Annotated in this window: 100 protein-coding genes and 1 tRNA gene (1 of these 101 cut by a window edge); 58 read left to right on the forward strand and 43 right to left on the reverse strand. The window is 73.5% G+C overall.

The genetic code is table 11. The annotated features are described in order from the left end of the window. The 3 genes from acs to ACIQWA_RS31445 form a co-directional block, all read right to left on the reverse strand. A protein-coding gene (gene acs, locus ACIQWA_RS31435) for an acetate--CoA ligase (RefSeq protein ID WP_360226992.1) crosses the window boundary here: on the reverse strand, window positions 1-791 show its start. 1,171 nt of this gene lie to the left of the window's left edge; the window shows 791 of its 1,962 coding nt (coding positions 1-791); the start codon lies at window positions 789-791; its stop codon lies beyond the left edge, outside the window. 440 nt (window positions 792-1,231) lie between these two features. Further along, window positions 1,232-3,595 carry a SulP family inorganic anion transporter gene (locus ACIQWA_RS31440; protein ID WP_402488070.1) on the reverse strand — a complete coding sequence of 788 codons (2,364 nt, stop codon included), beginning with the start codon at window positions 3,593-3,595 and terminating at the stop codon, window positions 1,232-1,234. Between the two features lie 500 nt (window positions 3,596-4,095). Next, window positions 4,096-5,127, reverse strand: coding sequence for an ATP-binding protein (locus ACIQWA_RS31445; protein WP_402488072.1), 1,032 nt, complete (start codon window positions 5,125-5,127; stop codon window positions 4,096-4,098). A 219-nt stretch (window positions 5,128-5,346) separates the two neighbouring features. On the opposite strand from ACIQWA_RS31445, the gene ACIQWA_RS31450 reads away from it, so the two are divergent. After that, window positions 5,347-6,237, forward strand: a complete 891-nt coding sequence (locus ACIQWA_RS31450) for an oxidoreductase (RefSeq protein WP_360226983.1) — start codon at window positions 5,347-5,349, stop codon at window positions 6,235-6,237. A gap of 481 nt (window positions 6,238-6,718) precedes the next feature. Here ACIQWA_RS31450 and ACIQWA_RS31455 read toward each other — a convergent pair whose 3' ends face one another. Continuing rightward, entirely contained in the window at window positions 6,719-7,516 is a 798-nt protein-coding gene (locus ACIQWA_RS31455) for an HAD family hydrolase (RefSeq protein WP_402488267.1), read from the reverse strand. An 854-nt stretch (window positions 7,517-8,370) separates the two neighbouring features. Between ACIQWA_RS31455 and ssd the strand changes: the two genes are divergently transcribed. The 8 genes from ssd to ACIQWA_RS31495 all read left to right on the forward strand — a co-directional run bounded on the left by ssd (window position 8,371) and on the right by ACIQWA_RS31495 (window position 14,397). Continuing rightward, window positions 8,371-9,495: a septum site-determining protein Ssd gene (gene ssd, locus ACIQWA_RS31460; RefSeq protein ID WP_360226980.1), complete on the forward strand. Its 1,125-nt coding sequence runs from the start codon at window positions 8,371-8,373 to the stop codon at window positions 9,493-9,495. An 83-nt stretch (window positions 9,496-9,578) separates the two neighbouring features. Next, window positions 9,579-10,832 carry a TadA family conjugal transfer-associated ATPase gene (locus tag ACIQWA_RS31465; RefSeq protein ID WP_402488074.1) on the forward strand — a complete coding sequence of 418 codons (1,254 nt, stop codon included), beginning with the start codon at window positions 9,579-9,581 and terminating at the stop codon, window positions 10,830-10,832. Next, on the forward strand, window positions 10,829-11,044 hold the full coding sequence (locus ACIQWA_RS31470) for a hypothetical protein (protein ID WP_402488076.1): 216 nt from the start codon (window positions 10,829-10,831) through the stop codon (window positions 11,042-11,044). The genes ACIQWA_RS31465 and ACIQWA_RS31470 overlap by 4 nt, the downstream gene beginning before the upstream one ends. A 1-nt stretch (window position 11,045) precedes the next feature. Then, the gene (locus tag ACIQWA_RS31475; protein ID WP_402488078.1) at window positions 11,046-12,092 is read left to right on the forward strand and encodes a type II secretion system F family protein; all 1,047 of its coding nucleotides are present in this window, start codon (window positions 11,046-11,048) and stop codon (window positions 12,090-12,092) included. Window positions 12,093-12,466: 374 nt separating this feature from the next. Next, window positions 12,467-12,928, forward strand: a complete 462-nt coding sequence (locus tag ACIQWA_RS31480; RefSeq protein WP_402488080.1) for a type II secretion system F family protein — start codon at window positions 12,467-12,469, stop codon at window positions 12,926-12,928. A gap of 74 nt (window positions 12,929-13,002) precedes the next feature. Continuing rightward, entirely contained in the window at window positions 13,003-13,275 is a 273-nt protein-coding gene (locus ACIQWA_RS31485) for a DUF4244 domain-containing protein (protein ID WP_360226965.1), read from the forward strand. Next, window positions 13,265-13,768 carry a TadE family type IV pilus minor pilin gene (locus tag ACIQWA_RS31490; protein WP_402488082.1) on the forward strand — a complete coding sequence of 168 codons (504 nt, stop codon included), beginning with the start codon at window positions 13,265-13,267 and terminating at the stop codon, window positions 13,766-13,768. The genes ACIQWA_RS31485 and ACIQWA_RS31490 overlap by 11 nt, the downstream gene beginning before the upstream one ends. A gap of 62 nt (window positions 13,769-13,830) precedes the next feature. Next, entirely contained in the window at window positions 13,831-14,397 is a 567-nt protein-coding gene (locus ACIQWA_RS31495; RefSeq protein ID WP_402488084.1) for an Rv3654c family TadE-like protein, read from the forward strand. Here ACIQWA_RS31495 and ACIQWA_RS31500 read toward each other — a convergent pair. Beyond that, on the reverse strand, window positions 14,392-16,767 hold the full coding sequence (locus ACIQWA_RS31500; protein WP_402488085.1) for a DEAD/DEAH box helicase: 2,376 nt from the start codon (window positions 16,765-16,767) through the stop codon (window positions 14,392-14,394). The two genes, ACIQWA_RS31495 and ACIQWA_RS31500, sit on opposite strands and share 6 nt — an antisense overlap. Window positions 16,768-16,997: 230 nt before the next feature. Here ACIQWA_RS31500 and bldG point away from each other — a divergent pair, with 230 nt between their 5' ends. From bldG to ACIQWA_RS31555, 11 genes are all read left to right on the forward strand, one after another. Beyond that, window positions 16,998-17,339, forward strand: a complete 342-nt coding sequence (gene bldG, locus ACIQWA_RS31505; protein WP_188305076.1) for an anti-sigma factor antagonist BldG — start codon at window positions 16,998-17,000, stop codon at window positions 17,337-17,339. A 155-nt stretch (window positions 17,340-17,494) separates the two neighbouring features. Next, window positions 17,495-17,914 (forward strand): ATP-binding protein, encoded by a 420-nt coding sequence (locus ACIQWA_RS31510; RefSeq protein WP_360226954.1) that lies wholly within the window; start codon window positions 17,495-17,497, stop codon window positions 17,912-17,914. Window positions 17,915-18,047: 133 nt separating this feature from the next. Further along, a complete protein-coding gene (locus tag ACIQWA_RS31515; protein ID WP_402488088.1) occupies window positions 18,048-18,416 on the forward strand; it encodes a cyclophilin-like fold protein in 369 nt (122 codons plus the stop codon). Window positions 18,417-18,644: 228 nt separating this feature from the next. Further along, complete coding sequence (locus ACIQWA_RS31520) at window positions 18,645-19,421, forward strand: small secreted protein (RefSeq protein WP_360226948.1); 777 nt, start codon at window positions 18,645-18,647, stop codon at window positions 19,419-19,421. 204 nt (window positions 19,422-19,625) lie between these two features. Continuing rightward, window positions 19,626-21,158 (forward strand): methyltransferase, encoded by a 1,533-nt coding sequence (locus tag ACIQWA_RS31525; RefSeq protein WP_360226945.1) that lies wholly within the window; start codon window positions 19,626-19,628, stop codon window positions 21,156-21,158. Window positions 21,159-21,408: 250 nt separating this feature from the next. After that, entirely contained in the window at window positions 21,409-21,897 is a 489-nt protein-coding gene (locus ACIQWA_RS31530) for a DUF3592 domain-containing protein (protein ID WP_402488090.1), read from the forward strand. 391 nt (window positions 21,898-22,288) lie between these two features. Continuing rightward, window positions 22,289-25,162: a type I DNA topoisomerase gene (topA, locus tag ACIQWA_RS31535; protein WP_402488092.1), complete on the forward strand. Its 2,874-nt coding sequence runs from the start codon at window positions 22,289-22,291 to the stop codon at window positions 25,160-25,162. Between the two features lie 203 nt (window positions 25,163-25,365). Beyond that, window positions 25,366-28,827 (forward strand): dTMP kinase, encoded by a 3,462-nt coding sequence (gene tmk / locus ACIQWA_RS31540; protein WP_402488094.1) that lies wholly within the window; start codon window positions 25,366-25,368, stop codon window positions 28,825-28,827. Between the two features lie 293 nt (window positions 28,828-29,120). Further along, window positions 29,121-30,332: a DNA polymerase III subunit delta' gene (locus ACIQWA_RS31545; RefSeq protein WP_402488269.1), complete on the forward strand. Its 1,212-nt coding sequence runs from the start codon at window positions 29,121-29,123 to the stop codon at window positions 30,330-30,332. A gap of 270 nt (window positions 30,333-30,602) precedes the next feature. Beyond that, entirely contained in the window at window positions 30,603-31,853 is a 1,251-nt protein-coding gene (locus ACIQWA_RS31550) for a hypothetical protein (protein ID WP_402488096.1), read from the forward strand. A 174-nt stretch (window positions 31,854-32,027) separates the two neighbouring features. Beyond that, a complete protein-coding gene (locus ACIQWA_RS31555) occupies window positions 32,028-33,731 on the forward strand; it encodes an alpha/beta hydrolase (RefSeq protein ID WP_402488098.1) in 1,704 nt (567 codons plus the stop codon). 16 nt (window positions 33,732-33,747) lie between these two features. Here the strand turns inward: ACIQWA_RS31555 and leuE are convergent, their stop codons facing one another. Then, on the reverse strand, window positions 33,748-34,404 hold the full coding sequence (leuE, locus tag ACIQWA_RS31560; protein ID WP_402488100.1) for a leucine efflux protein LeuE: 657 nt from the start codon (window positions 34,402-34,404) through the stop codon (window positions 33,748-33,750). Between the two features lie 182 nt (window positions 34,405-34,586). Between leuE and ACIQWA_RS31565 the strand changes: the two genes are divergently transcribed. Further along, window positions 34,587-34,660, forward strand: a tRNA-Thr gene (locus ACIQWA_RS31565). A gap of 123 nt (window positions 34,661-34,783) precedes the next feature. On the opposite strand, the gene ACIQWA_RS31570 is transcribed toward ACIQWA_RS31565, so the two are convergent. Genes ACIQWA_RS31570 through ACIQWA_RS31580 form a run of 3 tightly spaced genes read right to left on the reverse strand, consistent with a single transcriptional unit; the run spans window position 34,784 to window position 38,786 of the window. Then, window positions 34,784-35,686: a DUF6339 family protein gene (locus ACIQWA_RS31570; RefSeq protein WP_402488102.1), complete on the reverse strand. Its 903-nt coding sequence runs from the start codon at window positions 35,684-35,686 to the stop codon at window positions 34,784-34,786. Then, entirely contained in the window at window positions 35,686-36,663 is a 978-nt protein-coding gene (locus tag ACIQWA_RS31575; RefSeq protein ID WP_402488104.1) for a hypothetical protein, read from the reverse strand. The genes ACIQWA_RS31570 and ACIQWA_RS31575 overlap by 1 nt, the downstream gene beginning before the upstream one ends. Continuing rightward, entirely contained in the window at window positions 36,660-38,786 is a 2,127-nt protein-coding gene (locus ACIQWA_RS31580) for a helix-turn-helix domain-containing protein (protein WP_402488105.1), read from the reverse strand. The genes ACIQWA_RS31575 and ACIQWA_RS31580 overlap by 4 nt, the downstream gene beginning before the upstream one ends. A 590-nt stretch (window positions 38,787-39,376) precedes the next feature. Between ACIQWA_RS31580 and ACIQWA_RS31585 the strand changes: the two genes are divergently transcribed. The 5 genes from ACIQWA_RS31585 to drmB all read left to right on the forward strand — a co-directional run bounded on the left by ACIQWA_RS31585 (window position 39,377) and on the right by drmB (window position 51,820). After that, complete coding sequence (locus ACIQWA_RS31585) at window positions 39,377-39,862, forward strand: hypothetical protein (protein WP_402488107.1); 486 nt, start codon at window positions 39,377-39,379, stop codon at window positions 39,860-39,862. Between the two features lie 192 nt (window positions 39,863-40,054). Further along, window positions 40,055-44,833: a DEAD/DEAH box helicase gene (locus ACIQWA_RS31590; RefSeq protein ID WP_402488109.1), complete on the forward strand. Its 4,779-nt coding sequence runs from the start codon at window positions 40,055-40,057 to the stop codon at window positions 44,831-44,833. Then, a complete protein-coding gene (locus tag ACIQWA_RS31595; RefSeq protein ID WP_402488111.1) occupies window positions 44,830-46,749 on the forward strand; it encodes a UvrD-helicase domain-containing protein in 1,920 nt (639 codons plus the stop codon). Before ACIQWA_RS31590 ends, ACIQWA_RS31595 begins: the two co-directional genes overlap by 4 nt. Then, complete coding sequence (locus tag ACIQWA_RS31600) at window positions 46,746-49,976, forward strand: helicase-related protein (RefSeq protein ID WP_402488113.1); 3,231 nt, start codon at window positions 46,746-46,748, stop codon at window positions 49,974-49,976. Before ACIQWA_RS31595 ends, ACIQWA_RS31600 begins: the two co-directional genes overlap by 4 nt. After that, on the forward strand, window positions 49,973-51,820 hold the full coding sequence (drmB, locus tag ACIQWA_RS31605; RefSeq protein ID WP_402488115.1) for a DrmB family protein: 1,848 nt from the start codon (window positions 49,973-49,975) through the stop codon (window positions 51,818-51,820). The genes ACIQWA_RS31600 and drmB overlap by 4 nt, the downstream gene beginning before the upstream one ends. 236 nt (window positions 51,821-52,056) lie before the next feature. On the opposite strand, the gene ACIQWA_RS31610 is transcribed toward drmB, so the two are convergent. The 10 genes from ACIQWA_RS31610 to ACIQWA_RS31655 all read right to left on the reverse strand — a co-directional run bounded on the left by ACIQWA_RS31610 (window position 52,057) and on the right by ACIQWA_RS31655 (window position 61,253). Beyond that, complete coding sequence (locus ACIQWA_RS31610; protein ID WP_402488117.1) at window positions 52,057-53,049, reverse strand: DNA cytosine methyltransferase; 993 nt, start codon at window positions 53,047-53,049, stop codon at window positions 52,057-52,059. Window positions 53,050-53,149: 100 nt separating this feature from the next. Beyond that, the gene (locus ACIQWA_RS31615; RefSeq protein WP_402488119.1) at window positions 53,150-53,527 is read right to left on the reverse strand and encodes a very short patch repair endonuclease; all 378 of its coding nucleotides are present in this window, start codon (window positions 53,525-53,527) and stop codon (window positions 53,150-53,152) included. Between the two features lie 234 nt (window positions 53,528-53,761). Then, entirely contained in the window at window positions 53,762-55,483 is a 1,722-nt protein-coding gene (locus tag ACIQWA_RS31620; RefSeq protein WP_402488121.1) for a phytoene desaturase family protein, read from the reverse strand. A 22-nt stretch (window positions 55,484-55,505) separates the two neighbouring features. Next, complete coding sequence (locus ACIQWA_RS31625) at window positions 55,506-55,628, reverse strand: SDR family oxidoreductase (protein ID WP_402488123.1); 123 nt, start codon at window positions 55,626-55,628, stop codon at window positions 55,506-55,508. Between the two features lie 194 nt (window positions 55,629-55,822). After that, the gene (locus tag ACIQWA_RS31630) at window positions 55,823-56,389 is read right to left on the reverse strand and encodes a hypothetical protein (protein WP_402488125.1); all 567 of its coding nucleotides are present in this window, start codon (window positions 56,387-56,389) and stop codon (window positions 55,823-55,825) included. Between the two features lie 206 nt (window positions 56,390-56,595). Next, complete coding sequence (locus ACIQWA_RS31635; protein WP_402488126.1) at window positions 56,596-58,239, reverse strand: hypothetical protein; 1,644 nt, start codon at window positions 58,237-58,239, stop codon at window positions 56,596-56,598. Then, window positions 58,233-59,147 carry an ATP-binding cassette domain-containing protein gene (locus tag ACIQWA_RS31640; protein WP_402488273.1) on the reverse strand — a complete coding sequence of 305 codons (915 nt, stop codon included), beginning with the start codon at window positions 59,145-59,147 and terminating at the stop codon, window positions 58,233-58,235. The genes ACIQWA_RS31635 and ACIQWA_RS31640 overlap by 7 nt, the downstream gene beginning before the upstream one ends. A gap of 148 nt (window positions 59,148-59,295) precedes the next feature. Beyond that, entirely contained in the window at window positions 59,296-59,907 is a 612-nt protein-coding gene (locus ACIQWA_RS31645) for a TrmH family RNA methyltransferase (protein ID WP_402488128.1), read from the reverse strand. After that, on the reverse strand, window positions 59,904-60,548 hold the full coding sequence (locus ACIQWA_RS31650) for a methyltransferase (RefSeq protein WP_360226516.1): 645 nt from the start codon (window positions 60,546-60,548) through the stop codon (window positions 59,904-59,906). The genes ACIQWA_RS31645 and ACIQWA_RS31650 overlap by 4 nt, the downstream gene beginning before the upstream one ends. Before the next feature lie 237 nt (window positions 60,549-60,785). Further along, entirely contained in the window at window positions 60,786-61,253 is a 468-nt protein-coding gene (locus ACIQWA_RS31655) for a carboxymuconolactone decarboxylase family protein (RefSeq protein ID WP_402488130.1), read from the reverse strand. Between the two features lie 187 nt (window positions 61,254-61,440). On the opposite strand from ACIQWA_RS31655, the gene ACIQWA_RS31660 reads away from it, so the two are divergent. Then, window positions 61,441-61,638, forward strand: coding sequence for a hypothetical protein (locus tag ACIQWA_RS31660; RefSeq protein ID WP_360226510.1), 198 nt, complete (start codon window positions 61,441-61,443; stop codon window positions 61,636-61,638). Between the two features lie 129 nt (window positions 61,639-61,767). Here the strand turns inward: ACIQWA_RS31660 and ACIQWA_RS31665 are convergent, their stop codons facing one another. Together ACIQWA_RS31665 and ACIQWA_RS31670 are read right to left on the reverse strand one after the other, a co-directional pair. After that, window positions 61,768-64,350, reverse strand: a complete 2,583-nt coding sequence (locus ACIQWA_RS31665; protein ID WP_402488134.1) for a YbhN family protein — start codon at window positions 64,348-64,350, stop codon at window positions 61,768-61,770. 54 nt (window positions 64,351-64,404) lie between these two features. Beyond that, window positions 64,405-65,166: an SDR family oxidoreductase gene (locus ACIQWA_RS31670; RefSeq protein WP_402488135.1), complete on the reverse strand. Its 762-nt coding sequence runs from the start codon at window positions 65,164-65,166 to the stop codon at window positions 64,405-64,407. Window positions 65,167-65,408: 242 nt separating this feature from the next. Between ACIQWA_RS31670 and ACIQWA_RS31675 the strand changes: the two genes are divergently transcribed. The 4 genes from ACIQWA_RS31675 to ACIQWA_RS31690 all read left to right on the forward strand — a co-directional run bounded on the left by ACIQWA_RS31675 (window position 65,409) and on the right by ACIQWA_RS31690 (window position 68,196). Continuing rightward, window positions 65,409-66,293, forward strand: a complete 885-nt coding sequence (locus ACIQWA_RS31675; RefSeq protein ID WP_360226501.1) for a helix-turn-helix transcriptional regulator — start codon at window positions 65,409-65,411, stop codon at window positions 66,291-66,293. Between the two features lie 50 nt (window positions 66,294-66,343). Further along, window positions 66,344-66,610, forward strand: coding sequence for a UBP-type zinc finger domain-containing protein (locus ACIQWA_RS31680; RefSeq protein ID WP_360226498.1), 267 nt, complete (start codon window positions 66,344-66,346; stop codon window positions 66,608-66,610). 119 nt (window positions 66,611-66,729) lie between these two features. Then, window positions 66,730-66,999, forward strand: coding sequence for a hypothetical protein (locus tag ACIQWA_RS31685; protein WP_402488139.1), 270 nt, complete (start codon window positions 66,730-66,732; stop codon window positions 66,997-66,999). 219 nt (window positions 67,000-67,218) lie between these two features. Continuing rightward, a complete protein-coding gene (locus tag ACIQWA_RS31690; RefSeq protein WP_402488141.1) occupies window positions 67,219-68,196 on the forward strand; it encodes a sigma-70 family RNA polymerase sigma factor in 978 nt (325 codons plus the stop codon). On the opposite strand, the gene ACIQWA_RS31695 is transcribed toward ACIQWA_RS31690, so the two are convergent. Beyond that, complete coding sequence (locus ACIQWA_RS31695; RefSeq protein WP_402488144.1) at window positions 68,104-68,502, reverse strand: hypothetical protein; 399 nt, start codon at window positions 68,500-68,502, stop codon at window positions 68,104-68,106. The genes ACIQWA_RS31690 and ACIQWA_RS31695 overlap by 93 nt on opposite strands. 149 nt (window positions 68,503-68,651) lie before the next feature. On the opposite strand from ACIQWA_RS31695, the gene ACIQWA_RS31700 reads away from it, so the two are divergent. After that, window positions 68,652-69,143 (forward strand): NUDIX domain-containing protein, encoded by a 492-nt coding sequence (locus ACIQWA_RS31700; RefSeq protein WP_402488147.1) that lies wholly within the window; start codon window positions 68,652-68,654, stop codon window positions 69,141-69,143. A gap of 67 nt (window positions 69,144-69,210) precedes the next feature. Here ACIQWA_RS31700 and ACIQWA_RS31705 read toward each other — a convergent pair whose 3' ends face one another. From ACIQWA_RS31705 to ACIQWA_RS31720, 4 genes are all read right to left on the reverse strand, one after another. Continuing rightward, window positions 69,211-69,975 (reverse strand): Clp protease N-terminal domain-containing protein, encoded by a 765-nt coding sequence (locus tag ACIQWA_RS31705; protein ID WP_402488150.1) that lies wholly within the window; start codon window positions 69,973-69,975, stop codon window positions 69,211-69,213. Window positions 69,976-70,106: 131 nt separating this feature from the next. Further along, window positions 70,107-70,844: a tyrosine-protein phosphatase gene (locus ACIQWA_RS31710; protein WP_402488152.1), complete on the reverse strand. Its 738-nt coding sequence runs from the start codon at window positions 70,842-70,844 to the stop codon at window positions 70,107-70,109. A gap of 186 nt (window positions 70,845-71,030) precedes the next feature. Then, window positions 71,031-71,807, reverse strand: coding sequence for a VC0807 family protein (locus ACIQWA_RS31715; protein ID WP_402488154.1), 777 nt, complete (start codon window positions 71,805-71,807; stop codon window positions 71,031-71,033). A gap of 197 nt (window positions 71,808-72,004) precedes the next feature. Then, window positions 72,005-72,712 (reverse strand): hypothetical protein, encoded by a 708-nt coding sequence (locus ACIQWA_RS31720; protein WP_402488157.1) that lies wholly within the window; start codon window positions 72,710-72,712, stop codon window positions 72,005-72,007. A gap of 365 nt (window positions 72,713-73,077) precedes the next feature. Between ACIQWA_RS31720 and ACIQWA_RS31725 the strand changes: the two genes are divergently transcribed. The 3 genes from ACIQWA_RS31725 to ACIQWA_RS31735 all read left to right on the forward strand — a co-directional run bounded on the left by ACIQWA_RS31725 (window position 73,078) and on the right by ACIQWA_RS31735 (window position 76,944). After that, entirely contained in the window at window positions 73,078-73,911 is an 834-nt protein-coding gene (locus ACIQWA_RS31725; RefSeq protein WP_402488160.1) for an RNA polymerase sigma factor, read from the forward strand. Further along, a complete protein-coding gene (locus tag ACIQWA_RS31730; protein ID WP_402488163.1) occupies window positions 73,908-74,954 on the forward strand; it encodes a hypothetical protein in 1,047 nt (348 codons plus the stop codon). The genes ACIQWA_RS31725 and ACIQWA_RS31730 overlap by 4 nt, the downstream gene beginning before the upstream one ends. Window positions 74,955-75,330: 376 nt before the next feature. Beyond that, entirely contained in the window at window positions 75,331-76,944 is a 1,614-nt protein-coding gene (locus ACIQWA_RS31735) for a protein kinase (protein ID WP_402488166.1), read from the forward strand. Window positions 76,945-76,995: 51 nt separating this feature from the next. Here ACIQWA_RS31735 and ACIQWA_RS31740 read toward each other — a convergent pair whose 3' ends face one another. Beyond that, the gene (locus ACIQWA_RS31740) at window positions 76,996-77,739 is read right to left on the reverse strand and encodes an MBL fold metallo-hydrolase (RefSeq protein ID WP_402488169.1); all 744 of its coding nucleotides are present in this window, start codon (window positions 77,737-77,739) and stop codon (window positions 76,996-76,998) included. An 80-nt stretch (window positions 77,740-77,819) separates the two neighbouring features. Here ACIQWA_RS31740 and ACIQWA_RS31745 point away from each other — a divergent pair, with 80 nt between their 5' ends. Further along, entirely contained in the window at window positions 77,820-78,422 is a 603-nt protein-coding gene (locus ACIQWA_RS31745; protein WP_360226462.1) for an ABATE domain-containing protein, read from the forward strand. Between the two features lie 7 nt (window positions 78,423-78,429). Continuing rightward, on the forward strand, window positions 78,430-78,804 hold the full coding sequence (locus tag ACIQWA_RS31750) for a VOC family protein (protein ID WP_402488172.1): 375 nt from the start codon (window positions 78,430-78,432) through the stop codon (window positions 78,802-78,804). A 47-nt stretch (window positions 78,805-78,851) separates the two neighbouring features. On the opposite strand, the gene ACIQWA_RS31755 is transcribed toward ACIQWA_RS31750, so the two are convergent. Continuing rightward, window positions 78,852-79,580 carry a GntR family transcriptional regulator gene (locus ACIQWA_RS31755; protein ID WP_402488174.1) on the reverse strand — a complete coding sequence of 243 codons (729 nt, stop codon included), beginning with the start codon at window positions 79,578-79,580 and terminating at the stop codon, window positions 78,852-78,854. Between the two features lie 188 nt (window positions 79,581-79,768). Between ACIQWA_RS31755 and ACIQWA_RS31760 the strand changes: the two genes are divergently transcribed. Together ACIQWA_RS31760 and ACIQWA_RS31765 are read left to right on the forward strand one after the other, a co-directional pair. Then, window positions 79,769-79,891 (forward strand): hypothetical protein, encoded by a 123-nt coding sequence (locus ACIQWA_RS31760; protein ID WP_375887446.1) that lies wholly within the window; start codon window positions 79,769-79,771, stop codon window positions 79,889-79,891. Next, complete coding sequence (locus tag ACIQWA_RS31765) at window positions 79,875-81,032, forward strand: methyltransferase domain-containing protein (protein WP_402488177.1); 1,158 nt, start codon at window positions 79,875-79,877, stop codon at window positions 81,030-81,032. The genes ACIQWA_RS31760 and ACIQWA_RS31765 overlap by 17 nt, the downstream gene beginning before the upstream one ends. A gap of 44 nt (window positions 81,033-81,076) precedes the next feature. Here ACIQWA_RS31765 and ACIQWA_RS31770 read toward each other — a convergent pair whose 3' ends face one another. Next, window positions 81,077-81,268 carry a DUF397 domain-containing protein gene (locus ACIQWA_RS31770; RefSeq protein ID WP_402488180.1) on the reverse strand — a complete coding sequence of 64 codons (192 nt, stop codon included), beginning with the start codon at window positions 81,266-81,268 and terminating at the stop codon, window positions 81,077-81,079. 10 nt (window positions 81,269-81,278) lie between these two features. Then, window positions 81,279-82,127: a helix-turn-helix transcriptional regulator gene (locus ACIQWA_RS31775; RefSeq protein WP_360226444.1), complete on the reverse strand. Its 849-nt coding sequence runs from the start codon at window positions 82,125-82,127 to the stop codon at window positions 81,279-81,281. A 251-nt stretch (window positions 82,128-82,378) separates the two neighbouring features. On the opposite strand from ACIQWA_RS31775, the gene ACIQWA_RS31780 reads away from it, so the two are divergent. Both ACIQWA_RS31780 and ACIQWA_RS31785 read left to right on the forward strand, forming a co-directional pair. Next, a complete protein-coding gene (locus tag ACIQWA_RS31780; protein WP_360226441.1) occupies window positions 82,379-82,744 on the forward strand; it encodes an ATP-binding protein in 366 nt (121 codons plus the stop codon). Further along, window positions 82,744-83,004, forward strand: coding sequence for a hypothetical protein (locus ACIQWA_RS31785; protein ID WP_402488184.1), 261 nt, complete (start codon window positions 82,744-82,746; stop codon window positions 83,002-83,004). Before ACIQWA_RS31780 ends, ACIQWA_RS31785 begins: the two co-directional genes overlap by 1 nt. A 132-nt stretch (window positions 83,005-83,136) precedes the next feature. Here the strand turns inward: ACIQWA_RS31785 and ACIQWA_RS31790 are convergent, their stop codons facing one another. From ACIQWA_RS31790 to ACIQWA_RS31805, 4 genes are all read right to left on the reverse strand, one after another. Next, entirely contained in the window at window positions 83,137-83,661 is a 525-nt protein-coding gene (locus tag ACIQWA_RS31790; protein ID WP_402488187.1) for an ion channel, read from the reverse strand. A 129-nt stretch (window positions 83,662-83,790) separates the two neighbouring features. Next, window positions 83,791-84,075 carry a Sec-independent protein translocase subunit TatA gene (gene tatA, locus ACIQWA_RS31795; protein WP_360226432.1) on the reverse strand — a complete coding sequence of 95 codons (285 nt, stop codon included), beginning with the start codon at window positions 84,073-84,075 and terminating at the stop codon, window positions 83,791-83,793. A gap of 185 nt (window positions 84,076-84,260) precedes the next feature. Continuing rightward, complete coding sequence (locus tag ACIQWA_RS31800; RefSeq protein WP_402488190.1) at window positions 84,261-84,830, reverse strand: methyltransferase family protein; 570 nt, start codon at window positions 84,828-84,830, stop codon at window positions 84,261-84,263. A gap of 105 nt (window positions 84,831-84,935) precedes the next feature. Beyond that, the gene (locus ACIQWA_RS31805; protein WP_402488193.1) at window positions 84,936-85,571 is read right to left on the reverse strand and encodes a class I SAM-dependent methyltransferase; all 636 of its coding nucleotides are present in this window, start codon (window positions 85,569-85,571) and stop codon (window positions 84,936-84,938) included. A 102-nt stretch (window positions 85,572-85,673) separates the two neighbouring features. Here ACIQWA_RS31805 and ACIQWA_RS31810 point away from each other — a divergent pair, with 102 nt between their 5' ends. Beyond that, entirely contained in the window at window positions 85,674-85,955 is a 282-nt protein-coding gene (locus tag ACIQWA_RS31810) for a type II toxin-antitoxin system Phd/YefM family antitoxin (RefSeq protein WP_402488196.1), read from the forward strand. A gap of 5 nt (window positions 85,956-85,960) precedes the next feature. Then, the gene (locus tag ACIQWA_RS31815) at window positions 85,961-86,239 is read left to right on the forward strand and encodes a type II toxin-antitoxin system RelE/ParE family toxin (RefSeq protein ID WP_402488199.1); all 279 of its coding nucleotides are present in this window, start codon (window positions 85,961-85,963) and stop codon (window positions 86,237-86,239) included. A gap of 86 nt (window positions 86,240-86,325) precedes the next feature. On the opposite strand, the gene ACIQWA_RS31820 is transcribed toward ACIQWA_RS31815, so the two are convergent. After that, complete coding sequence (locus ACIQWA_RS31820) at window positions 86,326-87,918, reverse strand: MFS transporter (RefSeq protein WP_402488202.1); 1,593 nt, start codon at window positions 87,916-87,918, stop codon at window positions 86,326-86,328. 153 nt (window positions 87,919-88,071) lie between these two features. On the opposite strand from ACIQWA_RS31820, the gene ACIQWA_RS31825 reads away from it, so the two are divergent. Next, complete coding sequence (locus ACIQWA_RS31825; RefSeq protein WP_402488204.1) at window positions 88,072-88,665, forward strand: TetR/AcrR family transcriptional regulator; 594 nt, start codon at window positions 88,072-88,074, stop codon at window positions 88,663-88,665. 75 nt (window positions 88,666-88,740) lie between these two features. Here ACIQWA_RS31825 and ACIQWA_RS31830 read toward each other — a convergent pair whose 3' ends face one another. Beyond that, window positions 88,741-89,058, reverse strand: coding sequence for a cupin (locus ACIQWA_RS31830; RefSeq protein ID WP_402488207.1), 318 nt, complete (start codon window positions 89,056-89,058; stop codon window positions 88,741-88,743). 135 nt (window positions 89,059-89,193) lie between these two features. Between ACIQWA_RS31830 and ACIQWA_RS31835 the strand changes: the two genes are divergently transcribed. Next, window positions 89,194-89,460, forward strand: a complete 267-nt coding sequence (locus ACIQWA_RS31835) for a hypothetical protein (RefSeq protein ID WP_360226414.1) — start codon at window positions 89,194-89,196, stop codon at window positions 89,458-89,460. A 185-nt stretch (window positions 89,461-89,645) separates the two neighbouring features. Here the strand turns inward: ACIQWA_RS31835 and ACIQWA_RS31840 are convergent, their stop codons facing one another. Beyond that, window positions 89,646-90,803, reverse strand: coding sequence for an acyl-CoA dehydrogenase family protein (locus ACIQWA_RS31840; protein WP_402488210.1), 1,158 nt, complete (start codon window positions 90,801-90,803; stop codon window positions 89,646-89,648). 220 nt (window positions 90,804-91,023) lie between these two features. Between ACIQWA_RS31840 and ACIQWA_RS31845 the strand changes: the two genes are divergently transcribed. After that, the gene (locus tag ACIQWA_RS31845; RefSeq protein WP_402488213.1) at window positions 91,024-92,181 is read left to right on the forward strand and encodes a TetR/AcrR family transcriptional regulator; all 1,158 of its coding nucleotides are present in this window, start codon (window positions 91,024-91,026) and stop codon (window positions 92,179-92,181) included. A gap of 149 nt (window positions 92,182-92,330) precedes the next feature. Here ACIQWA_RS31845 and ACIQWA_RS31850 read toward each other — a convergent pair whose 3' ends face one another. Then, window positions 92,331-92,654, reverse strand: a complete 324-nt coding sequence (locus tag ACIQWA_RS31850; RefSeq protein WP_360226405.1) for a hypothetical protein — start codon at window positions 92,652-92,654, stop codon at window positions 92,331-92,333. Between the two features lie 241 nt (window positions 92,655-92,895). On the opposite strand from ACIQWA_RS31850, the gene ACIQWA_RS31855 reads away from it, so the two are divergent. From ACIQWA_RS31855 to ACIQWA_RS31890, 8 genes are all read left to right on the forward strand, one after another. After that, a complete protein-coding gene (locus ACIQWA_RS31855; protein WP_402488217.1) occupies window positions 92,896-94,854 on the forward strand; it encodes an ATP-binding protein in 1,959 nt (652 codons plus the stop codon). A 136-nt stretch (window positions 94,855-94,990) separates the two neighbouring features. Next, a complete protein-coding gene (locus ACIQWA_RS31860; RefSeq protein WP_402488219.1) occupies window positions 94,991-97,348 on the forward strand; it encodes a hypothetical protein in 2,358 nt (785 codons plus the stop codon). A 186-nt stretch (window positions 97,349-97,534) separates the two neighbouring features. Continuing rightward, window positions 97,535-98,188 (forward strand): DedA family protein, encoded by a 654-nt coding sequence (locus ACIQWA_RS31865; RefSeq protein ID WP_402488222.1) that lies wholly within the window; start codon window positions 97,535-97,537, stop codon window positions 98,186-98,188. Window positions 98,189-98,308: 120 nt separating this feature from the next. Next, complete coding sequence (locus ACIQWA_RS31870) at window positions 98,309-100,315, forward strand: threonine/serine exporter ThrE family protein (RefSeq protein ID WP_402488225.1); 2,007 nt, start codon at window positions 98,309-98,311, stop codon at window positions 100,313-100,315. Window positions 100,316-100,428: 113 nt separating this feature from the next. Continuing rightward, complete coding sequence (locus tag ACIQWA_RS31875) at window positions 100,429-101,514, forward strand: hypothetical protein (protein ID WP_402488228.1); 1,086 nt, start codon at window positions 100,429-100,431, stop codon at window positions 101,512-101,514. A gap of 245 nt (window positions 101,515-101,759) precedes the next feature. After that, on the forward strand, window positions 101,760-103,088 hold the full coding sequence (locus ACIQWA_RS31880) for a C40 family peptidase (RefSeq protein WP_402488231.1): 1,329 nt from the start codon (window positions 101,760-101,762) through the stop codon (window positions 103,086-103,088). Window positions 103,089-103,246: 158 nt separating this feature from the next. Next, the gene (locus ACIQWA_RS31885) at window positions 103,247-103,792 is read left to right on the forward strand and encodes a GNAT family N-acetyltransferase (RefSeq protein WP_402488234.1); all 546 of its coding nucleotides are present in this window, start codon (window positions 103,247-103,249) and stop codon (window positions 103,790-103,792) included. Between the two features lie 41 nt (window positions 103,793-103,833). Beyond that, window positions 103,834-105,114, forward strand: coding sequence for a GNAT family N-acetyltransferase (locus ACIQWA_RS31890; RefSeq protein WP_402488237.1), 1,281 nt, complete (start codon window positions 103,834-103,836; stop codon window positions 105,112-105,114). Window positions 105,115-105,297: 183 nt separating this feature from the next. Here the strand turns inward: ACIQWA_RS31890 and ACIQWA_RS31895 are convergent, their stop codons facing one another. Beyond that, window positions 105,298-106,098: a TetR family transcriptional regulator gene (locus ACIQWA_RS31895; protein WP_402488240.1), complete on the reverse strand. Its 801-nt coding sequence runs from the start codon at window positions 106,096-106,098 to the stop codon at window positions 105,298-105,300. 10 nt (window positions 106,099-106,108) lie between these two features. After that, complete coding sequence (locus ACIQWA_RS31900) at window positions 106,109-106,258, reverse strand: hypothetical protein (RefSeq protein ID WP_402488243.1); 150 nt, start codon at window positions 106,256-106,258, stop codon at window positions 106,109-106,111. A gap of 32 nt (window positions 106,259-106,290) precedes the next feature. On the opposite strand from ACIQWA_RS31900, the gene ACIQWA_RS31905 reads away from it, so the two are divergent. Then, window positions 106,291-106,866: a GNAT family N-acetyltransferase gene (locus ACIQWA_RS31905; RefSeq protein WP_402488246.1), complete on the forward strand. Its 576-nt coding sequence runs from the start codon at window positions 106,291-106,293 to the stop codon at window positions 106,864-106,866. Here ACIQWA_RS31905 and ACIQWA_RS31910 read toward each other — a convergent pair. Together ACIQWA_RS31910 and ACIQWA_RS31915 are read right to left on the reverse strand one after the other, a co-directional pair. Beyond that, window positions 106,851-107,330, reverse strand: a complete 480-nt coding sequence (locus tag ACIQWA_RS31910; protein WP_402488248.1) for a macro domain-containing protein — start codon at window positions 107,328-107,330, stop codon at window positions 106,851-106,853. The genes ACIQWA_RS31905 and ACIQWA_RS31910 overlap by 16 nt on opposite strands. Before the next feature lie 9 nt (window positions 107,331-107,339). After that, window positions 107,340-108,593, reverse strand: coding sequence for an MFS transporter (locus ACIQWA_RS31915; protein WP_402488251.1), 1,254 nt, complete (start codon window positions 108,591-108,593; stop codon window positions 107,340-107,342). Window positions 108,594-108,722: 129 nt separating this feature from the next. Here ACIQWA_RS31915 and ACIQWA_RS31920 point away from each other — a divergent pair, with 129 nt between their 5' ends. Then, window positions 108,723-109,709 carry a LysR family transcriptional regulator gene (locus tag ACIQWA_RS31920; RefSeq protein ID WP_402488254.1) on the forward strand — a complete coding sequence of 329 codons (987 nt, stop codon included), beginning with the start codon at window positions 108,723-108,725 and terminating at the stop codon, window positions 109,707-109,709. A gap of 101 nt (window positions 109,710-109,810) precedes the next feature. Here ACIQWA_RS31920 and ACIQWA_RS31925 read toward each other — a convergent pair whose 3' ends face one another. After that, the gene (locus ACIQWA_RS31925) at window positions 109,811-110,416 is read right to left on the reverse strand and encodes a YceI family protein (RefSeq protein ID WP_360226361.1); all 606 of its coding nucleotides are present in this window, start codon (window positions 110,414-110,416) and stop codon (window positions 109,811-109,813) included. 227 nt (window positions 110,417-110,643) lie between these two features. Here ACIQWA_RS31925 and ACIQWA_RS31930 point away from each other — a divergent pair, with 227 nt between their 5' ends. Both ACIQWA_RS31930 and ACIQWA_RS31935 read left to right on the forward strand, forming a co-directional pair. Continuing rightward, window positions 110,644-113,796 carry an SNF2-related protein gene (locus tag ACIQWA_RS31930; protein ID WP_402488257.1) on the forward strand — a complete coding sequence of 1,051 codons (3,153 nt, stop codon included), beginning with the start codon at window positions 110,644-110,646 and terminating at the stop codon, window positions 113,794-113,796. Then, window positions 113,793-113,993, forward strand: coding sequence for a hypothetical protein (locus ACIQWA_RS31935; RefSeq protein ID WP_360226355.1), 201 nt, complete (start codon window positions 113,793-113,795; stop codon window positions 113,991-113,993). The genes ACIQWA_RS31930 and ACIQWA_RS31935 overlap by 4 nt, the downstream gene beginning before the upstream one ends. Window positions 113,994-114,013: the final 20 nt, after the last annotated feature.

Below are 114,013 nucleotides of genomic sequence, written 5' to 3' on the forward strand. Positions count from 1 at the left end.
GTGTAGAGGATGAACAGCGGGTGCTCGGCGTCGTGCGCCTCGGGGGCGTGCTCGGTGGACTGACGCGCCGTGATCTCGTGCCACCAGACGTCGCGGCCCTCGGTCCAGGCGATCTCCTGCTCGGTGCGGCGGATCACCAGGACGTGCTCGACGCCGTCGACCTTGGTGAGCGCCTCGTCGATGGCCGGCTTGAGCGCGGAGGCCTTGCCTCGGCGGTAGCCGCCGTCGGCGGTGATGACGAGCTTGGCTTGGGCGTCCTGGATGCGGGAGGCGACGGCGTCGGCGGAGAAGCCGCCGAAGACCACCGAGTGGGTGGCGCCGATCCGGGCGCAGGCGAGCATCGCGACGACCGCCTCGGCGATCATCGGGAGGTAGACGGCGACCCGGTCGCCCTTGCGGACGCCGAGCTCCAGCAGCGCGTTGGCGGCCTGCGAGACCTCGTCCTTGAGCTGGGCGTAGGTGATCGAGCGGCTGTCGCCGGGCTCGCCCTCGAAGTGGATGGCGACCCGGTCGCCGAGGCCGTTCTCGACGTGGCGGTCGACGCAGTTGTAGGCCACGTTGAGCTTGCCGTCGGCGAACCACTTGGCGAAGGGCGGGTTGGACCAGTCGAGCGTCTCGGTCGGCTCGACCGCCCAGCTCAGGCGGCGGGCCTGCTCGGCCCAGAAGCCCAGACGGTCCTCGGAGGCCTGGGCGTACGCGGCCGCGGTGACGTTGGCCGCTGCGGCGAGCTCTGCCGGCGGGGCGAAACGCCGCTCCTCCTTGAGCAGGTTGGCCAGGCTCTCGTTGCTCAACGCGCACTCCTCATCGAGTCATGATCTGGGGCGATCCCGTGGGTGGGGATTGTCCCGTGTGTCCCAGCGCACAGCTCACCAGGCGAATGGGCCAGTTGACAAGAGGCTCCCTGCAATTGGTGTAGACCTTTGACCGATCGTCGAACGGTCGATCGCCGATTCGGCCGTACGGTGGGCCGATCGTCGTACGACGATCGCACGACTGTGGTTCCGGTCACGGTGGTGATCATGGTGCCGGTCGCGGCGGCGATGACGGTCGATGACGGGTCATGGTGATGGTCACGGCGACGACCCCGGCCCGACCGCTGCTCGGCCCTGGCCCGACCACTGCCCGACCACGGCGCGACCTCCGCGCGGCCCGCCGCCCGGGGGCGGCAGGCCGCGCGGCGGCCGGAGGGCCCGTGTCCCGGCCCGCCCGGCGGGAGACACGGGCCCGGCTCTCAGGCGGCCAGCTGGGGCCCCTCCTCGCTGCCGGCGGCCGGAATCCGGGCGTCGCTCCTCACCCGTTCGGCAGAATCGCCGTCCGGCCGGGCCTCGACCGGGCTGAACGTCCCGGCAGCGCGGTCCAGGACGTAGGCCTGGGCGGTGGCGAAGTCGAAGTACATCCCGACCAGGCGCAGGGTGCCCTCCTCGACCCGGCGCTCCACCGCGGGGTTCGCCATCAGCTGGTCCAACTGCTGCACCACGTTGGTGATGCAGAGCTGCTCCGCGAGGTCCACCACCGGCCGGTCGGCGAACTCGGCCGGGGCCCGTCGGAGCCGGTCCAGCGAGCCGCGGCCGTTGCGCAGCCATCGGGTCAGCGGGGTGGGTGACCCGGGGCGCTCGTGCACGCCGTCCAGCAGGGCCTTCATCGCGCCGCAGCCGGAGTGGCCGCAGATCGTGATCGAGCGCACCTCCAGCGCCTCGACCGCGTACTGCACCGCGGCGGCCACCGAGTCGTCGGCCGCCCCGGGCTCGAACGGGGCCGGCACCAGGTTGCCGACGTTCCGGACGGTGAAGAGGTCGCCCGGCCCGCTGTTGGTGATCATGCTGGTCACCATCCGGGAGTCCGCGCAGGTCAGGAAGAGCTGGGACGGCGTCTGCCCTTCCCGGGCCAGCCGGGCGAGTTCGGGCCTGACCAGCGGAGCGGTGTGCTGCTGGAACACCCGGACGCCGTCCAGTAGCCGGCCGTGCGGGTCCTCCTGCTGCTCGATGCAGTGGTGGCCGCCCCAGGGCGTCCAGGCCCGGCAGCGGTGCGGGCCCGGTGAACTGCCCGCGCGGACGGTGCCGTCGGGGTCGAGCACCTCGTCGTCCTGGCGCCGCGTCACCAGCGAGACCTGGCCGCCCGCGGCCTGGTGCCCCGTCCGCCAGTCGTGCAGCGTCTCGTAGGCGGCGTGGTCCAGGAAGGAGCCGTCGTGCACCACGGTGACCTCGGCGCCCGCGGGGATCCCGGCCAGCGCCCGGCTCAGCCGGGGGACGGCGGTGAAGGTGAGCGGACCGTGGGTCTGGACGGTGACCGAGCCGTCGGGGCCGGTCGCGACGTCCACATGGGCCCGGGTGAGCCGGTAGAGCGCGAGCAGGACGGCGGTGGCGGCACCGAGGCCGACGCCCCACAGCACGCCGAAGGCCACCACGGCGAGCAGGGTGGTCAGGTAGACCGGGAACTCGCGGTGCCGGTGCACGTTGCGGATGTGCGCGAAGCTCACCATCTGCAGCCCGACCACCAGCACCAGCGCGGCCAGTGCGGCCAGCGGGATCCGGCGCAGCCCACCGGTCAGCGCCAGTGCGGCCACGAGCACCCAGACTCCGTGCATGACCGAGGCCCATCGGCTCTGCCCGCCGGCCCGGACGTTGGCCGTGCTGCGGACGGCGCCGCCGGCGATCGGCAGTCCGCCGACCAGCCCGCTGACCAGGTTGGCGAGGCCCTGCCCGCGCAGCTCGCGGTCGAGGTCGCCGGTGCGCTGGGACATCCGGTCCACCGCCACGGCGGACAGCAGCGACTCCACGCTCGCGACGGCGGTGACGGTCAGGACGGCGGCGAGCACCCCGGCGAGCGAACCGTGCGGCAGCGCGGGCACCAGGGAGTGCGGCTGCCAGGCGGGAAGTTCGATGTGGGCGAGCTGCAGGTCCAGGGCGAGGGCGAGCGCGGTGGCGACGGCCACGGCGGCCAGCGGGCCGGGCACTTTGGTCAGGCGGGCACCGAACTCGCCCGCGCGGCCCGGGAGTCGGTCGAGCCTGGGCCAGCCCAGCAGCACGGCCACGGTCACCGAGCCGGCCAGCAGGGCGGGTGGGTGCGGACCGGCCAACTGCCCCGGCATCGCGAGCAGGTTGGCGAACGCCGAGCTCTGCGGGGAGCCGCCGAGGACGACGTGCAGCTGGGCGATGGCGATGGTCAGCCCGACCCCGGCCAGCATGCCGTGCACGATCGCGGGTGAGACCGCGAGTGCCGTCCGGGCCACCCGGCGTGCACCGAGCAGGAGTTGGAGCAGTCCGGCGGCGAGGGTGATGGCGCAGGTGGCCCGCCAGCCGTACTGGGCGATGAGCCCGGCGGTGATCACGGTCAGTGCGGCTGAGGGGCCGCTGACCATGAGCGGGGTGCCGCCGCACAGCCCGACCACGATGCCGCCCACGGCCGCGGCCGCCAGCCCCGCGGTGAGCGGGGCGCCGGTGGCGAGCGCGATGCCGAGGGAGAACGGCACGGCGATCAGGAAGACCACCACGGAGGCGGAGAGGTCCTGGGCCCACCGGGCCCGGGAGCCGGGGCCGGGTGGCGCGTGGTCGGTGGTGTCGGAGGCGATGGGTGCGCTGGAGATGTCGAGGGTCATGGTCTTCCCGTCTGTCCGGGGGAACGAACGCAGTCAGGTCCGGTGGTGAGTCCGGGGTGGGGCTCCGGGGCGGATCGGCTGTCGTGGGTCGCGACGGTGTGGCGGGATGGCGTGGGCGCGGCGGGGAATGCGGGTGTCACCGGCCGGCGTCGACCATCTGGGCCCGCCAGGGGCCAGGGCGAGGTGCGGGATGTCTCGCCGAGGGCCGTCGGGACGGGCCATCAAGACTCGGTAAACCGAGGGTAATGAAAGCTTTGCACAGCGTCGTTCTCGGAGGGAAGCGGAAAATCGCTGGTTCACTCCATTGGGTGGTGTTCGAACGGACGGGAATCTGCTGGTGGGAGGCTCGGGGCGCTCCTGGGGCGCTCCTGGGGCGGTCCTGGGCGGTCGGCTGGAGTGGGGCCGGAACGGCGAACGGGCCGCGGCCTCCCCCGGGGTGAGGGGGAGGCCGCGGCCCGTCCGGTCGGTGGCGGTGCCGTGCGCGGAGCCGCGCGGTGGTGTCAGACGGGGGCTCCGGCCGGGAGTCCGCTCGGAAGGCCGTCCGGGAGTCCGCCCGCGAGGTCGCTCGGGATTCCGCCGAGGACGAAGCCCTCGTCCACCTGGGACGCCAGGTCGATGCCGACCTTGGCGTTGGCCCAACTCTCCGCGTTGCGCCGGTGGAAGAGCACCGCCTGCTCGGTGTAGCGGTGCTCGTCGCGCAGCCCGTACGCCGCTTCGGCCTCGATCCGCAGCTCCTCCAGCACGGCCCGGTTGGCCGGCTCCAGCGACTTCAACGGCGGCTCGGCACCCTGCTCCAGTCGGCGTACCCAGTCCGACTGCCCGAAGGTGGTGAGCAGGTCGTCGCCGACCTCGCGGCGCAGGAACGCCAGGTCGTCCGGGCCCTGCACCTTGTTGCCGATCACCCGGAGCTGCACGCCGAAGTCCCGGGCGTAGTCCTTGTACTGGCGGTAGACGGAGACGCCCTTGCGGGTGGGTTCGGCCACCAGGAAGGTGAGGTCGAAGCGGGTGAACAGCCCGGAGGCGAAGGAGTCCGAGCCGGCCGTCATGTCGGTGACCAGGTACTCGTCCGGGCCGTCCAGCAGGTGGTTGAGCAGCAGTTCCACCGCGCCGACCTTGGAGTGGTAGCAGGCCACCCCGAGGTCCTCCTCGGTGAACGCGCCGGTGGCCAGCAGTCGAACAGAGCCCTCGTCCAACGCGATCGGGCGGGCGCAGGCGGCGTAGACCGGGTTCTCCTCGACGATCCGCAGCAGGCGCGAACCGCGCCCGGGCGGCGTGGTTTTGATCATCTCGTCGGCCGAACGGATCAGCGGGTTGCTGCCCCGCAGGTACTCCTTGATCTCCGGCAGGTGCGCGCCGAGCGAGGGCAGGTCGGCCGCCTGGGCATCCGTCAGGCCGAGTGCGGGGCCGAGGTGCTGGTTGATGTCGGCGTCGACGGCGATCACCGGTCGGCCGATGGCGGCCAGGTGGCGGATGAACAGTGCGGACAGCGTGGTCTTCCCGCTGCCGCCCTTGCCGACGAAGGCGATCTTCATCTGGGGCTCCGGCTCTCGCTCTGGGCCCTGGGGGAGGGCCGCGTGCTCAGGGGTGCGCAGGTGGGGGCGCCCCCTAATTGGAAATCGTTATCGTCTCAGATAGTGGCCATGCTAGCCGGGGTTTGGGGTCCATCGGGGGAGGGAAGTGAGGATTGCCTCTAACGGGTGATGCGGGGTTGCTGTTCCAGGAGAGGCCGCCCGTTCATTACTCTCGGGTAGGTGAGCACTGGAACAGATCCCCTCGCCCCGTTGGCCCAGCTCCCCGGGGTGCCCGACGCGGTGGCCGAGGTGCGCAAGGCCGTCGACCGGCTTTACGGCCACCGGGTGATGCGCCGCCGCGCGGCCGAGGTCACCTCCGAGTCCGCACTGCGCGGCGCCCGCGCTTCGGCGGCCGTGGCCGGGGCCGACTGGCCCTTGGAGGAGGTCCGGCGGCGCACCGACTTCAGCGCCGACGCCGAGGCCCGTACGGTCGGCGCGGCCCTGCGGATCACGGCCGAGGCGGGCCAGCTGCTCAGCGTCTGGCGGCACTCGCCGCTCCAGGTGCTGGCGCGGCTGCACCTGCTCGCGGTCGGCGACGCCGACCCGGCCGCCGGTCGGCCGCGCCGGGCGGGAGAGGGGGCCGAGGAACTGTTCCCGCTGGAGCTGGAACCGGTGGAGAGCGTCGAGGTCGAGGCCGCGGTCGGGCCGCGGCCCGTGCTGCCGCCCGCGCCGGACGCGGAGGAGGTCGCGGCCCGGCTGGACCAGCTCTCCCGGCTGCTGGTGGCCCGTGCGGAGGGGCAGGGCGTGGGCACGCCGGCCCTGGTGGTCGCGTCGGTGGTGCACGGCGAACTGCTGGCCCTGCGGCCGTTCGGCAGCCACAACGGGCTGATCGCGCGGGCCGCCATGCGGATCGTGCTGATCGCCGAGGGCCTCGACCCGAAGTCGATCTGCCCCGCCGAGGTCGGTCTGGCCGAGCTGGGCACCGACACCTACCGGCGCGCCCTCGCGGGCTACCTGGCGGGCACGCCCGAGGGCATGGCGGCCTGGATCGCCCACTGTGGGCGGGCGCTGCGGCTGGGCGTGCGGGAGAGTACGGCGGTCTGCGAGGCGATGCAGCGCGGCATGGCCTGAGCCCGAACGGGCCGGGGGCGCAGCGACCCGCGCGCCGTGAACGGCGCGCGCCCCGTGCCCGTTGCGTGCGCCGCGGACGGTGCGCGCCGCGCACGCCGGGAACGCCGCGAAACACGAAGATGCGGCGGCACCTGATCCTGCTGGGTGCCGCCGCTGGTGCAGACAGCCGGGTGACCAAGCATGCACCGGAAGTGCCGATCAGACGGGGATCCTGCCCGTTCGTCTGGTCCGGCGGCCCGACAGCGGGTCGGCTGCATGTGGGTGCTCGGATGTCTGTACGTGCGGTCCGTGGGGCCTGAACTGCGTTGTCGGTTTGACCTCTTCGGTCCTGACCGGGTCTCGCGGGCCGTGCTTCCTTTGTATCGCGTTTCGGCCGAAAGGGGAACCCGAAACGGGAAGTCTGTGCCGATCTGCCCGTTTCAGGGCCTTTCCGGTGGATCGCAGGAGGGTCGCCGCGGATCCAGGCCTTCCGGCGGGCGCGTCAGGCGGCTGGGCGGCGCCGGTGGGCCAGGTACCAGATGACCCCGGCGGTCACCGCGGCCGTCCCGACCGCCACGGCGGTCAGCACCGAACCGCTGGGCGCGGAGAACTCCGGCACCCGCCGTCGCAGTTGCACCGGCCGGTCGAAGAGCAGCACCGGCCACTCCCGGGCCTGCGCCTCCTTGCGCAGCGCGCGGTCGGGGTTGACGGCCGAGGGGTGGCCGACCGCCTCCAGCAGCGGCAGGTCGGTCGAGGAGTCGCTGTAGGCGTAGGACGCGGCCAGGTCGTAGCCCTCCGTCCTCGCCAACTCCCGGATCGCCGCGGCCTTGTTCTCCGCGTAGGCGTAGTACTCGATCTCGCCGGTGTAGCAGCCGTCCTCGACCTTCAACCGGGTCGCGATCACGTGGTCCGCGCCCAGTAGTTCGCCGATCGGCTCGACCACCTCGGAGCCGGAGCTGCTGACGATCACCACGTCCCGGCCGGCCGCGTGATGCTGTTCGATCAGTGAGGCGGCCTCGTCGTAGATGATCGGGTCGATCAGGGTGTGCAGGGTCTCGGCGACGATCTCGCGGACCTGCTGGACGTTCCAGCCCCGGGTGAGCGCGGAGAGGTACTCGCGCATCTTCTCCATCTGGTCGTGGTCCGCGCCGCCGGCCAGGAAGACGAACTGGGCGTACGCGCTGCGCAGTACGGCCCGACGGTTGATCAGGCCGCCCTGGTAGAAAGGCCGGCTGAACGCCAGTGCGCTCGACTTGGCGATGATGGTCTTGTCGAGGTCGAAGAAGGCGGCGGTCCGCAGGCCGGTCGGCCGGGGGCGGGCGGGTGCGCCCGGCTCCTCGGGCCCGGTGAGGTCGCCCTGGGACTCGTCGGCGTGGTCGTCGGCGTTCTCGGTGGTGTCCACGGGAACCGAGGATAGAGGGAGCCACAAAACACCCCGCCATTCGGCGTACTCGTGGGCGTGCGGGTTTGTGTTTCTGGCCGCTCGGGTACACCATGGAAGTCACGGATCGTTCGCGACCGTGCTAACCCGGTCCGGCTCCTCCCCCCCGAGTCGGGCTGTGGATAGACGACCCCCGCTCTCCCCCCCGGCGGGGGTCGTCGCACGTCCGGGGCCATTTTCAGGGCTTGAACGCCCCTCGCGCACGCTTCCGCGCGGTCCTCCCCGAGGTGTACAGGTGGTGTCGACGGCTCGGTCCGTCCACCACCTTTCGTCACTCTGCGTTGCCATTTGCTCATGACGCGCAGGATGCCCACGGCCGGTTCCGATCGGCTCCGCGAGGTCGTTCCGGCGGGGTGCGCGGGGCCCGTCCTGGCGGCATGCGCGGGGGTGGCGTGTCGGGGGCCCGGAGGGCGGTCGGCCGGGGGCGGTGGAACGGCTGGTTCACCCTGGTGACCCCCTTTCGTCAATTCTTCGACGAATAGCCCCCCGCCCGGGTGAACGTTTTTATCCACAACCCCCGAGTTATCCACAGGCAATCGGAACGTGGATGACGGAATCCGGATCTCCCCCCACCGTGATGGTCGGCGGCGGTCGCCGGGCAGGGCCTCATCCCCCTTCCTCTCCCAGAGGTCTGCCTGGCGGCCGTCCGCCGGAACCGTCCGACGCGCGCCGCGGCCGCCCCTGGTGGCCGCCGGCGCAGAGGGGAGCACACCATGTCGACGCCGATCACCTCCCACGTCACCGCCGAGGGCCCCGCGGCCACCGGGCCGCTCGTCGTCACCGGGGACGAGGACCTGGCCGAGCACCTGCTGCGGGTCTGCGCGGCAGCGGGCACCGAGCCCCGGTTGATCAGGGGCGCGCCGCCGCCGCGCGAGCTGTGGGAGGCGGCCCCGCTGGTCCTGGTCGGGGACGACCGGGCGGAGCACTGCGCCGGGCTGGGCCGGCGCAGCGGGGTGCTGCTGCTCGGGCTGGACCTCGACGACCCCGGCGTGTGGGTCAGAGCCGTCCAACTCGGCGCCGAACACGTGCTGTTCCTGCCCGACGCCGAGGCCTGGCTGCTGGACCGGATCGCGGACGCGGCCGAAGGCGTCGGCTCCCCGGCCGTCACCGTCGCGGTGCTCGGCGGCCGGGGCGGGGCCGGGGCCTCGACCCTGGCCTGCGCCCTCGCGGTCACGGCCGCGCGGACGGGGCGGCGGACCATGCTCCTCGACGGCGATCCGCTGGGCGGGGGCCTGGATGTCCTGCTCGGCGGCGAGACGGCCCGCGGGCTGCGCTGGCCCGACCTGGCCGGTTCGCGCGGGCGGGTCAGCGGGGCCGAACTCGCCAGGGCGCTGCCGGCCCTCAAACGGCTCTCCGGGCTGTCCTGCCTGTCCTGGGACCGCGGCGACACCCTCACGGTGCCGCCGGCCGCCATGCGCAGCGTGCTGGCCGCCTCCCGGCGGCGCGGCGGGCTGGTGGTGATCGACCTGCCGCGCCACCTGGACGCGGCCGCCGGGCAGGCGCTGGAGCAGTCCGACCTGGCGCTGCTGGTCGTCCCGGCCGAGCTGCGTGCGGTGGCGGCCGCCGACCGGGTCGCGGCGGCGGCCCGGATGCGGCTCGGGGACGTCCGGGCCGTGGTCCGGCCGGTGCGGGCCGGCGGGCTCCCGGCCCACCGGATCGCCCGCGGGCTGCGGCTGGAGCTGGCGGGGGAGCTGGAACCGGAGCCGGGGCTGACCGAGGACGTCGAGAAGGGCGTCCCGCCCGGCACACGGGAGGGCGGTCCGCTCGCGCGCTTCTGCGCGAGTTTCCTGAACGAGGTGCTGCCGCCGGTGTCGGCGGTCGGAGGAGGTGCGTACTGATGGTCCGTCTGCGCAGGACAGGAACGCGGGGCGGTGCGCCGGCCCCGGGCGACGGTGCGCGGGAGCACCGGCCGCTCCGGAGCGTGCCGCCGCCCGGCGGGCCGGGCCCGACCGGACACGGGCCCTGCCCGTACGGTCGGACGGCTCGCGAGGAGCGGGCGGCGGAGCTGGTGGACGCGGTCCGGCTGCGGCTGGCCGAGTCCGGGGCCGCCCCGACGGCGGGCTCGGTCGCGGCCGTGCTGCGGGCCACCCGGCCACCGCTCGGCGGGGACGAAGTGCTGGACACCGTGCGCTCGCTGCGCGCCGAACTGGTGGGTGCGGGCCCGCTGGAGCGGCTGCTGGCGGCGCCCGATGTCACGGATGTGCTGGTGAACGGTCCGGACGAGGTGTGGGTCGACCGTGGCGGCGGTCTGCACCGGGCCACCGGGGTCCGGTTCGCCGACACCGAGGCGGTGCGGCGGTTGGCCCACCGGCTGGCCACCGCGGCCGGGCGGCGCCTGGACGACGCCCGGCCCTGGGTGGACGCCCGACTGCCGGACGGCACCAGGCTGCACGCGGTGCTGCCGCCGATCGCGGCCGGCTGCACGCACATCTCGCTGCGGGTGTGGCGGCCCCGCCCGTTCACGCTGGACGAGTTGGTGGCGGGCGGTGCGCTGCCACCGGAGGGCGCGCAGCTGTTGGCCGGCATCGTGCGGGCGCGGCTGTCGCTGCTGGTCTCGGGCGGGACGGGCTCGGGCAAGACGACCCTGCTCGCGGCCCTGCTCGGCCTGGTCGGGCCGGACGAACGGATCGTGGTCGCCGAGGACTCCGCCGAACTGCGGCCGGCCCACCCGCACGTGGTCCGCCTGCAGAGCAGGCCGCCGAACCAGGAGGGGCTGGGCGAGTTCACCCTGCGGGACCTCGTCCGGCAGGCGCTGCGGATGCGGCCGGATCGGCTGGTGATCGGCGAGGTGCGCGGGGCCGAGGTGTCGGACCTGCTGGCCGCGCTCAACACCGGGCACGAAGGCGGCGCCGGCACCGTCCACGCCAATACGGCGGCGGACGTGCCGGTCCGGCTGGAGGCGCTGGGCTCGCTCGCCGGGCTCGACCGCCCGGCCCTGCACAGCCAACTGAGGGCCGCGCTGGACGTGGTGGTGCACCTGGTCCGGGACTCGGGCTCGGGGCGGCGCCGGGTGGCCGAGATCCACACGCTGGCCGGGGACGGCGCAGGGCTGGCAGTGACCACCCCGGCGGTGGAGTTCCCGGCCACGGGCGGCCTGGTGCCCGGCGCCGGCTGGGAACGGCTGGTCGGGCTGCTGGCCGCACGCGGGGTGGCGATCGGGGCGGTGGCGCCATGAGGGCCGTGGCGGTGGCGGTTTCGGCCGCGGTGCCGGTGTGGGTGGCGGCCTCGGGGCCGGTGGCGGTGGCGCTGACGGCGGCGGGCCGGGCCGAGCGGGAGCTGCGGCTGGTGGAGATCGGGTTCGTGCTGTTCCTGGGCGCGTGTGCGACGGGCGCTCTGGTGCTGCTCGGGGCACCGGGCAAGAAGGGCCGAGGGCAGGGAGGTGGGTGACATGACGCAGGTCCAACCGGCGCTCTGCTGGGTGACGGTGCTGTGCCTGCTGGCCGCCGTCGGGTGGCGGGCGGTCCAGGAGCAGCTACCCGGTGGGCGGCGCTCCAGGCTGGTGCTGGCAGGCAGTGGGCCCCCGGTGTACGGGCCCCCGGCCCACGGGCCGGAACCGGAGGTGGGCCGGGCGCGGGGTCGACTTCCCGGGCTGCTGGTGCCCGAACTGCTGGCGCTACCGGCGGGCTTGGTCGTCGGCCAGGCGACCGCCTCGCCCGTGCCGGTGCTCGCGGGAGTGCTGGCCGTCCTCCCGCTGCGGAGGTGGCGGCTTCGGCGGCGCCGGGAGGCCGAGGCCGGGCGGCGGGCCGCCGCGGTGGTGGAGCTGTGCGCCGCGCTGGCCGGGGAGTTGCGCAGCGGTGCGACCCCGGAGCAGGCCCTGCACCTGGTCACGGCTCGGCTGGCCGCGGACCCGGAGGGGCTGCGCCGGCTCGGTGCGGAGCCGGTGGCCCGGCTGGCGGCGGGGCGCTACGGCGGGGACGTGCCCGCCGCGCTCCAGCTGCTCGCCGAACTGCCCGGCGGCAGCGGGGCGGCAGCGATCGCGGCCTGCTGGCGGGTGGCCTCCGACGGCGGGTCGGGGCTGGCCGCCGCGCTGGACCGGGTCGCGGAGGCGCTGCGCGGTGAGCGGGCGTTGACCGAGGAGATCGCGGGGGAGCTGGCCGGACCGCGCGCGACGATCGCGGTCCTGGCCGCCCTGCCGGGTGCGGGACTGCTCCTGGGCGGAGCGATCGGGGCCCGTCCGGTGGAGGTCCTGCTGCACACCCCGGCCGGACTCGGCTGCCTGGCGGCGGGGGCGGTGCTGGAGGGGCTGGGGGTGTTCTGGACGGCCCGGATCGTCCGGGCGGCGGCCCAGGGTGCGCTGGAGGCGCCTCGGGGAGCGTTGGAGGCTCCCCCAGGTGTCGGGAGCCGTCCCGGGACGGCGGGCCTGCCTCGGGGCGGCGGTGGGCGGCGAGGAGGTCCGTGGGCCGGGGCGCTCGATGTCGGAGCGGGGGCGGGGTGATGCGACCGGGCGGGTGGCTTTCGGGCGGGTGGGTGTCGGCCGGGCTCCCGGTGACGGCTGTGGCGGTATCGGCGGCTGTGGCCGGGGTGGCCCGGCACCGGGCGGGGCGCCGTGCCCGACGGAGGGCGTTCGCCTGGCAGCGGGAACGGGAGGAGGTGCGGAGCCGAACCGGGCCGGGGCGCAGTGGTGTTGGGCCCAGCGGTGTCGGGCGCAGCGGTGCTGGACCCCGGCGGAGACTGGCAACGGCGGTCGTCGCGGGGCTGGCGGTGGCGGTGCTGGTCGGCGGTGGCGCCGGCGCGGTGGCCGGGGTGGTGGCGGCGGTGGGCGCCCACCGGTGGTCGGCCCGGGCCCGGTCGCCGACGGATCGACGGGCGATGCTGGATGAGCAGCTGCTGCTCAGGCAACTCCCCCTGGGCGCCGAGCTGTTGGCGGCCTGCCTCGGGGCGGCGGCGCTGCCCTCGGCGGCGGTGGCGGCGGTGGGTCGGAGTGTGGGCGCACCGCTCGGGCCGAGGCTGGTCGCGATCGGGACCGAACTGGTCCTGGGCGCACCGCCGGAGCTCTGCTGGACCAGGCTGGGCGAACAGCACCCGGCGCTGGCGCCGCTGGCGCGGTGTCTGGTCCGGACGAGCCTCGGCGGAGCTCCTGCGACCGGCCCGTTGGTCGAACTGGCCCGGGAGCAGCGGACCGCCGCCGCCCGGGCGGCCCACATCAGGGTCCGCCGGGCCGCGGTGCTCGCCACCGCGCCGCTCGGGCTCTGCTTCCTGCCGGCCTTCGTCCTGATCGGAGTGGTGCCGGTGGTGATCGGCCTGACCAGCCGGTTCGGGTGGGCGATGTGAGTGGGCGTCGGGTCCGGGCCGGTCGGGCCGGGACTCGCGAGAAGGAACGGTAAGTATCCAGACAGGAGAGATCGATGACTGCAGTTTTCGCGACCAGGCCCAACATCGGGCGTCCGTTTCAGCATCTGCCGGGAGCGTGGCGGCGGAAGAGCCGCGGGGTCGCCGGCCGGGTCCGCAGGGTCTCACGGTACCGGGGGCGTTCGGACGCCGGGATGACCACGGCGGAGTATGCCGTCGGCACGCTGGGTGCGTGCGCGCTCGCCGCCGGGCTGTACAAGGTGGTCACCAGCGCGGCCATCACCGGGGCGCTGACCGAGACACTGGAACGGGCCCTCCGTGCGACGTAGCGCCCGACCGCGGCCCGGCCGGTCGAACCGGGCCGGGCGGGCCGTACGGAGGCCTTGGCAGGGGCCGTGGCAGGGGTCCTGGCGGGGGCGGCGCGGGGACGCCGGCTTCGTCACGGCGGAGACGGCGGTGCTGCTGCCCGCGCTCGTCCTGCTCGCGGCGATGCTGATCTGGGGCGTGCTCGCGGCCGCGGCGCAGATCACCTGCGTGGACGCGGCCCGGATCGGCGCCAGGGCGGCCGCGCGGGGCGAGTCGAATGCCGCCGAACTCGCCCGTGCGGCCGCCCCGCCGGGAGCGCGGGTTCGGGTGGCGGTCGCGGCGGACACGGTTCGGGTCGACGTGGACGCCCCGTGCGCGGCGCCGGGGAGGCTGGCCGGGCTGCTCGCCGTCCGGGTCGGCGCGATGGCGGTGGCCGCCCGGGAGGACGTCCTGGGCAGCACAGCGGGAGGAGCGGAAGGAACCGCGGAGGGAGGTGGAGGCGCATGGCCGGCATGACGGCCCGCCAGCCGATCCGGTGGAGTGCCCGGCCGGCGCGGGTTTGTAGCGCTCGGGCGGCCGTGCCGGGCGGGCGCGGGCACCGGGCGGACACGGGCTCGGCGACGGTCTGGCTGCTCGCCCTGGCGATGCTGGGGACAGCGGTCTTCGCGGCGACGGTCGCGGTCGGCACGGTGGTGGCCGCTCGGCACCGGGCCGAGTCGGCAGCGGACCTCGCGGCCCTCGCGGCCGCGGACCGGCTGCTGCTGGACCCGGACGGCGGCTGCGCCCGGGCCGTCGGGATCGCGGCGGCGCAGGGTGCCGCGCTGGTGTCCTGCGCGGTGGACCGCTTCGCGGACGCCGTCGAAGTGGTGGCCGAGGTGCCGGTCGGTGGGCTTCCGCGGCGGCTGCCGGTCGGTCCGGCGCGGGCGAGGTCGCGCGCCGGACCGGTGCGGGCCCCGGTCACCGCGGCCGAGGACGGCCTCGGCGAGGCGCGGGACAGCCCGGGCGGTCCCGGCGGTCCAGGCGGTCCCGGCACCTTGGGCGGGACCCCGAGCGGTGCGCCTGCAGCCCCTGGCCCGCCCACGGCCTCCGGCCCGCCGTCCGCCTCCAGCGCGCCTACGGCCCCGGGCGGGGTGGTGGCCTCATGATCCGGCCGGTGTTCCGCCCTCCGGGTCCGCCGCGGGGCCCGCCGCGGGAGCCGCTCCGGGCGCTCCGGCCAGCAGGACGTCCAGCAGCCGGACGGCGGCCGTCTTGTCCAGCGGGTCGTTCCCGTTGCCGCACTTGGGCGACTGGACGCAGGATGGGCAGCCACGCTCGCACTCGCAGGAGGCGATCGCCTCGCGGGTGGCGGTGAGCCACTCGACGGCGCGCTGGAAGCCGCGTTCGGCGAAGCCGGCCCCGCCCGGGTGGCCGTCGTAGACGAACACCGTGGGCAGCCCGGTGTCGGGGTGCAACGGGACGGAGACGCCGCCGATGTCCCACCGGTCGCAGGTGGCGAACAGCGGCAGCAGCCCGATCGAGGCGTGTTCCGCGGCGTGGGCGGCGCCCGGCAGCCGGTCGAGCGGCAGGTCCGCGTCGAGCAGTTGGTCCTCGGTGACGGACCACCAGACGGCGCGGGTGCGCAGGGTGCGGGGCGGGAGGTCGAGCTTGCTCTCGCCCATGATCTCCCCGGTGGAGATCCGCTTCCGGAGGTAGCCGACCACCTGGTTGACCACCTCCACCGAGCCGAAGCTGAGCCGGCCCTCGCCCCAGTGGACGGTGGTGTCGGTGTCGAGGACGGAGATGGAGGTGATGTCACGGGCGGCCGTGGTGTACGGCGGGTCGGCCGGTTCGACCAGGGCGACCGAGTCCTCCAGGTCGAGCTCCCGGACCAGGTAGGTACGGCCCTGGTGGAGGTGGACGGCCCCGGTGTGGACGGTGGTGTGGGCGGCCGCGGCGTCCACGGTGCCGAGCAGGCGGCCGGTGTCGGCCTCGACGATCTGCACCGGGCTGCCGCCGCTGCCCCGCAGGTCGACGGCGTCGGCGGCGCGCTCCCGGCGGGTCCAGTACCAGGAGCCGTCGGTGCGCCGGCGCAGCAGGCCGCGCCGTTCCAGCACCGGCAGCAGCGGTGCGGTGGAGGGTCCGAACAGCTCCAGGTCGGCGTCGGTGAGCGGGAGTTCGGCGGCGGCCGCGCACAGGTGCGGGGCGAGTACGTGCGGGTTGTCGGGGTCGAGCACGGTGGCTTCGACGGGTGTCGAGAACAGCGCCTCGGGGTGGTGCACCAGGTAGGTGTCCAGCGGGTCGTCGCGGGCGATCAGGATGGCCAGCGCGCCCTGGGCCTCCCGGCCGGCCCGGCCTGCCTGCTGCCAGAGCGAGGCGCGGGTGCCGGGGTAGCCGGCCATCAGGACGGCGTCGAGGCCGGAGATGTCGACGCCGAGTTCGAGGGCGGAGGTGGAGGCGAGTCCGAGCAGTCGGCCGGAGTGCAGGTCGCGCTCCAGGGCGCGGCGTTCGTCGGCGAGGTAGCCGCCGCGGTAGGCGGCCACCCGGTCGGCGAGCGGTCGGCCGAGCTGGTCCTGGGTCTGCAGGGCGACGAGTTCGGCGGCGCGCCGGGAGCGGACGAACACGACGGTGCGGGTCTGCCGTTCGACCAGGTCGGTCAGGAGGTGCGCGGCCTCGGTGGTGGCGGTGCGGCGCACCGGGGCGCCGTGCTCTCCGACGTTCTCGGTCAGCGGCGGCTCCCAGAGGCCGAAGACCATCGGGCCGCGCGGCGAGGCGTCCTCGGTGACGGCCACCGCGGGCAGGCCGGTCAGGCGCCGGGCGGTGACGGCCGGGTCGGCGGTGGTGGCGGAGGCGAGCAGGAAGGTGGGTGACGAACCGTAACGGGCGCAGAGGCGGCGCAGCCGCCGCAGCACCTGGGCGACGTGGGAGCCGAACACCCCCCGGTAGCTGTGGCACTCATCGACGACCACGTACCGCAGCACCTTGAGGAAGGAGGACCAGCGGGCGTGCGCGGGCAGGATGCCCCGGTGCAGCATGTCCGGGTTGGTGAGCACGTAGGAGGCGTACTGGCGGACCCACTCGCGTTCCTCGGGCGGGGTGTCGCCGTCGTACAGGGCGGCCCGGACCCTCGGCGGGGCGAGTTCGGCGGCGCGGCGGCGCTGGTCGGCGGCGAGCGCCTTGGTCGGGGCCAGGTAGAGCGCGGTGGCGCCGCGGCCGTTGCGGGCCTCGGTGCCCTCCAGCAGGTCGCTGAGGACCGGCGCCAGGTAGCCCAGCGACTTGCCCGAGGCGGTGCCTGTGGCGATCACCACAGTCTGGCCGCTTTTGGCCAGGTTCATCGCTTCTGCCTGGTGCGCCCAGGGCTGTTCCACCCCGACGTCCGCCGCGGCGGCGACGATCTCCGGTCGGATCGAGTCGGGCCAGGGCGAATAACGCGCAGGTCGGGCGGGAAGGTGCTCCGTATGGGTGAGCCGGTCGGCCCGCCCCCGACTGGTGGACAGGGTCGTGAGCAGTGCCTCGGGCAGGCTGTGTCGGGGCGGCATGAGGACCCAGTGTGTCACCGGCGTGACGGAGAATCGTCGTAAGCCATCGTGCGGTCATGGTCGCAGGTGGTTGAATGTGGCCGTGACGGCCGTATGGCCGTGGGTCGCAGCGCTGAGGCTTGCCACGCGTTGGCTTGTTGGCTTGGCGTGCCCGGGCTCGCGACCATGCGGTGGCGGCCGTCCGGCCGAGGATCGCACATGACGTAGCAAGGCAAGGTGCTGGAGGTTCCGTGGACCTGTCCCTGTCGACCCGTGCAGTCGGCGATCGTACGGTCGTCGAGGTTGGCGGCGAGATCGATGTGTACACCGCCCCGAAGCTGCGTGAGCAGCTGGTCGAGCTCGTCAACGACGGCAAGTACCACCTCGTCGTCGACATGGAGGGCGTCGACTTCCTCGACTCGACCGGCCTCGGCGTGCTCGTGGGCGGTCTGAAGCGGGTGCGTGCCCACGAGGGCTCGCTGCGCCTGGTGTGCAACCAGGAGCGCATTCTCAAGATCTTCCGGATCACCGGTCTGACCAAGGTCTTCCCGATCCACACCTCGGTGGACGACGCGGTCGCCGCGACCGACTGACGCGTCCGGGCCGGCCCGTGCGGCCGGCCCGCCCGTTCCACACGTCCGGGGCGCGGGGGCCTGTGCGGCCCCCGTTCCCCGGCGTATCAGGGCCGGTCCAGCCGGTCCGCGGGGCCGCATCGCCGGCCCCGGCCGGAGTACCCCGAGGGGGAGAGATGGCAACCGTCGAACTTCGATTCAGCGCGCTTCCCGAGCACGTGCGGACGGCCAGGCTGGTCGCCGCGGCCGTCGCCAGACGGGCCGGGGTCGACGAGTCGGTGCTCGACGAGGTACGGCTCGCGGTCGGTGAGGCGTGCTCCCGCGCGGTCGGTCTGCACCAGCGCGGTGGGATCGGCGGCACGGTCCGGGTCGCGTTGACCGACCAGGAGAAGCGTTTCCTCATCGAGGTCGAGGACGAGGCCGGCCCCGCCACCGTCCCGTCCGCCGGTGCCGCCGAGGGCGGCGACCCGGACGAGGACACCCTGGGCCTCGCCGTGATCACCGGTCTGGTCGAGGACCTGGAGGTCACCAACGGCGCCGACGGCGGCGTGATCCGGATGAGCTGGCCGGTTTCGGTCCCCTCCGTCGCGGTCTGACCTCACCCGGGTGCGCCCTGCGGGTGCCCACACTCCGGGCACCCGTTGACACGGCGTGCGGCCCGGCGGTTCGCTGCTCCCGGCACGACCGGGTCCGGTCATCGACCGGACCTCGTCGCGGAAGAGGAAGCACATGCGGATCCGCATCCTGTGGCCGGCCGGGCAGGCCACCGCCACGCTGGCGGCCACCCCCACCACCGAAGCGCTCTGGGCCGAGCTGCCGATCAGTTCCACGGCCAGCACCTGGGGCGAGGAGGTCTACTTCGGCACGCCCGTGAGCGTGCCGCGCGAGGACGGAGCCCGGCAGGTGGTCGAGCCGGGCACGGTCGCGTACTGGACCGACGGCGACAGCCTCGCGCTGCCGTACGGACCGACCCCGATCTCGCAGGACGGGGAGTGCCGGCTGGCCAGTCCCTGCAACGTCCTCGGCCTGCTGGACGGCGATGCCAGGGTGCTGCGTACCGTGCGACCGGGCGATCCGATCCGGGTCGAGCGGGCCTGACCGGCTGGGGCCGCGGCGGGATCGAGCGGGCCTGAGCGCCGGGACGGGCCGGGCCGGGATCCTGAGCGCCGGGACGGGCCGGGCCGAGGGCCGGGGTCCGGTCGCCGTGCGTGGGGCGGGAGTTCGGGGTCGGGAGGGACGGGAGCCGGGCAGCCGGGAACCGGACGGTCGGTGACGGCCGTGTAGGTTCGACGACCGAAGACGACCGAAACCGAAAGGCTCCTCCCGGTGAACAAGCGACTGCTGGCCGTACCCGCCCTCGGCGTGCTGCTCGCGTTCGGCGCCGTCGGCTGCGGCAGCGACGACAACAGCAAGCAGCTGGACTCCTGGGCGTCGAACGTCTGCGGCGCGGCCAAGGACCCGATCGCCCAGTCGCAGGTCGCGCTCGCCGACACCGCCCAGGTGAAGACCGGCGAGTCCCCGGCCGACCTGCGGAAGCGGCTGTCGGCGGACATCGGGCGACTGGGCAAGACCAACCAGGACATCGCGGCCGCGATCGACGCCGCCGGTGCGCCCAAGGTGGACAACGGTGCCGCCCTGCAGAAGGACACCGTCGACGAGTTGAAGAAGGCGGCCGACGGCTACCTGGACGTCCAGAAGAAGCTGGACGCCCTGGCCACCGACGACCAGGCGAAGTTCGCGGACGGGCTGAACAGCGTCGGCGACCAGCTGCGCCGGCTGTCCTCGCTGTCCACCCAGGCGCAGAGCAAGCTGGCGAGCGGGGATCTCGGCAAGGCGATGGCCAAGCAGGAGGGGTGCAAGCCCTCCCAGGCCACCCCGGGTGCCGGGGCGAGCGGCAACGCCGGTGGCTCCACTGCCACCCCCGGAGCGGGCGCCAGTCCGAGCGCCGGCGCCACCCCCTCGGCGGGTGCCCCCAGCGGCACCCCCGCGCCGGGCGGAACGGACAGCGCGAGCCCGTCGGCCACCCCCTCGGCGGGCGCCACCACCCCGGCCGCCCCGGCTTCGTCCTCGGCCCCGGCCACCCCGGCACCCAGCGCGAGCTGAGCCGAGGCCCCGGCCCGAGGTCCTGCCCGAGGTCCTGCCCGAGGCCCGGGCCGCAGCCCCACCCGACGTCCTGGTGCGTCCGGTGGGGCGCGGCGGCCGCCGGCGGGGGCGTGGGGGCAGGTCCGCGCTCCCGGTGGGGTCGGCGGGCGTGGGGTCGGCGGGCCGGTGGGGCCGGGGTGGGGCGAGCCGGGGGACAATGGCGGGGTGATCAGTAGCCCCGTTCTCGACCCGACCCGCCTGGCCAAGCTGCGCGAGGCGCTGCTGGCCGCCTCGTTCACCGCCGATGGGTGCCTGGACCTCCTGGGGCCCACCGGCTACGCGGCGTTGGCCCGCAGTGAGGCCGTCCCGGCGCTGCGCGCGACGCGGGGCGGCAGCCCGCTGGAGACGCTGGTGCGGCTCTTCCTGCTGCAGCAGCCGGTGCCGTACCAGGCGGCCGCCGCCGCGCTGCCGGTGGAGGACTGCCTGGCGGACGGTTGGCTGCGCCCGGACGGGGACCTGGTGCGCGCCACCGTGGACGTCCGGCCGTACGCCAACGAGGTTGCCGGGATGCCCAGTTCGGACGCCTGGGTGGTGTCCGACCTGGGGTGCGCGGTCGGTGGCGCGGGTGGGATCGGCTCCGGTGAGACCGCGCACGGGGTGGCCCGCAAGGACCTGGTGCTGGGGGTCGGCGGGGCGTCCACCACGCTGGCCAACATCACCGTGCGCCGGCCCGTCCGGGCGGCGCTGGACCTCGGTTCGGGCTCCGGCGTGCAGGCGCTGCACGCGGCCCGGCACGCCGGGAGCGTCACCGCCACCGATCTCAACCCCCGTGCGCTGCGGTTCACCGAACTGACCCTGGCGCTGTCCGGGTTCGACAACACCGAGGTGCTCACCGGCAGCCTTTTCGAGCCGGTCGGGGAGCGGAAGTTCGACCTGATCGTCTCCAACCCGCCGTTCGTGATCTCGCCCGGCGGCCGGTTCACCTACCGTGACGGCGGCATGGCCGGGGACGACCTGTGCCGCAGCCTGGTGCGGTCGGCCGCCGACCACCTGGAGCCGGGCGGCTACTGCCAGTTGCTCGCCAACTGGCAGCACGTCAGGGGCGAGGACTGGCAGGAGCGGCTGGCCGGCTGGGTGGCGGGCACCGGACTGGACGCCTGGGTGGTCCAGCGCGAGGTCCAGGACGTGGCCCAGTACGCTGAGTTGTGGCTGCGCGACGGCGGTGACCACCGCGGTCCGGGCGGTGACTACCAGGCCCGGTACGGCGAGTGGCTGGACGCCTTCGAGGCGGGCCGGGTCGAGGGCATCGGGATGGGCTGGATCACCCTGCGGGCGGGCGGCGCCGAGCGTCCGACCGTGCGGGTGGAGGAGTGGCCGCACCCGGTGGAGCAGCCGCTCGGTCCGCACATCGACGAGTGGTTCGGCCGGCAGGACTTCCTGCGCTCGCACGACGACGCGGGCCTGCTCGCGGCCCGCTACGTGCTGGCCGACGACGTGGTCCAGGAGCAGGTCGGTGCGCCGGGAGCGGAGGACCCGGAGCACGTGGTGCTGCGGCACAACCGGGGCATGCGGCGGGCCACCAAGGTGGACACGGTCGGCGCCGGGTTCGTCGGGGTGTGCGACGGGACGCTGTCGGCGGGCGAGATCGTGGACGCCATCGCGCAACTGCTGGGCGAGGACCGGGTGGTGCTGCGGGACCGGGTGCCGGAGTCGCTCCGGCTGCTGACCGAGCAGGGGTTCATCGACCCGGTGCGGTGAAAGCCGGTGCCGTGAAAGCCGGTGCCGTGAAAGCCGGTGCGGTGAAAGCCGGTGGGTGGGAACCGGTGGGCGGGAACCGGTCCGTGAGTGCCTGCCCCGTTCGGTAGAACGCCGCCCCGGCACCCTCCGGTTCACCCTCCCGTACCCCCTGGTTCGTCCGGTGGTCCCCGTTCGGCTGCCCGCCGTTGGTCGGGTGCTGTGAGGCTCTGTCCACAGGCTGTGGACAGAGTCGGGGAGCCGGGGGCCAGGGGTGGACACGACGACGGCGACCGTCGGCGGGCTGGTGCTCGCCCTCTTCGGTGGCGCGCTGCTGCTCTGGTGCGCCGCCGAAGTGCGCCTTCGCCACCGGGTGCGCCGCTCGGGGATTCCGGTGGTGGCGACCGTCGTCGCCGAGAAGGACGTGCACGGCCGATTGGACAGCTCGCCGCTGCTCTCCTTCTCCGTGCGGCCGGCAGTCAGCGGATCCGGGTCCGGGACCGGAACGGGGTCCGGGTCCGGTTCCGGCCGGATCGCGGAACTCGTGCTCACCCGGCCGCGCGGGCACACCCCACTGCGCCGTCCGGAGCGGTTCGCGCCCGGAACCCCGGTGCGGATCTGCTACGACCCGTACCGCCCCCGCCGGGCCGTGCTGGCGGCCGGGGAGATCGGCCGGGCGGCGGTCGTCGACCTGCTGTGGTGCGCCCTGGGGGTGGCGTGCCTGGGGGCGGGGGCCGGGCTGCTGGCGGCGATCGGCCGCTGAGGGGGCGAGCAGTCCCCCCCGGTCCGTCGGTCGGTCCCACCGATCCGCCGACCCGGGTCCGGCGCGATCCGGAGAGCGCGATACCGCATGCGCGCCGATTTTCCGTTGACAGATCTTGAAATCCGTCATTCCATCCTCCGGAACCTGCCGAAGCCCCCCCTCCACGGGGCGCGAACCTCCGTCATCGGGTTACCGTTCGAGTGGCGTCGGTGAGCGCGGCAAGCGAAACAGCGGGATCCGTCCGTTTGACAAGGGTGGCCGGGGTACGGTCACACTCCGCTGGTGGGGTGTCGTGCAGTGGCGACCCCGGGACGGTGGAGGGGTCGGGCGGAGCGCAGCCCGTGCTGCCAGCGCCGACCAGCCACATAAGGACCGGGAGAGAAGAGCGAAGGTGTCCCCGAGCAGCGAGACCGCGCACGGACAGCGACTCGTCATTGTCGAGTCGCCGGCCAAGGCGAAGACGATCAAGGGCTACCTTGGCCCCGGCTACATCGTCGAGGCGAGCGTCGGGCACATCCGCGACCTGCCCAGCACCGCGGCCGAGGTGCCGGACAAGTACACCGGCGAGGTGCGCCGCCTCGGGGTGGACGTCGATCACGACTTCGCCCCCATCTACGTGGTCAACGCGGACAAGAAGTCCCAGGTCAGCAAGTTGAAGTCGCTCCTGGCGGAGTCCGACGAACTCTTCCTGGCCACCGATGAGGACCGCGAGGGCGAGGCCATCGCGTGGCACCTCCAGCAGGTCCTCAAGCCCAAGGTGCCGGTGCACCGGATGGTGTTCCACGAGATCACCAAGGCGGCGATCCAGGAGGCCGTGGCCAACCCGCGCGAGCTGAACCAGCGCCTGGTCGACGCCCAGGAGACCCGCCGCATCCTCGACCGCCTCTACGGCTTCGAGGTCTCGCCGGTGCTGTGGAAGAAGGTCATGCCGAAGCTGTCGGCGGGCCGGGTGCAGTCGGTGGCGACCCGTCTGGTGGTCGAGCGCGAGCGCGAGCGGATGGCCTTCCGCTCCGCCTCGTACTGGGACCTGGTCGGCACCTTCGGCACCGGTCGCACCCCGGCCGACGCCGCCAACCCGGAGACCTTCGGCGCGCGGCTGGCCTCGGTCGACGGCAAGCGGATCGCCAGCGGCCGCGACTTCGGCTCGGACGGCCGGCTCAAGGCCGGCAGCACCAACACCCTGCACCTGGACGAGCAGGCCGCGCGCCAGCTGGCCGCCGCCCTGGAGCAGACCGCGTTCAGCGTCCGCAGCGTCGAGTCCAAGCCGTACCGCCGCTCGCCGTACGCGCCGTTCCGCACCACCACGCTCCAGCAGGAGGCCAGCCGCAAGCTGGGCTTCGGCGCCAAGCGGACCATGCAGGTGGCCCAGAAGCTGTACGAGAACGGCTTCATCACCTACATGCGCACCGACTCGACCACGCTGTCGGAGACGGCCGTCACCGCCGCCCGCGCGCAGGTCACCCAGCTGTACGGCGCCGACTACCTGCCGGACGCCCCGCGCACCTACGCCAGCAAGGTCAAGAACGCCCAGGAGGCGCACGAGGCCGTCCGCCCCTCCGGCGACCGCTTCCGCACCCCCGCCGAGACCGGTCTGAGCGGCGACGACTTCAAGCTGTACGAGCTGATCTGGATGCGCACCGTCGCCTCCCAGATGAAGGACGCGGTCGGCCAGTCCGTCACCGTCCGGGTCGGCGGCGCCTCCGCCGACGGCCGGGACGTCGAGTTCTCCGCCTCCGGCAAGATCATCACCTTCCACGGCTTCCTCAAGGCCTACGTCGAGGGCGCCGACGACCCGAACGCCGAGCTCGACGACCGCGAGCGCCGGCTGCCGCAGGTCGCCCAGGGCGACCCGCTGGCCGCCGAGCGGATCACCCCGGAGGGCCACGCCACCAAGCCGCCGGCCCGCTACACCGAGGCCTCGCTGGTCAAGGAGCTGGAGGACCGCGAGATCGGCCGCCCCTCCACCTATGCGTCGATCATCGACACGATCATCCAGCGCCGGTACGTGTTCAAGAAGGGCACGGCGCTCGTCCCGTCCTTCCTCTCCTTCGCCGTGGTCAACCTGCTGGAGAAGCACTTCGGCCGGCTGGTCGACTACGACTTCACCGCGAGGATGGAGGACGACCTCGACCGGATCGCCGCCGGTGAGGCGAAGTCCGTGCCGTGGCTCAAGCGCTTCTACTTCGGTGAGGGCGAGGGCGAGGGCGCGGCCGGTGCTGCCGCCGAGGCCGGCAACGGCGACGGCGACCACCTGGGCGGCCTCAAGGAACTGGTCACCGACCTCGGCGCGATCGACGCCCGGGAGATCAGCTCGTTCCGGATCAGCGACGACATCACCCTTCGGGTCGGCCGCTACGGCCCGTACGTCGAGCGTGCCTCCACCGTCGAGGGCGAGCCCGGCCAGCGCGCCGACATCCCGGACGAGCTGCCGCCGGACGAGCTGACCGTCGAGCTGGCCGAGGAGCTGCTGGCCAAGCCCAGCGGCGACTTCGAGCTCGGTCCGGACCCGGTCAGCGGCAACATGCTGGTCGCCAAGGACGGCCGCTACGGCCCGTACGTGACCGAGATCCTGCCCGAGGGCACGCCCAAGACCGGCAAGAACGCCGTCAAGCCGCGCACCGCCTCGCTGTTCAAGACGATGTCGCTGGACACCGTCACCCTGGAGGACGCGCTGCGGCTGCTCTCGCTGCCGCGCGTGGTCGGCACCGACGCCGAGGGCGCCGAGATCACCGCGCAGAACGGCCGCTACGGCCCGTACCTCAAGCGCGGTACGGACTCGCGTTCGCTCACCAGCGAGGACCAGCTCTTCACGATCACCCTCGACGAGGCGCTGGCGATCTACGCCCAGCCCAAGCAGCGCGGTCGTGCCGCGGCCGCCCCGCCGCTCAAGGAGCTGGGCACCGACCCGGTCTCCGAGCGCCCGGTGGTGGTCAAGGACGGCCGCTTCGGCCCGTACGTGACCGACGGCGAGACCAACGCCACGCTGCGCAAGGACGACGACGTCGAGACCATCACGCCGGAGCGCGGCTACGAGCTGCTCGCCGAGAAGCGGGCGCGCGGGCCGGTGAAGAAGGCGGCCAAGAAGGCCCCGGCGAAGAAGGCAGCGGCCAAGAAGACGACCACCGCCAAGGCGACGGCGACCAAGACCGCCGCCAAGAAGACGGCGGCGAAGAAGACCACCACCGCCACCAAGACGGCGGCGGCGAAGAAGACGGCCGCGAAGAAGACCGCGGCCGCCAAGGCCACCGCCACCGACGAGGGCTGATCCGCCGGGCGGCAGTCCGAGGGCAGCCGGGCGACGGCCGGGCAGCGGTCCGGCGGTAGCAAGACGGCGGCGCCGGGCCCGCGTCCCCCACCGGGGGGCGCGGGCCCGAGCTCTGTGCAGGGATCGTCACAGGCCGGTGATGAGGGCGAACCGGAACCCCGTTCGTCCCGATCGGGCAAAGCCCGGCCCGCTACGCTGACCGTATGACGAGCGAGGAGCAGCCCACCCCCAGCGCCGCCCCGGCCGCCGGAGCCACCGGGCCCGACCTGCCCGAGGTCGCGCCCGCCGGAACCCCGGTGGAGCGGGCCCGGGCGCTGCTGCGGACCAGGCCCTACCGGCGCCTGTGGACCACCCAGCTGATCGGCGGTACCGCCGACCGGCTCGGGCTGCTGGTGCTGCTCGCGCTCACCGTGATCGCCGTCGCCCAGGGCGGGCAGCTCGGCGACCTGCCGCGCAGCCTCGCCTTCGCCGTGGCGGCCGTCCTCGCCGTCCGGGTGGCGGCCACCGGGCTGGTCGGCGTGGCGCTGCTGGAGCCGGTGCACCAGCTGGTCGCCGGCAAGCTCGACCGGCGCTGGACGCTGGTCGGCTCCGACGCGCTGAGCGCCCTGCTGATCGGGCTCGCGCCCTGGTGGACGGTCTGGCTGGGCTCCGGCCCCAAGCCCTCCGGCGGGGCCACGTACGTGCTGCTCGCCACCGTGTTCCTCACCGGTGCGGCCGAGCGGGTCCGGGGGATCGCCCGGGCCGTCGCCGTCCCCGGCCTGCTGCCGCCGGCCAACCCGTACGCCCCGGCCCCCGAGCAGCGGCCGGCCGCCGCCAACCTGGACACCGTCCGGAGCATCGACCGGTTCACCGGTTGGGTCACCGTGCCGCTCGGCGCCGTCGGACTGGTCGCGTTCACCCTGCTCAACAACGTCGGCGCGGCGCTCGGCTCGGACTGGCTGCGCGCCCACCAGCTGACCTTCGCGGCCCTCGGCGCGGCCGGCCTGTTCGCCGCCGCGGCCGTCCGCAGCCACCTCCAGCAGCTGCCCGGCGGCCCCGTGGCCGTCGCCCCGCACTCGCCGCTGACCGGCCTGCGCGCCCCCACCGACGCGGCCCCCGGCCCCGCCCTGAGCAAGGGCCGCACCGGCAGCGCCCCGTACTTCACCTTCGCCGTCGCGGCCGGCTACGCCTCGATGGCGGGCGTCGCCGCCCTGGCGCTGCTCACCGCCGCCGAGCACCGGGCCGGGCCGATCGGCTACGGCCTGGTCGTGCTCGCCGCGGCCGGTGCCCCCGCGCTGGGCGCCCGGCTCACCCGGGCCACCCTGCCCTCGCTCTCCCGCCGCCGGCTGCTCGCGCTGGCGCTGCTCGCCGAGGGCGTCGCGCTGATCCTGGCCGGGCTGGTGCTGGACTTCGTGCTGGTCCTGCTGCTCACCGTGCTGGCCGGACTGACCGCCGGGATCGTCGTCTCCGCCGGGCGGGGCCTGCTCGCCCAGGAGGTCGAGGAGGCCAGGCTGCCCAAGGTCACCGAGCACCTGTACGCGGTGCTGCGGGCCGTGGTCGCCGCCGCGCTGGTCGTCGTCCCGCTGATCGCCGCCGGCTACGGGGACGTCGAGTACGGCACCGTCGAGCCCGGCTCGTTCACCTTCATCCACGGCGGCGGCGCCCTCGCCGTCGCCACCGCGGGGCTGCTCACCCTCGTCCTCGCCGCCGTCGTGCTGCTGCGCACCGACGACCGGCGCGGCACCGTGCCGTTCGGCCGGGACCTGGTCGACGCCGTCCGCGGCGGCAGCGGCCCGGTGCCGCACCGGGGCACCGGCACCGGCTACTTCATCGCCCTGGAGGGCGGCGACGGCGCCGGCAAGTCCACCCAGGCCCAGGCGCTCGCCGAGTGGATCCGCGGCAAGGGGCACGAGGTCGTGCTCACCCGCGAGCCCGGCGGCAGCCCGGTCGGCCAGCGGCTGCGCGGCCTCGTCCTGGACGTCGGCAACACCGGCCTGTCGCACCGCGCCGAGGCGCTGATCTACGCGGCCGACCGCGCCGAGCACGTCGAGAACGTCATCCGGCCGGCCCTCGCCCGCGGCGCCGTGGTGATCACCGACCGGTACATGGACTCCTCCATCGCCTACCAGGGCGCCGGGCGCGACCTGGCCGCCACCGAGGTCGCCCGGATCTCCCGCTGGGCGACCGGCGGGCTGCTGCCCGACCTCACCGTGGTGCTGGACGTCGACCCCACCCGGGCCCGGGAGCGCTTCACCGAGGCGCTCGACCGGCTGGAATCCGAGCCCACCGAGTTCCACCAGCGGGTCCGGGCCGGCTTCCTCGCCCTCGCGGCCGCCGACCCGGCGCGCTACCTCGTGGTGGACGGCAGCCAGGCCCCCGGCTTCGTCACCACCGCCATCCGCCACCGGCTCGACCGCGAGCTGCCGCTCTCCGAGCAGGAGAAGGCCGCCCGCGCCGAGCAGGAGCGGCTGGCCAGGGAGGAGGCCGAGCGGCGCGCCGCCGAGGAGGCCCGCAAGAAGGCCGAGGAGGAGGCCGCCGAGCGCAAGCGCCAGGAGGTGCTGGCGCAGCTGCGGGCCGAGCAGGCCGAGCAGGAGCGGCTGGCCAAGGAGGAGGCCGAACGGGTCGCCGCCGAGGCGCGGCGCAAGGCCGAGGAGGAGGCCCGCCGTCGGGCCGAGGAAGCGGCCCGTCGCCGGGCGGAGGAAGAGGCTCGCCGTCGGGCGGAGGAGGAGGCCCGGCTGGCCGCGGAGGCCGCCGAACGGAAGCGGATCGCCGACGAGGCGGCTGCCCAGGCCGAGCTCCAGCGGCAGCGGGAGCTGGCGCGCGAGGAGCAGCGGCGCCGGGCGGAGGAGGCGCTGCAGCGGGCCGAGGAGGCCCGGCTGGCGCAGGCCGCCGCGCTCGCGGCTGCGGCTGCGGCGGCGGAGACGGCTTCGGACCGGGCCGCTGCGGCGGGTGCGGCGGGTGTGGCGGGTGCGGCGGGTGTCGGTGGGGCTGGTGCGCCGGTTGTCGGGGATGCGGCGACGGCGGAGCTTCGGGCGGTTCGGGACGTGCCTCGGGACACTTCTCGGGACGCGGCGGACGGCATCGGCGACGAGGCGACGCGGGAGCTGACGCTGCGCGACCGGCAGGCGGCCGTCCGGGCGGCGGAGGCGGCTGAGGCCGCGAAGGCTGCGAAGGCTGCGAAGGCCGCAGACAGTGCGAACGCGGCTGAGGCGACCGCCAGGCTGCCGAAGGTGCCGGCCGTCGACGAGACCGCGGTGCTGCCGAAGGTGCCGGCGGCGGACGAGACGGCCGTGCTGCCGCGGGTTCCCGCCGTGGACGAGACGGCTGTGCTGCCGCGGGTCGGTCCGGGGCGTCCCGGCGAGCCGGTGGACAGCACCCGTGAGCTGCCGGTGGTTCCGCAGTCCGGCGCGCCGCAGGCCGGAGAGCCGCAGTTCGGCGAGTCGCAGTCCGGCGAGTCGCAGTCCGGCGAGTCGCAGTCCACCGCCGAGCGGCCGAGGCCGGACTGGGCCGAGGAGACGCCGATGGACGACCTGCCGAGCCTCACCGACACGCTGCTCGGCTCGCGGGACGAGTGGGCGCGCTGGGACCACGCCGGCGACCCGGACGACTCCGGCCGCAGTGGCGGGGACGGCCGCGGCGAGGACGGCGGCAAGGGCAAGGGCCGGCGCTGGGGCCGGCGCAGCTGAGCGCGGGCCGGGAGGTCTGACGGCCGGTCGAAGGACGGGCGGTGTCGTACCGGGGGAGCCCCCCCCGGGTGGCGCCGCCCGTCGTCGTACCGGGGGCGGGCGGCTGTCGGATGTGGTCCGTCTGTCGTCCGCCTGTGGTTTGGCTGGGGTCCGGCGCTGGTTCGGCCGTGGTTCGGCCGTGGTGCGCGGCCCGGTGGGCCTCGGACGGAGCAGTGGCTGTCGGAGCGGAGACGTATGCTCGACGGCGGGGAATCGGCGCCTGGCGCGCTGCCGTACGGAGCTTGGGAGCAGCTGTGGCCGTCTGGGACGACCTGGTGGGCCAGGATCGGGTGGTCGACCAGCTGACCGCCGCGGCCCGGGCGGCCTGGGCGACGGTCGAGGCCGGTCGCGGCGCCGCCGCCGACCAGGGCGGGAACGCCTCCCTGATGACGCACGCCTGGCTGTTCACCGGCCCGCCCGGTGCCGGGCAGGTCACCGCCGCGCGCGCCTTCGCCGCCGCCCTCCAGTGCACCAGCCCCGACCTCGCACTGGGCGGCACGCCCGGCTGCGGGTTCTGCGACGGCTGCCACACCGTGCTGGCCGGCAGCCACGCCGACGTCAAGTACGTGCGGACGGACGGCCTGTCCATCGGCGTCGGCGACATGCGCGACCTGGTCCTGCGCGCCTCCAGCTACCCGACCGGCGGCCGCTGGTCGGTGATCCTGGTGGACGCCGCCCACCGGCTCACCGAGGCCGCCGCCAACGCGCTGCTCAAGGGCGTGGAGGAGCCGTCCCCGCGCACCGTCTGGCTGCTCTGCGCCCCCTCCGTCCAGGACGTGCTGCCGACCATCCGCTCGCGCTGCCGCCTGCTGGTGCTGCGCACGCCCGCCGCCGAGGCGGTCGCCGACATGCTGGTCGGCCGCGACGGCGTGGACCCGGAGACCGCCCGGCTCGCCGCGCTCGCCGGCCAGGGCGACATCGAGCGCACCCGCCGCCTCGCCGTGGACGAGCAGGCCCGCACCCGCCGGGCGGAGGTGCTGCGGATCCCGCTGGAGGTCGCCGACATCGGCGGCTGCCTGACCGCCGCCCAGCGCCTGGTCGACACCGCCAAAGCCGACGCCGAGGCCCTCGCCGAGACCCAGGACACCAAGGAGACCGACGACCTCAAGGCCGCCTACGGCGCCGCCGAGGGCAGCAAGGCGCCGCGCGGCATGGCCGGGGCCGTCAAGGAGCTGGAGAAGCGGCAGAAGAGCCGGGCCACCCGCACCCGCCGGGAGACGCTCGGGGTCGCGCTGCTCGACCTGCTCGGGTTCTACCGGGATGTGCTGGCGATCCAGCTCGGCTCCACCGGTGCGCTCGCCAACGAGGACCAGCGGCAGGCGCTGAACCGGGTCGCCCAGGACGGGACGGCCGAGAACACCCTGCGCCGGATCGAGGCGGTGCTCGCCTGCCGGGTGGCGCTGGACCGCAACGTGGACCCGCTGCTGGCGGTCGAGGCGATGACGATGGCGCTGAGGGCGGGCTGAGGGGCGGTCCCGGCCGGGGGTGGAGCAGGGCCCGTACGCCGCCCGGAGGCGCCGGGGACCGGCCCGGCGTCCCACCTTCGAGTGAACGGGCGATACTCGCCGGGCACACCCGCGTGTGACGGCGTGCCCGTTGTGCACGCTGGGGGCCGACTGCGCCCGGCCGTACCCCCGGTCCTCCCCGTCGGGAGGGTCCGCCGCCGGAGCGGTCGCCCCCCCGCACGGCACCGGGTCCGGTCCGGCGCCGGCCCTCGTCCCGAGGTGGTGCGTTCCGTGGTTCGTCCGCTCCTCGTCATTCCCCTGCTGGCTGCTGCCCTCGGCGGACTCTGGCTGGCGCGCGGTGCGCTCCAGCGCTGGCGCGACCTGCAGTCCGCCGCGACCTACGAGCTGGCGGGTGACCGGTGGCCGATGCTGGTCCGGGCGGGCGGGGCGATGGTCTGCGGGGTGTGCGTCACCGCGTTGACGCTGCTGACCGCGCTCGGGGCGTTCGGCGGTCTGGGGCGCGACACCTCCTCCCCGACGGACCGGACCGGATCGGCCGTCGACGCGGCCGCCGCCGGGGCCTGGTCGGGCTCCGCGGCGGGGGCGGCGGGGGCAGCGGGTGCGGCGGGCCGACAGCAGGCGGCACCGCCCGCTGCCACCGAGTCGGCTGCTGGGGCGGGTGCGGCGGCGGCTCCTGGTTCAGCGGGTGCGGCGGGCGCGGGGGGTGCGGCCGGTGCGGGTGCGGCGGGTGCCACGGCGTCGGCGGCCGCCCCCGCCGTGGTCAGCCGCTTCGACAGCGTCGGGCACCCGGGCGGCGGCGAGCTGCTGCAGTCCGCCGTGCTCGGCCCCGACGGGAAGCCGCGCAACGTCCGGGTCTGGCTGCCCGCGCAGTACGCCAAGGAGCCCAACGCGCGTTTCCCGGTCGTCGTGATGCACGCCGCCACCCCGCGCAAGACCGCGGACGCCGAGGTCCCGGACGTCTTCGAGGGCGTCGGTGCCGCCCTGCAGGCCGGCCGCGCCCGCCCGTTCATCCTGGTCGCCCCCGAGGCGCCGAACGGCACCGCGCACCCCTGCGAACTGGTCGCCGCCGCCCCGGCCGCCGTCGCCGACGACGCGGCCCTGCGCACCACCATCGCCGCCTCCTTCCGCACCCTCCCGCCCGGCCCGGCCTCCTGGGGCACCCTCGGGGTCGACGGCGGCGCGCCGTGCGCGGCCGCGGCCGGGCTCTCCCGGCCGGACCTGTACGGCGCGGCCGCCGCCGTCTCCGGCCGCTACGACACCGCCGCGCTCACCCAGACCGGCGCCGAGGCCCCGGCGGGCAGCGCGGCCAAGCTGCTGCTCGCCGCCGCCAAGGGCGACGCCGCCGGGCTCGACGCGGCCCGCAAGCTGCAGGCCTCGCTCAAGGCCGCTCCGGGCCCGGCGGCCAAGGCGGAGGTGCGGATCTCGGACAACGTGCAGGACTACTCGGTGGACCGGGAGCGGCTGCGACTGGTCCGTCAGGCGGCGCAGTTCCTGGCCGAGGCGCTGGCCAAGGCTTCCTGAGCGACGCTGGTCGGGGCGTCGTGAGCGCCGGCCGAGCCGGCGTTACGCTGCCCGGTGCCCGGGGTGGGTGCCGGGCAGCGGTGTTTCTTCGTTCGCGTGCGTTTCTCGGAGTGGGCTCGGAGTGGTCCCGGCGGGCTCGGAGTGGCCCCGGAGTGGTGGGTGGAGAGGAAGCGGATGAGGGGCTTCGCGCGGTTGCGGGCGGTTGCGGTGGTGCTCGCGGTCGGGCTGCTGGCGGCTTCGGCGGGCGGGTGCGGCCGGGGTTCCTCGGGGCCGGCCGGCGGGAACGGTGCGTCGGGTGCGTCCGGTGCCTCCGGTGCGCCCGGGCAGGCCTCCTCCGACTCGACCGGTGCGGATGCGGGTGCCGGTGCGGGGGCGAGTGCGCGGGCCGGTGGTGCCGGTGACGGTGCCGGCGTCGCAGCCACCCCGTTGGAGCCGCTGCCCGCAGCCGTCCCCGCCGCGCTCGCGCCGTACTACGCACAGCACCCGGCCTGGCAGTCGTGCGACGGCGGCTTCGAGTGCGCCACCTTCCGGGTCCCGATGGACTACGACCGCCCCGGTGACGGCGAGCTCACCCTGTCGGCCGCCCGCGCCGCCGCCCGGCCCGGCGACCCCGGCGGCGCCGGAGACACCTCCCGGGCGGGATCGCTGCTGCTCAACCCGGGCGGCCCCGGCGGCTCGGCGGTCGAGTACCTGGAGGCCGTCGCCGGGACGTACGACCGCACGGTGCGCGCCCGGTACGACCTGGTCGGCCTCGACCCGCGCGGGGTCGGCCGCAGCAACCCGGTCAGCTGCCTGAACGGTGAGCGGATGGACGCCTTCACCGCCGCCGACCTGGCCCCCGGCGACCAGGGGGCGGTCGACGCGCTGGTCGCCGTCGACAAGGAGTTCGCCGAAGGCTGTCGCCGGCAGGCCGGGGCCGCGCTCGGCCACCTCAGCACCGTCGAGTCCGCCCGCGACATGGACGTGCTGCGCGCCCTGCTCGGCGACGAGCGGCTGAACTTCGTCGGAAAGTCGTACGGCACCTTCCTCGGCGCCACCTACGCGGGCCTGTTCCCGAGCCGGGTCGGCCGGGTGGTGCTGGACGGCGCCATGGACCCGGCGCTCGACTCCGTCACCGGCAACCGCACCCAGGCCGGCGGCTTCGAGACCGCCTGGGCCGCCTTCGCCGTGGACTGCGCCAAGCGCGAGGACTGCCCGCTCGGCCGCACCGAACAGCAGGTCGGCGACCAGCTCACCGCCCTGCTCGCGACCGTCCACGCCCACCCGTTGCCCAGCACCGACAACGGACGCCGGCTCACCGAGGCCCAGGCCACCACCGGCGTCGTCCAGGCCATGTACGCCGAGTTCCTGTGGCCCAAGCTGCGCACCGCGCTCACCGACGCCAAGGCCGGCGACGGCACCGGGCTGCTCAAGCTCTCCGACGCCTACTACGGGCGTGAGGCGGACGGCTCCTACCCCAACCTGATGTTCGCCAACACGGCGGTCAACTGCCTCGACCTGCCCGCGCCGTTCCGCTCGCCCGAGGACGTCCAGCGGGCGGTGCCGGACTTCGAACGCGCCTCGCCGCACTTCGGCCGCGACATGGCCTGGATGGCCCTGACCTGCGCCTACTGGCCCGTCCGGGCCACCGGCGCGGCCCACACCATCCGCGCCGCCGGTGCCGCCCCGATCGTCGTCATCGGCACCACCCGCGACCCGGCCACCCCCTACGAGTGGGCCCGCGCACTGGCCGGACAGCTGGAATCCGGCCGCCTGCTCACCTACGACGGCGACGGCCACACCGCGTACGGGCGGCACAGCAGCTGCGTCGACGGCGCGGTCGACCACTTCCTGCTCACCGGGGAGGCACCGGAACAGGGCAAGCGCTGCGACCGGTAGCCCGGTGGACCCGCGCTCAGGCGGAGGAGACCGCCAGCTTCGCGGCGAAGCCCGCGAACAGGACGGCGACACCGCTGGTCAGGGTCGCGGACAGGCGCCGGCGGCGACGGAAGGCCGTCGCCAGCGTGGTGCCCGCGAAGATCAGCAGCGAGAGGTACAGCATGCTGAAACTCTGCAGGATCCCGCCCAGCAGCGCGAAGGAGAGCACCGGCTGCCCGTAGGACGGGTCGACGAACTGGGTGAAGAACGACAGCAGGAACAGGATCGCCTTCGGGTTCAGCAGGCTGATCACCAGCGCCCGCCGGAACGGCCGCTCACCCGCCTCCTCCACCGCCTCCGCACCACCCGCCGGATCGGCCTCCGCCCGGCGCTCGCGCCACAGCTGGCGGGCCGCCCGCAGCATCCCGAACCCGATCCACAGCAGGTAGGCGGCACCGCCGAACTTCACCACCGCGAACACCGCCGGGTTGGCCTTCAACAACGAGGCCGCCCCCAGCGAGGTCAGGCTGATCAACGTGAGGTCGCCGACGAACACCCCCGCCGCCGCCCGGTACCCGGTCCGGACGCCCTTGCGGGCGGCGACCGACAGCACGTACAGCGAGTTGGGGCCGGGCAGCAGAATGATGACGAGGGCGCCGAGGACGTACGTCGCCAGGTCGTTGACACCGAACACGGTGGCTCCGGGAGTGGGGAGGGCTGGCAGGGGGGCGCTCATCGTAACGTCGCACCGGCGATCGATTGAAGCGAAAACCATCCACCCCTGCCCCACCCCCACCCCAGCCCCACCGCCCCGGCTACGGATCACCTGCGAACCTGTGTAGACTGACCCGCGTTGCCACCACACGTGGCAGCGGTGCCGCCTTAGCTCAGTTGGCCAGAGCAACGCACTCGTAATGCGTAGGTCGCGGGTTCGAATCCCGCAGGCGGCTCAGAAGGTGGAAGGCCCGGTCAGCGCGCTGACCGGGCCTTCTTGTTCCCCGGCCTGCTGGCAGGCCGGGGAACCGCTCGGACACCACCTTCGGGTGGTCCCCGGCGGTGAACCGGCAGGGGTGTCACCCGAGGGGTACGGAGGGGCGGCCTCGCTCGCGGAGCCGGCCCAGGTGCGCGTTGATGTCCTCGAAGAGGCGGGTGAGGGTGTCGACGGAAGCGGTGGGGGCGGTGCCGTCGTCGGGGCCGTCGGGGAGACGGTCCCATGCGACGGGGGGAGCGGAGTCGGCCTCATCGATCCAGGCCAGCAGTTCTGCGTCGTCCGGGAGTTCGTCGGGGCCGATGATCTCGTACATCAGCGTGCTGCCGGCGATCCCGATGGCCTTGCACAGTGCGTTCACCTGGTCACCCAGCCGGGGAGCACCGGCCGCGGCCAGGTTGTCCACGGTCCGCAGCACGGCCAGCGCGGTGGGGCGGTGATCCATGATGCCGAGGCGCAGAGCGGTGTTGAGGAAGTCCTGGTTGCGGCAGGCTGCCTCGACGGGACGGTAGTCGGCGCCGTCGCGCCACATCTCGGCGGCCCACCAGAGCCGGGCGAACGCCTGGACGGAGTTGCCCCCCACGAATCGGGACGCCTGGACGGCGGGAGTTCGTCGTGCGTCATCGCCACCGGCCGGGAGGTGTCGCCACAGGACGTAGTCCGGGGCGACGACCATGGCGAGGTAGGCCCACAGCGCCTTGTCGGCAGCCTCGCTCCTGGTCAGTCGCAGGGTCGCGTGCAGGCGCGGCGCGAGCCAGGCGTCGGCGTCGGCGCGGGCGCTCGCGAAGCGGGCCATGGCCTGGTTCAGCAGTTCCCGGACCGGTGCGGTGTTCCACCGCGAGGACGGGTCGGCGATCACGGTCGCGGCGCGTAGCAGGGCCACCTGGGTGGGTGGCTCGGCGCCGGACAGGACGGACTGGTCGAGGTGGCGGGTGGCCACCCCCACCGGCAGGAGCGCGAGTCGGTCCTCGGTGGCGTGCTCGAACATCACCGGTCTTCTCCCTGGGACGAGCGGGCGGTGAGGCGCAGCGTCGTGGCGAGTTGCTTGGGCAACTGGGCGCGCAGCGCGGCGGCGTACTGGATGCGGGACTGCAGTTCGGTCCAGCCGTAACCCTCCTGGCGCCGTGCCCGCAGTTCGGCGATCGCGTCCGTCGGGGACAGCCCGGGGAGGACGTCGGACAGCATGGTTTCGAGGACGGCCTCACGCCAGCCGACGGGCATCCGCGGCCGACCGTCCTCGTCCAACTCGACTTCGCTCACGGCAGCGTGGAACATCGTTTCCCACACATCGCTGACGATCTGGGCGTTGACGAGGGCGGCCGTCGCCTTCTCCACGGCGCTGCTGCCGCGCAGCAGGGCGGTCAGCCCCTCGATGCCCAGGTTCAGGTAGACGATCGGCATCTCACCGGAGGTGTCCACGAACCAGGGCGCATCCTTGAGCGGGCGCAGCCAGGCGTACGGTCCGTCGCGGAAGTCGGCCTCCACGATCCGGATCTCCTTGTCCCGGACGGGGATCTCGGCCTGGAGGTCGATCACCCAGTCGGTCTCGCTCCGCCCGATCATGCGCCCCCGGACGCCCTCGACCGCTGCCACGACCTGTACGCCGAGGGTGGCACGGGATCGGTGCCGGGACCGGCGCAGGCGTACGGAGCCCTGCCAGCTGCCGGAGCTGCGGTCCCGGGTGAGGCGTTGCACGGTCCTGGTGTTGGTGGTCGACTCCTCCAGTACGGCCGCACAGACGAGTTCGGACCACGGGCCGTAGGCGATCTCCTCCTCCGGCAGCACGGCCCGGACGTCGAACACCGCCTCCTGCCAGTCGTCGCGGCCGGTGTCGTCGAGGGCGACGGTCTGCAGCGAGGGGGAGATCCTGGCGTAGTCGAGCGGACGGCCGTCGACCCGGACACGGGTGATCTCGACCTCGACCCGTCCGCTCAGGACGGAGTAGGGGTAGATGATCCGGCTCATGGGCGGGCAGCTCCTTCGACGGCCTTGCGCAGGCTCACGGTGACGTTGGTTCGGCCGGCTGTCACCGGGTGGCTGTCGACATCGGTGACGCCACGGAACATCGCGTACCGGACGCCCGGGGCGACGACGAGAACGTCACCGGTGAAGGAGCAGTTCTCAGTGGCGGTCAGTTCGGCCCAGCGGACCGGACTCCCGGAGCCCGCCCTGCCGGAGCCGAAGCACGCGATCGGTGAGAGGTGCCAGGGGTCGTCCTGTTGCGGGACGGCGACGCGCACGCGCAGCGACCAGGCCCCGGTGGCGTCGACCTCGCCGTCGATGTCGTCGACCGTGGGGTAACCACGGCCACGACGGGTGTTCGCACGTCCGCCTCCGGTCGCCGGAGCGATCTTCAGCAGGTTCCGCAACAGTTCGGGACCGGCTCCGTCGGCGGACGGGACAGCCCGCACGCCGACGATCGCCCGTACGGCGTCGTCGACTGCCACACGGAACTCGTCAAGGCGCTTCTTCGCCCCGCGTACATAGGTGTCGGACAGTTCCTCGGTCCACTCCCAGCGGTTGTGCTCGGGGGGCTCCGAAGCGCGGAGGAAGGCCTCGGCGCGCACGACGTCCTCCCCTTCGCGGGCGGTGGCGAAGCCGGCGAGCAGCACCGCCTGGTAGGGCTCGACACCGAGGCCCAGGTCACGTGGCCTGCGAGTGGTGATCCTCATGCGATTGCCGCGCATGGAGACGACCTGACTGTGCGCCCGGTCGCCGTCGTCCGCCGGCGTGAGCAGCAGCACCGCGTCGTGGGTGACGGCCTTGGCGCCCTTGCCGTCGGTACGCAGTGGCGGAACGGTGAGAGCCACGGCGCGCTCCACCACGTCGGTCCGCCCGGTGAGCTCCGGGACGGTCTCCCCGGTGAGGTAGGCACGCAGGGCGCGGGCGAGGGCCGGGCGGCGCTGCTCGGGGCTGACCCGGGTCTCCGGGATCCACTCGGTCCCGTTGCGCAGGGTCCGGACGGACGCCTCCAACAGGGGCGGCACCGTGTCGGTTCCGGTCATTGCGGCCCAGAAGTTCTCGGCCAGGGAGTCGCAGAGCTTGTCGTGCATGGCCTGAAGGCCGTCGTCCCCGGCCGCGACGGCGGCGGCGTCGTGGGCTCCGACCACCAGGAAGGAGGTGCCGGGGTCGTCGCCCTCCCGCTCCAGGTGGAGGCTCGTGGTCTCGCGCTCGGTGCCCCACCAGGAGCGGGAGACGTTCTCGAAGACGCGGTCGCTGTCCGGTTCGCCGAACCAGGCCGGTCCGGCGAACGCTTCGCCGTCCACCTCACGCCAGGGGAGGTCCAGGCGACCGATCAACCGTCGTGCCGTGCGGCCCTCGTGCGGCACCGAGAGGGTGCTGTTGATGAGGACGAGACCGAGCCGGCTGGTGGCCCAGAGGGTTGCCTTGCCCAGACCGTAGGAACCGCCCGCTCGGCGGTTGTCGCCCTTGTGGCTGTCGAGTTGACGTCGGACGACGGCTGCGAAACGGCCGTCCTCGTACTCGGGGCCGGTGAGGCCGTTGGCGTTGTAGTCGTCGACCCGGAGCAGGAGGAGTGAGCCGGAGGACTCCAACTCCCGTAGCCCCTCGGCAAGCGCACGTCCGACCTTCTGATCGGTGGTCGCGGCGGCGGAGTAGTGGGACTCGAGCGATTCCCACTGCACGGCATCCTTGAAGCTGCGAAGATGCTCACCCTTGAGTTCGTGCAGGATGAAGCGGACGCGGACCGGCTGCGTCGGATCACGCCGTTCGTCGAGGGAGTTCTGGGTCGCCTCGCGTGCGAGGACGCCGAGGTCTGCGTCGAATGCGAATGCCGCCGCGTTGCCGAACTCCCTTCCGCCGTCGACGTGCGCCGGGCGGTGGTACCAACTCACCGGCCGCGCGGCCACCGCGTCGCTCGTGCGCTCGTACACGGTGGCCAGATCGGTGCCGAAGGCATCGGCGATCAGGCGCACCGTCTCAGGGCGTGGTGTCGCCCGACCGGTGATCCATGCGGACACCGCGGCCCGGGTCACGCCGACCGCAGTCGCGAGTTCGGCCTGGGTCATGTCACGGCGTCGGAGCTGCCGCCCGAGCCAGGGACCGAAGTCTTCGGTCTCATCGATCACTGCTGGCAGTCCCCTCCGCCGAGCCGTCGACCCGTATGCCGCCGGTTTCCGAGCTGGTCAGGAGCAGGCTAGCAGCGATATTTGACATCCACAATGTGTCAAAAGTTCTTGTCGAAGAGGGGCTTTGGGCTGCGCCAGCAGGCCGTTGGTGATGAATGACAACCACCTGACCGGTGGCTCCGGCGGGCAGGGATCGGCGTTGCAGAAGGAGTGCGGGCCAGCGTGCTCCTGTCCGTGGCCTGCTCCCGGAGGTGTGTGAATTCATCGACAACCGGGCGATCCGGGCATGTCGCCACGGTCGGCGACTTGCAGCCGGAGATCGCTGGACACGGACGAGATGCCTGTGCCATGGTTGCTCCACTGATGCACCGTCGGATTGCCGGTGCAGCAAGGTAGTTGAGCTGTTCGGGGGTCCATTTCGACATACCCCCTACGGCAATTGCATCGATCGGGCGTCCTGTCCGGCCGCGCGCTGGACGGAGTGCCGATTCGTCACCGGATGAGCCTTGCGGCGAGACCAGCGCGCCTTGTTCCACCCTGTTCCGTGCACCGTTGTTTCTCGGCACTTGCCGTACCCGCAGGAGGCCCCCGTGACCCCGTTTCCGCCCAGCGACGACGACCTTCCGTCCCTGATCAAGAAGTACAACTCCTTGGACCGGCACCTCCGTTCGGAGTTTCTCGATGCGATCGGGACGACGGGGAGCGGCTGGAGGGCGGTGATCGCGGCCTACGAGCGGCGGCGTGCTGCTGCCGGGCGGCAGACGTCGTCCAACGATGCCCGGACGGAGGAGAGTTCGAGCACGGGACGCGACGGCAGCGTCTCGTCCGAGCGCAAGGCCGTCGTGATTGCCGTTCGGCTCACGAGGGCGACGGAGTTCATCGAGCTCTTGCTCGAAGCAAACGGTGGGACCGGCAACGGCCGTTCGAGGCGCTACAGGTCCGCTCCTCCGTCGCAGGGGTTCGCCGTCACCGGCCCGGGACGGCGGTCCTCCGTCGGCGACCGTCGGCTCGGGCGGCGCCGGGGACGTTCCGGTGGTTCCGTCCTCAGGATTGTCATCACGCTGTCCGAGAAATAGGGCCGGAGGTGTTGGCCGGCCCTCCGATTTCCTGCAGGATTCGGAGGGCCGGCTCCGGCTGTCGTCGGTGCGGATGTCCGTGGGGGGTCGACGCGTTTCGCATCTCCGGTGGACGTTCAGGTTTTCTCCTCTTCGTCGGTCTTCATCTCGATACGTGGTCCGGGGACGTCCCGGACAGGAAGCAGCTGGGTCGTGAGCGATCAGACGTTGTCGCAGGGGGCTGAGGCCTCGGTGATCGAAAGGGTGTTGGAGCAATCGACCCGCACCCTGGAGACCTATCGAATCGACCCCGGCCTGGTGCAGGAGCATGCCAATGGCGAGCTGCGGATCACGCAGGGCGGATACGGCGAGCGCCAGTTGTTCGAGCTCGTACAGAACGGCGCCGACGAGATCGCCAACGAACCCGGCGGTCGGTTGGCCGTGGTGTTGACCGACGAAACGCTCTACTGCGCGAACCAGGGCACCCCGGTGACCCCGGAGGGCGCCGACACGATTCTGCGCATGAGTGTCTCCCGCAAGCGTGGCGGCCAGATCGGCCGATTCGGCGTCGGCGTGAAGTCGGTGTTGTCGGTGACCGACGCACCCCAGTTCTTCAGCACCAGTGGCTGCTTCGGCTTCGACCGGACCTGGTCCGCCGACCGGATAGCAGAGGCTCTCGGACTCCAGCAGCCCCTCGACATGGACACCCCAGTGCTCCGGATGGCCCGTCCGCTCGACCGGGAGGAGGAGCTCGACAAGGACGGCGTCCTGAGGGAGCTCCTGGCCTGGGCGACCACCGTGGTCAAGCTCCCTCTGCTGCCGGGGGCGGCCGAGCGCCTGGGGCACGACATCACCGGGTTCAAGCACCGCGACGGTCGCGAGACCGATGCCTTTCCCCCCGGCTTCCAGATCTTCTCCTCCCATGTCGGCGAGGTGCTGCTGGAGGACCGGCGACGGCTTCCGATCCAGCGTCGCAAGCTGACGGTGCAGGTCTCCGGTGAGCGACGGGTGATCCGCGAGGTCGGCACCGGGATCAAGGAGGCGGTGAGCGAATGGAGCGTCTTCACGGTCGCTCACGAGCCCACCGCGGACGCCCGTGGCAGCGCCGGCGAGCTGCACGACCGCAGCGTCATCGACGTCTCGTGGGCGGTTCCCGCCTATGTCGAGAAGGACGGGCTGCTGACGGTGCCGCTGGGGCGCGGCCAGTTCTGGTCCTACTTCCCCACCAAGTACCCGGTCTCCGTCACCGGTTACCTGAACGCCGCGTGGAAGACCAACGAGGACCGGCAGAACCTCCTCGACGGAAGCGCCTTCAACCGCGAGCTGCTCCAGGTCGCGGCCCGCTTGGTCGTCACCTCCCTGCCCAGGCTGTCCCGCAAGGAGGACCCCGCCGCCTTCCTGCCGCTCCTGCCCGGCCGCACCAAGGAGGCGGTGAACTGGGCGGAGGAGTACCTCATCCGCCACGTCTGGGACGCGGCCGCGCAGCTGCCGTCCCTGCCGGACCAGGACGGCGTGCTCCGGGTCCCGCGTGACCTGCACATCCACCCCGGGAAGCTGCAGCCGGAGTGGCTGCGTATCTGGGCCGAGTACCCCGGGCGCCCGCGCGACTGGGTGCACCCGTCGGTCGAGGCCAATGCGCTGCGCCACGGCAAGATGGAGCACATTCTGCTGGCCGCCAGGAAGTCGCCGGAGGACGTCCGCGCCTGGCTGGAGGCCCTGGTCTCGGACGGTACCGCCGAGTCGTCCTGTCACGCGATCCGCATCCTGGCGGCGATGGTGGAGCACAACGGGGACAAGGAGACGCTGGAGGCCGCACGCAGCGCGCGCATCGTGCTGACCGACGCCCACGGGATGGTGGCGCCGATCGCGGGCAAGGTGTTCCACCGCGCCGGTGCCGACGAGCTCCGCGACGACATGGTCTACGTGCACACGGACATCGCCGAGCGGACAGAGATGCAGCGCCACCTGCACACCATCGGCATCCGTATCGCCGATGCCCACGGCCGCTTCCAGGGCGTGCTCGACCAAGGCTTCGACGGCTACACCCCGGAACTGTGGACCCAGTTCTGGATGCTGCTGCGCAGCGCCGGCGGCAACGCCCAGGTGGACCGTATCCGCGGGCGCTACCCGGACGCCCGTACCGTGCTTCACGTCCGTACGGTCGACGGACACTTCCGACCCATGGCCGCGTGCCTGCTACCCGGCGCCGTTGTGCCCCGGGACGGGAGTAGGGACGCCTCGATCGCCGTGGACACGGACTTCCACGGTGCGGACCTCGCGATCTTCCGCGACCTCGGCCTGGTCGATCGACCGGTCGCGACCCAGGACCCGAAGCGTCAGGCCTGGTTCGAGGAGTACCGGCAGGCCGTGCACGACCAGTATTTGCGCCGGCTCGCCGCGGATGCCCCGCGGACCAACATCAACCGGCTCGTCGTGGAGGGAGCGGCTCCGGCGGGACCCTTGGACCTGTTGCCCCGGCTCTCGGAGGAGGGGCGTGCCGCGTTCGTCGCCGCGATTCCGGACGTCGGCGTCGTGGAGAGCTGGACCCGCGCCTACGGTGCCGCCGCCAACGGCCGCACGGTCGTAATGTCCCCGCTGCGGTGGATGCTCAACAAGTACGGCCTGGTGCGCACCTCGTTGGGACTGACCTCGGTGAGCGAGGCCGTCGGCCCGCAGCTCAAGGAGTATGCGCAGGTGCTGCCCGTCGTCACCGACATCTCCGAGTCGAAGGCCCTGAGGCTGCGCATGCCCGCCACCCCGGAAGAGGTGCCGACGAACCGCTGGCGTGCTCTGCTGGACCGGGTGCTGGTCAGCGAGGACGACGCGTTCATCGGCCGTGCCTACGCCCTGATGCTGCGCGTCGGCATGGACTTTCCCGAGGGCGTCCTGACCCGCTGCCGCGTGGGTGGGGTCTGGGACGTGCGCCCCGACACGGAGATCGTGGTGGCGACCTCAGCGGCGGACTTCGCGGAGCTCGTCCGCGAACAGCTTCCCGCGTTGCTGGTTGCGGACAAGGCCGACGCCGCGACCGCGGCCCAGATGATCGAGCAGTGGGGGATGCTCAAGGTCGAGGACGTCATCAGCAAGCAGGTCCGCAGGGCCGGGACGACCCATCCGTCGTTGCTCGTCGACGAGTTCCCGCCGCTGCGTCAGCGGCTCGGCAAGTTGGTGGAGAACCGGAAGGTCCAGCGCTGCGCCGAGCTGGAGCACGAGATCCGCACACCGCGCGGCGTGGAGCTGAAGCCGTTGTCCTCGGCCCGCAGCGGATCGACCCTGTTGGTGCTCGACACGCTCTCCCCGCTCGAGGTCCTGGAGGCCGCCGACCGGGAGTTCGGCTGGCAGATCGGTCGTCAGGGCTGCAAGAGCGTACTGGACCTCCAGACGCGGCAGGAACAGGACCGGGAGACCCGCGCCCGACTGCGCAGGATCGCCGAGGCCGAGAGTGTCATCGACAAGATTGCCCTGCTGATCGGCGACGAGGAACTGCGCACCGAGTTGCCCCCGGGGCTCCTGGACAGTGAGGTCGCCGAGCGCGGCGGTGAGCAGCCGGACGCCCGTCGGATCGCCGAGTTGGCCTTCAACTCCCACGGCGAGGAGATTCTGCGGATCCACAGCCGGGACCTGGCGCTAGCGTTCCCCGGCAATGCGCCGAGCAGTTTCAACGGCGACGCCAAGGCACTGAAGTTCGTCACCGATCTCGGGCTCCCCGACTCGTTCGCCGGTTCCCGGGTGCCGCCGCTGGAGGCGCGCATCCAGGTGGAGGGTCCGTCCGAGTTCCCCGCTCTGCACGAGTACCAGGAACAACTGGCACAGGCGCTCCAGCGGCTGCTGGACAACCCGGTGCCGCAACGCGGCATGCTGTCCATCCCGACCGGCGCCGGGAAGACACGCGTCACCTCCGAGGCCGTGATCCGGTGGATCCGGAATCGTGGCGAGCAGTCCCTCCCCGGACCGGTGCTGTGGATCGCGGAGAGCGAGGAACTGTGTGAACAAGCCGTGCAGAGCTGGCGGTTCGTCTGGTCCAAGGTGGGCGCGGAGATGCCGCTCGTCATCAGCCGCCTCTGGTCCTCCAACGCGGCCGCACCGGTGACGGGTGAGCCGCACCTGGTCGTCGCCACCGACGCCAAGCTGCAGAGCGTGCTCGGGGACGAGGACTACGTTTGGCTGCGGGACGCCGCCCTGGTCATCGTCGACGAGGCGCATCGGGCCACCTCGCCCCGCTACGGCGAGATCTTCGAGCACCTGGGCGTCAACCCGCCGGATCTGCGTCGTCACCTGGTGGGCCTGACAGCCACTCCCTACCGCAACGACGAGGACCTGACCCGGCGTCTGGTGCGCCGTTTCGGCACCCGCCTCGACCTCGACGTCTTCGCCGGAGACCAGAACGAGGCCATCCGACAGCTGCAGGAGCTCGGCGTCCTGGCTCGGGTCAGGCACCGCGAGCTTCTCGGGGCGGAGATCCGGCTGAGTTCCGACGAGGTCTCCAGCTCCGAGAGGTTCGGCGTGCTGCCGAAGCGGGCCGAGCAACGGCTCGCCGAGGACCAGGACCGCAACCAGCGCATCATCGAGGAGATCGAGAATCTCCCCGCGGATTGGCCGATCCTCGTCTTTGCCACCTCGGTCGCCCATGCCAAGTTCCTGGCCGCCAAGCTGAACGGCCGCCAGATCCGCGCTGCGGCGATCGACTCGGCCACGCCGGTGTCCGAGCGCCGCAAGCGCATCGAGGAGTTCCGCAAGGGACGTATCCAGGTGCTCACCAACTACGGCGTTCTCGCCCAGGGCTTCGACGCCCCCGCCACCCGTGCGGTCGTTGTCGCCCGCCCCACGTACAGCCCGAACGTCTACCAGCAGATGATCGGCCGTGGTCTGCGTGGACCGAAGAACAACGGCACTTCGACCTGTCTGATCCTCAACGTGCGCGACAACGTCGTCAACTACGAGGGCGAGCTGGCGTTCACCAAGTTCGACTACCTGTGGAACGAGGGCAAGTGAGCGAGCCCCAACATGCGATCACCCCCGCACAGCAGGCCGTAGTCGATCAGCCGTGGGATGCACGCACCCTGGTCACGGCGGGCGCCGGGGCCGGTAAGACGCACACCCTGGTCCGCCGCCTGGAAGCACTGGTCGAACGGGAGGAGCTGGAGGCGCACGAGATCCTTGTCCTCAGCTTCTCCCGGGCCGCGGTGCGCGAGTTGCGTGAGCGGATCGACAGCCATGCCGATGCCGCCCGTCGAGTGCGTGCCCAGACCTTCGACTCCTGGGCGGCCACCCTGCTGCGCCGGGCGTACCCGGACCACGACTGGTCGGGAACCACCTTCGACCGGCGCATCGAGGTCGCCACCGCGGCGATCGAGGAGGGCGCGGTCGAGGCGGGCGAGTTCGGGGCCCCCGCTCACGTCCTGATCGACGAGGTCCAGGACCTCGTCGGAGTACGGCGCGAGATGGTCGAGGTTCTCCTCGACCGCTTCCAGGCACAGAGCGGCTTCACCGTGGTCGGGGACGGCGCCCAGGCCGTCTACGGCTTCCAGGTCACGGACCCTGACCGGCGGGCGGAGGAGACGAACTACTTCTTCGACTGGATACGAGGCTCCTTCGCCGAGGACCTGGTCGAGATCCACCTCGGTGACAACTTTCGGGCCCGTACCGAGCAGGCCCGGGTCGCCCTTCCGTACGGCCCGCGGCTCCAGCAGCTGGCCGCCGAGCGGGAACCGGCCGAGGCGCAGGCCGAGCAGATCCACCGTGAACTGCGACTCCTGCTCGAAGAGGCACCCCACTTCGGGACACTGGACGACCCGTTCGTCCTGGACTCGCTCCGGTATTTCGACGGACCGACCGCGATCCTGTGCCGGGACAACGGGCAGGCGCTCTCCATCAGCCAGACCCTGTTCGAAGCCGGCGTGGACCACCGACTCCAGCGCTCCGTCCGCGACCGGCCCGCCCCCGCCTGGATCGCCGGGTTGCTTGCCGCCACTGATGCGGCCGACCTCTCCGAGGCCCGTTTCGCCGAGCTGGTCGCCGGTCTCGACGGCCGACCGGCCCTGGAACCGACGGTCCTCCTGAGGGCGGTACGCCGGGTCACCGGCAACCGGCGCGGTCGGGTCGAGCTCGCCGCACTGCGCCGGGCCGTGGCGGAGGGGCGACTCCCGGACGAGCTCACCGCGGCCGACCCGGCATCCTTGGTCATCTCGACGGTGCACCGCGCCAAGGGCCTTGAGTTCGACCGTGTCCTGGTTGTGGAGCCCGTGCAACTGAGACGGCCGAAGGACGTGGCCAAGAAGAAGATCGACTACGATCCGGCTGCGGAGGCCCGACTGCTCTACGTCGCCATGACCCGGCCTCGTGACGACCTCTACCGGCTGGACCGTCCCAACACCTGGCTGGTTCGCAAGGACAGGCGTCTGGACCGTTGGTACATCGGAGGCGGCCGATCGTGGGCCCGCAACGGCATCGAGGCACTCGGCCTCGACGTCTGCCACGAACACCCCCCGGGCGTGCGTAACGTTGCCGCCGACCCTGTCGAGGTCCAGAGGCAACTCGCCCACGAGGTGCACGCCGGCGACGCCGTCGAGCTTTCCCTGCTCCACCGTCTTCCCGAGGGCGAGGACCAGACGCCGCCGTACGTGATCCTCCATGACGGTCGCCCCGTCGGTGAGGTGTCGGAGGCGTTCCGTCGCGCCCTGCACCTCATGCTCGGCCGCGGTGGCAGCTGGTCCGAGTACAACGTTCCCGGTCGGATCACCGACCTCTACATCGACTGCGTCGAAACCGTCGCAGGCAGCGACATCGCGACCGAGCGAGCCGGTCTCGGCAGTTCCGGCGCCTGGCTCGCGCCCCGTCTCTGCGGCCTCGGCCGCTTCGACTGGACCGATCCGTCCGAAGACCCGAACTCGGAGCGACTTCCCTCATGAGCCCCTCCATCCACGACTACTACGCCGTGCGCGACCGCCTGGGTGCCGCCCTCCGTCTGGACCTGCTCGGTCCGGTCGGTGGCGAGGAGGAGATCCTCAAGGACGATGCGCCGGTGACGATGTATCCGGTCGGCGTTCTGTTCCCTCAGGAGACTCCCGAGGCCGCCCGAGGCAACCGGGACGGCCACGAGGCCGACGGGGACGACTCGCCGGCCCTCGTCCGCGGCGGCGACGGTGAGGAGGACGTCGTCGAGCGCGGTGTCTCGCTCGCCAACATACGGCGGCCCTCGTCCATGGGGCTCACCTTCGCCGTGGACCCGACGGTGGCGGAGCGGATCGTGCTGCACGCCACGGCAGCCGTCTACCGCCCCGAGGACGCCGAGGGCAACCCCGTCGCGGCTGCGCGCATCGAGGCCCGGAGTACTGCGGAACAGCGCGAGCGCTGGCGTCGGGTCCCGCTCGACCTGGCCGACGTCGAGGTGGATGTGACGACGCCGACCACGGTCCGGCAGTCACTCGCCGAGGGGCTGGAACTCCGGGTTCTGGTACGCCCCCGGGGCGAGCACGGCACCGTGACCGTCACCGCCACGCTGATCAACATCCTCTCGGTGGGCGTCCGTGAGCTGAAGGATGCCTTCTGCTACTACCAGCCCACGATCCGGGTCCGGGCGCTCGTGCCCGGAGCCGAGCCCTTCGTCGAGCGGCGCAACTCCTCCGGCAGTCACGACCGTGAGTTGATGCTGAGTCGGTTGCTCCATCGGCACGCTCCGGGATTCGCGATCGGCCACGGTTGCGCGGCGGTCTGGGACTGGACACCTCCGCCGATCGGGGCCACGACCGCCGGACGGGCCGCCGTCGCCGAGGTCCGGACGGAGTTCGTGCCCACCCATGAGGTACTCCTGACCGACTCGAACCGCGCCATCGCCGTCGATGCACTGTCCATGCGTGGACTCGGCACCGCCGACCCGAAGACGGTGGTGGCCGGGCTCGGTGCGCTCCTCGACGGCTACCAGGCGTGGATCGACGAACGCAAGGCCGAGGCGGAGACCCTGGCCGGCACCGAGTACGAGGCAGCCGCGCACGAGCAGATCGAGGCGTGCGAAACGGCGCTCACCCGCATGAGCATGGGCGTCGCACTGCTCGCCGAGCCCGCACACGCCCATGTGATGCGGGCGTTCCAGCTCGCCAACCGGGCCATGGCCGAGCAGCGTGCCCGTACCTCATGGGTCAAGGCGGGCAAGCCCGCCGGCGGGCCGGACGAGGGCCAGGAGTACTGGCGCCCCTTCCAGATCTGCTTCCTGCTGCTCTGCCTCCAAGGCATCGTGGAGGACGAGCACCCCGATCGGGGAATCGCCGACCTGCTCTGGTTCCCCACCGGTGGCGGCAAGACCGAGGCGTACCTCGGCCTGATCGCCTTCACCACCTTCCTGCGACGTCTCAAGGATCCCGTGCACGGCGGCGGAGTCACCGTGCTGATGCGCTACACGCTGAGACTGCTGACGCTCCAGCAGTTCGAGCGGGCCACCGCGCTGATCTGTGCGATGGAACTGACCCGTTCCCGTCACGAGAAGGAGCTGGGACAGGAGGGCATTTCCATCGGAATGTGGGTGGGGAGGTCCGCCACCCCGAACGACCTGGTGACAGCCGGCGAGAAGCTGGCCGCCCTGCGTGCCGGCGGCCGGTCGCTCGACAAGGAGAACCCGGTCCAGCTCCAGGCATGTCCCTGGTGCGGCAGTCGGCTCGACGCGTCGAACTACGAGGCCGTACCGGAGCACGCCAGGATGTACGTCCACTGCCCGGACGCGGAGTGTGCGTTCCACCTCGGCGACGGACTGCCCGTGCACCTGGTCGACGGGTCCGTCTATGCCGCGCACCCGACTCTGATCATCGCCACCGTCGACAAGTTCGCGTCCATGCCGTGGCGGGAGCGGACGGCCGCCCTGTTCAACCGTGACCTGGAGGGGACCGAGCCGCCGGCGCTGATCGTCCAGGACGAGCTCCACCTCATCTCCGGCCCGCTCGGGACGCTCACCGGGCTCTACGAGACCGCCGTGGACATCCTGGCGGACCGACCCAAGGTGATCGCGTCCACCGCGACCATCCGACGCGCCGACGAGCAGGGCCTGCACCTCTTCGACCGCGAGGTCCGCCAGTTCCCGCCGGCCGGACTGGACTCCCGCGACTCCTGGTTCGCGGTCGAGGCTCCCCGTGAGGAGAAGGCCACCCGCCGGTACGTCGGTCTGCTGACCGCCAGCACCAGCCAGTCCACCCTGCTGATCCGCACCTACGCGGCACTGCTGCACCAGATCCAGCTCGGCAACGCCGATGACGAGGTCAAGGACGCCTACTGGACCCTCGTCGGTTACTTCAACAGTCTGCGGCTGTTGTCCGCTGCCGAACTCCAGGTCCTCGACGATGTGCAGGACCGCATGGAACAACTCGCCGCCCGCGACGGTGTCGAGAAGCCCCGCCGCCCCGAGGCGGTGACGGAGCTCAGCAGCCGGGCCAGCGCCAGCGACATTCCCAAGCGCCTCAAGGACATCGAACGCAGGCTCCCGGCGCCGGACACCATCGACGTCCTGCTCGCCACGAACATGATCTCCGTCGGCGTAGACATCGACCGCCTCGGGCTGATGGCCGTCATGGGCCAGCCGCAGACCACCGCCGAGTACATCCAGGCGACCAGCCGGGTCGGCCGACGTCATCCGGGCCTGGTCGCAGTCATGCTCAACTCGACACGATCCCGGGACCGTTCACACTACGAGAGCTTCCAACACTTCCACTCCGCGCTCTACCGCGAGGTCGAGTCCACCAGTGTCACGCCTTTCTCGGCACGTGCCCGCGACCGTGGCCTGCACGCCGTCGTCGTCGCTCTGACGCGGCTGATGATCCCGGGGGCGCGCAACAACGCTGCGGCTGCACGCATCGAGGACTTCGTCGACGAGCTCAACGGCGCTGTTCGCGACGCGTTGCTGGAGCGGGTTGCGAGGGTCGCCCCCCGGGAACACGAGGCCACGGCCGCCGCCTTCGACGAGTTCGTCGACTGGTGGCGCGATGCCGCCGCCGACGATCCGAACCTGCTCTACGAGGCCCATGCCAAGAGCGGCAGGACGGCTCTCCTCAGCGCGTTCGACAACGACCTCCCGGAGGATCGCGCGGGCTGGCCCACGCTGTGGAGCCTGCGCGACGTGGACGCCTCCTCGACCTTCTTCCTGGAGAAGCGATGACCCCGCCGCCCCCTCGCAAGCGAGGAGCCGTCCGCCCCGGCCTGCCGAACACCCCTCTGCGCAAGCTCGGAGAGATCCGTCGTGCCCAGGCGATCACCACCTACGGCGTGGGCTCCATGATCGCGGTCGACAACGAGTCCTTCGTGATCGCAGGGCTCGACACCTGGGACGTCAGCCGGACCCGGACCCTCTGGGACCCGCGCCTCACCGCGGTGACGGGCGTCCACGAATTCAAACTGCCGCCTGCCGTCGACCCGGCGGAGGCCCGCGACGGGGTGCGGGCCGCCCGCTTCCCGCAGCTGTACTCGTGCCCGGAGTGCCGCGATCTGCAGTACTACTCGAAGTTCAACCCCCCGAGGAACAAGGCGGTCTGCGGTGCCTGTGAACGGGATCTCGTCCCGTCCCGCTTCGTGGTGGCCTGCGTCAACGGTCACCTCGACGACTTCCCGTACTGGAAGTGGGTCCACCGTTCCTCCTCCTACGGGCCGGGCGAGGCCGGCTCGGTCGGCCCGTGCGGTGGCAAACTGCGACTGCGCGCGGAAGGCTCGACGGCCTCCCTCCGCGGGGTCGTCATCGGGTGCACCTGCGGCGCCAAGGAGGTGTCGATGGAGGGGGCCTTCCGCAGTCGGGCGCTGCGCGACCTCGGCATCCGGTGCACCGGACGTCGGCCCTGGCTCAAGGATGCCCCTGCCGACACGTGCGGCGAGCCGCCGCGAACCCTCCAACGCGGTTCGTCCACCGTGTGGTACCCGGTCGTCCACTCCGCTCTGTCGATCCCACCGTGGAGCGACGGAGTACTCAAGGCCCTCGGCCCCCACTGGAGTCACATTCAGGACGCGGCCGAGGACGACATCCGTACCTACCTGAGGATGGTGAGCTTCGAGGACAGGAACCGGGGGCTGACCGTCGACGATGCCGTCGCCGCCGTGCTGCGGGTGCGGGAGGAGAAGGCGGAGCAACCGGCCGATGAGCAGGCCACGTTGTCGCCGCGCGAGCTCCTCTACCGGGAGGAGTACCGGACCCTCCAGCGTGCGCGTCCGGAGGGCGGGCGGGATGAGGTTCAGGACTTCGTCTGCGAACCGCCCATCGACGACCGGACGCCGGACGGAATCGCACAGGTCATGCTCGTCAAGCGGGTCCGTGAGATCCGGGCGCTGCACTCCTTCACCCGGGTCGAGGAGCCGGCTGTCGGCGACTCTGCGACCAGTGCCCGCCGGGCCGCGCTCGCGATCCGGAAACCGGCCTGGCTGCCTGCCATCGAGGTCAGCGGGGAGGGAGTCTTCGTCCGCCTCGACCCGGAACGGCTCGCCGCCTGGGAACAGCAGTTCCAGCCGGGGGAGCGCGCCGAGCGCGTCCGGCGCAACCACCAGGCGATGCTCCGGGAGCGCCACGCCAACTCGGACCGTCCCGTACCGCAGTCCATGATCTCCCCCCGCTACCTGGCGGTGCACACGCTCGCGCACCTGCTCATCAACGAGTGGAGCCTCGACGGCGGCTATCCGGCTGCGTCCCTGCGCGAGCGCCTGTACATCGGCGACGACATGGCCGGTTTCCTCGTCTACACGGCGACCAGTGACTCCGCAGGAAGTCTCGGCGGCATTGTCGCCCAGGGAGAACCCGAGCGCCTCGCCTCCTCGCTGGAGTCCGCGCTGCTACGGGCCTCCTGGTGCTCGAACGACCCCCTCTGCTCCGAGGCGGCGGCGAGCGGTGCCGACAGCGTCAATCTTGCCGCGTGCCACGCCTGCGTCCTGCTGCCCGAGACCAGCTGCGAGACGAACAACGCCTTCCTCGACAGGGTCGCCCTCGTCGGCACGCCGGACGGGATGGTGCCCGGGCTGTTCTGACCTACCGAGGGGTTCTCGGGCAGGGCCGGACCCCGGCTCTGCGCGGATCCGCCCCACGGTCGGCGGGGTCAGCAGGCGCAGTGCTTCCCGATCGCGGCGCCGAGATCCTCCTTCGGGATGCGCTCGGCGAACTCGAGCACATGGCCCAGGGCCGTCCGCCCGCTCCCGGTCCCGGTCCCGGACGAACGATGCCAGCCGACGCTGCCGGTCGTCCGGGCCGTAGGGACGACTTCGGATCAGCCGACGGCCGAAGGAGTGCCGCCGAGGAGCGCGGTTGCGATCGACCGACCCACGGCTTCCGCGACCGGCGGGGGCAGCGCGTTCCCGACCTGCCGGTAGGCGCGTGTCTTCCGGCCGTAGATCTCCCAGTCCTCCGGGATCGCCTGCAAGATCGCCGCCTGTCGCACGTTCAGCCGGGGAACACCTGTGACCGGGAAGTCCGCCGAGGGGGTGGCGTCGCTCAGGCTGGCGCCCTCGACACCGAGGGCCAGCCAGGCCTTCTTGCTCCCGGTCGGTCCGAGGTCCCCGCCACCGCGATTGTCCGAGCCGCCGACGAGGGCAGGAGCTGGGCGGTTCGCCGCTGCCGCCCAGCGCTCCGCGCCGGGCCAGCCGTTGGCCGCCATAGAGGGCCCGAGCGCCTCGCCCACCGTCGGTGTCGGGTCGGTGCTCGGCTCCGGCCAGACGAAGTCGTGGCTGTAGTCCTCCGCGAGGGCCACCAGGAAGCCGCTCCGCCGGTGCTGCGGCACGCCGAATCCTGCTGCATCCAGAACCTTCCAGGAAGGGCGGTACCCGAGGTTCTCCAGCTCCGCCTCGATCCACGAGCGGTCCTCCGCGTACTCGTCGCTCTGGACCAGCCCCTCCAGGTTCTCCAGCATCAACGCCTTCGGCTTGACAGCCATCAGCACACTGATCGCCGCCCTGAGCAGCGCGCGCTCGTGGTCGTCCCCACCACGGCGTGCGACTGCTGCTGCGGCCTTGATGCGGGGCATTCCACCGCTGATGAGGTCGATGTCCAGGACCTTGCGCAGGTCCGGTTCCTCCTCGTCCAACGGGTCGAAGTTCATCAGATCCCGACAGCGGACATCCCACCCCGGCCGGTTCAGCCTGATCGTCCGGCATGCGAAGTCGCTGTTGTCGATCAACATGACAGGGTCGAACCCGGCCCGCTCCAGGCCGAGCGCCTGTGCGCCCGAGCCGGCGCACAGCTCCAGTGATGTGAACCTGGTCATTGCTCCCCCTGGTGTCGGCCGCGGTCGCACCGGTGCTGCTGATGCACCGGTGCTCCGTGAAGGGTAGGCGTCCGCACTGACAGGTGACGGTGGTGGGCGGTCAGGCGGGATTTCGTCGTACAGCCGCAGTGATCCTCGCCGCGACGTCCGAGGCCGTCTCGTGCTCCCAGAACCGCAGTACGGTCCATCCCTGAGCCGTGAGGTGGTGCGTCGTTTCCTCGTCGCGCTCCATGTTGCGGTCGAGCTTGGCCCGCCACCACTCTGCGTTGGCCTTCGGCTCGGTCGCGTGTTGCGGACAGCCGTGCCAGAAGCAGCCATCCATGAACACCGCGACCTTCGCCCGCGGGAAGCTGATGTCCACCGTCCGGCGGGGCATACCCGGCACGGGCAGGTTGACGCGGTACCGAAGCCCGTTCCGGTGCAGCAGCTTGCGGACCGCGAGCTCGGGTTCCGTGTCCTTCCGCGCCTGGCGACGCATGCGGCTGGCTACTGATGGTGATGACGGAGCGGGGCGCATGACGAGATTCTCCCCGATTGTTTTCGGAGGGGAGCCTGATTCCGGAGGGGGCCGAGGGGCAAGGGTTCGATCCCGTAGATGGGTCAGGGGGTCATTGGTCGAGGTAGGCGAGGGCGGCGAGGACACGGCGGTTGTCGGCGTCGGTGGGGAGGGGGAGAGGGGGAGGGGTGTTGGCGGCGGGGGCGGGTGGAGGGGTCAGCCGATACGGGCGAGGCCCTTGGCGGTCTGGCGGGCGCGGCCGCGGGAGACCAGGAGTGGGTCCCAGTCGGGGTCGCGGGTGGGGAGTTTGGCCGGGTCGCCGAGCACGGTGCCGGCGGCTGCCTCGGCCAGTAGTGGGCGGGCGAGGATCTGTCCGGCGGCGACCATGCCGCTGGTGGCGACCGCGCTCAGGCCGCTGCCGAAGCGGGTGCTCTGGCCGACCACGTAGAGGCCCTCGACGTCGGTGCGCACGTCGGGCCGCTGGCTGACGTTGCCCCAGCGGGCCATGCCGTACGGGGTGCCGCCGCTGCTGCGGGTGTAGCGCTCGTGGCTGAGCGGGGTGGCCGTCTCCAGGTGGGTGATGCGGTCCCGGAAGGGGCCGACCACCTTCTCGGCGGCGGTCACCATCAGCTCGGTGAACTGCCGCTTGCGGGCCTGGTAGGCGGCGTCGCGGCGGTAGGGCTCGCCGTCCACCGGGCCGCCGCGGACGCCCCAGAACTCGTAGCCGGGCGGGCAGAGGCTGAGCAGTTGGAAGTTGGAGTGGCCGGGCGGGCAGACCGCGGCGGCGTGCGGGTCCTTGCGGGAGGCGAAGGAGAACATCAGCTGGGGTATCGAGTCCACCGTGCGGTCGCGTTCCCAGCGCTCGATCATGGCGGCGTGCGCGGCCTCCATGTCGTCGCTGCCGTGCCACCAGAGGTTGGCGTTGGGCAGGCCGGGCAGCTCGGTGTCGAGGGCGATGTACACGGCGACCAGGGCGCCGCGCATGGTGGCCGCGCGGGTCCGGTCGACCAGGGCGGCGGGGAAGGCCCGTTCGCCGCCGCACAGGTCGAGCACGGTGCGGCGGTAGTCGGCGTTGGAGATCACCAGCGGGGCGGAGATCCGGGTGCCGTCGGTGAGTTCGACGCCGGTGGCGCGCCCCTCCTCGATCAGGATGCGGCGCACCTCGCAGCGGGTGCGCAGCTCGCCGCCGTACGCCTCCAGGGCCTCGACGAAGGCGGCCACGAGGACCTGTCCGCCGCCCTCCGGGTAGTAGGCGCCGCGCAGGTAGTGGTCGAGCATGGCGGCGTGCTCGGCGAAGGTGATGCCGTCCGGCATGGTGCCGTAGTTGCCGGCCTGGGCGGCGAGCAGCGTACGGGCCTTGGGCGAGAGACCGCAGTGGTCCAGGGCCTCGGCGAGGGTCCGGGCCCGGCGGGCCCAGCGCATGGTGTCCGGGTACTGGCGGAACAGGTCGACCATGGGGCGGCCGAGCAGGGCCTCCCGGGTGGCTCCGGCCACCGTCTCGGCGAGGTGGACGAAGCGGTCGACGCCCTCGGCCTCCTCGGGCAGCGCCGCGCGCAGCCGGTCCCGGTAGCCCGTCCAGCCGGCCGGCACGTCCAGGGTGGCGGTGGGGGTGATGATCCGGTCGAAGCCCTGCTCGTTGTCCATCGGGCGGAAGGTCACCCGGTCGCGGACGCCGAGTCCGGACAGGATCGCCGGGAAGATGCCGTCCGGCCCGCAGTCGCCGACGTAGTGGGTGCCGACGTCGAACTCGTACTTGCGTCGGCGGCGGAAGACGTGGGCGTTGCCGCCGGCCACGTCGTGCTGTTCGAGGACGAGCACGCTGCGCCCGTCGGCGGCCAGGTAGGCCGCGCCGACCAGCCCGCCGAGGCCGCTGCCGACCACGATCGCGTCGTAGTGGTCTCTGCCGCCCCCGGCCGCCGGACCCTGCACTTCCCGCATTCCCGCCCCACTCGTCGGACCATCAGAACGTGCCGCCGCCGTGGATGTCGAGGACCGACCCGCTGAGGTACGCCGCCCGGTCGGACAGCAGGAAGGAGACCGGATCAGCCACCTCCTCCGGCTTGCCGACCCGCCCCGAGCGCAACGTTCCCCGGCATCCGCTCCAGCGCTGCCCCGGACATCCCGCCGACCAGGTCGGTCGCGATCAGGCCCGGGCGACCACGTTGGCGGCATAGTTGGCGCGCCAGACGCTACCGTAAATCCCGGACATTGACGACAGATTGACGGTCAGTCGGGTGGGGCGATCGGGAAGGTGTCGGGAAGGTGGCGCCCCCGCCGCTACCGGTGCAGGACGGTGCCGCCCCCGATCACCCAGAAGTCGGCCGGGACGGCGCCGCACTTGGTGACCTCGGTGTGCATCGCGGGGTCGGTCCGTTGCCAGCCGACCCGGCGCTCGCCCTGCCCGTCGGCCGGGTAGAAGGTCAGGCCCGCCTCGGGGTGCTGCCCGGGCTGGAAGGGCCGCGGCTCGCCGCCGAGCGGGGTGAGCACCATCCGGGAGATCGGCCCGGTCACCGTGACGGCGCCGGCCCCGTCGACGGTCAGGCAGTCGACGTCGAACTCGGCCCGGATGGTGCCGTCCTTCTCGAACACGTGCTGCACCACGGCGTGGCCCCGGGTGCGGCCGTCGACCGTACGGGCGTCGACCTGGGCGGTCAGCCGCTCGCCCGGGTTGGGGCCCGGACCGTACTCGTTGAGCAGCGTCCAGCCGTGCAGGGCGAGGTGCTGGGCCGGTGCGGCTGCGGGTACGGGTACGGCTGCGACTGCGGCCGCGGCGGTGCCCGTCGTCCCGGCGGCGAGGGCCGTGACGGCGGTGGCGAGCGCGACGGCGGCGGTGAGCTTGCGCATGGTCGATCCTCGGGATTCTCGGCGGAGTTCGGGCGTTCGCCCGACGCCTCCAAACTCCCAGCCCACTGCCGGTCGCCGCCTCCGCCGCGGGGAGGGACCGGCTCCCCCCGCAGGGGGAACCGCCCCTCGTCCGCGCGGTACGGGACGCACCGCCGAACGGGACACATCGCCCCGGTCGCGCCCTTACGAGCCGCGCCGTACGGGCGTCACCGCACGGCCCGGCGTATCGCCTCCAGGGCGAGCGCGGCCGCGGCCAGCGCGGCGCCCAGCCCCGCGATCGCCGCCGGGGCCGGGGCGCGGCCTCCGGAGGCGCCCAGGAAGTCCAGCCCGGAGACGTGGTTGACCATCCCGTACCAGAGCATCGGGTAGACGGTCTGGAACAGCCGGGGTCCACGGCTGAGGCTGCCGCAGAGCAGCGCCAGGGCGGGCACCAGCAGCGCGCCCGCCACGGCTCCCAGTGCCGCCCGGGACTGCCCGGCGGCGGCCAGCCTCAGCGCCGGAACGGCCAGCACCGCCAGCGCCGGGACGACCCCGGCGAGCAGCCCGGCCAGCCCCCGGCGCAGCGGGGACGGGCAGGCGGCGAGCAGCTGATCGGTGCTGCCGCCGTCGGCCCGGTGGCCCATCCGGGCCCAGAGCGGCAGCGGCCAGAGCACCGCGAGCGGCAGCACCGCGTGGTTCGGCCCGTTCGGTGCGACGGCCGCCGCGGTCACCGCGAGCAGGGCCGCCCCGGCCCACCAGAGCCGCTGCCCCCGCACCAGGATCCGCAGCTCGCCGAGCATCGCCTCGAAGCCGATCCGCCCCTGCCGGGGAGCGGCCGTCCGGGCCCGGTCCAGGGCGAACCCGGCCGGTCCGGGCGGGGACACCGCCGCGCCCCCGTCCGGCCCGCCCGCCTTGCCCGGCCCGCCGGGGCCGGTCGCTCCGGTCGGCGCGCTCGCTCCGCCCGGCCGCGCCAGCCGGATGCCCCGCCGGCCCGGCTGGATGCCGCGCCGGGCCGGATCCCCGTCGAAGCGCCGGAACCAGAGCGCCCCGACCAGCGCGATCCCCACCGCCGCGCCGACCAGCAGCACCCCCGTGGCCGCTGGTCCGCCCGCCTCCCCCGGCCCGAGCCCGGGCCAGTCGAAGGTGCCGAGCACCCGGTCGTCCGCCGTCAGGCCCACGCTGAACTCCACTCCGGAGACCGGCCGCCCGGCCGCCGCGAGCGACTCCCGGATCGAGGCGGAGATCCGCCGCATGCCCAGCACGTCCGGCCCGCCGCCGGCCTGCGCGCCCAGCACCATCACCAGCCAGACCGCCGACCAGACCGCCGCCCCCAGCCCGCCGCGCAGCCAGGGCACGGTGTCGAAGAGCACCGCGCACCCGGCCACCGCCGCCAGCAGCGGCAGCGTGATCAGGACGTACGGCAGCAGCAGCCGCACCGCGTCCACCTGGCCTGAGTCGCCCTTGATCAGCTGCACCGCGAGTGCCGTCCCGGCCAGCGCGAGCAGCATCGAGCCGAACAGCAGCAGGTTGCTGACGAACTTGCCCGCCAGGTAGCCCGCCCGGCTCAGCGGGGTGGCGGCGAGCAGCCGGCCGACGCCGCTGAGCTCGTCCCGCCCGATGCCGCCCCGGGCGATCCCGAAGCCGGCCAGTGAGAGCCAGACCGCGCCGCCGAGCGCCGTGACCGTCCCCACGTAGCCGCTGGTGTACCGGCCGTGCAGGTCGGTCACCTGGAACACCTCCCAACGGGAGTCGCCCACCGGCGCGGCGAGCAGCCCGAGCGCGAGCGTGCCGAGCAGCACCACCAGGTAGCCGGGCCGGCGCCGGCGCTCCCGGAAGTCGGCCAGGGCCAGCGCCCCGATGCGCGTCACCACGCGCTCACCGCCTCCGGCTGCCCGGGCACCGCCCGGTCGGCGGTGAGCAGCAGGTACGCGTCCTCCAGCCGGGGCGGTACGGGCTGCGCCCCGGGCGCGGGCGCGTGCCGGGAGAGCACCCGGGCCCGGACGCCCTCCGGGGTGCGGGTGGTGCCGGCGACCGGGAACCGCGAGCGCAGCGCCGGCAGCGCGTCCGCGGCGACCGTCAGCTCCCAGACCGCGCCCTCGGCCCCGCGCAGCAGTTCCTCCGGACTGCCGTGGTGCAGCAGCCGGCCGCCGCCCATCACCGCGATCCGGTCGGCGGTGGCGGCGACGTCCGGGACGATGTGGGTGGACAGCACGACGATCCGGTCGGCGCCGAGCTCGCCGAGCAGGCTGCCGAAGCGCAGCCGCTCCTCCGGGTCGAGCCCGACCGTGGGCTCGTCCACGATCAGCAGCGCCGGGTCGTTGAGCAGCGCCTGGGCGATGCCGACCCGTTGGCGCATCCCGCCGGACATCGCGCCCAGCCGCTGCCCGGCCGCGCCGGTGAGGTTGACCAGGTCGAGGAGCTGCTCGATCCGGGCCGCGGCGGAGCGCCGCCGCAGCCCCTTGGCGGCGGCCAGGTAGGCGAGGAACTCGCGGGCGGTGAGCTGTGGGTAGACGCCGAAGTCCTGCGGCAGGTAGCCGACGGTGCGGCGCAGCGGTCCGGGCCGGCGGGCGATGTCCACCCCCTCCCACAGCACCCGCCCCGAGGTGGGCCGGGTGACCGTGGCCAGGATGCGCATCAGGCTCGACTTGCCGGCGCCGTTGGCGCCGAGCAGGCCGAGCACGCCGGGCCGGAGCGTCAGCGAGAAGGAGTCGACCGCGCGTTTGCCGCCGCGGTACTCCTTGGTGAGGTCGAGGATCTGGAGTTCGGTCACGTCCCGAATGCTTCCGCCCGGGGCCGATCCCGCACATCTGCCGTTCGGCAGATATCCGGTGGCCTCCGGCGCCGGATCGCGCCGGAGAACGCCGGAGAACGCCGGAGGGGTGTGCCGTTCGGCACACCCCTCCGATCATCTGAGGTCGGATCAGATGTCAGTCCTCATCGCCGAAGTCGCCCCCGGGCTCGTCCCCGAGGTCGCCCCCGAAGTCGCCCCCGGCGTCACTCCCGTCCGGGGTGCCGCTGATCGCGTAGCCCTGCCGGCGCGCCTCGTAGCAGGCCACCGTCGCGGCCGCCGAGACGTTCAGCGAGCCGACCCGGCCCAGCTGCGGCACGAACACCACCTGGTCGCAGAGCGCCAGCGCCTCGGGCGTGATCCCGCGGTCCTCGTGCCCCAGCACGAAGGCCACCGCCGGGGTCAGCTCGGCGGCGAACATCGGCACCGCGTCGTCCGCCAGCTCCAGCCCGACCACCTTGAAGCCGTCGGCCTTCGCGGCCGCGACCGCCTCGGCGACGGTCGGGAAGTGCTCCACCTTCAGGTACTTGTCGGTGCCCATCGCGGCCTTCTGCGCGCCGGAGGAGCGCACCGACGGGGTGTCCCCGGTCAGGTACAGCTTCTCGGCGCCCATCGCCGCCCCGGTGCGCACCACCGAACCGACGTTGAACGGCGACTGCAGGTTCTCCAGGATCATCGCGAGCCGGAACTCGTTGCTGCGCCGCCAGGTGCGGTGCAGTCGCTTCAATTCGGTCCCGCGCAGCTGCTTCACGACGTCGTTCCCCGTCCACTCTCGGTGCCCTCGCCCGCTTCCGGGCGGGGCCGCGCTTCCAGAATCCGGAACCCGTTGACCGACGTGACCCGGGAGGTCGGGTAGCCCTGCTCGTTGAGCCACTTCTGCAGCGAGTCCGAGCCCAGGTGCTTCTGCACCACGAGGAACGCCGAGCCGTCCGGGGTCAGCCGGCCGAGCCAGTGGGTCAACAGCCCGCGCAGTTCGGCCTTGCCGATCCGGATCGGCGGGTTGGAGTAGATGGTGGCGAACCGGAGGTCCTCGGGGACCTCGTCCGGCAGCGCGGCCTGGACGTTGCCCAGGCGCAGCGCCTCCGCGTTCAGCCGGACCAGCTCCAGCGCGCGCTCGTTCACGTCCACCGCCCACACCGGGAGCCGCTTGCGGCGGCTCGCCCAGGTCAGCGCGATCGGGCCGTAGCCGCAGCCGACGTCCAGGATCGGGCCGCGGACCCGCGGCTGCGGGGCGTGCTCCAGCAGGACCCGGGTGCCCTGGTCGAGCCGGCCGTGCGAGAACACCCCTGCGTCGGTGGTGAGTTCGAGGGTCAGGTCCGGGAGCGAGACCGTGATCGGCCGGCGCTCGCTGGCGACCTCGGGCGCACTGGAGAAGTAGTGCGAGCCGGACATGGGTTCCCCGTCGTTCGTAAGGGCCGTCGTTGTCAGGCCGTCGTGCGGATGGGCCTCGGGGCCCACCGGGTGGGTGCGGGACGGCCCTGGGTACGGCACCGATCGTACCCCCGGTGGCCTGCGGGGCGTTCCGCGCTGCCCGGCGGGACGGGCTTGCCGGGGCCCCGAACCGGCTCGGGACGGACTGGTCGGAACGGACGGTCGGGACGGCCTCGTCGGAGCGAGGTCAGAGCGCGGTCAGAGCGTGCCGGGTGTCTTGCGGGTGGCGATGTTGATCCGGTTCCAGGCGTTGATCGTGAAGCAGACCGAGATCAGCTGCGCCAGCTCCGCCTCCGCGAAGTGCGCGGCCGCCCGGGCGTACACCGCGTCCGGGACCCCGGTGCCGATCCGGGTGATCTCCTCGGCCAGCGCCAGCGCGGCCCGCTCGCGCTCGCTGTACACCCCGGCCGGGGCCTCCTGCCAGACCGGCAGCAGGTAGATCCGCTCGTCGGTCTCACCGGCCTTGCGGGCGTCCTTGACGTGCATGTCCAGGCAGTAGGCGCAGTTGTTCAGCTGCGAGGTGCGCATCTGCACCAGCTCCACCAGTGCCGGGTCCAGGCCCTCGCGGGCGGCGGCGTCCAGGGCGATCATCGCGCGGAACACCTTGGGGGCGGTGCGGGCGTAGTCGAGGCGGGCGGGGGCGGCGGTGGTCTCGTTCGTGGTCATGACGACGAGCCTAGGAGTGGAATGAACCCCGTCCATGGGTCATTCATGCACTGGTTCCATGGGTCAATCGGGGTTCGGACAACACGCCGGAGCGCCCTCGGCGCGTCGCGTCCGCGCGCCCGGCGGCGGATACTGCGAGTACCGCCATCCGGGCCCTGGGAGCCTCCCGACAGTGAGGACGGACGCCATGCCGCAGAATCACGAGGACTACCTGATCGACGAGGCTGCCGAGACCGTCGAGCCCGACGACGAAGCGACCGACAGCGACGAGTACGACGAGGTCGCCGAGCGCCGTGCCGTCGGCGCGGACCCGGCCACCGACCTCGCGGACGCCGCCGAGCAGAGCCGGGTCGTCCAGCTCGACGAGGACGAGTACCGGGAGTAGCGGCAGCGCCTACCAGCCCCCACCGGCGCGCACGAGCCCCTGCCGGCGCCTACGAGCCTCTACCAGCGCGTACGAGCACCTAGCAGCGCGTACGAGCGCGCACAAGCCCCTACCAGCCCCGACGAGCGCCTACAGCGCCTTGCGCCGCTGCAACCAGGTCATCGCCGCCCAGCCCGGCAGCACCGGCAGGATCAGCGTCAGCAGCCGGAACAGCGCCACCGCCGCCAGCGCCCCGCCCTCCTCCATCGACGCGGTCTGCTGGAGCCCCAGGAGCAGCGCCCCGTCCACCGCGCCGACCCCACCAGGGGTCGGCGCGGCGTTGCCCGCCGCGTTGCCCACCAGGAACACCACCGCCACCGCGGCGAAGGACGGTGCCCGGCCGATCGCGAGGGCGCAGCAGTACAGGCAGGTGATCAGGCAGAGCGACACCAGCAGCTGCCCGGCCACCCCCACCGCCAGTCGGCCCGGGTTGCGCAGCAGGTCCAGCAGCCGCGGCAGCACCTCGGCCGTCAACGGCCGCAGGCGCGCCGCCAGCCACCGCCGGGCGGGCGGGATCGACCAGACCACCACCAGCAGCACGGTCGCCACCACCAGCCCGCAGACCACGGCCGGCAGCGCCGCCAGCTCCGAACCGCCCGGCTGCGCGTCCACCAGGTAGACGAAGGCCCCCAGCTGCAGCAGGTGCAGCACCAGCCCGATCAACTGACCCACCCCGACGCTGGACAGCGCCTGCGCGGTGGGGATGTCCGCCCGCTGCAACAGCCGGGTGTTCAGCGCGATCCCGCCGACGCCCCCGGGCGACACCAGCTTCACGAACGCCCCGGCCACCTGCGCCAGCACCACGTTGCGGAAGTTCAGCCGTTCCGGCACGAACCCGACGAACCCCATCGCCGCCGCCACGTGGCTCAGCCCCGCCGCCAGCACCGCCAGCGCCAGCCACCACGGATCGGCATCGGTCAGCGCCGCGACCGGATTGTCCTCCACCGCGAAGAACTGCGGGATCAGCAGCACCCCGGCCACCACCCCGCCCGCCACGGCGAACAGGGTCCGCGGCCGCAACCGCTCCAGCCGCACCGGCCGCCCCACCACCTCCGGCCGCCCGCGTGACACCTCCGCCCGGATCTCCTCCAGCAACCCGCCGACCGCCCCGGCCTGGACACCGGCTCCGGCCACAGCCCCAGCCTCCGCCCCCGGCGTACCGCCGTCCGGGCGGCGCTTGAGCGCCTGGCGGGTCGAGCGGGCCAGGGCGATCGGTTGCAGGAGGGGCAGTGCGGCGCCCAGGGCGTCGCGGCCCAGGACGGTGGTGGCGGTGCGGACGGCGCGGGCGGCGCCGGCCCGGAGGGCGAGGGTGGTGAGCAGCTGGACGACGTCGCAGCGCAGGACGAGCTCGCTGGCCGCGATGTCGCCGTCGGCGAAGTCGACCAGGTGGACCGCGCCGCCGCCGTCGACCAGCAGCGAGGACGGGACGAGCGCGCGGTGGGCGATCTCGCGGCGCTGGAGCAGGGCGAGCTGGCCCCAGGCGTCGGTGAGGAGCCCGTCGGTGATCTCCTCGTCGTCGAGCTGGTCGAGGGTGCGTCCGGCCAGGTGCTCGTACGCGATCAGGGCGGTGTCGTGGCCGAGGCCCGCCGTGGCGGCGATCCGGCGGGTGCGGACGCCGGCGGCGAGGGCGGCGTAGGTGACCAGGGCCTCGTGCTCCAGCCCGGTGCGCGGTGAGCGCAGGGCGCGCGGGTGCGGGGCGGTGCGCAGGCGCAGGCGGCGCCAGGCGCGCTGGACGGCGGCGGCGGTGACGGCCTGCCGGTCGAGCAGTTGGACGTCGAGTTCGGGCCGGTCGTCGGCCTGCCGGACCTGATAGCGGTCCGGTCCGGCGGGCAGGGCCTCGACCGGCCGCAGTCCGCTGTCGCGCAGGGCGCGCAGCACTTCGCCGGGCCGGGGCCGCGGGTCCGGGGTGCCGACGGCGTACAGGGTGCCGTGGGCGCCGGTCCAGCCGATGAGCAGCCCGAGCAGCAGGGCGGTGGGGGTGGCGTAGCCGCCGGCCAGTCCGGCGAGGCCGGAGAGCGTGAGGACGGCCCAGGGCAGGCGGCGCTCCCGGCTGGCGGAGGCGGTCATGAAGGCGAGGACGGGCGCCAGGTAGCCGTAGACGGGTTCGGTGTGCGCGAGCGCGTCGGCGGGCAGCCGCTGGGTGAGGGCGGTGAGCAGGGAGGCCGGGGCGAGGTCGTCGGCCCACAGGCCGAGGGCGAGGGTGGCGCCGTACGCGATGACGGCGGCGAGCAGCCCGTCGGAGACCTGTTGGAGGGCGCGCCGCCGGTCGGGGCCGAGCAGGCGGCGGACGGCGAGGCCGACGGGCAGCAGCAGGACGGCGGCGGTGGTGAGTCCGCCGGCCAGGTTCGCCAGCGGCCTGGGCACCAGCGCGGCGGCCTCGGCGACGTCGGCGGCGATGCCGCCGGTGGTGGCGCGGGCGTAGTCGGCGAGCAGCAGGGTGAGCGCGATCGTGATCAGGCCGGTGAGCAGCCGGATCAGGGCGACGGGCTGTCGGACCCGCCCGGCCTCGGACAGCGGGCGGGCCCGTTGTCGCGGGCCTCCCGGTCGGCCGGGTGCGGCCCCGTCGGCATGCCGCTGCCCGGGTATCTCCCCGTCGCCGTCCGGTTGCCCGGCCGGGGTGGTGGTGCCGCCCCCGCCGGTGTCGCCGTTCGTTCTCCCCGTCACGATCGCCACGGGTGGCATGCTCCCATGCCACCCGTGGACCGGGGGCGGGCGGCGGCGCCCCCGTCACGCCTGCCGGGTCGGCAGCACCACCTGGTGGCGCAGGTTGACGTGCCGGGGCCGGCTGGCGGTGTAGGCGATGAGGTCCGCGATGTCGTCCGCGCCGAGCGTCGGGATCGCGGCGAACATGCCGCCGAGCTGTTCGCGCAGCGCCGGGTTGTCGATGTGCCCGCGGAGTTCGGTGTCGGTGAGGCCGGGCTCGACGGCGCTGACCCGGACGTCGCGCGGGCCGAACTCGGTGCGCAGGGCGGTGGAGAGCTGGGTGAGCGCGGCCTTGGTGGCGCAGTACACCGCGTAGTCGGGGAAGGAGACGTGCGAGGCGATGGAGGAGACGTTGACCAGGTCGGCGGTGCGGCCGTCGTCGGCGGCGGCGGTGAGGTCGGCGGTGAAGGCGCGGACGATCCGCAGGGCGCCGGTGAGGTTGGTGTCGATCATCCGGGTCCATTCGTCGATCCGTCCGTCGGCGAGCGGGTTGGCCAGCATCACCCCGGCGTTGTTGATCACCAGGTCGACCGGGCCGTAGGCGTCGTGGACGGCCTTCGCGGCGGCGTCGACCGAGGCCTGGTCGGTGATGTCGGCGGTGACGGCGAGGGCTTGCCCGCCGGTCGCGGCGATCTCGGCGGCGAGCGCGTCGATCAGCCCGGTGCGGCGGGCGAGCAGGGCGACCCGGGTGCCGTTCGCGGCGAGCAGCCGGGCGGTGGCGGCGCCGATGCCGCTGGCGGCTCCGGTGACGACGGCGGTGCGGGTGGCGAGGGCGGGGTAGCTCATCGGGGACTCCTGGAGGGGCCGGTGCTGGCTGACGTCGACCACTCTGCGGCGCCGCCGCGCGCCTACCCAGGGCCACGTTCTTCCCGGGTGGGGGCTTCCCGGGTGGGGGCTTCCCGGGTCCGCGCTTCCCGGGTGGGGGCTTCCCGGGTCCGCGCTTCCCGGGTGGGGGCTTCCCGGGAACTCCCAACCTGGGAAAGGCAGTACCACCCTCGGGCCGTCGCCGCGGGGCTACCCTGCCTGGCATGGAGAACACCCTGGGGGACTTCCTCCGCTCGCGCCGGGCCCGGATCCAGCCGGAGGAGGTGGGCCTGCCCGCGCACGGCCGCCGCCGGGTGCAGGGCCTGCGCAGGGAGGAGGTGGCGCAGCTCGCCGGGGTCAGCGTGGACTACTACGTCCGGCTGGAGCAGGGCCGCGGCGGCAGTGCCTCGGACGCGGTGCTGGACGCACTGGCCCGGGTGCTGCGGCTGGACGAGGTGGAGGCGGCGTACCTGCGGTCGCTGAACCGTCCACCGAAGTCCGGGGCCGTTCCGGTGCGGGTGGACCGGCGGGTCCGTCCGGGGGTACGGCTGCTGCTGGACCTGATGCCCGGGGTGCCGGCCTTCGTGCTGGGCCGCCGGATGGAGGTGCTGGCCTGGAACGCGCTGGGTGACGCCGTGAACGGCTTCTCCGAGCGGGCGACCCGGACCCCGGGCACGCCCCCCAACCAGGCCCGGGACGGCTTCCTCGACCCCGCCGCCCGGACCTTCTACCGCCAGTGGGAGGCCGTCGCCCTGGAGACCGTCGCCCAGCTGCGCCGGGACGCCGGACTGCACCCGGACGATCCGGCGCTGGCCGCGCTGGTGGGCGAACTCTCGATGCGCAGCGAGGAGTTCCGCCGGCTCTGGGCGGACCACCAGGTGTTGGGGAAGACCGGCGGGGTGAAGCTGCTGCGGCACCCGCTGGTCGGCGACCTGGACTTCGGCTACGAGACCCTGACCGTCAACGGCTCGCCGGACCAGACGCTGGTCACCTTCACCGCCCCGCCGGGCTCGCCGACCGCCCAGAAGCTGGCCCTGCTGGCCAGTTGGACGGCCACCGGCCAGGCTCCGGAAGCCGCGGAGCGCGCGGAGTCCGCGGACGGGGCCTGAGCGGGAGTGCTGGGCGGGCGGCCCGGCCGGAGCCGTCATAGCCTTCCAACATGACCGCCTGCGAAGACCTCGCCATGGCCCCCAGGGACATCGAGCCCGCGCCGCCCACCGACGGCTGCGCGGACTGCCTTGCCCAGGGCAGCCGGGACTGGGTGCACCTGCGGGTCTGCCTGGACTGCGGCCACATCGGCTGCTGCGACAACTCGCCGCAGCGGCACGCCACCGCGCACTTCCACAACTCCTCCCACCCGGTGATCCGTTCCTACGAACCGGGGGAGGACTGGCGCTGGTGCTACGTCCACGAGGTCATGGGCTGAGCCGGCCCCGACCGCTCCGGTGGCACCGGCCCGCCGACCGGATAAAATCCGGACATAACACCCACGCGGCCCCTCGGTCCGGCACCCGTCCGGCCGCGGCCGCCGAAGGGAGGCCGACGATGACCAAGCGAACCGCAGGCAGCACCGCCCAGCTCCGCAAGGGCACCCAGGAACTGCTGGAACGCCGGGGCATGGCGACCATGCCCGGCCGGCTCGGACCGAAGCCCGCCTTCGGCGCGCTGTCCGCCTCGGCCGGGAACCCGGCCGGCGACCTCTTCCGCCACGGCGGGCGGGACGCGGCCTCCGCGATGCCGCACGCCGCACCGGCGATGCACGCGGAACTCAAGGGACACCGCCACCGCGGCGCCGAGAAGCACTCGGCCCACTGAGCGACTCCTGCTGGGCGAACCCCACTGAGCGATCCCTGCTGAGCGATCCCCGCTGGGCGATCCTCGCTGGGCGATTCCCGCTGAGCGACCCGACCCGAGCGCCCTGCTCGGCGACGCACCCCGCTGACCGGCCGACTGTCAGTGGGGTGCGCTACGTTCGACCCGTTCACCAGTACGCGGCGGGACGAACGGAACGCACAGGATGAACGGGGGCGCACCATGACCGACGTGACCACGGAGGAGCCGGTCGAGTTCCAACTGGAACGCCACCGCACCGAACTCACCGGCTACTGCTACCGCATGCTCGGCTCGGTCTTCGAGGCCGAGGACGCGGTGCAGGAGACGATGGTCCGCGCCTGGCGCGGGTACCGGGGCTTCGAGGGCCGGGCGGCGCTGCGCTCCTGGCTGTACCGGATCGCCACCAACGTCTGTCTGGACGCGCTGAGCGGTCGCAAGGCCCGGGCCCGTCCGATGGACCTCGCCGGTCCGGTGACGGTCGCCACCGCGAGCGACACCCAGTTGCCCGAGGTGACGTGGATCGGCCCCGCGCCGGACGGCCGGGTGCTCCCCGAGACGGGGGACCCAGCGGAGGTGGCCGCCCAACGCGAGTCGGTGAAGCTGGCCTTCGTCGCGGCGCTGCAGCGCCTCGCGCCCCGGCAGCGGGCGGTGCTGATCCTGCGCGAGGTGCTCGGCTGGAGGGCCGCCGAGGTCGCCGAACTGCTCGGCGTCACGGTCGCCTCGGTCAACAGCGCGTTGCAGCGGGCCCGCGCGGTGCTCGCCGCGGACGCCTCCGCCGCCCGCCCGGCCGTCGCACTGGACGAGGCGCACCGCGCCCTGCTGGAGCGCTACGTCCGCGCCTTCGAGGCGTACGACATGGACGGCCTGGCCGCGCTGCTGCACGAGGACGTCACGCTCAACATGCCGCCGTACTCGATGTGGCTGCGGGGCATGGCGGAGCTCCGGGCCTGGATGCTGGGCCCGGGGCAGGGCTGCCGGGGTTCCCGGTTGCTCCCGGTGACGGCCAACGGCGGCCCGGCCCTCGCCCAGTACCGGCCGAGCCCGGCGGGTGGGTACGAGCCGTGGGCGCTGATCGTGCCGGAGGTGTCAGAGGGCCGGATCACCGGGCTCACCAACTTCCTGGACACCGACGTGCTCTTCCCGCTGTTCGGCCTCCCGGCCCGGCTCCCCGCCGAGTAGGCCCGCCGGTGCCTCGCCGCCCAGCGGATCGATCCTGCCCAGCGGATCGTCCGAGCCCAGCGAATCGATCCTGCCCAGGGGGTCGACCGAGCCCAGCGAATCGACCGTGCCCGGCAGCAGCGCCGCGAGCCCGCTGAACGCCAGCAGTTCGCGCAGCGGGCCGGCGGTGTTCAGCAGCACCACGCCCACCCGGTGCCGGGCAGCGGCCAGCCGCAGCCGGGCCAGGGCGTCGACGACGGCCAGGTCGGGGGCGGTCAGGGCGCCCAGGTCGCAGGTCAGTACGGCTTCGTTCGCGATGCTCTCCATGCAGGTTGGACCGCCTGCGGGCGCCGGACTCATCGCTCCGGTCCACCGGGGGGTGTCAGCACCACGGGACGGCAGAGCCGGGCCGGTGGCAGAGTGGGGCCACTGGCAGAGTGGGGGCAACCGAACCGCCCTGCCCCAGGAGGAACACCGTGACGGCTGAGCCCTTGAGATCCCGCGAGGAGTGGCTGGCCTCCCTGCCCCGGATCTACGCGGCGGCGGGCTGCCTGCTGCGCGACGCGTCGGGCCGGATCCTGATCGTGAAGGCCGGGTACCGCGAGCACTGGCAGTTCCCCGGCGGGACGATCGACCTCGGGGAGGGCCCGGTCGAGTGCGCCGCGCGGGAGTTGGAGGAGGAGACCGGCATCGTCAAGGAGGCCGGCGAGCTGCTGGCCATCTCCTGGACCCACCCCTCGGGCGAACTCGACCACCCGGCCCAGCACTTCCTCTTCGACTTCGGCACCGTCCCGGACGGCACCCCCGTGACCGTCCCGGCCGGCGAGCTGGACACCCACCGCTGGGCCCCGATCGACGAGGCCCTGGAGCTGCTCGGCCCGGCCCGTTCGGCCCGGCTGCGGGCGGCCCTGGAGGCGGCTGCCGACGGCCGGGTCCGGATCGTCACCACCCACATCTCCGGCTTCTAGGCCGGATCACCGAAGTGCCGTGCCCCGGGCGGGAGTTCCCTCTCGGGACACGGCCGGTGGGCAGGCCTCACCGCTCCTCGGGCGCGGCGTCCCGGGCGGCGATCAGGGCGGCGACGGCCTCCGAGACGAAGGTCTCCGCCTCGGTCTTGTCCACGTTCAGCCCGGCGAGCACGCCCTCGCCGTTCTCCAACTCCAGCAGGGCGAGCAGGATGTGCTCGGTGCCGACGTAGTTGTGCCCGAGCTTGAGCGCCTCCCGGAAGGTCAGCTCGACGGCCTTCTTGCCCTGGGCCGAGTACGGGATCAGCGCGGGCACCTGCTGCTCGACGGCGGTCGGCAGCACGGCGGTGGTCGCCGTCCGGACGGCCTCCGGGGTGACGCCCTGGGCGAGGAGCGCCTTGAGCCCGATGCCCTCGGGCTCGGCGAGCAGGCCGAGCAGGATGTGCTCGGGGCCGATCTCGGGGTTGTTGGCCCGGCGGGCCTCCTCCTGCGAGGCCACCACGACCTTGCGGGCCCGGGGCGTGAACCGGGAGAAGCCCTGGCTGGGGTCGAGGTCGAGGTCGGCCGGGCTGCCCGGGCCCTTGGAGACGAAGCGCTTCTGGGCGGCCTGCTTGCTGACGCCCATGCTGCGGCCGATGTCGGTCCAGGAGGCGCCGGAGCGGCGGGCCTGGTCGACGAAGTGGCCGATGAGGTGGTCGGCGAGGTCGCCGAGGTGGTCGGCGGCGATGACCGCGTCGGAGAGCTGGTCGAGCGCGTCGGTGTGGACCTTCTTGATCGCGGCGATCAGGTCGTCGAGGCGCAGCGGAGTGGTGTTGGGAACAACGGGATTCTCCATGCGTCAACCGTAGGTTGTCGATCCGAGGATCGTCAACCATCGGTTGACGTTTACTTCTGGGTAGCTTGCGTTCGCCCTCCGTCGAACGCCCCCGCTCTTCGCCGCCCCCGCTTCCCGTCGGTCCCCGCCCCCTATGCGGCGGGCAGCAGTCGGGCTCGGACGGCGGCGACCTGGGCGGGCGTGACTCCCGCCGCGAGCAGGTACCCCGCCGGATCCAGCCCGTCGAGCGCGGCGGCCAGGGCGGCCTCGGCGGTGGTTCCGGCCTCGGCCAGCGCGGCGTCGATCCGGCGGTACGGGTCCGGCAGGCCGAGCATCCCGTACAGCGGGCGGACGTTGGGGCCGCTCAGCAGGTAGTCCTCGGCGATCGCGGACCGGTCGACCCCGGCCAGGGAGAGCAGCAGCAGGGTGGCCAGGCCGGTGCGGTCGCGCCCGGCGCCGCAGTGCACCACCAGGCCTCCGGGGCGGGCGTCGGCGATCGCGGTGACCAGCGCGGCGGCGGCGTGCGGGCAGTGCTCCAGGTAGGGGCGGAAGGCCAGCGGGGTGCCGTCCAGGCGGCCGTGGTCCGCCCACCAGGCGGGGCCGGCCAGTTCGTCCAGCGGGACGCGGACCAGTTCGACGCCGTCGGGGAGCGGGAGGAGTGGCTTGTACTCCTCGGCGTTGCGCAGGTCGACCACGGTGCGGACACCGTGGTCGAGGAGGGCGCCCCAGCCCTCGCGGGTCAGCCGGTCCAGGTTGTCGGCCCGGACTATCGCGCCGCGGGCGGTCTGGCGGCCGGAGGCGGTGGGGAGTCCGCCCAGGTCACGGACGTTCAGGCAACCGTCCCAGACGAGGGTGCGGTCCTCGGTGGTGGTCAGTGCGTCGGTCCGCATGTGGGGCTCCCCGGTTCGTCGTCTCGGGGGATCCCGTTATCCCCTCGTTATATGACTCCCGGGAGATCCCATTGGTTCCTGATCGTTCGAACTGTCGGCACCGGCAGTTCGTACGGCGTACCGACGGTGCAGCGATGGCGTACCGACGGCGTACCGGCGGCGTGCCGACGGTTTACCGATGGGGGATCAGGCCGCGGTCGGGGCCTCGGCCTCGGCGGCGACCAGCTTCTCGATCGGCTCGACCGCGATCTGGCCGAGCATCGAACCGGCCACGATCGCGCCGATCAGGAACACGGTGGACAGCCAGGCCATGGTCGACACCGGCAGGGTGAAGGCGCCGACCACCCGGGCCGCGCACTCGGCCAGCAGCGCGGTGCCCCAGATGCCGGCGAACACCCGCTCGTGGCGACGGAAGGCCCGCGAGCCCGCCGCCCGGCCCTCGACCAGCCGCTGCCAGGCGGCGGCCCGGTCCTGCTTGCCCTTGGTGACGAAGGGCATCAGCATCGGGGTCATCACCGGCTTGCCGACCACCGCGGAGACCAGGATCGCCACGGCCACGGTGCCGCTCAGCCCGCCGTCCTTGGCGATCATCATCCGGGCGTCGCCGCTGACGAAGGTGAGCGCCAGGCCCGCCAGGTTGACCGCCAGCATCAGCGCGGCCCACAGGTTGACCTGACGCTCACGCAGCAGGCCGAGGGCGGTCCGGCCGGCCGGGAAGACGCTGCTCCAGGCCAGCGCGGCGAACTCGCTGAGGCCGCAGACCGAGTGCAGCAGGTAGTACCCCACCAGCGGGGCGGCCACGTCGAGGACCAGCGGACGCAACCCCGCGACCACCGGGTTCGGCGCCGAGGCGGCGGCCTCGTCCACGGCGGGAGCGGTGGCGGCGGTGGTGGCGGCGGTGGCGGTGACGGCGGCGGTGGTGGTGGGAACGGTGCCGGCGGCGCTGACGGTCTGGCTGCTCATGGTGGGTTCCTCCCCGACTGGTGGCCGCGGGCCGCTGCCCGCGTCGTGCCTCCAGTCTTTCCGCCGGACCCTCCGTCAGAGCAGTGCCGTCCGTTGCCGGATCCGCATGACAGGTGTCATGGTGCCGCCCGTGACACCCCCGCCGACCTGCACGGATCCACGCGGACGCACGCGGACCTGAGCGGACCTGAGCGGACCTACGCGAAGGCCCACAGCTCCCGGCCGAGCGTGTCCAGGCACCGCACCGTCCGGAACCGTTCGTCCCCGGCGGACAGGAAGCCCTGCGCGGCCCCGGCCAGCACCGTCCGGGCGACCCCGTCGCCCCGGGTCCAGGCGCCGGTCAGCACCAGCGCCCCGTCGGCCAGCTCGGCCCGCTGCACCCGGGCCACCGAGGCGGTCAGCAGTGCGGCGTTGACGTCCTCCAGCTCGGCGGGGGAGAGGTAGGGCCCGACGGCGGGGGAGAGGTCCGCGGCGGCCCGGCGCCGCAGCTCCGGCAGGCCGTAGTCGCGGACGGCGGCGACGGCGTCGTCCAGCGGCAGCTGCCAGCGCGGCCCGGGCAGCACCTCCCACCAGACGTCCTCGCCGACCGGCAGCACCTCGCCGATCCGGGCCCGCCAGACCTCGACGCCGTGGGCGCCGTCCGGGGCCGGGGCCGGGGCCGCGTGAGGCCCCGCCCCGTCGGTCCCGCCGCCTCCGCCGCCTCCGTCGCCCCGGCGGACCACCCGGAGTCCGAAGGTGAAGGCGACCCGGTCGGCGGCCGGGCGCTCGACCAGCTCGACCAGCAACCGGTGGGTGTCGTCCGACAGGACGAAGGCCCGCTGCCGACCGGTGAGGCCCAGGGCGCGCAGGGCGGGCGCGAGGTGTTCGCGCAGTCCCGTCGTGTGGAGCTCGTGGGCAGTCGTCATCGCGGTCTTTCCCTGCTGGTCGTGCGGTCGTCCCGGCCCCGCTCCGGCCGGGGACAGCCCGGCAGCGCCCGCCCGAACGGGTTCGGGCGGGCGTCGGAGGAACGGGCGCGGCGGGGTCACGGGGTCACGGCGAGGGGCCGGGCGCGGCGGCGGGCCCGGCGTCCGGGGCACGGTCGGTGCCCGGGATCGATTCGCCTACCGACAAGGTAGGCGCGGGCGGTGTCCCGGGGCTGCGGGCGAACGGCAGCCGTCCACGGGACCTTGGCCCCGGACCTTGGCCCCGGACCTTGGCCGTCCGGCCCCGTCCGGCCTCGTCGGGCCCGGTCCTTCGACCGGCGCCGACCCGTTCGCCTGGATGGCGCATCATGTGGCGGGTGCAGAGTGCAGAACACCCCGGAGCGGGCAGCGGCCGCCCCCTCGGCCGGTCCGGACCCGTACCCTCCGTCGGCCCACCATCGGGCGGGGGCCCCGCTCCCACCGACCTGACCGAGGCGGTCCGCGCCGCACAGGAGGGGGACGAGGAGGCGTTCCGGCTGCTGTTCCGGACCGTCCAGCCGGGCCTGCTGCGCTACCTGAGGGTGCTCGTCGGCGGCCGGCCCGAGGACGTCCAGGACGCCGAGGACATCGCCTCCGAGGCCTGGCTCCAGATCGCCCGCGACCTGCGCGGCTTTTCCGGCGACGGCGACGGCTTCCGTGGCTGGGCCGCCACCGTCGCCCGCAACCGGGCGATGGACCACCTGCGCGCCCGGCGCCGCCGCCCGGTCGCCGACCTGCCGTACGAGTACCTGGCCGAACTGGCTGCCGGGGACGACACCGCCCGTACGGCCCTCGCCACCGTCGGCACCGCCGACGCGCTGGCCCTGATCTCCCGGCTGCCGCGCGACCAGGCCGAGGCGGTGCTGCTGAGAGTGGTCATGGAACTGGACGCCGAGAGCGCCGCACAGGTGCTCGGCAAGCGGGCCGGCAGCGTCCGGATGGCCGCCCACCGGGGGCTGCGCCGACTGGCCAAGCTGCTGGAGCAGCCCTTCGCCTCCGGGGCCGGTATCCCGGCCGCCCGCCGGGCCGAACCGGCGGGCGCGGAACGGTCGCCGGCCCGGGCGCGGGAGTCCGCGGGGCAACCTGCCGTGGAACCCACGAAAAAAACTTCTCCGCAGGGTGTGACAGAACGCCGGGCCGCGACGCTGAAGGACATGAGATGAGCACCAACCGATCCCGTCGGATCGACCGTGATGCCGCCGAGCACCTGCTCGGCGGTGCCGTGGGCGGCCCGTCGGCCGGGCAGGACGCCTCGCTCACCGGACCGGACGGTCCCGGGCAGCTCGCCCGGGTGCTGGCCGCGGCCGCCGCCCCGGCGACGGCCGCCGAACTGGCCGGGGAGGAGGCCGCCCTGGCCGCGTTCCGGGAGGCGAGTCTCACGCCCGACCCCGTAGTCACACCCGTCCGGAGACGATCGATGGCAACCGCCGCGCTGGCCAGGGCCTTCAGCACGAAGGCCGCTGCCGCCGTGCTCGGCGCCACCGCGCTGTGCGGGGTCGCGGTCGCCGCCGGCACCGGCAACCTGCCGTCCCCCCTGAGCGGCGGCACGTCCGAACCCGAGCACGCGGTCGCCGCCCCGGGCGGCCCGTCCGGTTCCCCGCCCGGCAGCTCCACCGGCTCCGGCGCCGCCTCCCCGGGCGGTACCACCCGGCCGTCCATCGGCGCCTTCGCGGACCCGCACCGCACCGTCCCGGCCGACCCCGCCTCGCCCGGTGGCCCCACGGCCGGTGAACACCCCGGGCACCCCGCCCCGCCCGCCGCACTGCTCCCGCTCTGCCAGCGCTTCGCGGACCGTACGGGCAAGGGCGAACGCCCCGACAGGCTGGCCACCGACCCGGTCTTCGGCCCGCTGATCGCGGCGGCCGGCGGAGCGGACCAGGTCCAGGGCTACTGCGAGGGCGCCCCCGGTCACCAGGACGGCGATCACCAGGACGGTGACCACCAGGGCACCGGCCCGCAGCCGAGCCCCTCCGGCGCCGGCAAGGGCGACGGCAAGGGAAGCGGCACCACCGACGGCAAGGGCAACGGCAACGGGAACGGCAACGGCAACGGGAACGGCAACGAGGACACCAACGGCAGCGGCGACGGCAAGGCCAAGCCCGGCAAGGGCACCCCGATCCCGCCCCCGCTGAACCTCCCGACCCCGCCGGACACCCGTCCGGGCAGGACCGGCCCCTCCGAGGACGGGCAGTCCACCCGGAGATGACCCCCAGAACTCCGGATGGGCGGCGAGCGACTCCCCCCGGGCTCGCCGCCCATCCGGACCGCACCACCCGCAGTACGCACAACCACCCGAAGACCCCGGGTGGCCGGTCGGCTCCCCCGTGCCCACCGTCCACCCGGCCGGCCCCGGCCGGCCCGGCAGGCGCTCTCCCCGGACGCGCCTCCGGCCCGGCCGGCCCGGAACGTGCGGCCCGCCCTCCCGCAGTCAGGGCGGGCCGCACCCCACGGCCGGCGGTCGGGGGACCGCTGCCCGGTCCCCCGGCCGCCACCCCCTCAGACCCCGGGCCCGGGGCGGCTATCGTGCACAGGTGCACGAGGCCGCCCGGGACCCCGGAGGCCGCACGTGAGGGGAGTCCCAGGTGATCGGACGCGCGCTGAACGGGCGTTACGAACTCGTCGAGATACTCGGCGTCGGAGGCATGGCCACGGTCTGGCGAGGCCTCGACCGCGTCCTGGGCCGCCAGGTGGCGGTCAAGGTCCTCAACGGCGGCCTCGCCGACGACCCCCGTTTCGCCGAGCGTTTCAGCCGCGAGGCGCAGCACGCCGCGATGCTGGTGCACCCGAGGATCGTCATGGTCTTCGACTCGGGCGTGGACGAGGGCACCCCGTTCATCGTCATGGAGCTGGTGAACGGCCGCTCCCTCGCCGCCGTCCTGGTCCAGCAGCCGCAGTTGCCGGTGGAGCGTGCGGTCGGCATCGCGGCGGCGGTCTGCGAGGCGCTGTCGGTCGCGCACGCGGCGGGCCTGGTGCACCGGGACATCAAGCCCGGCAACATCATGATCACCGACGACGGCGGTGTGAAGGTGGTGGACTTCGGCATCGCCCGGGCCGGTTCGTCCAGCAACCTGACCCAGACCGCGAGCGTGCTCGGTACGGCGGCCTACCTCTCGCCCGAGCAGGCCACCGCCTCCGCCCTGGACGGCCGCACCGACCTGTACGCGGTCGGCTGCGTGCTGACCGAGATGCTCACCGGCGCGACCCCGTTCACCGCCGAGACCCCGGTGGCGATCGCCTTCAAGCACGTCAGCGAGCAGCCCCTGCCCCCGTCCGTACGCCGTCCGGGCCTGCCGCCGGCGCTGGACGCGGTGGCGTTGCGGTTGCTGGCCAAGAACCCGGCCCACCGCCCGGCCGACGCCGCCGCGGCGCGGGCCGAACTGCTCGCCACCGTCCCGGGCCTGGCCGTCGGCGATCCGACCGCCGAGCTGCTCGCGACCACCTCGGCCGCCACCCAGCTCCTGCCGCCGGTCGGCCCGGTGGCCCCGGCCGCCCCGGGGACCCCGATGGCCTCGGACCAGCAGCACACCACCCTGCTCCCGCCCCAGGCTCCGCACCAGGCCCCGCACCACCCCGTTCCGGCCGCGACCTCGGTGATGGCGCCGCTCCCGGCGATGCCGCCCACGGCGCACCCGGCCGGGCGGCTCCCCATGCCCGCCCCCACCGTGAGCCGCCGCAACAAGCCCCTGGTCCTCGGAGCGCTGGGCATAGCCGGCCTCGCCGGGGTCATCGCGGTGGTGCTGACCGCGGCCGACGAGCCGGCCGGCAACGCCGCCGCCAAGCCCCCGGCGGCGACCAAGTCCGTGGCCACCACCCCGACGACGGCCCCGACCTCCGCTGCCGCCGCCCCCAGCACCCCGGCTGCCGCGCCGACCTCCGCCGCCCCCACCCAGTCCGTCCCGCGCAACCAGCCCGCGGAGCTCCAGCTCCAGTCCTTCCGCCAGGCCGTGGCGCAGGCGCAGGTCGGCAAGGAGCGCGACAAGCAGACGGAGCTGCTGCAGATCCTCGACGCGACCGCCTCCCGGTTGAACGAGGGCAACCCCGACGACGCCGCCCAGCAGCTCCGGGCCGCCCAGAAGACGATCAAGGACCTGGGCAAGAAGCACGCCATCGACGCCCCCACCTACGCCAACTGGAACGCCCGGCTGTCCGCGCTGTACGCCACCCTCCACACGGCGGGCAACTTCCAGGACGACTAGGACGACTGGGACGACCAGGGCGACCAGGACGACAGGGCCCCTGCTCCCTGGTCAGGCGAACTGCAGCCGGTCGCCGAGCCCGGCCGCCGCGAAGGCCGCCTCCAGCGCCGGACGGCCCTCGGTGAAGTGCGCCCAGCTGTCGAAGTGCGCCGGCACCACGCGCCGCGCGCCCAGCAGGACGGCGGCCTCGGCGGCCTGGGCGCTGTCCAGGGTGAGCAGCGCGCCGTCGAAGGGCCCGGGGCGGGCGGCGCCGGCGAACAGGACCGCGGTGTCGATCGGGCCGAACCGCTCGGCGATCTCCTCGACCAGCGCCAGCGAGGCGTTGTCGCCGCTGACGTAGACGCTCGGCAGGTCGGGGGCGGTCAGGACGAACCCGATCACCTGGCCGAGCACCGCCTCGGCCCCTTCGGGCCCGTGCAGCGCGGGTGCGGCGGTGACGGTGACGCTGCCGCCGTCCGGGCGGGCCAGTTCCACCGACTCCCAGGGGGCGAGCCCGCGCGCGGTGCCGCCGAGCCGCTCGGCGCCGCTGGTGGTGGTGAGCACCAGGGGCACGGTCGGCAGCAGGGCGCGGCCCGAGGTGTCCAGGTTGTCCGGGTGCTCGTCGTGGGAGAGCAGGACGGCGTCGACCGGGCCGACGGCGGCGGGGGTGACGGGGGAGGGTGCGGTCTTGGTGAGGACGCGGCCACCGCCGCGCGGGTAGTCGCCGGGCTCGTCGAAGGTCGGGTCGGTGAGGAAGCGGAGGCCGCCGAATTCGATGAGGGCGGTCGGGCCGCCGAAGACGCGGATGTTCGACATGCTGGTTCACCTCACGGAGAAAGCCATCGTTTGACGTGATGAACCTAGCACCTCCATCACGGGAGAGCGCAAGGTTTACCATGAGAACCGTGAATGCCACCCTCACCGCCCCGCCGCCCGCACCGGGCTCGGAGCAGCACGTCGCCCTCGACTTCGCCAACAGCGACCTCGTGCTCACCGCCGGCCGTCTCGACCTGCTGGCCACCCCCGCCGACGCCACCCGCTGGCTGGTCGAGCGGGGTCTCGCCCCCGAGGGTGCGGAGGTCTACGAGTACTGCACCGGGCGGCTGCGCGAACTCCGGGCCCAGCTGAGGGTGTTGCTCGCCGCCCGGGTCGACGGCGCGGTGCCGCCGGGCGAGGCCGTGGACGCGCTCAACTCCGCGCTGACCGCCACCTCCGCCGCCGCCCTGCTGCGCTGGGACGCGCCGGACGGCCCGTACCGCGCCCTGGCGCATCCGGCCGACCAGGTCGCCGTGCACGCCATGGCCGTCATCGCCGCCGACGCGGCCGAGTTGCTCACCGGTTCGGATGCCGAACGCCTCGCCGCCTGTGCCGCGAGCCCCTGCACCCGCTTCCTGGTCCGCACCCACGCCGCCCGCCACTGGTGCTCGACCCGCTGCGGCGACCGGGTCCGCGCGGCCCGGGCCTACGCCCGCCGCAACAAGGCTGAGGCCGCGTCATAATGGCGCGGTGCTGACGATCGGATCCCTTGTCCTCGGTGTCGCCGACATGTCCCGCGCGGTCACCTTCTGGACGGCTGCCCTGGATTACGTGCCGCGGGGCGGCCTGGTCGAGGACGACTGGACGGTCCTGGTCCCCGCCGCCGGCGGCACCGGCGTCCAACTCGCCCTGGGCTACAGCGAGTCCCCCGTCCAGGAGCACCCCCGCGTCCACCTCGACCTCTACGCGGCGGACGCCGAGGACCAGGCCGCCGAGGTCCGGCGCCTGCTCGCCCTCGGCGCCGAGGAGGTCGACTGGGACCTCTACCCCGAGGACCCGGACTTCGTGGTGCTGGCCGACCCCGAGGGCAACCGCTTCTGCGTCATCGACACCACGCACGGTTGACCCACAGGGTTGTCCACACCCTGTGGACAACCCTGTGCGATGCGCCCCTACGGCGTGTACTCGTAGCCGATGGTGAACCGAGCGGGCAGGCACGACTCCGTGTACTCGATCAACCCGTCGTCGTCCGACCAGCGGTGGACGAGAGCCAGGATCGGGCTGCCGACCGGTACCGCCAGCCCGGCCGCCTCCCGCTGATCGGCCGTGCGCGCGTGCATGTCGTCGCGTGCCGCTGTGATACTCCGACCGGTGGCTTCGAGGACCCGCGCCGTGATCCCGTCGTTCCGCCCCGGTGCCGTGTTGAGCAGGTCGGGCACGAGCGCGGCGAAGTGCGCGGGGTACCAGGACACCGCGAAGAGGGTCCGCGACTTGCCACGCCCGGCGATGTACTCGCGGCGCACCAGCTGTGCGCCGTGCTCCAGGTCGAAGAGATCCGCGACGTAGAGCGGCGGGGTGACGAGTTCGGCGGCCGTCACGCGGCTGGTCTCGCCCTCCATCAGGCTGGACCGCACCCGCTGGACCCGGGTGAGCCGGTCCCGGCTGCTGGCGGCCACCCGGGGGTCGTCCGCGACGAACGTGCCGCGTGGTGAGGTGCGGAGGTAGCCCTCCACCTGGAGGTGTTGGAGCGCTCGGCTGACGGTGGCCACGGCGACGTTCCAGCGGCCGCCGATCTCCTTGTTGCTGGGCAGCTTCGAGCCCGGCTCGAGCTCCCCGGAGAGGATTCGCTGGCGGTAGTGATCGGCGATCACGGACCATGTCTTCGGCGTCTTGCTCGGCATGTGCGCTCGCTTCCGCTCGGTGGGCGATCCCCCGCGTGGGCAGACTAGTTCACTCATAACCGTAGCGAGCGATCTGGGTCACTCTCCATGCTGGACTAGTTCACTGACGGTCCGTCGGATGACTGGGGGTCGGTGGGATCCGCAGCACCGAACGGGCCGGACACCAAGCGGCCGAGAGGAAGTCGAAGATGGGAAAGCGCGGAGACGGCAAGGGCGGCGAGTCCGGGGACAAGAAGCAGTCCAAGCGGGAGTCCGACGGCCAGTGGACCAAGAAGGTCCCCCCGGCCGACCCGGGTGAGAAGAAGAAGTGAGAGCCAATCAATGGATCAGTACGCGCAGTTGCTGACCGACCTGACCGAGGCCGGCGTGCTGGGCGAGGAGTGGCGGGGCGCGTTCGAGCGCGCCCCGCGCTCTGCGTTCGTCCCGGGCGCCGTGTGGGCCCCGGATGACGATGCCCCGACGGGCTACCGTCGGATCACCCGGTCCGATGACCCGGACGACTGGTGGGCCATGGTCGATGCCGATGATGTGGTCGTCACACAGCTGGACGACGGGGACGACGACGGACCCGGAATCGCCACGTCATCGGCATCCATGCCGTCCCTGGTCGCAGACATGCTCCGCCACCTGGACCTGAGCGACGGGTGCGACGTGCTCGATATCGGCACCGGCACCGGATGGACGAGTGCTCTGCTCTCGGCCCGACTCGGCGATGAGCACGTGACGACGATCGAGGTGGACCCGGCCGTAGCTGCCGAGGCGGCGCGGAGACTCCGGGCCGCCGGATTCTCACCCGACTGCGTGGTCGGCGACGGGCTCGCCGGGTGGGCCCAAGGCGCCCCCTACGACCGCATCCATTCGACGGCAGCCGTCCGCCGGGTGCCGTCCGCCTGGATCGAGCAGACCCGACCCGGCGGCGTGATCGTCACCCCGTGGGGCACCCCGTACGCCAACGCCGGACTGCTGCGCCTGGTGGTCGGTGGGCCGGGCGAGTCGTCGCACGGGCGGTTCGTCGGCAACGTCAGCTTCATGTGGATGCGATCGCAGCGGCCCCACGCTGTGACGGGCCCCTCCGGCACGCCGGACTACCGGGGCCCGTCCCTGATGGATCCCGACCTCGCGGAGGAGGACGTTCACGCGGCCTTCGCCATCGGCCTGCGGGTACCAGGCGTCCGGTACGAACACGTGTGGGACGAGGCCGACCCCAGCGGCACCTACCGCATGCAACTCTCGGACGGCGCGGGCTCGTGGGCGTCCGCCCGCTATGCCGGATGGGACGCCGAGGACGCCGTCCGCCAGTCCGGGCCGCGCCGGCTGTGGGACGAGATCACCAGCGCCCGACTGTGGTGGTTGGAGGCAGGAAGGCCGGACCTCTGCCGGTTCGGCGTGACCATCACCCGGGACGGTACGCAGTCCGTCTGGCTGGACGACCCCGGAAATACCCTGCCCTGAACGGCGGCCCCTCGCGCGGACGAGCGCGAGGGGCCGCTGGGTGGTTAGGCGTGGTGGTCGAATTCGCCTGCTTTGAGGCCGTGGAGGAGGGCGGCGAGGGCGGTGGGGGTGGTGCGGAGGATGGTGTCGCCTTCGTCGGACTCCCGGAGTTCGATGAGGGTGTCGGCCTTGCGGACCTCCACGCACTCGCTGCCGGACCCGCTGAATGATGACTTCTGCCACTCGGTGTAGGTCATGATTGGCCTTTCATAGGCTTTTTGCGATCTTGCGAATCAGGCTACGAGACTTGCTCTCGCTCAACGAGATCGATTCGGTGCGAGTGAAGATCGATCGGTAGCAGGTGAGTTCGTTGACGGCATCCATGTAGACAGGTCCACGGGAGGACTCCACCTCCACGGTGTCCAGTTCGGACACCTTGCCGAACGCGTAGGTGAGGTTCTCAATGGCGCCGGGGAAGGTGTCGATGTCGAACGGTACGACTCGGACGGTCATCCACGGCTGCTCGGAGTCTTCGAGTAGGGATTCGAGCTGCTCCCGAAGGATCTCCACGCCTCCGAAGCGGGTCCACAGAGCCGACTCGTAGATGAAGAAGGTCATGGGCTTCTGGTCGCGGCGGAGATCTGCCTTGCGGCGCATTCTGAACGCGGTCCGGACTTCCAGCTCGTGCCGAGGGACGGGCGGGATCGATCGTCCGAACATTGACGAAGCGTAAGCGATCGTCTGGCACGGGCCGGGCATGTGGGTGAGAACCCACAGCATCAGGCTCTCCGAGGTCTTCTCCAGTTCGGCGACTTCGAGGAACCCGTCCGGGATGGTGCCGCGGTAGTCCTCCCACCAGCCCTTCGAGCGGTCCTGGACCATGACCTCCAGCGCGTCGATCAGCGGCTCGTTCATGCACTTGCAGGCGGCGGCGAAGGATCGGAGGCGCTCCGGGCTCACGCCCACCTTGGCGGCCTCTATCTGACTGACCTGGGTCCGGTCGATGCCGAGGTCTCTGGCGAGGGCGCCGGTCGACAGGCCGGCGGCCTCGCGCATCTTCCGGAGTTCGGTGCCGATGCGGCGTTGACGGAGTGTCGGGCTGACTCGCGGCGGCATTGGTTCCTTCCTTGCCGATGTGGCCCAAGTCTGCCGCTCGGCCGGGGACGGGGTCCACTTGAGAGTGAAGTTATCCGGACTTGGAATCACATGTGACTTCGGTGAGCTATGGTCGATGTCACGTCGATCCGACGGATCGTCAGTAATGCTTGCTGGCAAGCACCGCAGAGCAGCCATGCCCATCCGCATGGCCTGGTCCACGGCGACGTATCCGCCGGTTCTCCATCCCACACACGCCCGGGAGTTCTCCCATGCGTCACCTCAACACGCCCTCCCTCGCCCTCTCCCGCCAGTCCCTCCGCAACGCGATGGTCCGCGCGGGGTGGCACCCCTCCGCCACCTTCGAGGCCGAACTCGCCCTCGGTGAGCTCCTCGTGAACGCCTGGCTGCACGGCGACACCCCCGCGCCGGTCACCGAGATCCTCTTCCTCCACAACACCCTTCGGGTCTCGGTCGCCGACGAGAGCCCCGCGCTCCCCGACCCGCGGCCCCTCGACCTCCTCGCCGAGTCCGGCCGAGGCCTCCAGCTGGTCGCCGGCCTCACCCACCGGTGGGGCGTCGACCCGCAGGAACGCGGCAAGGTCATCTGGTTCGAGTGCGACCTGGACGCCGCCTGATGTCCCTCCCCCGCCGCCCGCTGCTGCCGACCGATCCCCGGGTCCGGGCCTGCACCGACGAGCACATCCGTACGCTGATCGCCGAACTCCAGCAGCGCGGCCGTAAGTTCGGCCTGCTCTTCCCCTCCATCGACACCGACCGGACCCTCGACGGCCGCGTCCTGGTCTGCTTCAACACGGCGCCCGCGTCGACGCTGCTGAACCTCCTGTCCCTCCTCCTCGAAGCCGAACGCCAGTGGGGCGCCCCGTGCGATTCCTGATCGCCGCGGCCTTCGCCGCCCTCCTCGCGCTCGCGCTCGCGACCGTCGCCCTGGGGGTCGTCACCGCCCTCCGCGCGGCCCCGCCCGAGCCCGACGGGGACGACTGACGGGCCGGGCGGGCCACAGCGGCCCTCACCCGTCGCGCCGGATCCGTCGTTCGACGTTCCCGCGGATCGCCCGGGACGCCGTCCCGGCCGCCGCCGCGAGGAACACGAAGTTGTACCCGATCTGCAGCACCACCACGAGCCGCGCCGTCTGCCCCGCCGGGGTGATGTCGCCGTACCCCACCGTCGCCATCGTCACCACGGTGAAGTAGAGCGCGTCCAACCGCGTCTCCAGCCCCGCGAACTCGGCCTTGTGCGCGCCCAGCACGTAGTACGTCGCCGAGAAGATGATCATCGCCAGGAAGATGAGGAAGGCCAGCCAGGCCACCGGCCGCTTCGCCGTCCCCCGAATCAACCCGACGATCTTCGCCAGCATCAGCCAGCTCAACCCGCCCAGCGCCGCCACGAAGACCGTCCAGCTCAGCACCGGACGCCGGTCACCGAACCACTCCAACGGCAGCGTGAAGTACCCGACCGTCAGCAGCGTGAACGCGCCCAGCAGCCACGCCATGGCCCGGAGGTCGGCCGACGGGAGAGGAGAGTTCTCGGACATCCCGCCCAGCCTGGTCCACCCGGGCGCGCCCCGCCCGTCCGACTGCTCCGCCGGGGCGAGGCGGCCCGGGAAAGCGTCGAGCCCCCCGGTGGAATCCACCGGGGGGCTCGACAGCGGAGCTCGGACGACTCAGGCGGTCGTCTCGGGGCGCTTCGCCTCGGCGCTCTTCGTCACGTTGGTCGGCGTGACGGCCGGGCGGTCGGCGGCCTGCTGGGGGGCGGCCGTGCTCTGCGCGGTGCCGGCGTCCGCCTGCTCGCCGCCGTCCTCGCGCATCGCCTTGGTCTCCGCCTTCAGAATGCGCATCGACTTGCCGAGGCCACGGGCCATCTCCGGCAGCTTCTTCGATCCGAACAGCAGGACTACGACCGCCAGCACCACCAAGATGTGCCAGGGCTCAAGACCGTTCCGCAGCATCCCTGGCCACCGGTCCCTTCTTGTCTAGAGTCACGGAGGGCGCTAGGCCCTGTTGGCCAGTATGCCTGGCCCTCACGCCGAACGGATACACCGGCCGGGAAACGCTGGCCGAAAACCAGGTGCCGTTGGAGCGGACCGGGAGGGCCCGTCCGACGATTCCCGCCGTTCGAGCCGTCAGTGGCCCATCAGTAGACGAACGGCACCAGCCGCTTGGAAACCCGCTGGTAGTCCGCGTACGCGGGGCCGAAGGCACTGAGCAGCAGCCGCTCCTCGGCGGCGATCCGCCAGCCGTACGCGCCGAGCAGCAGGGCTGTGACCAGCAGCGCCGCCGCCCAGCTGCCGGTGCCGAGCGCGTAGCCGGACCAGACCAGCAGACTGCCCGCGTAACCGGGGTGGCGGATCAGCCGGTACGGGCCGCCGCGGACCACGTGCTGGGTGTCCACGGTCCGCAGGGTGCGGGTGTAGTAGCGGCCCAGGGTGCGCATGCCCCAGCCGCGCAGGGCCAGCCCGGCGACGACCAGCGCGACCCCGGACCAGCGCGGCCCGGTGGGCAGCGTGCCGAGGCCGGCGCGGTCGAACAGCACCACCACCAGGACGGACGCGACGTAGCAGGCGAGCAGCAGCCGGGTCGAGCCGCGGTCGCGGTCGTCCGCGCGCCAGCTGCCGGCCGCGCTGTCCTCGCGGCGGCGCAGCAGCAGCTCGTAGCCGACCCAGCAGAGGACGCCGAGCAGGGAGAGGAGGGACGGCAGGGACATGGGAGGCTCCTGACGGTCGGGACCACGCCTCCACGGTCCCCCGGCCGCGCCGTCGGGACACGCACCCGGGGGTGGACGCAGCGGCCTCCACCCCCGGGTGGACGGTCAGCGCGGCCGCCGCGCCAGCAGGTAGCCGCGTCGGGTGTCGGCCTCCTCGGGCAGGCCGTCCCGCTCCAGCCGGGCCTCGACGGCGAACCCGGCCTCGGTCAGGCGGGCGGCGACGGCGTCGGTTCGCAGGAAGTGGAAGTCCACGTCGACGTCATGGCCCCACCACTCCTCCAGGTGCCGCACCTCCTCGCCCAGGTGGAAGGAGACCAGCAGCAGCCCGCCGGGCCGCAGCACCCGCAGCATCTCGGCGAAGGCGGGCAGCAGTTCGTCGGGCTCCAGGTGGATCACCGAGTACAGGGCCACGGCCGCCGCGAACTCGCCGTCGGCGGCGGGCAGCGCCAGCAGGTCCCCGGTGCGGAACTCGGCCCGCGGGTGCTCGCGCGCGGCCAGTTCGACCATCCGCGGCGACAGGTCGATCCCGACCACCCGCGCGCCCTGTTCGGTCAGCCACCCCGCCACGTGCCCCGGACCGCACCCCAGGTCCGCCACCAGCCCGCCGGCGGCCTCCTCCACGACGGCCCCCAACAGCGCCCGGTCCACCACCTTGTGCGCCAACTCACCCCCGATCCGCCCCAGGTACTCCTCCGCCACCGCGTCGTAACTCCCGCGCACCCGTTCGTGTTCAGTCCCCATGCCCCTCACCCTGGCACGGCCGCCCGCCTCGCACCCTCTCTTCCCGAACCTGGTTGGCCGGACTGCCACCTGTGACGGATGTACATCTGTTACATTCGCGTCATGAGTGAGCCAGTGATTGAGTCGATGGCCGAGGTTCGAAGCCATCTGGCAGATGTGATCGAACGGGCGCGACGTGACGAGACGCCAACGATCATCACCAGGCGGGGCAAGCAGGAGGCGGTGGTGATCGACATCGCCGAGTACCGGCACCTCCGGGAGATTGCCGAGCAGGCCGAGGACGACTGGCTGAACCGTCTCGCGGACGAGGCCGAGGCCGAAGGGCTGGAAGGCTCCGTCTCTCTGGAAGAGATGGCCGCCATGCTCCGCGATCACCACGGCTGACCGTGATGGGGTACGTCACCAGGTTCAGCCCGCACGGGCAGCGGGATCTCCTCAAGGTGCCCAAGCAGGATGCCGTTCGGATTCTTCACCGGCTCGCCGAGCTGCAGAAGGCCCTGGATGCCGGCGACACCTCGGGCTTCGACATCAGGGCTCTCCAGGGGCACCATGCCCGATGGCGGCTGAGGGTGGGGGACTACCGGGTGCTGTACACCGTCAGGGACGGGGTGCTGGTGGTCTGGGTCCTGTCGGCGGGCAATCGCCGCGAGGTCTACCGGCGCCTTTGAGTCCGTGTCGCTCAACGGCGGAGAGCCCCCGCCCGGGTGGGCGGGGGCTCTCGATGACTCGCGTGGATCGGGGCCGTGCGGGTGGGTCAGACGGCGGCGGGCTGCTGCTCCGGGGTGGGGACGGCGGCCGGGGCCGTGGTGGTGGGCAGGTGGCGCAGCAGGCGGTGGGCCAGGACGGCGGCGCCGAGGGCGAAGACCAGGCCGACGACGGCGGCGACGTGCAGGCCGTCCGTGAAGGCGCCGCGGGTGGTCTCCAACAGGTCCGGGCCGAGCCGGCCGGGCAGGTGGGCCGCGACGGAGACGGCGCCGCCGAGGGTGTCCCGCGCGGTACCGGCGGCCGTGCCGTCGACGCCCGCCGGGAGGGCGCCGTCCAGCTGGTGGCGGTAGACCGCGGCACCCGCCGCGCCCAGCAGGGCGATGCCGAGCGAGCTGCCGAGTTCGACGGCGGTCTCGGAGGTGGCGGAGGCGGCACCGGCCTGCTCGGCGGGGGCGGCCGAAACGACCATCTCGGCGGTCATCGTCATGGTGCCGACGGTGCCCGCGGCCAGTACGCCCGCCGCGGTGAGGATGAGCGCCAGTGGGGAGTGCGGGCCGACCTGGGTCATCATCGCGAAGCCGACGGCGCCGACCACGAAGCCGCCGCCCATCAGGGCCGCCGGGCGGAGCTTGCCGGCCAGCGCCGAGCTGATCCCGATCGCCGCGCCGACGCCGACGCTGGGCACCAGCGACCAGAGCGAGGCGGTGAACGGGCTCATGCCCTTGACCAGTTGGAGGTACTGGGAGGTGAAGAGGGCGAAGCCCATCATCGCGAACATGGCGAGGGTGTTGACGCTGATCGCCCCGCTGAAGGTGCGGATCCGGAACAGGCCCAGGTCGATCAGCGGGTTCGCGGCGGTGCGCTGGCGCCACACGAAGGCGCCGGTGAACAGCAGCCCGGCCACGGCGGCGAGGGCGGGGAGCGGGTTCCAGCCGTCCACGGCGAGGGTCTTGACGCCGTAGACCAGGGGGAGGATCGCGGCGAGCGAGAGCGCGGCACCGGGCAGGTCGAAGCGGCCGACGGGGGTGCCCCCGGCCGAAGGCCGCGGGAGGGTGGCGGTGCGGTACTCGGGCAGCAGGACGGGCGCGGTCAGCAGGACCAGGAGCATCACCGGGACGGCGACCAGGAAGGCCGAGCCCCACCAGTAGTGGTCGAGCAGCAGTCCGCCGGCGACCGGGCCGAGGGTGGCCCCGGCGGTGAGGACGCCGCCCCAGGCGCCGAGGGCGACCTGCCGCTGCTTGGGGTCGTGGAACATGTTGCGGATCAGCGCGAGGGTCGAGGGCATCACGGTGGCCCCGGCGACGCCGAGGAGCGCGCGGGCGGCGATCAGCTGTTCGGCACTGCCGGACCAGGCGGCCAGCAGCGAGGCACCGGTGAAGCCCGCGGCACCGATCATCAGCAGCCGGCGGCGGCCGATCCGGTCGCCCAGCGCGCCCATCGTGATCAGCAGTCCGGCCAGCAGGAACGAGTACATGTCCATGATCCACAGCTGCTGGGTGCCGCTGGGGGCCAGCTCGGTGGAGATGTACGGGACGGCGAAGAACAGCACGCCCATGTCCATGGAGAGGACCAGGGTCGGGAGCAGGAGGACGGCCAGGCCGGTCCATTCACGGCGGCCTGCGCGGCCGGTGGTTGCGGTCATGGGGAAGACGGTACGAGCATTTCAGACGCTTGTCTAGTACGGATGTCTAAATCGATTGTCCAAGACGTCCGTACGAGACGATCGTCCGATACGTACGTGCGTCCGAGACGTTCGTGCAAGACATCTGTACAGATGTTCCGTAGGATCGGGGGTATGGGAAACCGTGAAGACCTGATGGCCGGCGCCAAGCACTGCCTGTACGAGAGGGGCTACGGACGCACCACGGCCCGCGACATCGCGAACGCCTCGGGCGTCAGCCTGGCCGCGATCGGCTACCACTTCGGCTCGAAGGACGCGCTGCTCAACGCCGCGATGATCGAGGCGATCGGCGAGATGGGTGAGGCCCTGGGGGTGGTGGTGTACGGCGCCAACCAGGTGTCGGACGACCCGGAGCTGCGCTTCGCCGCCGCCTGGAACGGCCTCCGGGACGTCTTCGTCGAGCACCGGGGGCTCTGGGCCGCGCAGTTCGAGGCGCTCGCCCTGGCCGGGCACAACCCGGAGCTGGCGAAGGCCTTCGAGGACGCGCAGAAGGAGGGGCGGCTCGGGCTCGCCGCCGTGTTCCAGGGGCTTCCCGAGGTCCCGGACAACGAGGAGGAGCTCGCCCGCGGCACCTTCTACCAGATCCTGCTGGCCGGCTACGTCGCCCAATGGCTCGCCGCGCCCGACCAGGCGCCGACCGGCCAGGAGTTCCTGCGCGGGCTCCGGCTGGTCAGCGACAGCGTGCTGGGGGCCGGCGCCACGCCGTGACGGGGCGCCATGCCTTGACGGGCGCTACGCGGTGACGTGCGCAACGCCGTGACGCGCGCAACGCCGTGACGTGCGCTACGCGGTGACGGCGGTCAGCAGTACCACCGAGTCGACGTGGGCCACCAGCCCGTGCCGCTCCTGCGGTACGGGCTCCAGCTCGCCCGCGGCCAGTTCCACCCGCCGCCCGGCGATGGTCAACGAGACCCGGCCGCGCAGCACCTGGACGCTTCCCGCGGTGGGCGGGGTGTGCTCGTCCAGCGCGGTGCCGGCGGTCAGGGCGATCACGGTCTGCCGCAGCACCCCGTCGTGCAGCACCAGATGGGCGCTGCGCCCGTGCGGGCCTTCCGCCGCCCGGGCGGCGTGCTCCACGGCGAGCCGTTCGAGATCGGGCATCGCGCCGCCTCCTCCTGTGCCGGGGCCCGGGTCGTGTGCCCAGGCTGGCGGACGGAGTGGCCGTGCGCACCCGGGAGGGGCCCGGAGCGGGCCGCCCGAGGTGCAGGCCCTGCCGACTGCCCGCATCGTGGAGGCATGGCGACCAACCAGAAGATCTTGAACGGACTCCAGGTCAACCGCTCGCTGCTGGCCGGCGGTGTGGTGCTGACCGGCATCGGCTCGGTGCTCGGCGCGGCCGGGGCGGCGCTGGTGTGCGCGGCGCTGTTCACCGCGGGCCGCGACTGGGTGCGCAGCTTGGAGACCCCGCCGGGCGCGCTCGCCCAACGGGCCCTGCACGAGGCGAAGGTGGCCTCCTCGGCCGGCTGGGAGGCCTGGCGCGCGGAACACGGCTCGCCCAACTGAGCACCCGCGCGCGCCCGTGCAACTGAGCACCCGCGCGCCCGTCCGACCGCAGCGCCCGTACGAGCGCGTCACGCCCGCAGCGCCCGTACGAGCGCGTCACGCCCGCAGCGCCCGTACGTCCGAACGGGTGCGGCGGGCCGCCATGGGGGTGCGGCCCGCCGCGGTTCCGGGGTCCCGGGGCGCCGCTACAGTCCCAGGGACTTGGCGATGATGCTGCGCATGACCTCGCTGGTCCCGCCGTAGATCCGGAACACCCGGTTGTCGGTGTAGAGCCGGGCGATCGGGTACTCCAGGATGTAGCCGTAACCGCCGTGCAGCTGGAGGCACTTGTCGATCACGGTGGAGGCCGACTCGGTGCAGAACAGCTTCGCTGCGGCCGCGTCCGCGACGCTCAACTCGCCGTCCTGGTAGAGCTCCAGCGCCCGGTCCACCATCGACTGCTGCGCCATCACCTGGGCCTGGCAGTCGGCCAGGGTGAACTTGGTGTTCTGGAACTCGGCCACCGCCTTGCCGAACACCTTGCGGTCCTTGACGTACTGCAGCGCGAACCGCACCGCCGCCGCGGCCGCCGCGTACGCGCCGACCGCGATCGCCAGCCGCTCCTGCACCAGGTTGTGGGTCAGGTACGAGAAGGCCTGGCCCTCCTCGCCGAGCAGGTCCTCCACCGGCACCTTGACGTCGACGAACGCCAACTCGGCGGTGTCCGAGGTGCGCAGGCCGATCTTCTGCAGCTTGCGCCCGACCGAGTAGCCCGGCGAGGTGGTGTCCACGCAGAGGATGGAGAGCCCGGCCCGGCGGTTCTCCGGGTCGTACGGGGCGGTGCGGGCGACCACCAGGACCAGGTCGGCCAGCACGCCGCCGGTGATGAAGGTCTTGGCGCCGTTCAGGACGTAGTGGGTGCCGTCCTCGGAGAGCCGGGCGGTGGTGGTGATGCCCGCGAGGTCGGAGCCGGCCCCCGGCTCGGTCATCGCGATCGCGGTCATGATGTCGCCGGAGACGAAGCCGGGCAGCCAGCGCCGCTTCTGCTCCTCGTTGGCGTACTCCAGCAGGTACGGCAGCACCAGCCCGGTGTGCACGCCGGAGGAGCCGAAGCTCACTCCCGCGCGGGCGGTCTCCTCGGCGATCACCGCCTGGTACTTGAACCCGCTCTCGCCGGCGCCGCCGTACTCCTCCGGCACCTCGATGCCGTAGACGCCGAGTGCGCCGAGCTGGCGGTAGAAGTCGCGGGGCGGGTGGCCGTCGGCCTCCCAGCTCTCGTAGACCGGGACGACCTCGTTGGCGATGAAGTCCCGGATGGTCTCCCGGAAGGCCTCGTGGTCCTCGTTGAACACGGTGCGGCGCACGGCGGCGCTCCCTTCGACGGTGCCGGCCGGAGGGCCGGCGGAGGCGGAACGTGCCAGGTGGTGGCCCGACAAGTTAATCCCGGGTAGCCTCGACTGTCCAGCGTCGGCGGCGCGGCAATCGGGCCCGGAAATCGGGCCCGGGAACGCTGGTCGACGCGGCGGCCAAGTGAATCCTTGCTAGCCTTCGGGCGGAGCTCGGGACGGATGCGGGAGGTGCGCGATGGTGGTCCGAAGGCCGCCCGGCCGGCGCGCCCAGATCCTCGCCGTGGCCGCCGACCGCTTCCACCGCAGCGGCTACCACCAGGTCTCGATGACCGAGGTCGCGGCCGGGGTGGGCATCACCGCGCCCGCCCTCTACCGGCACTTCCGCGGCAAGCCGGAACTGCTGGACCGCGCCGTCCGGTTGGGCCTGGACGCGCTCGGCGACGGCCTGCGCGCGGCCGGCAGCACCACCGAACTCGGCGCGGTGCTGGCCGAGGTGGCGGTCGCCCACCGCCCGCTCGGCACCCTGGTGCAGCGCGACGCCCGACTGCTGCCGCCGGCCCGCCGGGCCGCACTGCGTCGCGAACTCCGCGCGGACGTCGCCCTGATGGCCGCCGTGCTGCGCGCCGAGCGGCCGGAACTCTCCCCCCCGGACGCCGAGTTGCTCTGCTGGTCGGCGCTCTCCGGCTGCGCCGGGTTGTCCTACCAGTCGGTCGCCCCGCAGCCCCGCCGGGCCGAGGCGCTGCTGCGCGAACTGGTCGCGGCCGTGCTCGCGGTCCCCCTGGACGACACCGCCCCCGGCCCCTCACTGCCCACCGGCGAGGTGCCCCGGCCGAGGCCGCAGGCCCGCCGGGAGGAGCTGCTCGCCGCCGCCGTCCGGCTGTTCCACCAGCGCGGCTTCGACAACGTCAGCACCGATCAACTCGGCGCCGCCGTCGGCATCTCCGGCCCGAGCGTGTACCGGCACTTCGACAGCAAGGCCCAGCTGCTCGCCGCCTCCCTGGTGCGCAGCCGGGAGCGGCTCTGGCACGAGGTGGACGGCGCGATCTCGACGGCCGCCGGGCCGGCGGAGGCGCTGGCGGCCGGGCTGGGCGCGTACGTCGACTTCGCGCTGCGCAACGGCGACTACCTGGGGGCGATGCTGAGCGAGACCGAGCGGCTGGCCCCGCCGGACCGCCGGGCCGCGGTGGACTTCCGGCGGGACTTCCTGCGCACCTGGGTGGGGCTGCTCCGGCAGGTGCGCCCGGAGTACGACGCGGTGACCGCCCGGATCCGGGTGCACGCGCTGTTCTCGCTGGTCAACGACGGGGTGCGGAACCGTCCGTACAGTGCCCGGCCCGACCTCGGCGACTGCCTGCGGCGGATCGGCCGGGCGGTGCTGGGCGTGGACGCCTAGCCCGGGAGCACTCGGGAGCACCCCGGAAGCACCCGGGAGACGGGGCGGGCCGGGTGCCCGCCACCGTCGGAACGGCGGCGGGCACCCGGCCCCGTGCACTGCGACCGGGCGCGGACCCGGTCGGCCCCGGCTGGTACCGGTCGGACCGGCTAGTAGAGGACGTGCGGGTAGTAGACCCGGGCGTCGAAGTTGCCGTTGCCCTGGAGGGCACCGACGTTCCCGCCGTTGCCCGCCACGGCGAGGCCGTTGTTCTGGTTGCTCGCCCCCGAACCGGTGGCGGTCTGCTGGGTGTTGACCACGTTGCCGTTGACGGTGCCGATGACGTTGCCGGAGCCGACGTTGCTCACGACGCTGCCGTTGGAGTGGTCGGTCGCGCCGGCGCCGTTGTCGGCGTGCGCGGTGGCGGCGCCGACGCCGACGAGGAGGAAGGCCCCGAGGGCGGTGACGGCGGCGGCTGCGCGAATACGGGACACGCTGGTCTCCCTGAGCTGGAGGTGCGAATGTGGCGCGATCCGGAGTGGCCGCTCCGTAGCGCCGTTGCCTGACGTCGCACGCTCAGCATTCACCAGTGGCGTGGACGAACTCCACCAAACGGGTGGCATTTCCCTCGATGGTGGGGGAGTGGTCAATTCCTCATTGACCAGAATCCGTCATTCCGTCTGATGCATAGAAAGAAATGGTCGACGGATTGTCGCACTGGCACACTGAGGACCCATGTCTGAAGGTGTCCCGACCGAGCCCACCCCGACCGACGACGTGCGCACCACCGAGGTCGACCTCGGCGGCCTGGTGAACGTCCTCGCCACCCACCTCTACTCCACGCCCCTGGTCGCCCTGCGCGAACTCGTCCAGAACGCCCACGACTCGCACACCCGCCGGCTCCTGGAGGACCCGGACGGCGAGCACCGGCCGCGGATCCGGGTACGCGCCGACGCCGCGCGGCGGACCGTCGCCATCGAGGACACCGGAGCCGGCCTCACCGAACCGGAGATCCACGCCTACCTCGCCACCGTCGGCACCGGCTACACCCGGATGCTGCGCGAACTGACCGGGAACCAGGAGCTGATCGGCGCCTTCGGCCTGGGCTTCCTCTCCGCCTTCTCGGTCGCCGACGAGGTGACCGTCACCACCACCTCGCACCGCGAACCGGGGCTCGGCCACCGCTACCGCAGCCGCGGCGGCGAGCAGTACCGGGTCGACCCGGTCCCCGCCCGCCCGGAGCCCGGCACCGTCGTCGAACTGGCGCTCAAGGCCGAGCACGCCCACCTCGCCGACGAGCACGCCCTGCGCGAAGTCCTCGGCCGCTACTGCGTCCTGCTGCCCGTACCGGTCCACGTCGGCGACGACGAACGGCCCGTCAACGCCGTCCAGGTGCCCTGGCGCCAGCGTGTCGAAGGCGACCAGCACGCCGCCCGGATGCGCTTCGCCACCGCCTTCGGCCGCCGCTTCGAGCCGCTCACCGCCTTCCCGGTGCTGCCCGTCCAGGGGGACGCCGCGGCCGACGGTCCGGCCGACGGTACGGCCGAGGCTCCGGCCGCCGGCGCCACCGACGCGGTCGGCCTGCTCTGGGTCCAGGACGGCGGCTCCTACGGCAGCAGCGACAACCGCGATCTCGCCGTCTACCTGCGCGGCATGCTGCTCGCCGAGGACGCCCGCGACCTGCTGCCCAGCTGGGCCGGCTTCATCGGCGGCGTGATCGAGTCCAGCCGGCTCACCCCCACCGCGAGCCGCGAGGACCTCCAGCGCGACGAGCACTACCGCGCGCTGCAACGGGCCCTCGCCGACGCCGTCGTGGACGGCCTGTACGAGACGGCCCGGCTGCGGCCCGCCGTCTGGCGCCGGATCCTCACCCGGCACGGCCAGGAGCTGCTCGGCGCCGCGCTCTGCGACGACCGGCTGTTCACCCTGCTCGCCGACGACGTCCCGGTGCCCACCTCGCAGGGCGACCTCACCGCGGGCGGCCTGCGGGCGGCCGGCGGGGGCGCGGTGCACGTCGCGCTCGGCAGCGGCGGCGGCTTCGAGGAGATGCTGTACCGGGTGATGCGCGTCCCGATCGCCCGCGGCGACCGCTACGCGGTACTGCCGTTCCTGCGCCGCTACGCCCAGTTGCGCGGCTGCCGGCTGGTCGAGCTGGGCAGCGAGCAGGGCAACCGGGAACTGTTCCGGGACCCTGAGCGCCCGCTGCCGCCCGAGGAGGCGGCCTGGCTGGCCGGTGCCCTCGCCGACCAGGGCGAGCAGCTCGTCCCGGCCCGTTTCGACCCGCCCGGCCTGCCGCTGGTCCTGGTGCCCGACCGGGAGGCCGAGTTGAAGGCCCGGATCGAGGACGACCAGGCCGACGCCCGGATCCCGTCCGCCGCGCTGCGGCTGGCCCGGGCGTTCACCGCCCGCACCGACGGCGCGGTCAAGGCCCGGCTCTACCTCAACCTGGACTGCCCGGCCGTACGGGACCTGCTCGCCGCCTACCGCGCCGGGCACACCGGCAGCGCCACCGCGGCCGGGCTGCTCCGCTCGCTCAAGGTGATCATGGCGGCGGCCTCCACCGGCCCCGCCGAGGGGGACCTCGGCGCCGCGCTGGCCGGCATCGGCACCGCCGTCTCCGCCCTCACCGCCGCCGTCCCGGCCGGCCTGCCGGACGTCCCGGACAGCCCCGGCGCGCTCCGGGACGAAGTGTGACGGACGACGGCCCGGCCGACGCCCCGGTAGACGCCCGGGCCGACGCCCCAGCGGGCACATCGACGGGCCTTCGGCCGGACGGACCGTCAGCGGCCCGCGCCAGACCACACACCAGCACGACACAGGGGGACCAGCCATGACCACCGACATCTGGGCCTGGGTGCGCGACACCCACCAGCAGCTGCGCGAAGCCGGCCACGCACGGCTCGCCGACGCGATGTACGAGCTGCCCGAACACGCCACCGAGGGCCGCAACGAGCAGCTCGACGCGGTCTTCCCGGAGGCGGTCGCCGCCGCGCGCGCCCTCGGCCTGCCCTGGGTCGAGGTCTACCTGCGGCACTGGCGGATGCAGAACCTGCTGAACAAGCGCCAGCAGGGCGAGTCGGTGATGCCCGAGGCGGTCGACCTGCTGGAGTTCGCCCACCGGGAGGAGACGGCCGGCTGCCCGCAGTCCGTCTGCGTGGTGCAGGACTTCGCGATCTGCCACGCCCGGGTCGACGGCCCCGGGTACGTGACCGAGCGCCTGGAGGTGGTCGGCGAGACGCTGGACCGGATCGAGCCCGGCCGGGCCTGCTTCGACTGCCTCTCCCGCGAGTACTCCGACGCCCTGGAGGACGACGGCCGGGCCGCCGACGCGCTCGCCCACCTGGACACCGCCGCCGCCCGGATGCAGGCGGCCGGCCAGCAGGTCTCGCTGCGCTTCCACCGCGCCCGGGCCGGCACCCTGCACCTGCTGGGCCGGCACGAGGAGGTGCTCGTCCTGCTGGACACCACCGACCGGACCGCCAGGGCCCGGGGCGAGGAGCTCGACGAGAGCGACCGGCGCTGGGGCGCCCTGCTGCGGGCCCGTGCGCTCGCCTCGCTCGGGCGCACGCCGGAGGCGCTCGCCCTGCTGCCCGCCCGGGCCGAGGCCGAGCGGCACGCCGACCTGCGCGAGACCTGGACCCGGACGGTCGAGCTGCTGGTCGCGGCCGGGGCCTGGGAGAACGACGCCGAACTGGGCGCCGTGCTGGCCGGCTGGGTCGGCTACCTGGACGCCACCGGTTCGCACCGCCCTTGCGTGGACCTGCTGCTGGCCGCGGGCCGGCTGGCCCTCGCCCGCGGCGCCCGTACGGTGGCGCTCACCCTGGCAGCCACCGGGGAGCGCAAGCTGGCCCAGCTGCGCCGCACCGAGGGCGTGGCCGGGGAGGTCGCCGCCCTGCGTACGGCTGCCGAGGCGCTGCCGGTGCCCGAGCTGCCCGTCCCGCCCGGCGAGCTGGCGGCGTACCTGGCCGGGGCCGAGATGCCGGTCGAGCCCGGTGCGGACCTGCTCGCCGTCGCCCTGGAGCGGTACCGGGGCGAGCCCGCCGGCGCCACCGGGCTGGCCGTGCCGCTGGCCACCGTGCTCGGCGGGCTGGGCCACAGCCGGGCCGCCGCCGACCTGCTGTGGCGGCGACTGGACGCCGACCCGGGCAGCGAGCAACTGGTCGGCACGCTCGGCCAGTTGCTGATCGAGGCCGGGGACGCCGAGGGGATCCGCCGGCTCGCCGACCGGCTGGCCGCGACCGCCCCGGCCGATGCGCACTGGATCCGCGCCCGCTGGGCCGCCGCCGAGGGCCGCTGGGCCGAGGTGCTGGAGCAGTGCGGGGCGATCCTGGCGCTGGAGGCGAACCGGATCAACACCCGCCGGCTGGCCGCGGCCGCCGCCACCGAACTGGGCGACCACGCCACCGCCCAGCGCCTCTACCAGGAGCTGCTGGAGCACGCCCTGCCCGCCGAGGAGGCGGGGGAGGAGCAGCTCCACCGAACGGTCCAGGAGTCCGACCTCTGGCACCTGATCACCGCGGCGACCGCCAACCGGGACTGGGCCGTGGTCCGCTCCACCGGCGCCCGGATCGGCATCGAGTTCGACGAGCCCGAGGGCCCGGTGGACGAGGAGTGGCAGCTGGTCACCGTCCGCGCCACCCGCACCAACGGTTCGACCGCCGACCTGCCCGCCGTCCGCACCGGCCCGGCCACCGCCCGGATCCTGCCCGTGCTCGGCGACGACCTGACGCTCAACCACGGCGACGTGGTGGTCTTCGCCCCGGCCCTGCTGGAGGCCCCGCCGGCCGAGGACGCCCCGGAGCAGGAGCGGGCGAACTGGCGCCCGGTCTTCGCCCTGCTGACCCTGCTCGACCCGGCGGGCTTCACCACGTACTGGATCGACGGCGCCTGGCCCGGCGACGAGGCCTGGTCCGGCTTCCGGGACGACCTGCGGGCGGCCGGCTACGCGGTCTGGGCGTACAGCGGGGAGCAGTACCGGATCACCGACCCGGCGGAGGACGACGGCTCGCTGCCCGGTATCTACGCCGCGCTCGGCGTCCCGCCGACCGCCTCGGCGGAGGCGGCCGACGCGCTGCTGCACCGGCTCACCGCCGACTGGGCGCACCCGCTGGCCTGGCTCGACCTGGCCGACGCGGCCGGGGCGGACCTCGGCCGGCACACCGGGATCGTCGATCGCTACGACCTCTGAGCCGCCCGGTTCCCTGCCTGGCTCCCCGCCCGGTCCCCCGGCTGGCTCCCCGCCCGGTCCCCTACCCAGCGCCCCGCCCGGCCCGCACCGCCGGGCCGGGCGGGGAACCATCGCCACCCCTGGCGAGTCTTTGTCATTGCTTTACCTTTGCATTGCCAAGACTCGACCCCCAGGAGTGCCCGCACCGTGACCAGCATCGCCCTCGGCCCGTCCTGGCTCGATCCGACCACCCTGATCTCCACCTTCGGCCTGATCGGCATCCTGGCCGTCGTCTTCGCCGAGTCCGGCCTGCTGATCGGCTTCTTCCTCCCGGGCGACTCGCTGCTGTTCACCACCGGCCTGCTGGTGGCCGGCGGGACCTACCTGCACCAGCCGCTCTGGCTGGTCTGCGCGCTGATCGTGCTGGCCGCGATCGCCGGGGACCAGGTCGGCTACCTGTTCGGCCGGAAGGTCGGGCCGGGCCTGTTCCGCCGCCCCGACTCCCGGGTGTTCAAGCAGGAGAACGTCGAGAAGGCCGCCGCCTTCTTCGACCGGCACGGCCCCAAGGCGATCGTGCTGGCCCGCTTCGTGCCGATCGTGCGCACCTTCACCCCGATCGTCGCCGGGGTGAGCAGGATGAACTACCGCGGCTTCGTGCTGTTCAACGTGGTCGGCGGGGTGCTGTGGGGCGCCGGGGTCACCGTGCTCGGCTACTTCCTGGGCCGGATCCCCTTCGTCCGGGACAACATCGAGGCCATCCTGGTCGGGATCGTGCTGCTCTCCGTGGTCCCGGTGGCGGTCGAACTGCTCCGGGCCCGCCGTTCCGGAGCGCGCGACACCGCGGGCCGGCGCGCCGGGTAGGCGTCCGGGAGCGCCACCGCCGGACGTCGCGTACATGTGCGTCCGGCTGTTCGATCAGGCAAGGTGTATCCGGAGATCGAACGGTGGCCGGACGGCCACCAGGGGTGGCGAGGAGCGGAAGTGCCTAAGCGGGGCCGACCGGGTGCGGGCAAGCGGGCGAAGGGAGGCCGGGCGGTCCGCCAGGTGCGGCAGGCACCGCCGAAGCCGGTGCACCCCGCCGACGCGCCGCCCACCGAGGGCCTGCTCGGCTACCCGGCCCCGGTCGTCGAGCCCACCACCGTGGTGCCGCTGGTCCCGCCCGTAACGGAGACCAAGGGCCTGCTGACCCCCGAGCCCGCACCCGAGCCCGCACCCGAGCCCGGGGCCGGGGTGCCGCCGGAGCCGCACCCCGAGCTGACCATCGACCTGCGCCCCCGGGACGCTGTCCCCGGGGAGCCGCCGACCGGGCACCCGGCCCCCGAGCGCGGCGAGCACTCCGAGCGACGCGAGCAGCCCGAGCGCGGCGAGCACCCCGAGCGCGGTGAGCACCCCGAGCGACGCGAGCGCCCCGAGGGCCGTGAACACCCCGAGCGCCCCGCGCCCGCCCGTCCGCCGCGCCGCCGCTCGGTCGCCGAGGACACCCTCACCCCCGAGGAGTGGCGCGCCGCCGGCTACACCCCGCCCACCGGCATCCCGATCCCCGAGCTGACCGCCGGCGCCCCCGGCGAGGCGCCCTGGCCGGACCGGATGCGCACCCTGCTGCGCACCCCGATGTCCGAGCGCCCCGCCTTCGAGCGCACCGCCCGCGAGATGCACCCCTCGGCGGCCGTCGCCCGCAACGTCCCCCGCATCCTCGACCTGACGCTGCGCATCGGCGAGCTGCTGCTGGCCAGCGGCGAGGCCGCCGAGGACGTCGAGGCGGCCATGCTCGGCATCGCGCACGCCTACCGGCTGGACCGCTGCGAGCCGCAGGTCACCTTCACCCTGATCGGCATCTCGCACCAGCCCTCGCTGGTCGAGCCGCCGGTCACCGCCGACCGGGTGGTACGCCGCCGCACCTCCGACTACACCCGGCTGAACGCGGTCTACCAGCTGGTGGCGGACATCACCGCGGAGCAGGTGACGGTCAACGACGCCTACCGCCGGCTCGCCGCGATCCGCCGAAACCGGCACCCGTACCCGGCCTGGTTCCTCGCCCTGACCACCGGTCTGCTGGCCGGTGCGGCGACCTTCCTGGTCGGCGGCCGGCTCGACGACAAGGCCTGGCTGGTCTTCGGCAGCGCCTTCGTAGCGGCCGTGCTCGGCGACCGGCTGGCCTCGGCGCTGGCCAGGCGCCGGCTGCCGGAGTTCTACCAGTTCGTGGCGGCCGCGATGCCGGCCGCCGCGTCCGGGATCATCCTGTCCTTCAACGACTGGGGCCTGCGCGGCTCGGTGGTGATCACCGGTGGCCTGTTCGCCCTGCTGCCCGGGCGCGCCCTGGTCGCCGCCGTCCAGGACGGCCTGACCGGCTTCTACATCACCGCCGCGGCCCGGCTGCTGGAAGTGATCTACCTGGTCGCGGGCATCGTGATCGGCGTGATCATGATCCTCTACCTGGGCGTCGGCTTCGAGGCCAAGCTCAAACCGGACGAGAGCCTGGTCGGCATCAGCTACCCGCCGGTCCAGATGGTCGCCGCGATGGTGCTGACCCTGGCCTTCGCCACCCTGCTGCAGACCGACCGCCGCACCCTCGCCCTGGTCACCCTCAACAGCGGCATCGGTTGGGCCAGCTACGGCGCGCTGGTGTACAACGCGCACGTCAACCCGATCGCGGCCACCGGGGTGGCGGCCGGCCTGGTCGGCCTGTTCGGCCAGCTGATGGCGCGGGCCCGGAACGGCTCGGCACTGCCGTACGTCACCGCCGCGATCGGCCCGCTGATGCCCGGTTCGGCGCTCTACCTCGGGATGCTGGCCTTCGCCCAGGGGCACTCCAGCACCGGTCTGGTGTCGGTGTTCCGGGCGGCCGCGATCGCGATGGCGCTGGCCATCGGGGTGAACCTCGGCGGGGAGATCGCCCGGCTGTTCCTGAAACTGCCGGTGGGCGCCGAGCTGCCCTCGCTCTACCCGGCGATGCCGCGCCGGGCGGCCAAGCGCACCCGGGGGTTCTGACCGCGCGTTGAGCCCGGTGGCGGATTCCGAGCGGGATCCGTGTTGGGCGGCTGTTGGGCCCCGGGCCATGTCACGGCAGGCAGGACGCAGGACCAGGAACGAAGGTAAGACCCATGACGACCATGCTGGACAGCTACCGCGAGCACATCGTCAACACGCACAAGCAACCGCTGTTCCTGCTGTTGGTCGGCTTCATCACCTCCTTCGTCTTCATCCGGTTCAGCGTGCGGATGATCCGAGCCAAGGTGCGCTGGTGGCCCGGCAACGTCACCCCCGGCGGCCTGCACATCCACCACATGGTGTTCGGCCTGGGCTTCCTGCTGGTCGGCGGCATCGGGGTGTTCGCCACCTACGGCGACACCCCGTGGATCGACTGGTTCGGGCTGGCCTTCGGCATCGGCTGCGGCCTGGTGCTGGACGAGTTCGCGCTGATCCTGCACCTGGACGACGTGTACTGGAGCGAGCAGGGCCGCAAGTCGGTGGACGCGGTGATCTTCGGCATCCTGTTCACCGCCCTGCTGCTGATCGGGTACGTGCCGCTCGGCGTGGTGCCCGGCGAGGACACCCGGTGGGGCCTGATCACCGTCATCTCGGTGAACGCGCTGGCCTCGGTGATCACCCTGCTCAAGGGCAAGGTGTGGACGGGGCTGCTCGGGATCATGGTCCCCGGCCTGTCCTGGATCGGCGCGATCCGGCTGGCCCGCCCGAGCAGCCCGTGGGCCCGCTGGCGGTACACCACGCGCCCCCGCCGCCGGGCGCGTGCGCTGCGGCGCGAACGCCTGCTGCACGGGCGTGCGGACCGGGCCCGCACCTGGCTCTTCGACCTGATCGCCGGCGCGCCGGACAAGGTGCCCGCCAACCACCCGGCCGCCCACCGGGTCGCCGAGCGGATGGCCGCCAGGGCCTCCGCCCACCTCGACGCGCACGCCGCCCGGGCCCTGGCCCGCCGCCAGGCGCGGCTGGCCGACCGCCGCTCGGCCGCGGTCGCCGGGGCGCCGTCGAAGGCGCCGACGGCGCACCCGCAACCGTCCGAGGGGCCCTCCGGGGGCGTGCCGGCCCGCTCGGCCGGGGCCCGGCAGCGCCGCCGTACGGTCCGCGCCGGGCGCAGCCGGACGTACGCGGTCGGCCCGACCGGTCTGGAACGCCGCCCCGGCCGACACCCCCACCTACGGACGAAGACCCGCCGAATCCACCGCTAGTTCGTATACCTTGTGCGCCTGGGTGGCGGTGACGCCAAGTCGGATCATCGGATGGTCACCCGGCCGGCGGAGCGCGTTCGAGGTGTGAAAACCCTCCGAGTTGAGAACATGATCGGCGAGTGACCGTTCTGTCATGTGATGGGATGATTCGTCGGATTCCCCGCCGCCCCGACCGCAGCCCCGGAGGCCGCGCGCCGCCCGGCCTCCGCCGTCGTCCCCACCGGACCCGTGAGAAGGGATGTCTCGTGGCGCGCAGGATCCTGCCGACCCTCCTGTTGTCCCTCACCGCCCTGCTCGGGCTGCTCCCCGGCGCCCAGGCCGCCCCGGTGCAGCCGGAACCGGGGCACCCCGCCCCGGCGCAGGCCGTACCGGCGCAGTCCGCCCAGGCGCAGGCCGTACCGGCGGCCGGAGCGCCCCCGGCCGGTCAGGACCCGTACCCCTCCACCGAGGAGATCGACCGATCCCGCGCCGAGGCCGACGGCAAGGCCGCCTCCGCCGCCGCGCTGGAGACCGCGCTCACCGCCGCTCGTACCGAACTCGACCGGGCCGCCCGCGGCGCCGAACAGGCCGTCGAGGCCTACAACGGCGCCCAGCTGGCCCTCACCCGGGCCCGGGCTGAGGAGGCCGCCGCCAACCGGCGCGCGGCCGCCGCCGAGGCCCAACGCTCCGAAGCCGCCGAGGACGCCGCCCGGCTCGCCGCCGAGACGTACCGGCAGGGCGCGGGCGCCGAACTCTCCGCCCTCAACGCCCTGCTCGGCGCCCACGGCCCGCACGAGGCGGGCGCCCGTGCCGCCGTGGTCGGCGTGGTCAGCGAACGCACCCGGCAGATCCTGGACGCCGCCACCTCCACGGCCGCCGCCGCCCGTGCCGCCTCCGCCGCCGCCCGCACCGCCACCGCGGCCGCCGAGAAGGCCGCGACCGAGGTCGGCGCGGCCAGGACCAGGGCCGAACAGCGGCTCGCCGCCCAGCGGACCGAGGCCGCCGCGGCCGGCCGGCACCGGGAGCAGCTGCTCGCCGAACTCGCCGCCGCCCGCAACACCACCGTCGAGCTGGAGCGCAAGCGGCACGAGGCGCTGGAGGCGATCGCCGCCCGCGAGGCCGAGGCGGCCGCCCGGGCCGCCGCCGAGCAGGCCGCCCGCGAGGCCGAAGCCGCCGCGGCCGAGGCCGCCAGGACCCAGGCGCCGCCGCCCGACTCCCGCCCCTGGTCGGCCGAGGGCGCGGCCGCCGCGATCGCCTTCGCCCGGTCCAAGATCGGCCTGCCCTACATCTGGGGCGGCGAGGGGCCGGAGGGCTACGACTGCTCCGGGCTGACCATGATGGCCTGGCGCGAGGGCGGCAAGCAGCTCAACCACTTCGCCGCCGACCAGTACGCCCAGTCCACCCCGGTCAGCTACCGCCAGCTGCGCCCCGGCGACCTGGTCTTCTGGACCGACACCGGCCGCTCCGCCGACATCCACCACGTCGGCCTCTACATCGGCGACGACCAGATGATCGAGGCCCCGCGGGTCGGCATGCCGGTCAAGCAGGCCAGCCTCTGGATCATGGGCACCCCGGACTACTACGCCCGACCGTAGTGCGTGTCTGACGATTCCCGCCAAGCGGGAGCGGTCCACGGACCAGTGAACACCCTGCCGCCACCCGCCGTCCCGGCCCGCCGCCACCCGTCGTCCCGGCCGCCGGTGTCGGTGGCCTCCGTTAGCGTGGCCGCTCCGACCACTCGTGAGGAGGCACCGTGCGGCTGAGGAACGTGGCAGCGGGCGACGTCGAGGCGTACGTCCGGATGCGCTGTGACGAGGCGATGATGGCCGAACTGGGTGGCCCGCTGCCCCGGGAGCAGGTGGAGGCGCGGCTGCGCAAGGACCTCCGGCTGGTGGCGGAGGACAGCGCCTGGATCAAGGTGATCGTGCCGGACGCCGACGGGACCGACACCGACGGGGCCGACGGCGGCGAGGCGGCGGGCGTGGTGACGCTCTGGCAGGACGAGGAGGACGGCGTGACCGTCTCCGAGATCGGCTGGATGGTGCTGCCCGGGTTCCAGGGCCGCGGCCTGGCCAAGGCGGCGGTCCGCCGGGTGCTGGACGCCGCGGCGGCGGACGGCCGCTGGGGCGAGGTGCACGCCAACCCGGGGACCACCAACGGCCCGTCCAACGGGATCTGCCGCGCGCTCGGCTTCCGGCTGCTCGGCGAGCGGGACCTCGGCTTCGGGGACCGCGTCCTGCGCACCAACCACTGGGTGGTGACGCCGGGCGAGCACCGCCGGGGGTCGGACACGGATTAATTGGGATGCTCCTCCCCGGACGCCGCCCGTACCGTGGCCGGATGCACAACGACACTGATCACACGGCCCCCGAGACCGTCGACGGGATCCAGATCCGGGCCGTATCCGTGGACGAAGTGGAGGAGTGGAACCGGGCGCTGAACTTCGGCTTCCTGCGCCCGTTCGCGGGCGTCGCGCTGGACCTGCGCCGCCGGCAGTGGCAGCCGGGCCGGATGGTGGCCGGCTTCGACGGGGACCGGCAGATCGCCACCTTCCGCAGCTTCGACGTCGAACTCACCGTGCCCGGCGGAGCCGTGGTCCGGGCCGACGCGATCACCAACGTCACGGTCAGCGCCACCCACCGCCGCCGGGGCCTGCTCAGCGCGATGATGCGACGCGACCTCGCCGCGGCCGCCGAGCGCGGCTGCGCCGTCGCCGTCCTGATGGCCGCCGAGTACAACATCTACGGCCGGTTCGGCTTCGGCCCGGCCACCCGCGCCGGCGGCTGGGACATCGACCTGAGCCGCACCCGGGGTCTGCGCGAGGGCCTGCCGGGCGTGCCCGGCGGCCGGACCGACTTCGTGACCCTGGCCCAGCACGCCGAACTCGGAGCCGAGCTGTACGACCGCTGGCGGCTCACCCAGCCGGGCGCGATCACCCGCAACCAGGTCTGGTGGGAGCGCCGCACCAACCGGATCCAGGTACCGGGCGACAGCTTCAAGGAGCCGTTCACCGCCGTCCACCGGGACGCCGACGGCGCGGTCACCGGGATGGTCGTCTACCGGGTCGAGAACAAGTGGGACGGCGCCAACCCCGACGCCACGCTCACCGTGGACGAGTTCATCGCCCTCGACCTGCCCACCGCCGTCGAGCTGTGGCGCCTGGTGCTGAGCGTCGACTGGGTGCGCAGGGTCGTGGTGGAGGGCCTCGCCCCGGACGACCCGCTGCCGCTGCTGCTCCAGGACCCGCGCGCGGCCACCCCGCGCAAGGGCAACTGCGACGCGATGTGGCTGCGACTGCTGGACGTCGAGGCCGCCTTCGGTGCCCGCTCGTACGGTGCGCCCGGCCGGGTGGTGCTGGAGGTCGAGGACAAGCTCGGCTACGCCTCCGGCCGCTTTGCGATCGAGGTCGCCGAGAACGGCACCGGCCGCTGCGTCCGGACCACCGACGACGCCGATCTCGCCCTGGACGCCTCGGAGTTGGGCTCGCTCCAGCTGGGCGCCGAGACGGTCCCGCGACTGGCCGCGGCCGGTCTGGTCACCGAGCTGCGCCCGGGTGCGGCGGCCGCCGCCGACCTGCTGCTGCGCACGCCGCTGCGGGCCTGGACGCCGACCGACTTCTGAGCGGCCGGAACGCCGGCGCCAGGAACGGCAGTGCCAGGAACGCCGGTGCCAGGAACGCCGGTGCCAGGAACGCCGGTGCCAGAAATGCCAGCGCCAGGAGCGCCAGTGCCAGCAGCGACGCCGGAGGCCGGCCCGCGCACCGCGGGCCGGCCTCCGGCCTTCGCAACTCAGGCGCCCCCGCGCCTACTTGACGACGCTCTTTCCGATGGTGGGCAGGATGAAGTCGTGGATGAGGCCCTTGGCGTCGCGGACGATCGGCCGGAACACCCGGTAACGCGAGAGGTTGATCACCCGGGCCGCCATCGGGGTGGAGCGGCGGACGAACTCCCTGGTCCGCTCGGTGTCCTCGGTCCGGTCGAAGACCCAGTAGAGGACCACGACCATGAGGTGCAGCCAGAGCACGTCGGGCAGCAGCTCGACCAGTTCGGTGTCCAGCTTCGGCGCCAGGTCCGAGCCCTGCAGCACGTCACGGAACAGCTCCACGGCGGTTGCCCGCGCCGGGTGGGACTCGTTGGAGAACGGGCTCAGCGAGCTGGTCGGGTCGGCCGCCGTGCGGAAGAACTGCGCGGCGAACTCGTGGTACGGCGCGGCCGTGTCGAGCCAGGAGGTCAGCGCGATCTCCAGGCGCTCGGCGAAGTCCCGGGTGTGGGCCATGCGTTGCCTGGCCTCGGTCGCGTGGTCGTGGGTCATCCGGTCGTAGAACCCCTGGATCAGGAATTCCTTGGCGGAGAAGTAGTAGTAGGCGTTGCCCACCGAGACGCCCGCCTCGGTGGCGATGGCTCGCATGGTGGTTTTCTCGTAGCCCCGTTCCTGGAACAGCCGCATGGCCGTCTCCAGGATCAGCGCCCGGGTTGCCTCGCTCTTGTCGGTCTTGGGCTGGGCCCGGCCGCCGGGCATGGGCCCAGCGTCCGCGCCGGGTGCGGCCGAGGCGTCGGCCGCACCCTTCTCGCCGTCCGTTCGGTTCGTCGCTGCCAGGTCGTCCACAGGCACGAGCCTAACCGGAGACGAGGTTCCACCCGGTGTCGGTGCTGTCGGTGTTCGTGGCACCGGATGTCCCCTCCGCATCCGGTGCCACGAACCCGTCCCCCGTCATTTCGAACACGTTCAAAAGCTTGCCAGAACTGTAGACGGTACGGTTGAACATGTTCAACTCCATCTTCGTGGGAGGCTCGTCACATGACCGGTCCGGAACGGACCACCATTCGGTACGGCGGGGTGCAGGACGCCGCGGACGTCGCGGACCTGCACGCCGAGAGCTGGCGCACCAGCTATCGCGGGATCGTCCCCGACGAGGCGATCGGGGACGGACTGGCCGCCCAGCGGCGCGAACTGTGGGAGCTGCGCCTGGCGGTGGACTACGGGCCGCCGGAGAACACGCCCGTGCTGTTGGTCGCCGAACGGGCCGGTGAGCCGGCCGGGTTCGTCTATCTGGTGCCGCAGGCCGACGGACGGGCGCTGGTGGACAACCTGCACGTCCGCCCGGGCCTCACCGGCGGGGGCATCGGCCGGGAACTGCTGGCCGCCGCCCGCGCCGAACTCGCCGAGCGGTTCCCCGCCGCCGAGTTGTACCTGGAGGTGCTGCGCGCCAACACCCGCGCGATCGCCTTCTACGAGCGCGAGGGCGGCGTGCGGATCGCGGAGCAGGAGGGGGTGTTCCCGGGCGACTGGGTGCTGCCCGAGTACGTGTACGCCTGGCCGGCCGCGAGCGCCCGGCCGGGGAGCGGTCAGGGGAGCTGTCAGCCGACGTCGTAGACCGTCACCGGTACGCCGCGCGCCGAGAGCCGGGCCGCCACCAGCGGCTCGACCTTCTCCCAGCGCCCGCCGGCCAGTCCGCAGCCGATCCGCGGCATGTGGACGGAGGCGCCGAGTTCGAGCGCGCGCCCGCCCAGGGCCGCCAGCCCGGTGTCGATGGCCTCGTACCGCACGGGCACCCCGGTGGAGCGCCCCGTCCGGATGCCGCGCTGGCCGACCAGGTTGGCCACCCAGACGTACGGCTCGACCTGCACCAACTGCAGGGCGCCGAGACCGAAGTCGTTCTTCGCCCGCTCCCGGTGCCACCGCCTGAAGGCCGCCTCGGGTTCGGGCCAGCGTCTGGAGAGCGCGAGCACGAAGCCCTTGCCCCAGCCGCCGAGGTCGTTGCAGACGTGCGCGATCACCTTCACGCCCTTGCCCTGGGGCGCGGTGGCATCGCCTCGGACGTAGGTGATTTCCGCCATGACTCGAAGTTAGACGGAGGCACTGACAACCCGCGCCCCATTTTCCGCGGGGCCGGACGCCCGCAGGTGCCGCCGCCCGGCCAGCGCGATCAGCAGGGCGAGCGCGGCGGCCCCGGCGGGCAGGGCGAAGCCGGTGCCGGGCGCGGCCCGCTCGGCGAGCGTCCCGGCGAGCGCCGCCCCGGCCGAGATGCCGACCACGATGCCGGACACCGCCACCGCCATCCCCTCGTTGAACTGCCGCTGCGGCAGCAGCTCCTGGATCAGCGTCATGCCGGTCACCATGGTCGGCGCGGTGGCCGTGCCGGCCGCGAAGAGCGCCGCGCCGAGGGCCACCAGCCCGGCCCCGCCGAGCCCGGCGGCGAGCGGCAACAGCAGGACCGAGGCCATCGCCGCGACCCCGAGCAGGAAGCGCGCCCCGGGGGCCCGGCGCGGGGTCAGCAGCCCGAACAGCAGCCCCGCCAGGCAGGATCCGCCCGCGACCAGGGCCAGCAGCGGGCCGGCCGCCGCCTTGTGCCCGAGCGCGTCGGCGTAGGCGACGGTGGTGATCTCGGTGGCGCCGAAGACCATGCCGGTGGCGAGGAAGGTCAGCGCCAGCACCCGCAGCCCGGGCACCCGCAGCGGGGAGCCGTGCCGCTCGCCGGTCGGGGCCGGTGCCGGCAGCGGCGGTTCGGTGCCCCGCTGGGCCGCGAACAGCAGGGCGCCGGTGGTGCCGATGGTCCCGGCGGTGAGCAGTCCGGCCTCCGGGGCGACCGTGGTGCAGAGCAGCATCGCGAGCACCGGCCCGGCCATGAAGCAGAGTTCGTCCAGGGCCTGTTCGAGGGAGTTGGCCAGGTGCCGGGCGGCCGGGTCGTCCCGGTGCAGGTGCGCCCAGCGGGCCCTGGCCATGCCGCCGAGGTTGGGGGCGGCGCCGGCGGCCCAGCACGCGTACAGGGTCCAGTCCGGGGCGCCGAGCCGGACGCAGAGCAGCAGGGCGGTGAGCGGAACGGCGTTGTACAGCGCGGCCGGTACCGCGACCCGGGACTGCCCGAACCGGTCCACCAGGCGGCCGAGCAGCGGCATCCCGATCGCCCCGGTGACCAGCCCGGCCGCCGAGACCGTCCCGGCCAGCGCGTACGAGCCGCGCCGTTCGGCGAGCAGCACCACCAGCGAGACGCCGTTCATCGACAGCGCGAGCCGGCCGAGCAGCCCGGCCAGGGTGAAGGCGGTGGCGCCGGGGGCCGCGAACAGCCGGCGGTAGGAGGCGAGAAGGGCGCGCGGGGGCAATCGGGCTCCTGGGACGCAGGGCGGGAGGGGATGCGCCCAGCCTCGCGGCGCGCTCCGATCGGCGTCCAACACCTGTTCCGCCGCATCCACAACACGGTGTTGTCAAACGGTGTTGTTAATCTGCCGTCCATGCCCCGCGACCTGCACCCCCGCCTGCTCCGCGGCTTCGTCGCGACCGCCGAGACCCTGCACTTCGGCCGGGCCGCCGAGCGGCTGTACGTGGCCCAGCAGGCGCTCAGCCGGGACGTCCGCACCCTGGAGGGCCTGCTCGGCGAGGCACTGTTCACCCGCACCACCCGCAGCGTCGACCTCACCCCGGCCGGGCACCGACTGCTGCCCGGGGCGCGCCGACTGCTCGCCCTGCACGACGAACTGCTCGCCGGATTCGGCGCGGGCGCCGGTGCCGCCGCCAGGCCGCTGCTGCTCGACCTCAACAGCGACGTCACCGGCCCGGACCTGACCGCCGCCCGGGTGCTGCGACGGGCCCGTACCGCCTGGCCGGAGGGCGAGCTGCTGGCCCGCTTCCACGGCGGTCTGGCCGCGGCCGCCGACGAACTGCTGGCGCACCGGCTGGACGCCTCGTTCGGCCGCTTCGCCGGACTGCCCGCCCCGGTGCGCGGCCGGCTCGCCCAGCGGCCCGTACGGCTGGAGCGGGTCTCGGTGATGATGGCGGACACCCACCCGTTGGCCGGCCGCCCGGCGCTGCGCCCGGCCGATCTGCTCGGGCACCCGGTCGACATCTGCGCGGGCAACCCGGCCACCACCGAGTGGGCCGACCTCGGGGCCCGGCTGCTGCGCGAGCACGGTCTGCGGGCGGCCGAGCCGTACGTCCCGCCGGTGGGCCCGGTCGAGACGGCCCGCTACCTGGCCCGGCACGGCGATCCGATGCTGACCACGGTCGGCGGGCCGCGCCTCCCAGGGGCGGTGAACATCCCGTTGGTGGACCCGGTTCCGCTGAGTCTGGTGAGCCTGGTGCACCGGCCCGGCGAGCGCCACCCGGGCCTGTCCGCGCTGGCCGCCGCGGCGGCCGAACTCGGGGCTGCCGAGGGCTGGTTGGACCGCCCGGCCGACAGCTGGCTGCCGCCGGAGGACGCCGCGCTCATCGCGGGGAGGTAATCGGTCCCGGGGATGCGGCGCACCGCCCCTGCCCCGGGGGGACGGGCAGGGACGGTGGGTCATGGGGGCGGCCCGGGCCGCCGTGGCCGCGGACGGCCGGTTCAGGCCGCCTTGACGGCGGAGATGTCGAAGCTGAGCTTGACCTTCTCGCCGATCAGCACGCCGCCGGTCTCCAGGGCCGCGTTGTAGGTCAGGCCGAACTCGGTGCGGTCCACGACCGTCCTGCCCTCGAAGCCGACCCGCTCGGCGCCGTAGGCGTCGGTGGCGCTGCCGGTGTAGTCGAGCTCCAGGACGACCGGGCGGGTGGTGTCCTTGATGGTGAGCTCGCCGGTCATCCGGTAGGAGTCGTCGCCGATCGCCTCGGCGGAGGTGCTGCGGAAGCGGATCTCCGGGTAGGTCTCGACGGCGAAGAAGTCGCCGGTGCGCAGGTGCTCGTCGCGCTGGGCCTGGTTGGTGTCGATGCTGGCGACCTTGATCACCAGTTCGGCGGAGGAGTTGTGCGGCTGGGCGCCGTCCAGGTGCAGCTTGCCCTCGTAGTCGGTGAAGCGGCCCTTGACGTTGGTGACCATCGCGTGGCGGACCGCGAAGCCGATCTCGCTGTGGGTGGTGTCGATCGCCCAGTCGCCGGTCAGGTGCGACAGGTCCGGGCCGGCCGGGGTCTGGACGGCGGCGGGGGTGGCGGTCTTGGTGCGGTTGAACAGGCCCATGGCTCCTCCTCGGGTTCGAAGCCGTTTGTTTAGGCTTCAACTTCTTGGCTCCACCGTACGGCGCTTTCGTTCAAGTTTCAACCACAACCCTGGAAGTGCTCCGCCGAATCACCCGAACGGCCCAGCCGCCCGGCCCCACGAGCGCCGCCGAACGGTCCGCCGGGCACTGTCCGACCCTCCGACTAGGCTGCGAAGGACGGTTCCCACCCGCCCCGAGAGGCCCCCGCATGTTCGTCCTGCACGCACTCTGGCGGGCGGACGGACGGCTGGCCCTCTGGGCCGAGGACGCCCGCTCCCACCCCGGCGCCACCGAACCCCGCCCCGACCGGCCCGCCCCGCGCGCCCACCCGTACGCCTGCCCGGCCGACCGCCTGGCCGCCGTGCTCGGCGGCATCGGGCCCGGCCTCGGCTGGCTCGCCGGGCAGGCCCCCGAACGCTGGGCCACGCTGCTGCTGCCCACCGTCGGCAGCCTGCCCGCCCCCTCGCCCGACCTGCCGGTCACCCCGCCGCGCGGCGGCGCCGCGCTCGCCCCCTGGCGGGTGCCCGCCCTGCTGTTCGAGGCCGGTGCCGCCGCCCAGCTGCTCGGCGAGGTGCACGACCCGCACTGGGCCGTCACCGACACCGACCTGCCCGGCACCGGCCGGGTCGAAGTGGTCTACGGGCCCTCGCTGCGCTGGCTCACCGGGGTGCACGACCTCGCCTGGCGGGCGGTCGGCCGGGGCCGGGTGCTGCCCCTGCCCGTCCTCGCCGACGGCCGCCCCCGGGCCCGCTGGCGGCCCGACCCCACCCCGGCCGGGCGCCGCGAGGCCGCCGCACTGGCGGCCGGCTGCCCACCCGTCCTGCTGGGCGAGTGGCCGACCGGCACCGGCACCGGCGAGGCGCTGCTGGACGCCGCCCTGGGCGCCCTGGTCGACGCCGAAGCCCGGGCCGCCCTGGCCGACACCCCCTTCCCCGCCCCCGGCCCGGCCCCGGTCGACCGCTGGTTGCACGCCCTCGCCACCCCCTCCGGGGAGGTCGACGCCCCGCCCGGGGAGCTCGCCGAGCTGGGCCGCCGGATCGCCGACTGGTACGCCACCGCCGAGCCCGCCGACCCCGCCCTGCGGCTCTGCTTCCGCCTGGTCGAACCGCTCGGCCCCGCCGACGACGACCCGGAGGGCCGCCCCTCCGACGACGCCTGGCAGCTGGAGTTCCTGCTCCAGGCCGTCGACGAGCCCTCGCTGCTGGTCCGCGCCGCCGAGCTGCACGAGGGCGGCGCGGCCCACGCCGCCCTCGACCGCAAGCTCGCGCCGGCCGCCCCCGGGGGCGAGGCAGCCGGCCCGGTCGACGTGCTGGTCGCCGAACTGGCCCGCGCCGCCCACCGCTGGCCCGTCCTGGACGGGCTGCGCCACCGCTCCCGCCCGTCCGCCCTGCCGCTCGACCGGGCCGGCGCGCTCGACTTCCTGCGCACCGCCGCGCCCGCCCTGGCCGGGGCCGGATTCGGCGTGCTGCTGCCCTCCTGGTGGCGCCGCCGCCCCCGGCTCGGGCTCGCCCTGCGCGCCACCACCCCGCCCGCGCCCGGCACCCTCGCCGTCACCAGCCAGGTCGACCGGGACGCCGTGGTCGCCTTCCGCTGGCAGGCCGCCCTCGGCCGGGACGGCACCCCGCTCACCGAGCGGGAACTCGCCGAACTCGCCGCCGCCAAACAGGGGCTGGTCCGGGTCCGGGGCGCCTGGCTGGAGGCCGACCCGGCCCAGATCGCCGCCGCCCTGGCCTTCCTCACCGAGCAGCGCGACGGCCTGCTCGCCGCCGCCGACCTGCTGCGGCTCGCCCTCGACCCGGAGGCGACGGTCGCCGGACTGCCGGTCACCGGCGTCCGGGTGGACGGCCCGCTCGGCGAGCTGCTCGCCGGAACCACCCCCACCACCCCCGAAGTCCCCGCCCTGCCACCGGACTTCCGCGCCGAGCTCCGCCCGTACCAGCAGCGCGGACTCGCCTGGCTGAGGACCATGTCCGAACTCGGCCTCGGCGCCGTCCTGGCCGACGACATGGGCCTCGGCAAGACCGTCCAGACCCTCGCGCTCCTGGCGTCCGAACAGTCCGGATCGGACGCCCCCACCCTCCTGGTCTGCCCGATGTCCCTGGTCGGGAACTGGCAGCGCGAGGCCGAGCGCTTCGCCCCCGGCCTGCGCCGCTACGTCCACCACGGCGCCGACCGCCTCGGTGGTGATCGACTCGCCGAGGCCGCAAGGGAAGCGGACCTGGTCATCACCACCTACGGGCTGGTCCAGCGCGACCTCGCCGCGCTGCGCGCGATCCGCTGGCGCCGGGTGGTCGCCGACGAGGCGCAGCACATCAAGAACACCGGCACCGCCCAGTCCCGGGCGATCCGCGCGCTGCCCGTCGCCCGGCACCGGATCGCCCTGACCGGCACACCGGTGGAGAACCGGCTCGCCGAACTGCACGCCGTGCTGGACTTCGCCAACCCCGGCCTGCTCGGCCCGGCGGAGCGCTTCAAGGAGCGCTACGCGATCCCGGTCGAACTGCACCGCAGCCCCGAACGCACCGCCGAACTCCGCCGCCGCACGGCCCCGTTCGTGCTGCGCCGGCTCAAGACGGACCCGGCGGTGGCGGCCGAGCTGCCCGCCAAGCAGGAGATGACCGTCTGGTGCAACCTCACCGCCGAACAGGCCGGGCTCTACCAGGCGGTGGTCGCCGACCTGCTCCAGCGGGTGGACGGGATCCGGGGCGTGGAGCGGCGCGGCACGGTGCTGGCCGCGATCGGCAAGCTCAAACAGGTCTGCAATCACCCGGCCCAACTGCTGCACGACGGTTCGCCGTTGGGCGAGCGCTCGGGCAAGGTCGCCCGGCTCGCCGAACTGCTGGAGGAGGCGCTGGCCGAGGGGGACCGCACGCTGGTCTTCACCCAGTACGCCGAGTTCAGCACCATGCTCCGCCCGTACCTGGAACGCCGGCTCGGCGAGGAGGTCCTCCACCTGCACGGCGGCGTCCCCCGGGCCCGCCGCGAGGAACTGGTGCAGCGCTTCCAGTCCCCGGACGGCCCCAGGGTCTTCCTGCTCTCCCTGCGGGCCGGCGGCACCGGCCTCAACCTCACCGCCGCCAACCAGGTGATCCACCTGGACCGTTGGTGGAACCCGGCGGTCGAGGAGCAGGCCACCGACCGGGCCTTCCGGATCGGCCAGCGCCGCGACGTCCAGGTCCGCCGCCTGGTCTGCGTCGGAACAGTCGAGGAGCGGATCGACGAAATCCTCACCGCCAAACGCGCGTTGGCCGACACCGTGGTGGGCGCGGGGGAGCACTGGCTCACCGACCTCCCCGCCGAGGCCCTGCGCGAACTGGTCACCCTCACCCGTGAGGACGCCGTCGCCGAGGAGGACGCATGACCGACCAGGCACCGCCCCCGAAGGCCCCGACGGTCAACGTCGCCGCCTACTGGCGCGGCGACTTCACCCTGCCGCAGGCCCCGGACGAGGAACCGGACGAACCGTCGCTGGACCGCCTCGGCCGCTCCGGCATCACCGTCCACGGCCGCGACCTGGCGACCCTGCTCGCCCCCGCCTACCAGGCCTTCCGCTCCTGAGGTAGCGTCCGAACGTGACC

This window comes from Kitasatospora sp. NPDC098652 (assembly GCF_044760155.1).
Lineage (GTDB): Bacteria > Actinomycetota > Actinomycetes > Streptomycetales > Streptomycetaceae > Kitasatospora.

Coding starts and splice junctions, on each gene's coding strand:
- ACIQWA_RS31630 (WP_402488125.1), bottom strand. CDS start 56,389: ATGCGCAAGCTCACCGCCGCCGTCGCGCTCGCCACCGCCGTCACGGCC.
- ACIQWA_RS31475 (WP_402488078.1), top strand. CDS start 11,046: ATGACGCAGGTCCAACCGGCGCTCTGCTGGGTGACGGTGCTGTGCCTG.
- ACIQWA_RS31935 (WP_360226355.1), top strand. CDS start 113,793: ATGACCGACCAGGCACCGCCCCCGAAGGCCCCGACGGTCAACGTCGCC.
- ACIQWA_RS31800 (WP_402488190.1), bottom strand. CDS start 84,830: ATGTCCCTGCCGTCCCTCCTCTCCCTGCTCGGCGTCCTCTGCTGGGTC.
- ACIQWA_RS31815 (WP_402488199.1), top strand. CDS start 85,961: ATGGGGTACGTCACCAGGTTCAGCCCGCACGGGCAGCGGGATCTCCTC.
- ACIQWA_RS31825 (WP_402488204.1), top strand. CDS start 88,072: ATGGGAAACCGTGAAGACCTGATGGCCGGCGCCAAGCACTGCCTGTAC.
- ACIQWA_RS31575 (WP_402488104.1), bottom strand. CDS start 36,663: ATGAGCCGGATCATCTACCCCTACTCCGTCCTGAGCGGACGGGTCGAG.
- ACIQWA_RS31675 (WP_360226501.1), top strand. CDS start 65,409: ATGGAGAACACCCTGGGGGACTTCCTCCGCTCGCGCCGGGCCCGGATC.
- ACIQWA_RS31785 (WP_402488184.1), top strand. CDS start 82,744: ATGTCCCTCCCCCGCCGCCCGCTGCTGCCGACCGATCCCCGGGTCCGG.
- ACIQWA_RS31805 (WP_402488193.1), bottom strand. CDS start 85,571: ATGGGGACTGAACACGAACGGGTGCGCGGGAGTTACGACGCGGTGGCG.
- ACIQWA_RS31920 (WP_402488254.1), top strand. CDS start 108,723: ATGCCCCGCGACCTGCACCCCCGCCTGCTCCGCGGCTTCGTCGCGACC.
- ACIQWA_RS31730 (WP_402488163.1), top strand. CDS start 73,908: ATGAGCACCAACCGATCCCGTCGGATCGACCGTGATGCCGCCGAGCAC.
- ACIQWA_RS31790 (WP_402488187.1), bottom strand. CDS start 83,661: ATGTCCGAGAACTCTCCTCTCCCGTCGGCCGACCTCCGGGCCATGGCG.
- ACIQWA_RS31650 (WP_360226516.1), bottom strand. CDS start 60,548: ATGTCCGGCTCGCACTACTTCTCCAGTGCGCCCGAGGTCGCCAGCGAG.
- tatA (WP_360226432.1), bottom strand. CDS start 84,075: ATGCTGCGGAACGGTCTTGAGCCCTGGCACATCTTGGTGGTGCTGGCG.
- ACIQWA_RS31720 (WP_402488157.1), bottom strand. CDS start 72,712: ATGACGACTGCCCACGAGCTCCACACGACGGGACTGCGCGAACACCTC.
- ACIQWA_RS31470 (WP_402488076.1), top strand. CDS start 10,829: ATGAGGGCCGTGGCGGTGGCGGTTTCGGCCGCGGTGCCGGTGTGGGTG.
- ACIQWA_RS31515 (WP_402488088.1), top strand. CDS start 18,048: ATGCGGATCCGCATCCTGTGGCCGGCCGGGCAGGCCACCGCCACGCTG.
- ACIQWA_RS31690 (WP_402488141.1), top strand. CDS start 67,219: ATGACCGACGTGACCACGGAGGAGCCGGTCGAGTTCCAACTGGAACGC.
- ACIQWA_RS31685 (WP_402488139.1), top strand. CDS start 66,730: ATGACCAAGCGAACCGCAGGCAGCACCGCCCAGCTCCGCAAGGGCACC.
- ACIQWA_RS31755 (WP_402488174.1), bottom strand. CDS start 79,580: ATGCCGAGCAAGACGCCGAAGACATGGTCCGTGATCGCCGATCACTAC.
- ACIQWA_RS31910 (WP_402488248.1), bottom strand. CDS start 107,330: ATGGCGGAAATCACCTACGTCCGAGGCGATGCCACCGCGCCCCAGGGC.
- ACIQWA_RS31445 (WP_402488072.1), bottom strand. CDS start 5,127: ATGAAGATCGCCTTCGTCGGCAAGGGCGGCAGCGGGAAGACCACGCTG.
- tmk (WP_402488094.1), top strand. CDS start 25,366: ATGACGAGCGAGGAGCAGCCCACCCCCAGCGCCGCCCCGGCCGCCGGA.
- ACIQWA_RS31820 (WP_402488202.1), bottom strand. CDS start 87,918: ATGACCGCAACCACCGGCCGCGCAGGCCGCCGTGAATGGACCGGCCTG.
- ACIQWA_RS31440 (WP_402488070.1), bottom strand. CDS start 3,595: ATGACCCTCGACATCTCCAGCGCACCCATCGCCTCCGACACCACCGAC.
- ACIQWA_RS31485 (WP_360226965.1), top strand. CDS start 13,003: ATGACTGCAGTTTTCGCGACCAGGCCCAACATCGGGCGTCCGTTTCAG.
- ACIQWA_RS31745 (WP_360226462.1), top strand. CDS start 77,820: ATGAGAACCGTGAATGCCACCCTCACCGCCCCGCCGCCCGCACCGGGC.
- ACIQWA_RS31670 (WP_402488135.1), bottom strand. CDS start 65,166: ATGAGCTACCCCGCCCTCGCCACCCGCACCGCCGTCGTCACCGGAGCC.
- ACIQWA_RS31725 (WP_402488160.1), top strand. CDS start 73,078: ATGTGGCGGGTGCAGAGTGCAGAACACCCCGGAGCGGGCAGCGGCCGC.
- ACIQWA_RS31855 (WP_402488217.1), top strand. CDS start 92,896: ATGTCTGAAGGTGTCCCGACCGAGCCCACCCCGACCGACGACGTGCGC.
- ACIQWA_RS31500 (WP_402488085.1), bottom strand. CDS start 16,767: ATGCCGCCCCGACACAGCCTGCCCGAGGCACTGCTCACGACCCTGTCC.
- ACIQWA_RS31900 (WP_402488243.1), bottom strand. CDS start 106,258: ATGTTCAACCGTACCGTCTACAGTTCTGGCAAGCTTTTGAACGTGTTC.
- ACIQWA_RS31875 (WP_402488228.1), top strand. CDS start 100,429: ATGACGACCATGCTGGACAGCTACCGCGAGCACATCGTCAACACGCAC.
- ACIQWA_RS31905 (WP_402488246.1), top strand. CDS start 106,291: ATGACCGGTCCGGAACGGACCACCATTCGGTACGGCGGGGTGCAGGAC.
- ACIQWA_RS31620 (WP_402488121.1), bottom strand. CDS start 55,483: ATGCGGGAAGTGCAGGGTCCGGCGGCCGGGGGCGGCAGAGACCACTAC.
- ACIQWA_RS31480 (WP_402488080.1), top strand. CDS start 12,467: ATGCTGGATGAGCAGCTGCTGCTCAGGCAACTCCCCCTGGGCGCCGAG.
- ACIQWA_RS31615 (WP_402488119.1), bottom strand. CDS start 53,527: ATGCGTCGCCAGGCGCGGAAGGACACGGAACCCGAGCTCGCGGTCCGC.
- ACIQWA_RS31845 (WP_402488213.1), top strand. CDS start 91,024: ATGGTGGTCCGAAGGCCGCCCGGCCGGCGCGCCCAGATCCTCGCCGTG.
- ACIQWA_RS31760 (WP_375887446.1), top strand. CDS start 79,769: ATGGGAAAGCGCGGAGACGGCAAGGGCGGCGAGTCCGGGGACAAGAAG.
- ACIQWA_RS31570 (WP_402488102.1), bottom strand. CDS start 35,686: ATGTTCGAGCACGCCACCGAGGACCGACTCGCGCTCCTGCCGGTGGGG.
- ACIQWA_RS31705 (WP_402488150.1), bottom strand. CDS start 69,975: ATGGAGAATCCCGTTGTTCCCAACACCACTCCGCTGCGCCTCGACGAC.
- ACIQWA_RS31660 (WP_360226510.1), top strand. CDS start 61,441: ATGCCGCAGAATCACGAGGACTACCTGATCGACGAGGCTGCCGAGACC.
- ACIQWA_RS31610 (WP_402488117.1), bottom strand. CDS start 53,049: ATGACCAGGTTCACATCACTGGAGCTGTGCGCCGGCTCGGGCGCACAG.
- ACIQWA_RS31740 (WP_402488169.1), bottom strand. CDS start 77,739: ATGTCGAACATCCGCGTCTTCGGCGGCCCGACCGCCCTCATCGAATTC.
- ACIQWA_RS31810 (WP_402488196.1), top strand. CDS start 85,674: ATGAGTGAGCCAGTGATTGAGTCGATGGCCGAGGTTCGAAGCCATCTG.
- ACIQWA_RS31680 (WP_360226498.1), top strand. CDS start 66,344: ATGACCGCCTGCGAAGACCTCGCCATGGCCCCCAGGGACATCGAGCCC.
- ACIQWA_RS31710 (WP_402488152.1), bottom strand. CDS start 70,844: ATGCGGACCGACGCACTGACCACCACCGAGGACCGCACCCTCGTCTGG.
- ssd (WP_360226980.1), top strand. CDS start 8,371: ATGTCGACGCCGATCACCTCCCACGTCACCGCCGAGGGCCCCGCGGCC.
- ACIQWA_RS31780 (WP_360226441.1), top strand. CDS start 82,379: ATGCGTCACCTCAACACGCCCTCCCTCGCCCTCTCCCGCCAGTCCCTC.
- ACIQWA_RS31835 (WP_360226414.1), top strand. CDS start 89,194: ATGGCGACCAACCAGAAGATCTTGAACGGACTCCAGGTCAACCGCTCG.
- ACIQWA_RS31555 (WP_402488098.1), top strand. CDS start 32,028: ATGAGGGGCTTCGCGCGGTTGCGGGCGGTTGCGGTGGTGCTCGCGGTC.
- ACIQWA_RS31860 (WP_402488219.1), top strand. CDS start 94,991: ATGACCACCGACATCTGGGCCTGGGTGCGCGACACCCACCAGCAGCTG.
- drmB (WP_402488115.1), top strand. CDS start 49,973: ATGACCCCGCCGCCCCCTCGCAAGCGAGGAGCCGTCCGCCCCGGCCTG.
- ACIQWA_RS31775 (WP_360226444.1), bottom strand. CDS start 82,127: ATGCCGCCGCGAGTCAGCCCGACACTCCGTCAACGCCGCATCGGCACC.
- ACIQWA_RS31600 (WP_402488113.1), top strand. CDS start 46,746: ATGAGCCCCTCCATCCACGACTACTACGCCGTGCGCGACCGCCTGGGT.
- ACIQWA_RS31655 (WP_402488130.1), bottom strand. CDS start 61,253: ATGACCACGAACGAGACCACCGCCGCCCCCGCCCGCCTCGACTACGCC.
- ACIQWA_RS31925 (WP_360226361.1), bottom strand. CDS start 110,416: ATGGGCCTGTTCAACCGCACCAAGACCGCCACCCCCGCCGCCGTCCAG.
- ACIQWA_RS31890 (WP_402488237.1), top strand. CDS start 103,834: ATGCACAACGACACTGATCACACGGCCCCCGAGACCGTCGACGGGATC.
- ACIQWA_RS31695 (WP_402488144.1), bottom strand. CDS start 68,502: ATGGAGAGCATCGCGAACGAAGCCGTACTGACCTGCGACCTGGGCGCC.
- ACIQWA_RS31930 (WP_402488257.1), top strand. CDS start 110,644: ATGTTCGTCCTGCACGCACTCTGGCGGGCGGACGGACGGCTGGCCCTC.
- ACIQWA_RS31770 (WP_402488180.1), bottom strand. CDS start 81,268: ATGACCTACACCGAGTGGCAGAAGTCATCATTCAGCGGGTCCGGCAGC.
- ACIQWA_RS31510 (WP_360226954.1), top strand. CDS start 17,495: ATGGCAACCGTCGAACTTCGATTCAGCGCGCTTCCCGAGCACGTGCGG.
- ACIQWA_RS31715 (WP_402488154.1), bottom strand. CDS start 71,807: ATGAGCAGCCAGACCGTCAGCGCCGCCGGCACCGTTCCCACCACCACC.
- ACIQWA_RS31830 (WP_402488207.1), bottom strand. CDS start 89,058: ATGCCCGATCTCGAACGGCTCGCCGTGGAGCACGCCGCCCGGGCGGCG.